This window comes from Arenibacterium halophilum (assembly GCF_005938225.1).
Lineage (GTDB): Bacteria > Pseudomonadota > Alphaproteobacteria > Rhodobacterales > Rhodobacteraceae > Arenibacterium > Arenibacterium halophilum.
In genome coordinates this window covers 1-115343 of record NZ_VCPC01000005.1, presented here as the reverse complement: position 1 = coordinate 115343, position 115343 = coordinate 1, and the positions used below count along the sequence as shown (strand labels likewise).

102 protein-coding genes and 1 pseudogene (1 of these 103 running past the window's edge) are annotated in these 115343 nt (G+C 63.5%); 58 read left to right on the top strand and 45 right to left on the bottom strand.

Annotated features, from left to right (window positions below; translation table 11 throughout):
* The 8 genes from FGK64_RS19795 to FGK64_RS19760 all read left to right on the top strand — a co-directional run.
* Positions 1-459: the 3' portion of an IclR family transcriptional regulator gene (locus FGK64_RS19795; RefSeq protein WP_171054156.1), read on the top strand. Its footprint begins 303 nt before the window's first position; the window shows 459 of its 762 coding nt (coding positions 304-762); its start codon lies beyond the left edge, outside the window; the stop codon is at positions 457-459.
* Entirely contained in the window at positions 456-2528 is a 2073-nt protein-coding gene (locus tag FGK64_RS19790) for a hydantoinase/oxoprolinase family protein (protein ID WP_171054155.1), read from the top strand. The genes FGK64_RS19795 and FGK64_RS19790 overlap by 4 nt, the downstream gene beginning before the upstream one ends.
* Positions 2528-4075 (top strand): hydantoinase B/oxoprolinase family protein, encoded by a 1548-nt coding sequence (locus FGK64_RS19785; RefSeq protein WP_138865599.1) that lies wholly within the window; start codon positions 2528-2530, stop codon positions 4073-4075. The genes FGK64_RS19790 and FGK64_RS19785 overlap by 1 nt, the downstream gene beginning before the upstream one ends.
* Before the next feature lie 536 nt (positions 4076-4611).
* Positions 4612-5478, top strand: a complete 867-nt coding sequence (locus tag FGK64_RS19780; RefSeq protein ID WP_138865598.1) for a branched-chain amino acid ABC transporter permease — start codon at positions 4612-4614, stop codon at positions 5476-5478.
* Positions 5475-6395: a branched-chain amino acid ABC transporter permease gene (locus FGK64_RS19775; protein ID WP_138865597.1), complete on the top strand. Its 921-nt coding sequence runs from the start codon at positions 5475-5477 to the stop codon at positions 6393-6395. The genes FGK64_RS19780 and FGK64_RS19775 overlap by 4 nt, the downstream gene beginning before the upstream one ends.
* On the top strand, positions 6392-7165 hold the full coding sequence (locus FGK64_RS19770) for an ABC transporter ATP-binding protein (protein WP_138865651.1): 774 nt from the start codon (positions 6392-6394) through the stop codon (positions 7163-7165). The genes FGK64_RS19775 and FGK64_RS19770 overlap by 4 nt, the downstream gene beginning before the upstream one ends.
* Positions 7155-7859 carry an ABC transporter ATP-binding protein gene (locus FGK64_RS19765; RefSeq protein ID WP_138865596.1) on the top strand — a complete coding sequence of 235 codons (705 nt, stop codon included), beginning with the start codon at positions 7155-7157 and terminating at the stop codon, positions 7857-7859. Before FGK64_RS19770 ends, FGK64_RS19765 begins: the two co-directional genes overlap by 11 nt.
* A gap of 50 nt (positions 7860-7909) precedes the next feature.
* Complete coding sequence (locus FGK64_RS19760) at positions 7910-9118, top strand: ABC transporter substrate-binding protein (RefSeq protein WP_138865595.1); 1209 nt, start codon at positions 7910-7912, stop codon at positions 9116-9118.
* Between the two features lie 155 nt (positions 9119-9273).
* Here FGK64_RS19760 and FGK64_RS19755 read toward each other — a convergent pair whose 3' ends face one another.
* The 5 genes from FGK64_RS19755 to FGK64_RS19735 form a co-directional block, all read right to left on the bottom strand.
* Positions 9274-9837: a DinB family protein gene (locus tag FGK64_RS19755; RefSeq protein WP_138865594.1), complete on the bottom strand. Its 564-nt coding sequence runs from the start codon at positions 9835-9837 to the stop codon at positions 9274-9276.
* Positions 9834-10940, bottom strand: a complete 1107-nt coding sequence (locus tag FGK64_RS19750) for a cupin domain-containing protein (protein ID WP_138865593.1) — start codon at positions 10938-10940, stop codon at positions 9834-9836. The genes FGK64_RS19755 and FGK64_RS19750 overlap by 4 nt, the downstream gene beginning before the upstream one ends.
* Before the next feature lie 361 nt (positions 10941-11301).
* The gene (locus FGK64_RS19745) at positions 11302-13203 is read right to left on the bottom strand and encodes a TRAP transporter permease (protein WP_171054154.1); all 1902 of its coding nucleotides are present in this window, start codon (positions 13201-13203) and stop codon (positions 11302-11304) included.
* A gap of 81 nt (positions 13204-13284) precedes the next feature.
* Complete coding sequence (locus FGK64_RS19740) at positions 13285-14271, bottom strand: TAXI family TRAP transporter solute-binding subunit (RefSeq protein WP_138865591.1); 987 nt, start codon at positions 14269-14271, stop codon at positions 13285-13287.
* 155 nt (positions 14272-14426) lie between these two features.
* Positions 14427-16046, bottom strand: a complete 1620-nt coding sequence (locus tag FGK64_RS19735; RefSeq protein ID WP_138865590.1) for a GMC family oxidoreductase — start codon at positions 16044-16046, stop codon at positions 14427-14429.
* 198 nt (positions 16047-16244) lie between these two features.
* Between FGK64_RS19735 and FGK64_RS19730 the strand changes: the two genes are divergently transcribed.
* The gene (locus tag FGK64_RS19730) at positions 16245-17486 is read left to right on the top strand and encodes an NAD(P)/FAD-dependent oxidoreductase (protein WP_171054153.1); all 1242 of its coding nucleotides are present in this window, start codon (positions 16245-16247) and stop codon (positions 17484-17486) included.
* Here the strand turns inward: FGK64_RS19730 and FGK64_RS19725 are convergent.
* The 7 genes from FGK64_RS19725 to pdxR form a co-directional block, all read right to left on the bottom strand.
* A complete protein-coding gene (locus FGK64_RS19725; protein ID WP_138865588.1) occupies positions 17483-17842 on the bottom strand; it encodes a cupin domain-containing protein in 360 nt (119 codons plus the stop codon). The genes FGK64_RS19730 and FGK64_RS19725 overlap by 4 nt on opposite strands.
* Positions 17843-17852: 10 nt before the next feature.
* Positions 17853-18677, bottom strand: a complete 825-nt coding sequence (locus FGK64_RS19720) for an ABC transporter permease (protein WP_138865587.1) — start codon at positions 18675-18677, stop codon at positions 17853-17855.
* On the bottom strand, positions 18677-19561 hold the full coding sequence (locus FGK64_RS19715; protein ID WP_138865586.1) for an ABC transporter permease: 885 nt from the start codon (positions 19559-19561) through the stop codon (positions 18677-18679). The genes FGK64_RS19720 and FGK64_RS19715 overlap by 1 nt, the downstream gene beginning before the upstream one ends.
* Positions 19561-20640 carry an ABC transporter ATP-binding protein gene (locus FGK64_RS19710; RefSeq protein WP_246057835.1) on the bottom strand — a complete coding sequence of 360 codons (1080 nt, stop codon included), beginning with the start codon at positions 20638-20640 and terminating at the stop codon, positions 19561-19563. Before FGK64_RS19710 ends, FGK64_RS19715 begins: the two co-directional genes overlap by 1 nt.
* A 72-nt stretch (positions 20641-20712) precedes the next feature.
* The gene (locus FGK64_RS19705; RefSeq protein ID WP_138865584.1) at positions 20713-21753 is read right to left on the bottom strand and encodes a polyamine ABC transporter substrate-binding protein; all 1041 of its coding nucleotides are present in this window, start codon (positions 21751-21753) and stop codon (positions 20713-20715) included.
* Positions 21754-21825: 72 nt separating this feature from the next.
* A complete protein-coding gene (locus FGK64_RS19700; RefSeq protein ID WP_138865583.1) occupies positions 21826-23139 on the bottom strand; it encodes an NAD(P)/FAD-dependent oxidoreductase in 1314 nt (437 codons plus the stop codon).
* 104 nt (positions 23140-23243) lie between these two features.
* On the bottom strand, positions 23244-24716 hold the full coding sequence (pdxR, locus tag FGK64_RS19695) for a MocR-like pyridoxine biosynthesis transcription factor PdxR (protein ID WP_138865582.1): 1473 nt from the start codon (positions 24714-24716) through the stop codon (positions 23244-23246).
* Positions 24717-24840: 124 nt separating this feature from the next.
* Here pdxR and FGK64_RS19690 point away from each other — a divergent pair, with 124 nt between their 5' ends.
* The 3 genes from FGK64_RS19690 (at position 24841) to FGK64_RS19680 (ending at position 27587) form a co-directional block, all read left to right on the top strand.
* On the top strand, positions 24841-25941 hold the full coding sequence (locus tag FGK64_RS19690) for a mandelate racemase/muconate lactonizing enzyme family protein (protein WP_138865581.1): 1101 nt from the start codon (positions 24841-24843) through the stop codon (positions 25939-25941).
* 243 nt (positions 25942-26184) lie between these two features.
* A complete protein-coding gene (locus FGK64_RS19685; RefSeq protein WP_138865580.1) occupies positions 26185-26904 on the top strand; it encodes a 3-oxoacid CoA-transferase subunit A in 720 nt (239 codons plus the stop codon).
* The gene (locus FGK64_RS19680; RefSeq protein WP_138865579.1) at positions 26904-27587 is read left to right on the top strand and encodes a 3-oxoacid CoA-transferase subunit B; all 684 of its coding nucleotides are present in this window, start codon (positions 26904-26906) and stop codon (positions 27585-27587) included. The genes FGK64_RS19685 and FGK64_RS19680 overlap by 1 nt, the downstream gene beginning before the upstream one ends.
* Positions 27588-27650: 63 nt before the next feature.
* On the opposite strand, the gene FGK64_RS19675 is transcribed toward FGK64_RS19680, so the two are convergent.
* The 4 genes from FGK64_RS19675 to FGK64_RS19660 form a co-directional block, all read right to left on the bottom strand.
* Positions 27651-28046, bottom strand: a complete 396-nt coding sequence (locus FGK64_RS19675; protein WP_138865578.1) for a (R)-mandelonitrile lyase — start codon at positions 28044-28046, stop codon at positions 27651-27653.
* A 50-nt stretch (positions 28047-28096) separates the two neighbouring features.
* Positions 28097-28858: a carboxymuconolactone decarboxylase family protein gene (locus FGK64_RS19670; protein WP_138865577.1), complete on the bottom strand. Its 762-nt coding sequence runs from the start codon at positions 28856-28858 to the stop codon at positions 28097-28099.
* A gap of 63 nt (positions 28859-28921) precedes the next feature.
* A complete protein-coding gene (locus FGK64_RS19665; RefSeq protein WP_138865576.1) occupies positions 28922-29377 on the bottom strand; it encodes a (R)-mandelonitrile lyase in 456 nt (151 codons plus the stop codon).
* 65 nt (positions 29378-29442) lie between these two features.
* Entirely contained in the window at positions 29443-30519 is a 1077-nt protein-coding gene (locus FGK64_RS19660; protein WP_138865575.1) for an alpha/beta hydrolase, read from the bottom strand.
* A gap of 178 nt (positions 30520-30697) precedes the next feature.
* Here FGK64_RS19660 and FGK64_RS19655 point away from each other — a divergent pair, with 178 nt between their 5' ends.
* Positions 30698-31594, top strand: coding sequence for a LysR family transcriptional regulator (locus FGK64_RS19655; RefSeq protein ID WP_138865574.1), 897 nt, complete (start codon positions 30698-30700; stop codon positions 31592-31594).
* A gap of 149 nt (positions 31595-31743) precedes the next feature.
* Here FGK64_RS19655 and FGK64_RS19650 read toward each other — a convergent pair whose 3' ends face one another.
* Positions 31744-32526, bottom strand: coding sequence for an IclR family transcriptional regulator (locus FGK64_RS19650; protein WP_138865573.1), 783 nt, complete (start codon positions 32524-32526; stop codon positions 31744-31746).
* 457 nt (positions 32527-32983) lie between these two features.
* Between FGK64_RS19650 and FGK64_RS19645 the strand changes: the two genes are divergently transcribed.
* Positions 32984-34258: an acyl-CoA dehydrogenase family protein gene (locus FGK64_RS19645; RefSeq protein WP_138865572.1), complete on the top strand. Its 1275-nt coding sequence runs from the start codon at positions 32984-32986 to the stop codon at positions 34256-34258.
* Between the two features lie 108 nt (positions 34259-34366).
* Positions 34367-35014: a GntR family transcriptional regulator gene (locus tag FGK64_RS19640; protein WP_138865571.1), complete on the top strand. Its 648-nt coding sequence runs from the start codon at positions 34367-34369 to the stop codon at positions 35012-35014.
* A gap of 176 nt (positions 35015-35190) precedes the next feature.
* Here FGK64_RS19640 and FGK64_RS19635 read toward each other — a convergent pair whose 3' ends face one another.
* Positions 35191-36072, bottom strand: a complete 882-nt coding sequence (locus FGK64_RS19635; RefSeq protein WP_138865570.1) for an SDR family oxidoreductase — start codon at positions 36070-36072, stop codon at positions 35191-35193.
* 235 nt (positions 36073-36307) lie between these two features.
* Between FGK64_RS19635 and FGK64_RS19630 the strand changes: the two genes are divergently transcribed.
* The 5 genes from FGK64_RS19630 (at position 36308) to FGK64_RS19610 (ending at position 42702) form a co-directional block, all read left to right on the top strand.
* Positions 36308-38413: a 3-hydroxyacyl-CoA dehydrogenase NAD-binding domain-containing protein gene (locus tag FGK64_RS19630; RefSeq protein ID WP_138865569.1), complete on the top strand. Its 2106-nt coding sequence runs from the start codon at positions 36308-36310 to the stop codon at positions 38411-38413.
* A gap of 20 nt (positions 38414-38433) precedes the next feature.
* On the top strand, positions 38434-39621 hold the full coding sequence (locus FGK64_RS19625) for an acetyl-CoA C-acyltransferase (RefSeq protein WP_138865568.1): 1188 nt from the start codon (positions 38434-38436) through the stop codon (positions 39619-39621).
* A gap of 59 nt (positions 39622-39680) precedes the next feature.
* Positions 39681-40475 (top strand): crotonase/enoyl-CoA hydratase family protein, encoded by a 795-nt coding sequence (locus FGK64_RS19620; RefSeq protein WP_138865567.1) that lies wholly within the window; start codon positions 39681-39683, stop codon positions 40473-40475.
* A 114-nt stretch (positions 40476-40589) separates the two neighbouring features.
* Positions 40590-41630 (top strand): phosphotransferase, encoded by a 1041-nt coding sequence (locus FGK64_RS19615; protein ID WP_138865566.1) that lies wholly within the window; start codon positions 40590-40592, stop codon positions 41628-41630.
* A gap of 31 nt (positions 41631-41661) precedes the next feature.
* Positions 41662-42702, top strand: coding sequence for a zinc-binding dehydrogenase (locus tag FGK64_RS19610; protein ID WP_171054152.1), 1041 nt, complete (start codon positions 41662-41664; stop codon positions 42700-42702).
* A gap of 88 nt (positions 42703-42790) precedes the next feature.
* On the opposite strand, the gene FGK64_RS19605 is transcribed toward FGK64_RS19610, so the two are convergent.
* The gene (locus FGK64_RS19605; protein WP_138865564.1) at positions 42791-43384 is read right to left on the bottom strand and encodes a TetR/AcrR family transcriptional regulator; all 594 of its coding nucleotides are present in this window, start codon (positions 43382-43384) and stop codon (positions 42791-42793) included.
* Between the two features lie 251 nt (positions 43385-43635).
* On the opposite strand from FGK64_RS19605, the gene FGK64_RS19600 reads away from it, so the two are divergent.
* The 13 genes from FGK64_RS19600 to FGK64_RS19540 all read left to right on the top strand — a co-directional run bounded on the left by FGK64_RS19600 (position 43636) and on the right by FGK64_RS19540 (position 56207).
* A complete protein-coding gene (locus tag FGK64_RS19600; RefSeq protein ID WP_138865563.1) occupies positions 43636-44121 on the top strand; it encodes a 6,7-dimethyl-8-ribityllumazine synthase in 486 nt (161 codons plus the stop codon).
* Between the two features lie 271 nt (positions 44122-44392).
* Positions 44393-45376 (top strand): TRAP transporter substrate-binding protein DctP, encoded by a 984-nt coding sequence (gene dctP, locus FGK64_RS19595; protein ID WP_171054151.1) that lies wholly within the window; start codon positions 44393-44395, stop codon positions 45374-45376.
* A gap of 116 nt (positions 45377-45492) precedes the next feature.
* On the top strand, positions 45493-46269 hold the full coding sequence (locus tag FGK64_RS19590) for an alpha/beta fold hydrolase (protein ID WP_138865561.1): 777 nt from the start codon (positions 45493-45495) through the stop codon (positions 46267-46269).
* A gap of 43 nt (positions 46270-46312) precedes the next feature.
* Complete coding sequence (locus FGK64_RS19585) at positions 46313-47479, top strand: LLM class flavin-dependent oxidoreductase (protein WP_138865560.1); 1167 nt, start codon at positions 46313-46315, stop codon at positions 47477-47479.
* 17 nt (positions 47480-47496) lie between these two features.
* Entirely contained in the window at positions 47497-48333 is an 837-nt protein-coding gene (locus FGK64_RS19580; RefSeq protein WP_210236590.1) for an alpha/beta fold hydrolase, read from the top strand.
* 137 nt (positions 48334-48470) lie between these two features.
* On the top strand, positions 48471-49169 hold the full coding sequence (ribB, locus tag FGK64_RS19575) for a 3,4-dihydroxy-2-butanone-4-phosphate synthase (protein ID WP_138865558.1): 699 nt from the start codon (positions 48471-48473) through the stop codon (positions 49167-49169).
* A 39-nt stretch (positions 49170-49208) separates the two neighbouring features.
* The gene (locus FGK64_RS19570) at positions 49209-49706 is read left to right on the top strand and encodes a TRAP transporter small permease (RefSeq protein ID WP_138865557.1); all 498 of its coding nucleotides are present in this window, start codon (positions 49209-49211) and stop codon (positions 49704-49706) included.
* Positions 49706-51004, top strand: coding sequence for a TRAP transporter large permease (locus FGK64_RS19565; protein ID WP_171054149.1), 1299 nt, complete (start codon positions 49706-49708; stop codon positions 51002-51004). The genes FGK64_RS19570 and FGK64_RS19565 overlap by 1 nt, the downstream gene beginning before the upstream one ends.
* Before the next feature lie 162 nt (positions 51005-51166).
* Positions 51167-51937 carry a flavin reductase family protein gene (locus FGK64_RS19560; protein ID WP_138865555.1) on the top strand — a complete coding sequence of 257 codons (771 nt, stop codon included), beginning with the start codon at positions 51167-51169 and terminating at the stop codon, positions 51935-51937.
* Positions 51938-52103: 166 nt separating this feature from the next.
* Positions 52104-52880, top strand: coding sequence for an SDR family NAD(P)-dependent oxidoreductase (locus FGK64_RS19555; RefSeq protein WP_138865554.1), 777 nt, complete (start codon positions 52104-52106; stop codon positions 52878-52880).
* A 58-nt stretch (positions 52881-52938) separates the two neighbouring features.
* Positions 52939-54063: a zinc-binding dehydrogenase gene (locus FGK64_RS19550; RefSeq protein ID WP_138865553.1), complete on the top strand. Its 1125-nt coding sequence runs from the start codon at positions 52939-52941 to the stop codon at positions 54061-54063.
* A 58-nt stretch (positions 54064-54121) separates the two neighbouring features.
* Positions 54122-54910: a meso-2,3-butanediol dehydrogenase gene (budC, locus tag FGK64_RS19545; protein ID WP_138865552.1), complete on the top strand. Its 789-nt coding sequence runs from the start codon at positions 54122-54124 to the stop codon at positions 54908-54910.
* A gap of 145 nt (positions 54911-55055) precedes the next feature.
* Positions 55056-56207 (top strand): zinc-dependent alcohol dehydrogenase family protein, encoded by a 1152-nt coding sequence (locus FGK64_RS19540; protein ID WP_138865551.1) that lies wholly within the window; start codon positions 55056-55058, stop codon positions 56205-56207.
* Between the two features lie 37 nt (positions 56208-56244).
* Here the strand turns inward: FGK64_RS19540 and FGK64_RS19535 are convergent, their stop codons facing one another.
* Entirely contained in the window at positions 56245-56748 is a 504-nt protein-coding gene (locus FGK64_RS19535) for a FadR/GntR family transcriptional regulator (protein ID WP_138865550.1), read from the bottom strand.
* Between the two features lie 9 nt (positions 56749-56757).
* Positions 56758-57429 (bottom strand): FadR/GntR family transcriptional regulator, encoded by a 672-nt coding sequence (locus FGK64_RS19530; protein ID WP_138865549.1) that lies wholly within the window; start codon positions 57427-57429, stop codon positions 56758-56760.
* 181 nt (positions 57430-57610) lie between these two features.
* Here FGK64_RS19530 and FGK64_RS19525 point away from each other — a divergent pair, with 181 nt between their 5' ends.
* The 12 genes from FGK64_RS19525 to FGK64_RS19470 all read left to right on the top strand — a co-directional run bounded on the left by FGK64_RS19525 (position 57611) and on the right by FGK64_RS19470 (position 72050).
* A complete protein-coding gene (locus FGK64_RS19525; RefSeq protein WP_138865548.1) occupies positions 57611-58486 on the top strand; it encodes a fumarylacetoacetate hydrolase family protein in 876 nt (291 codons plus the stop codon).
* Positions 58483-59256: an alpha/beta fold hydrolase gene (locus tag FGK64_RS19520; RefSeq protein ID WP_138865547.1), complete on the top strand. Its 774-nt coding sequence runs from the start codon at positions 58483-58485 to the stop codon at positions 59254-59256. Before FGK64_RS19525 ends, FGK64_RS19520 begins: the two co-directional genes overlap by 4 nt.
* A gap of 61 nt (positions 59257-59317) precedes the next feature.
* Positions 59318-60640, top strand: a complete 1323-nt coding sequence (locus FGK64_RS19515) for a metal-dependent hydrolase family protein (protein WP_138865546.1) — start codon at positions 59318-59320, stop codon at positions 60638-60640.
* A gap of 6 nt (positions 60641-60646) precedes the next feature.
* Entirely contained in the window at positions 60647-61699 is a 1053-nt protein-coding gene (locus tag FGK64_RS19510) for a branched-chain amino acid ABC transporter permease (protein WP_138865545.1), read from the top strand.
* Positions 61696-62736, top strand: a complete 1041-nt coding sequence (locus FGK64_RS19505; RefSeq protein WP_138865544.1) for a branched-chain amino acid ABC transporter permease — start codon at positions 61696-61698, stop codon at positions 62734-62736. The genes FGK64_RS19510 and FGK64_RS19505 overlap by 4 nt, the downstream gene beginning before the upstream one ends.
* Before the next feature lie 22 nt (positions 62737-62758).
* Positions 62759-64006, top strand: a complete 1248-nt coding sequence (locus FGK64_RS19500) for an ABC transporter substrate-binding protein (RefSeq protein WP_138865543.1) — start codon at positions 62759-62761, stop codon at positions 64004-64006.
* A gap of 28 nt (positions 64007-64034) precedes the next feature.
* The gene (locus tag FGK64_RS19495; protein ID WP_138865542.1) at positions 64035-64820 is read left to right on the top strand and encodes an ABC transporter ATP-binding protein; all 786 of its coding nucleotides are present in this window, start codon (positions 64035-64037) and stop codon (positions 64818-64820) included.
* A complete protein-coding gene (locus FGK64_RS19490; RefSeq protein WP_138865541.1) occupies positions 64813-67038 on the top strand; it encodes an ABC transporter permease in 2226 nt (741 codons plus the stop codon). Before FGK64_RS19495 ends, FGK64_RS19490 begins: the two co-directional genes overlap by 8 nt.
* Positions 67038-67877, top strand: coding sequence for a phosphoenolpyruvate hydrolase family protein (locus FGK64_RS19485; protein ID WP_138865540.1), 840 nt, complete (start codon positions 67038-67040; stop codon positions 67875-67877). Before FGK64_RS19490 ends, FGK64_RS19485 begins: the two co-directional genes overlap by 1 nt.
* A 31-nt stretch (positions 67878-67908) precedes the next feature.
* Positions 67909-70101 (top strand): flotillin family protein, encoded by a 2193-nt coding sequence (locus tag FGK64_RS19480; RefSeq protein WP_138865539.1) that lies wholly within the window; start codon positions 67909-67911, stop codon positions 70099-70101.
* A 15-nt stretch (positions 70102-70116) separates the two neighbouring features.
* A complete protein-coding gene (locus tag FGK64_RS19475; protein ID WP_138865538.1) occupies positions 70117-70557 on the top strand; it encodes an SRPBCC family protein in 441 nt (146 codons plus the stop codon).
* Between the two features lie 2 nt (positions 70558-70559).
* The gene (locus FGK64_RS19470) at positions 70560-72050 is read left to right on the top strand and encodes an SRPBCC family protein (RefSeq protein ID WP_138865537.1); all 1491 of its coding nucleotides are present in this window, start codon (positions 70560-70562) and stop codon (positions 72048-72050) included.
* Here the strand turns inward: FGK64_RS19470 and FGK64_RS19465 are convergent.
* A complete protein-coding gene (locus FGK64_RS19465; RefSeq protein WP_138865536.1) occupies positions 72047-72973 on the bottom strand; it encodes a hydrogen peroxide-inducible genes activator in 927 nt (308 codons plus the stop codon). The genes FGK64_RS19470 and FGK64_RS19465 overlap by 4 nt on opposite strands.
* Positions 72974-73164: 191 nt before the next feature.
* On the opposite strand from FGK64_RS19465, the gene katG reads away from it, so the two are divergent.
* On the top strand, positions 73165-75360 hold the full coding sequence (gene katG, locus FGK64_RS19460; RefSeq protein WP_138865535.1) for a catalase/peroxidase HPI: 2196 nt from the start codon (positions 73165-73167) through the stop codon (positions 75358-75360).
* A 44-nt stretch (positions 75361-75404) separates the two neighbouring features.
* Here the strand turns inward: katG and FGK64_RS19455 are convergent, their stop codons facing one another.
* Entirely contained in the window at positions 75405-76370 is a 966-nt protein-coding gene (locus tag FGK64_RS19455) for a hydroxymethylglutaryl-CoA lyase (protein WP_138865534.1), read from the bottom strand.
* Between the two features lie 142 nt (positions 76371-76512).
* Between FGK64_RS19455 and FGK64_RS19450 the strand changes: the two genes are divergently transcribed.
* From FGK64_RS19450 to FGK64_RS19420, 7 genes are all read left to right on the top strand, one after another.
* Positions 76513-77514, top strand: a complete 1002-nt coding sequence (locus tag FGK64_RS19450) for a TAXI family TRAP transporter solute-binding subunit (protein ID WP_171054148.1) — start codon at positions 76513-76515, stop codon at positions 77512-77514.
* Positions 77515-77536: 22 nt separating this feature from the next.
* Entirely contained in the window at positions 77537-79450 is a 1914-nt protein-coding gene (locus tag FGK64_RS19445) for a TRAP transporter permease (RefSeq protein ID WP_138865532.1), read from the top strand.
* Positions 79447-80682, top strand: a complete 1236-nt coding sequence (locus tag FGK64_RS19440) for a CaiB/BaiF CoA transferase family protein (protein WP_138865531.1) — start codon at positions 79447-79449, stop codon at positions 80680-80682. Before FGK64_RS19445 ends, FGK64_RS19440 begins: the two co-directional genes overlap by 4 nt.
* On the top strand, positions 80682-81596 hold the full coding sequence (locus FGK64_RS19435) for an SMP-30/gluconolactonase/LRE family protein (protein ID WP_210236589.1): 915 nt from the start codon (positions 80682-80684) through the stop codon (positions 81594-81596). Before FGK64_RS19440 ends, FGK64_RS19435 begins: the two co-directional genes overlap by 1 nt.
* Before the next feature lie 42 nt (positions 81597-81638).
* The gene (locus FGK64_RS19430; protein WP_138865529.1) at positions 81639-82364 is read left to right on the top strand and encodes an IclR family transcriptional regulator; all 726 of its coding nucleotides are present in this window, start codon (positions 81639-81641) and stop codon (positions 82362-82364) included.
* Positions 82365-82487: 123 nt separating this feature from the next.
* Complete coding sequence (locus FGK64_RS19425; RefSeq protein WP_138865528.1) at positions 82488-82835, top strand: MbcA/ParS/Xre antitoxin family protein; 348 nt, start codon at positions 82488-82490, stop codon at positions 82833-82835.
* Entirely contained in the window at positions 82835-83347 is a 513-nt protein-coding gene (locus tag FGK64_RS19420; protein WP_138865527.1) for an RES family NAD+ phosphorylase, read from the top strand. The genes FGK64_RS19425 and FGK64_RS19420 overlap by 1 nt, the downstream gene beginning before the upstream one ends.
* A 322-nt stretch (positions 83348-83669) precedes the next feature.
* On the opposite strand, the gene FGK64_RS19415 is transcribed toward FGK64_RS19420, so the two are convergent.
* From FGK64_RS19415 to FGK64_RS19405, 3 genes are read right to left on the bottom strand one after another with little or no spacing between them, the layout of a single operon-like run.
* A complete protein-coding gene (locus FGK64_RS19415; protein WP_138865526.1) occupies positions 83670-85022 on the bottom strand; it encodes a class-II fumarase/aspartase family protein in 1353 nt (450 codons plus the stop codon).
* Positions 85023-85042: 20 nt separating this feature from the next.
* Positions 85043-86023, bottom strand: coding sequence for a TAXI family TRAP transporter solute-binding subunit (locus FGK64_RS19410; RefSeq protein ID WP_138865525.1), 981 nt, complete (start codon positions 86021-86023; stop codon positions 85043-85045).
* A 19-nt stretch (positions 86024-86042) separates the two neighbouring features.
* The gene (locus tag FGK64_RS19405) at positions 86043-88196 is read right to left on the bottom strand and encodes a TRAP transporter permease (RefSeq protein ID WP_246057834.1); all 2154 of its coding nucleotides are present in this window, start codon (positions 88194-88196) and stop codon (positions 86043-86045) included.
* Between the two features lie 175 nt (positions 88197-88371).
* Here FGK64_RS19405 and FGK64_RS19400 point away from each other — a divergent pair, with 175 nt between their 5' ends.
* Positions 88372-89106, top strand: a complete 735-nt coding sequence (locus tag FGK64_RS19400; protein WP_138865524.1) for a GntR family transcriptional regulator — start codon at positions 88372-88374, stop codon at positions 89104-89106.
* Between the two features lie 27 nt (positions 89107-89133).
* Here the strand turns inward: FGK64_RS19400 and FGK64_RS19395 are convergent, their stop codons facing one another.
* The 13 genes from FGK64_RS19395 to FGK64_RS19335 form a co-directional block, all read right to left on the bottom strand.
* Positions 89134-89955, bottom strand: coding sequence for an HTD2 family dehydratase (locus FGK64_RS19395; protein ID WP_138865523.1), 822 nt, complete (start codon positions 89953-89955; stop codon positions 89134-89136).
* A 21-nt stretch (positions 89956-89976) separates the two neighbouring features.
* The gene (locus FGK64_RS19390; protein WP_138865522.1) at positions 89977-91143 is read right to left on the bottom strand and encodes an acyl-CoA dehydrogenase family protein; all 1167 of its coding nucleotides are present in this window, start codon (positions 91141-91143) and stop codon (positions 89977-89979) included.
* A gap of 100 nt (positions 91144-91243) precedes the next feature.
* On the bottom strand, positions 91244-92371 hold the full coding sequence (locus tag FGK64_RS19385; protein WP_138865521.1) for a CaiB/BaiF CoA transferase family protein: 1128 nt from the start codon (positions 92369-92371) through the stop codon (positions 91244-91246).
* A gap of 117 nt (positions 92372-92488) precedes the next feature.
* Entirely contained in the window at positions 92489-93523 is a 1035-nt protein-coding gene (locus tag FGK64_RS19380) for a tyrosine-type recombinase/integrase (RefSeq protein ID WP_138865520.1), read from the bottom strand.
* Positions 93524-93692: 169 nt separating this feature from the next.
* Complete coding sequence (locus FGK64_RS19375) at positions 93693-94895, bottom strand: MFS transporter (protein ID WP_138865519.1); 1203 nt, start codon at positions 94893-94895, stop codon at positions 93693-93695.
* Positions 94896-94925: 30 nt separating this feature from the next.
* Complete coding sequence (locus FGK64_RS19370) at positions 94926-96503, bottom strand: fatty acyl-CoA synthetase (RefSeq protein ID WP_246057833.1); 1578 nt, start codon at positions 96501-96503, stop codon at positions 94926-94928.
* Between the two features lie 53 nt (positions 96504-96556).
* Positions 96557-97864, bottom strand: coding sequence for a TRAP transporter large permease (locus FGK64_RS19365; protein ID WP_138865517.1), 1308 nt, complete (start codon positions 97862-97864; stop codon positions 96557-96559).
* A complete protein-coding gene (locus tag FGK64_RS19360; RefSeq protein WP_138865516.1) occupies positions 97857-98390 on the bottom strand; it encodes a TRAP transporter small permease in 534 nt (177 codons plus the stop codon). Before FGK64_RS19360 ends, FGK64_RS19365 begins: the two co-directional genes overlap by 8 nt.
* 72 nt (positions 98391-98462) lie before the next feature.
* Positions 98463-99599: a C4-dicarboxylate TRAP transporter substrate-binding protein gene (locus FGK64_RS19355; protein ID WP_138865515.1), complete on the bottom strand. Its 1137-nt coding sequence runs from the start codon at positions 99597-99599 to the stop codon at positions 98463-98465.
* Positions 99600-99672: 73 nt separating this feature from the next.
* A complete protein-coding gene (locus FGK64_RS19350) occupies positions 99673-100452 on the bottom strand; it encodes an enoyl-CoA hydratase-related protein (protein ID WP_138865514.1) in 780 nt (259 codons plus the stop codon).
* Positions 100449-101339: a crotonase/enoyl-CoA hydratase family protein gene (locus tag FGK64_RS19345; protein ID WP_138865513.1), complete on the bottom strand. Its 891-nt coding sequence runs from the start codon at positions 101337-101339 to the stop codon at positions 100449-100451. Before FGK64_RS19345 ends, FGK64_RS19350 begins: the two co-directional genes overlap by 4 nt.
* A gap of 31 nt (positions 101340-101370) precedes the next feature.
* Positions 101371-102114 (bottom strand): FadR/GntR family transcriptional regulator, encoded by a 744-nt coding sequence (locus FGK64_RS19340; protein ID WP_138865512.1) that lies wholly within the window; start codon positions 102112-102114, stop codon positions 101371-101373.
* Between the two features lie 482 nt (positions 102115-102596).
* Positions 102597-103106, bottom strand: coding sequence for a MarR family winged helix-turn-helix transcriptional regulator (locus tag FGK64_RS19335; protein ID WP_138865511.1), 510 nt, complete (start codon positions 103104-103106; stop codon positions 102597-102599).
* 186 nt (positions 103107-103292) lie between these two features.
* Between FGK64_RS19335 and FGK64_RS19330 the strand changes: the two genes are divergently transcribed.
* Genes FGK64_RS19330 through FGK64_RS19320 form a run of 3 tightly spaced genes read left to right on the top strand, consistent with a single transcriptional unit; the run spans position 103293 to position 107604 of the window.
* Positions 103293-105638, top strand: coding sequence for a xanthine dehydrogenase family protein molybdopterin-binding subunit (locus tag FGK64_RS19330; RefSeq protein WP_138865510.1), 2346 nt, complete (start codon positions 103293-103295; stop codon positions 105636-105638).
* Complete coding sequence (locus tag FGK64_RS19325; protein WP_138865509.1) at positions 105635-106456, top strand: FAD binding domain-containing protein; 822 nt, start codon at positions 105635-105637, stop codon at positions 106454-106456. Before FGK64_RS19330 ends, FGK64_RS19325 begins: the two co-directional genes overlap by 4 nt.
* The gene (locus FGK64_RS19320; RefSeq protein ID WP_138865508.1) at positions 106453-107604 is read left to right on the top strand and encodes a 2Fe-2S iron-sulfur cluster-binding protein; all 1152 of its coding nucleotides are present in this window, start codon (positions 106453-106455) and stop codon (positions 107602-107604) included. The genes FGK64_RS19325 and FGK64_RS19320 overlap by 4 nt, the downstream gene beginning before the upstream one ends.
* A 101-nt stretch (positions 107605-107705) precedes the next feature.
* Here the strand turns inward: FGK64_RS19320 and FGK64_RS19315 are convergent, their stop codons facing one another.
* The 6 genes from FGK64_RS19315 to FGK64_RS19290 form a co-directional block, all read right to left on the bottom strand.
* A complete protein-coding gene (locus FGK64_RS19315; protein ID WP_138865649.1) occupies positions 107706-108215 on the bottom strand; it encodes an aromatic-ring-hydroxylating dioxygenase subunit beta in 510 nt (169 codons plus the stop codon).
* Positions 108216-108220: 5 nt separating this feature from the next.
* Positions 108221-111043 (bottom strand): FAD-dependent oxidoreductase, encoded by a 2823-nt coding sequence (locus FGK64_RS19310; RefSeq protein ID WP_138865507.1) that lies wholly within the window; start codon positions 111041-111043, stop codon positions 108221-108223.
* A gap of 4 nt (positions 111044-111047) precedes the next feature.
* A complete protein-coding gene (locus tag FGK64_RS19305) occupies positions 111048-112022 on the bottom strand; it encodes an amidohydrolase family protein (protein WP_138865506.1) in 975 nt (324 codons plus the stop codon).
* A 95-nt stretch (positions 112023-112117) separates the two neighbouring features.
* Positions 112118-113401, bottom strand: coding sequence for a TRAP transporter large permease (locus tag FGK64_RS19300; protein ID WP_138865505.1), 1284 nt, complete (start codon positions 113399-113401; stop codon positions 112118-112120).
* On the bottom strand, positions 113398-113901 hold the full coding sequence (locus FGK64_RS19295) for a TRAP transporter small permease (RefSeq protein WP_138865504.1): 504 nt from the start codon (positions 113899-113901) through the stop codon (positions 113398-113400). The genes FGK64_RS19300 and FGK64_RS19295 overlap by 4 nt, the downstream gene beginning before the upstream one ends.
* 24 nt (positions 113902-113925) lie before the next feature.
* Positions 113926-114933, bottom strand: coding sequence for a TRAP transporter substrate-binding protein (locus FGK64_RS19290; protein ID WP_138865503.1), 1008 nt, complete (start codon positions 114931-114933; stop codon positions 113926-113928).
* A gap of 276 nt (positions 114934-115209) precedes the next feature.
* On the opposite strand from FGK64_RS19290, the pseudogene FGK64_RS22630 reads away from it, so the two are divergent.
* A pseudogene (locus tag FGK64_RS22630) lies at positions 115210-115343 on the top strand (Asp/Glu racemase); the annotation flags it as partial.

The window sequence follows — 115343 nt, the reverse complement described above, 5'->3', positions numbered from 1 at the left end:
GCCGTGGGGCAGACGGTGACGATTTCCATTCCCGAATCCACCGGGATGCGCGTGCTGGATATCGTGCGCGTCGAAACCCCGGTGCAGATCGTGACGCGCCCCGGCGCCATCCTGTCGGTGCATCGTTCGGCGCAGGGCAAGATCGCGCTGGCATTCGGCCCGATGGACACCTCGGGCCTGCCCGACACCGACCAGCCGCGCGACCGCGTCCGGTTCGACGCCGAAGTGGCGCGCGCCCGCGAAACCGGCTGGGCCGTCGCCCCGGAAGAGGCCTTGCCGGGGGTGAACGCCCTGTCGGCCCCGATCTTCGATATCGACAACCGGCTGGTGGCCACGATCACCGTTGTTGGCCCTGTGACCGATCTTGAACCCGAACCCGCCCCGCATTTCATCGCTGCCCTGTCGCGGGCTGCGCGTGAAATCTCGGCCGAAATTGGATGTATGGAGTACCCCCTATGACGCGTTATTCGCTTGCCATCGACATTGGCGGCACCTTTACCGATGCCGTTCTGCTGGCCTCGGACGGCCGCACCTTTGTCGACAAGACGCTGACAACCCACAACAACCTGCTCGAAGGCTTCTTTCGCGGCGTCGATCTTGTAACCGGTCGCGCCGGGATCGCGGCGGCCGATGTGGACGACGTGGTCGTACATGCCACAACCGTCGTCACCAACGCGCTGATCGAACGCAAGGGCCCGCCCGTCGCGATCATCCTGACCGAAGGGTTCCGCGATATCCTCTATATCCGTGAGGAACACCGCTATGACATGTACGACCCGCAGATCGAGTTCGCCGAACCGCTGATCCCGGCGGACCGGACGTTCACGCTGAAGGAACGCATCTTTGCCGATGGCACCGTCGGCACCCCGGTGGATCGGGACGCGGTTCTGGGCATTATCGCCGAGTGCCGTGCAAAGGGCATCGTGTCGGTCGCCATCTGTCTGCTGAATTCCTATCGCAACGGCGCGAACGAAGAAGCCGTGCGCGCGATCTTCGAGGAAGAAGCGCCTGAAATCTATGTCTCTCTGTCATCGGTCATCGCGCCGCAGATGCGGGAATACCTGCGCGCCTCCACCGTGGCGATCAACGCCTATACCGTGCCGATCACCCGCCCCTACCTGACCGCGCTGATCGCCGAGTTGAAGGAACGCGGCTTCCGCCAGCAACCGCTGATCATGCTGTCGAACGGCGGCGTGATCGGGGCCGAACGCGCCAGCACCATGCCGGTGCGGATGATCGAAAGCGGCCCGGCGGCGGGCGCACTGGTGGCCTGTTACTTCAGCCGTATCTTCGGGATTCCCGACCTGATTTCCTTTGACATGGGCGGCACCACCGCCAAGGCCTGCATGGTGCAGGGGCATGAACCCCTTGTGACCGGCACGTTCGAGGTCGACCGCCGCTATCGCTTCAAGCCGGGGTCGGGAATGCCGATCACCGTGCCCTCGATCGACATGATCGAGATCGGGGCAGGGGGCGGCTCCATCGCCTCGGTCAACGACCTTGGGTTGCTGAAGATCGGGCCGGAAAGCGCCGGATCGATGCCCGGGCCGGTGTGCTACGGGCGCGGCGGCACCGACCCGTGTGTGACCGACGCCGACCTTGTGCTGGGCATCCTGAACGCCGACCGCTTCCTGGGCGGCGACATGCAGCTGAACCTGTCGGGCGCCGAAGCCGCCTATGACGCGCTGGGGGAAACGCTGGGCCTGTCGCGCGAGAAAGCCGCCTGGGGCGTGTTCGAGGTTGTCTGCGAGCAGATGGCCGCCGCCACCCGGACCCACGCCACCGAACGCGGCATCGACTATCGCGGCCAGCCGATGCTGGCCTTTGGCGGCGCCGGGCCGGTGCACGCCTGCATGGTGGCGGAATTGACCGAAAGCCCCAAGGTGATCTATCCGCCGCTTGCCTCGGTCCTGTCGGCCTTCGGCACGCTGGTGACTCCCGCGCAGATCGACCTTGTGCGCAGCCATGTTGCCACGCTCGACACGCTGGATTGGTGCGGCGTTGACACGGTCCTGAACGCGATGATCGCCGAGGGCGCCACCGCCCTGGGAGAGGCCGGCATTCGCGAAGAGGATTTCACCTACGCCTTCTCGGCCGAGATGCGGTACGTCGGGCAGCAATCCGAAGTGCGCGTGCATTTGGAGAATGACCCCCGCAAGACCCGCGACGCCCGGGCCATCAAGGACCTGTTCGAGGCGGAATACCACCGCCAATACGGGCTGAAGCTCGACGGGATGAACATCGAAATCGTGAACTGGCTGGTCACTGCCTCGGGGCGTCAGCCGGAACGCGACACCGGCACGGTGCCGACGGAAGGCACCCGCGGCACGGAATCGCGGCCCGTCCACATCCGGGGCGAGGCCCGCGAGGTGCCCGTCTGGCAGCGCCACGCCATCACCGAGGGCGACCGCATTACCGGCCCCGTCATCATCGAAGAACGCGAAACCACCATCTTCGTGCTCGAAAACTGGGTGGTCACACGACACGACAGCGGCAGCCTTGTCGCCGAGAAAACGGGAGAGAACTGATGGACGGCGTCGAACTGCAAATCCTGTGGAGCAACCTGATCGGGATCGTCAGCGAACAGGCCCGCGCCCTGCAACGCATCGCCTTTTCGCCCATCGTGCGCGAGGCGGGCGACCTGGCCAACGGGCTGTTCGATGAACAGGCCCGGATGGTCGCGCAGGCGGTGACGGGCACGCCCGGGCACATCAACTCGCTGGCCGCCGCCGCGCGCAACCTGCTGGACAGCTATGATGTCGACACGCTGAAACCGGGCGACGTGCTGATCACCAACGACCCGTGGATGTCGGCCGGGCACTTCTTTGACATCACGGTCCTGTCGCCGATCTTTCGTGGCAAGCGGATCATCGGCTATGCGGGCTCTACCATCCACCACGCCGATATCGGTGGCTATGGCATCGGCTCGGGCGCGCGCGACATCCACGAGGAAGGCCTGTGGATCCCGACGATGAAGCTCTACGATGCGGGCAAGCCGAACGAGACGCTGTTCCAGATCATCCGCCGCAACGTGCGCACCCCAGACGCGCTGATGGGCGATCTGGGCGCGCAGGTGTCATCCGGCATCATCGCGTCCGACCGGCTGAACGCGCTCTGCGACCGTTACGGGCTCGACGATATCGCCGCGCTGTCGGATGAAATCATCGCCCGCTCCGAAACCGCCACCCGCGAGGCGATCCGCAAGCTGCCGGGCGGCACCTATCACGGGGAATCGCAGTTCGACGTGCCCGGCGGGCAGGTCATCACCCTGAAAACCGCCGTTACCATCGACGCCGACAAGGGCGAGATCGAGGTCGATTTCGAAGGATCTTCGGGCCCGTCCAACATGGGCATAAACGTGGTGCCCGCCTATACCCACGCCTATGCCACTTTCGCAGTGCGCTCGTCGCTCAACCCCGACCTGCCCAACAACGCGGGCAGCCTTGCGCCGATCCGGCTGAAACTGCCCGATCAATGCGTGGTGAACGCGAAATACCCCTCGCCGGTGAATGCGCGGCACGTGGTGGGGATGTACGTGCCCTTCCCGATTCTCAAGGCGCTGGCGCAGGTGATCCCCGATCGCGTGGTCGCCGAAGGCTCGGGCGCGGTCTGGACGATCCAGATCCAGGGCAAGGACCGCGATGGCAAACCGTTTACCTCTTCGATGTTCAACTACTCGGGCGGCATGGGCGCGCGGGCGGCAAAACCGGGCATCTCGGCAGTGTGCTACCCCACCGGGGTTTCGGCCGTGCCGGTCGAAGTGCTGGAGGCCGCCTATCCCATCGCCTTCACCTGCAAGGAGCTGGAGCACGGCACCGGCGGCACCGGCAAGCAACCCGGCGGCGATGGCCAGCGGATCGGCTATCGCATGCGCACGGGCCAGCCCTGGCTGCTGAACACGATCCCCTCGCGTCTGAAAGCGGGCCCCGAGGGCCTGCTCGGCGGCGGCGACGGCGCGGCGGGCGTCTTCCGCATCAATGGAGAAGATGTCACCGACACCCGCAAACGCGAGATGCAGCCCGACGACGAGGTGTTCATGATCACCCCGGGCGGCGGTGGATACGGCGCGGCCTGATAGCGTCGCAACCATTCCCGAAACGGAGCGCCGCGGGTAACCCCGCGTCGCATGCGAATCTTGGCCGCCCCATCCGGGGCGGCGTCGGGGCGTTGGACATCCGCGCTGACGATGCAGTCTCGAACAGGCGTGCGCTGTCCAATTTAGGCTGGCTGGATGACGCTCGGAAAACTGGCCGCGGTCTTGTTTCTTTGGGCCAGAAATATCCCGGGGGAGTCCCGTAGGGACGGGGGCAGAGCCCCCCACGCTTTCAACTGACATTTCTCTTTCGCACAATTGTGTCACAGCCACCGCATGGCAGGGCTGCTCAAATATGGGGCATGCTGTATAAAAATACATATATCTTTCGTGCATTTATGAGCAAACCACCGGATCGGGCGAAAATTCCGCTTTGCGCAGCAAAAAACAGGGAGCATACTCCGTAAAAATTCTGACGGAGGTACGATGACTTACCCACAGACCTTGGTCTGGAGGCAGGGGGCCCGGGCGGACCGGCGCGATCCATCTCTTGACGCCGCGCAACAGGAGCGCGGGAGATGACGCTATTCGCTCAATTCGTTCTGACGGGCATTGTGACGGGCTGTTTCCTGATCCTTGCCACGATCGGCTTTTCCTTCACTCGCCGGGTCGAGGGGTTTCTGAATATCGCCCATGCCGAGCTGCTGGGTGTGTCGGCCTTTACCACCTGGGCGCTGAACAAGCTGCTGGGGTGGAACATCTTCCCCTCGGCCTTTGTGGCCATCGTCTTTACCGCCTTTGTCGGACTGGCCATCGGGCGCATCGTCTATGACCCGATCCGTCGTTTCGGGCCTTCGGTGATGCTGATCACCTCGGTCGGGGTGGCCTATGCCATCGGCGGCACCATGGATGCGCTGATTGGCACCGGTATCCGCACGCTCGACATTCCGCTGGCGTCAAGCATCCGGTTCTGGGGTCTGCGGATCACCAATTACCAGCTGCTGGTCGTGGTTCTGGCCGTGGTCGCCTGTGCTTCTCTGGCGCTGTTCCTGAACAAATCGAAGACCGGTCTGGCCATTCGCGCCATGTCGGCCAACCCCGAGCTTGCCGCCTCGCGCGGGATCGACGTGCAAAAGACCAGCCGCGCGACATGGTTGATTTCGTCGGGCATGGCCGGGTTGGCGGGCGTCATGCTGGGCGTCATCGCGACGCTGTCGACCGATATCGCCTTTCACCAGATCCTTCAGATTCTCGCCGTGGCGATCCTGGCCGGGCTGGGCTCGCTTTACGCGGTGATCCTGTCGGGGCTGATCGTGGGCGTGGCGATGGATGTGTCGGTGTTCTGGATCCCGGCGGGCTATCGGCCGCTGATCGCCTTTGCCGTCGTCATCCTTGTTCTGTTGATCCGGCCCCAGGGCCTGGCAGGGAGCGCGCAAAGCAAATGATCTATTCCCTTATCCTGACCACGCTGATGTTCGGGGCGATGTTTTCCGTCCTGACCGTGTCGCTGAACCTTCAGTATGCGCGCGGCGGCATGATCAACTTTGGCACCGTGGCCTATTTCGCGGCCGGCGCCTATGCCTATGCCATCGTCACGCAGGAGCCGCCTTCGGGGCTGGACCAATATGCGCTTGGCCTGAACGCGCCCTGGTGGATCGGCTTCATCGCCGCTGGCATCGCCGCCATGGTCTTTGCGGTCATCACCGGCTGGCCCACCCTTCGGCTGCGCGGCGAATATCTGGCTCTGACCACCTTTGCGTTTGCCGAGGTGTTCCATTCGATCCTGCTGAACGAACGACGGATCGGCAATGGCAGCGTGGGCATGGCCAACGTGGAACGGCCCGATCCGGCGGTGCTGGGGCTGGATGACACGCTGGCCTATACCGCCGCCGCCTGTGTGCTGATGCTGCTGACAGCCTGGGTGTTTCACCGCCTGCTGGCCTCGCCCTATGGGCGGCTGGTGGATGCGACCCACAACGATGAAATCGCGGCGGAATCGGTGGGCAAGAACACCGCCCGGGTGCGGCTGCAGATCTTCGTGATCTCGGCCATTCCGATCGGCTTTGCCGGGGCGCTTTACGCGATGATTACCACGCTGGTCGCCCCAGCGTTGTTCACGGCCGAGGTTACGTTCTTCGTGTGGATCGCGCTGGCACTTGGGGGCGAACGCACGATCCTTGGCGCGATCCTGGGCACGATGGCCTTGGTCTTCTTTCAGGAAGCGGTGCGGATGATCCCGTTTGAAACCGTGCGCAGTGCGCAGATCGCCGCCTCGGTCGAGGAGGTCATCACCGGCATCCTGTTCATCATCGTGCTGCGCTGGCAGCCCTGGGACCGACTGGCACGGAAGGCCACAACATGAGCGACACCATTCTGCAACTGAAGGGCGTCATCAAGGAATTCCGCAAGTTCCGCGCCGTGGGCGGGGCCGAGGGGCTGACGTTCGATGTGCGCCGCGGCGGGTTCCTTGGGCTGATCGGGCCGAATGGCGCGGGCAAATCCACCACCTTCAACCTGATCTCGGGGGTGCTGGAGCCGACGATGGGCACCGTCACCTTTGACGGGACCGACCTGTCGTCGCTCAGCATCGCCGAAATCGCGGGCCTTGGTCTGGGGCGTACGTTCCAGACGCCGCGCGCCTTCGACAGCCTGAGCGTTCTCGACAACGTGATGGTGGGCCTCGCCCACGATGAAGAGGGGCCGCTGGCCGCGCTTCTGGGGCGCTGGAAAGGCACTGAACGCGCGTTGACCGGCAAGGCCGAAGCGGCGCTGGAGCGGGTCGGGCTGATCGCGCGGCGCCATGACAGCGTCTCGAACCTGTCGGGCGGCGAGCTGCGGATGCTGGAAGTCGCCCGCCAGCTGGTGCGCGAACCGCGCATCCTGCTGCTGGACGAACCCACCGCCGGGGTGGACCCGACCCTGCAAGGCAAGCTGTCGCAGATCCTGTCGGACCTTCACGCGCAGGGCACCACGCTGATTGTCGTGGAACACAACCTGGGCTTCCTGATGTCGCTGGCCGACAGCGTGGTTGTCCTGCAAAACGGCGGGCTGCTGGCGCAAGGCGCCCCCGATGATATCCGCCGCGATCCGGCCGTGATCGCGGCCTACCTGGGGGCCGATCATGAAGCTTGAGGTCAAGGGGCTGCACAGCGGCTATGGCAAGGTCACGATCCTGCATGGCGTGAACCTTGTCGCCGAACCGGGCGAAATCACCTGTGTTCTGGGGCCCAACGGGGCGGGCAAATCCACCCTGATGAAAACCATCGCGGGGCATTTGCCTGCAAGCGACGGACAGATCGTGATCGACGGTTCACCCGTCAGCGGGTTGAACGCGCTGTCCGCCACCAAGGCGGGCATCGGATATGTCGCACAAGAACGCAACACCTTCGCCGAGATGACGGTGCGCGACAACCTGCTGGCCTCGGCGCTGTCGTTTCCGGGCAGCGCAGGGCTGATCGAAGAAACCTATCGCCGCTTCCCGATCCTTCAGGAACGCGCGGGCCAGTTGGCGGCAACGCTGTCGGGCGGCGAGCGCCAGACGCTGGCGATTGCCAATGCGCTGCTGGCCTCGCCCAAGCTGCTGATCCTCGATGAACCGACTGCCGGCCTTGCGCCGATCTTTGTCGACCGCATCGTGGACTGGATCACCGAACTGGCCGCCGCCGGCATGAGCGTGATCTGGGTCGTCGAGCAGAACCCCGAGAAGATCCTGAAAATCTCGCGGACCACCTGGATGCTTGATGCCGGGCGCAACCGCGAAACCCTGCCCAGTTCCGACCTGCTGGAACCCGGGCGGCTCGAAGAGATGCTGTTGCAGGCCCACTAGCCTGCAATCGCACTGCAATAAGATCCAAACCCAACAAGGAGTAACCAAGAATGACATTCCGCAAGACGATGACAGCCGCCGTGGCGCTGTCGACCGCCCTTGCCACCACCCAGCCCGCATGGGCCGCCGATGGCGTGACCTTTGGCGTGCTGGTCCCGCTGACCGGCGAGTTGGGCGAATTCGGCAAGATCGTTGCCGACGCCGTGCAGCTGGGCGTGGACGAGATCAATGCCGCCGGTGGCACCAAATGCGGCCCCGTGTCGATTGCCGTGGCCGATACCGGCGGCAGCGCCGAACAGGCAATCCGCGAAGCCAACAAGATGATCGACAGCGAAGGCGTCGTTGCCATCCTCGGGCCGGCATCGGGTGAAATGGTCGCCCTGGTCGATCTGGCGAAACGCAAGAAAACCCCGATGATGTCTCCCTATGCGGGCACCATCACCCTGAACGAAATCGGCGGCGATTATGTCTATCGCACCGTGTCCTCCGACCTTGGCGATGGCGCAGCCTCGGGCCTGTGGCTGACGGAAAAGGGCTATAAATCGGTGGCCTTCCTTGTCCAGAACGAGGAATCGACGATTTCCCCGGCGCAGGTTGCCAAGGAAGCAGTCGAGGCGGCAGGCATCGAGCTGACCGACTTCATCGTCTACAACCCGGGCCAGCCGTCCTATCAGGCCGAGCTGATTTCGGTGCTGTCGCACAACCCTGACGCCATCTATCTGGCGGGCGGGCAGGAATCCGGCGTGACCGTGCTGAAAGAAGCTGCCGCAGGCGGGTTCGAAGGCGAATGGCTGCTGACCGCCGACCTGGCCGTGCCGGAAGTGTTCGAAACGCTGGACCCGCGCATCCTGAACGACCGCGCCTACGTGGAAATCGCCGAAGCCGACAGCTCGCTGCCGGAATTCAAGGCATTTTCGCAGCTGACCATGGACAAGACCGGCAAGGCCCCGGGGCCGTTTGCCGCGAACTCCTATGACATGGCGATGCTCTCGGCCATCGCACTGGAAGCCGCCGATGCCTGCACCGGCGAGGCGCTGAACGCCAAGCTGCGCGGCGTGACCGAAGGTGGCGAGAAGGTTTCGACCTTCGCCGCCGCGAAAGAGGCGATCGCCGCAGGCACGGACGTGGACTACGAAGGTGCGTCGGGCCCGCTGACGCTTGATGAAAGCGGCACGCCTGCGGGTGCTTACATGGTCAAGAAAGCCACCGATGGCGCATGGGTCGACGAAACCTTCTATCCGGCTTCTGCCTTCGAATAAGGCCGCGTTCGGACTGATTGCCAAACGGAGCGCCGCGGGTATCCCCGCGGCGCATTCGATTCATGGCCGCCCCATCCGGGGCGGCGGACTGGCGCGGTCGGACAGGTTTCATGAGACGGTGCAACCTCCTTCTGCGCAGGCCGATCACCTGAGGATCAGCCGTCCATGAGTTGCCTGGGAATGTCCGAAACCCGCGCTCCGCTGCCAAGAGCGACCGCCCCGTGCCAGATGCTTTTGGCGCGCATCAACGGCAGGTCACGCGGGGTGACCCGCTCTCCATTTGGGAGGGTGAGCGGCATATCCCACTGTGATTCCGTCAGATCACGCCAGCAGATATTCAGATGCACCTCTGAATGCTGGAACAGGTTGCGCAGCGCCCGTGCAGGCAGCGAGATCGCAAGGTCAAGCGAGGGTAAATCCTCGGGCAGCTCCAAGGCATTTCCCTGTGTCAGGGACTCGAGCGCGAGCGCATGATGGCGGGCCTCGTAACTTATGCGGGCGACGATATGGGCGCGGGTCTGTCCAACGATGGCCGATGGTTCGTAGAGTGCCTTGTCGGACAGCCCCATCAGCTGTCGCGCGAAATAGGCGGTGCCGCGCCGCGCCATCAAGAGGTCGTCCACCGGTGCAGTGTCCGCATCATAGCGGGCCCCGGCGCCCTGACGCGCGCGCAGCGCAGCGCGCGCGCCAGCAAGGTTATCCTGGTCCGGGGTGCTCACCCTGTGTGGCCCGGGACGCTGGTGCGCATGAAATGCAGGCGTTCCATGATCGGCGCGTCCGAGAAACGGAACAGGTCGAACTGGGTATCCGCCTGAAGCGACCACGGCACCCACGACGGCACGACAAAGAGATCGCCCTTTTCAAGCTTGTGGGTCTCTCCGCCAAGAACAACGGACCCTTTCCCGTCAAAGACCTGGAACACAGACGAGCCGACCTCGTGCCGCGGTGCGGTTTCGACACCGGCGCGCAGGCGGTGGAACTGACACCGGATCGTTGGCATCACATCGCCGCCGGTTGTCGGGTTGACATAGCGGATCGCGGCGTGGCCCTGTTCAACGGTGGCGGGCTGGCCTTCGTCTTCGAGGAGCAGTTGTTCGGTCAGGGCACGGTCGGTGAATTCCCAACGGTAGGCGCCGATGGGGGAAGACACGGTATCCTGCAGTTGCGACAGTGGCCGCAAGCCGGGGTGGCACCAGAGACGTTCGCCGCGCGAATAATTCGGCGTTGCATAGTCGGTTACGCGATCCGATCCGAATTCGAAAAAACCCACGTCCATCTGTTGCGAGAACGGAATGTCGAGTCCGTCGATCCAGGCCATCGGCGCGTCGCGGTCGTTGTGATGGCCGTGAAAGTTCCAGCCCGGCGTCAGCAGCAGATCGCCGCGTGACATGCGCACAGGATCACCGTTTACGACGGTCCAGACGCCTTCGCCCTCGACCACGAAGCGGAAGGCGTTCTGCGAATGCCGGTGCTCGGGCGCTGTTTCCTTGGGGCCAAGGTACTGGATTGCGGCCCAGAGCGTCGGCGAGATGTAAGCGTTCGGTGCGAGGCCGGGATTGGCCAGCCCCAAGGCCCGGCGTTCGCCGCCCCGGCCCACGGGCACCAGATCGCCGGATCGTTCGGCCAAGGGCAGCAGCGCCGACCATTTCCAGACATGAGGAACCGCCCGGGATTTCGGATGAATTGGCATCAGGTCCCCGACCTGCGTCCAAAGCGGAAGCACGTTGTTGTCCTCGAACCCTTTGTACAGGGCGCGCAGTTCCGGGCTATCCTCGGGCTGCATCGCGTGGGTCACGGTGTCGTGCGAAAGCGGTTCGTTCATGACAATCCTCCGGTTTGTCGATGGCCCGAAAGCGGCGCCAGGCGGCGCGGTGATCGCTGGGGCATGTCTTGTCCTGAGCTTGCCTGAGAGTGGCAATCAGGACCGTCGTGTATTTAGTAACTATACATACTATATGTATAGCTCTCAATCAAGATCGAAGGCCGGCTGGTTCGGCTACAGGCGCCAGTCCGGGTGGTTTGACCAAAGCCCGCAGGGGGTATGGCAGTGCCCAGAATTGTACAGGTAGCGTGAGGCGGTATCGTGCCCGATGGGCAGGTTGTTTCCGTAAAACAAAAAAACAGGCGGCCGGCCCGTCTTCCCCGGGCCGGCCGCTTTTCATGTGCATTGGACAGCTGGTCTGTCAGGTGCCGGGCAACTGACGGGATACCATCATCCGGTTCCAGCCCCAGCCAACAGCCGCCACCAGAACGGCGACCAGCGCGAACAGCCATCCGCCAAACAGCAGCAGACCCCCTGCGCCCATCATCAACAGGCGCGGACCCCAGCGATAAACGGTGCGGTAATACCCCTCGACCGCCAGCGCGATCAGCGCCAGACCGGCGATCGACGTAACAACTGCGACGACGATCTCTACGACCGAGCCATTCAGCAGAAGTCCCGGCTGATAGATGAACGCGAAGGGGATCAGGAAGGCGCCGATGGCGATCTTGACCGCCTGCGCGGCAATCACCAGCGGGTTTTCATCGGCTATGGCACTGGCGGCATAGGCGGCCACCGCCACCGGTGGCGTCAGCGCTGACATGACCGCGAAGTAGAGGATGAACAGATGGCCTGCCATCTGGTCGATGCCAAGGCTTTGCATCACCGGCGAAATCAGAACCGCCGCAAGGATGTAGGCGCTTGGCGTGGGCATCCCCATACCCAGAAGCGTCGTCAGGATGGCCGCCACGATCAGCGACATCAGCACGTTCTGCCCCGAGATCATGAAGACCAGAGTCGAGAACTTTGAGGCAAGCCCCGTCATCGTGATTCCGCCGATCACCAGCCCGGCGGCGGCACAGGCCCCGGCCACGGCCACCATGCGGAAACTGGTTTCCGCCAGCACATCGTAGATTGCGGATGGCGACATGCGCGTACTGCGCCGCACCATCGACACGGCCACCACGCCGGCAAGCCCGTAAAGCGCGCTGTAGGTTGGCGTATAGCCCGCAATCAGGGACCAACTGATAATGACCAGCGGCACGATGAACAAGCCGCCGTCTTTCATGATCTTCCGCAGCGGCGGAATTTCCGACAGGTCGACACCTTTCAGCCCGTCGCGCGTGGCGCGCAGGTGCACCTGAATGTAGATCGGGACATAGTAGAGCAGGGCCGGGATCAGCGCCGCCAGAGCGATCTCGGCATAGGCGATGCCGGTGTATTCCGCCATGATGAAGGCCGCCGCGCCCATGACCGGAGGCAATAATGACCCGCCCGTCGAGGCCGCGACCTCTGTCGCCGCAGCAAAGGAGGAGCGGTAGCCCATGGTTTTCATCATCGGGATGGTGACGCTGCCGGTGGTCACGACGTCAGACGTCGGGCTGCCCGAAATCGTGCCGTACAGCCCCGAAGACACAACCGCGATCTTGGCCGGTCCGCCCACGGCGCCGCCGGTCAGATAAGCGGCAAGGTTATAGAAGAACTGCGCGCCCCCGGCCTTGGACAGCGCCGTGCCGAACAGCACGAAGAGGAAGGCATAGGTTGCGGCAACGCGCAGCGGCACCCCGAACAGCCCGTCCGTCGTGAATACGGTGATGTCGATGAAATGGTCATAGGTGATTTCACCATGTCCCAGCGTTCCACCCAGCCTGTCGCCCCAAAGGTTGTAGGCAAGGAAGATCAGCACGATCAGCGTCAGCCCCATGCCAACGGTGCGGCGCATCGCTTCGATCGTCAGGAAAAGGATCAGCGAGGCAAAGGTGATATCCCAGACCGAAAGCGGATCCAGCAGGGTGATCCGGCGGGCAATATCATCGGCCTGCGACACGAAGTAGACGCCGGCCGCCAGAGAGGCGAGTGCTAAAACCCAGTCGGTTGGCAGGATCGTGTCGCGCTGCGAATTCGGGCTTGGCCCGATCAGCAGAAACGTCAGCGCCAGCATCAGCGCCAGAAAGGTCATGGTCAGCGTCAGGCTGTCGGCGCGGGAAAACCCGGCGGCGTACACCACCCAAACGGCGGTCAGGGCCGAGAAGGCCTTGATGAGGTGGGCGGGCATTCCGCCCGGACGGCGGCGAACGCCGGTGCTGAAAAAGAAGTTGAACACGCGTCAGGGCCTTGAGCTGCTTGCGGTTGAAAGCTGGCGATAGATCAAGCGGGCGCTTGTCGCGCCCGCTCTAAATCATCGTTACGAGCCGGAGTCGTCGAAGATTTTTTGCGCCTCGGCGTGATAGGGCACCGTGGTCGCGCCGCCCATCAACTTGACATCCAGAGGCGCCATCGCCTTGTGAACGCCCTGCAATTTGGCAACGTTATCCACCAGCGCGCGCGTCACGTCGCCCACCATCTTGGGATCGGCATCTTCGCGAACGAAAAGCTGAGCCGAGACTGTCAGCGTCAGCACGTCTTCGTCGGTCCAGTCATAGGCCGCGTTGGGCACTGTGAAACGCTGGATGTCCCATTCGTCGATGACCTTCTGCGCGGTCTCGTCGGTGATCGGCAGCAGCTTCACGTCGATCGAGGAGGCCAGTTCGCGGATCGACGAATGGTTCACAAACAGCGAGTTCAGCAGCATGTCGACCCGGCGGTCGCGCATCAGGTCGCCCTGTTCGCCCGAGGCCGCGTATTCCACACTGCCGCCCCATTCCTCGATCTGCTCGGGGCTGGCGCCGATAGCGTTCAGCATGGCTTCGCCGATCCCGCTCACGATATTGCCGCGCCGGTTCAGCACGATGGTGATCGGCAGCTGCTTCTCGGCGATATCCTCCAGCTTGGTCAGACCGTGTTCTTCAGCGTAATCGGCGTTGACGATGGCCTGCATCGGCGCCCAGGAATACAGCTGTGCGACGGTGCGCATGGATTCGATCTTGGATTTGAACGGGGCCAGCCCGCCAAGTGCGGCCTTGGCTTCGGCGTCGTGGATGATTGCAAGGTCACACTTGCCCTGATCCAGAAGGCCGACGTTGGCCAATCCGCCACCCGAGGTTTGATAGGTCACGGTCGAACCGGGGAACGATTCCTTCACGGCGGCATCAACGCCTGCGCCCAGCAGGCTCCACAATCCGCCCGGGCTCGCGCCGCACAGCGTCAGATTATAGGTCTGCGCGGATACAGCCGGCGCAGCAAGAAGGCCGAACGCCAGCAGCGCGGCGGTGGCTTTGGACTTGATGGTCATTTCTTTTGGTCTCCTCCCAAAGAAGTCTTCGCGCCTTCCAGGCACTTAGCTATCTAATATTATGCATCATAGATACGCTTTCAGGCTTGTCAACGCCACTTTGTACCGGACGCGCAAACACGTCCGGCGTTCATAGGCGATTCAGGAGGGGTGGATCAGGCTTGATGATCTTCCAGGATCAGCGCGGCCGCCTTTTCGCCAACCATGATCGCGGGGGCGTTGGTGTTGCCCGAGGTCAGCGTGGGAAAGATCGAGGCATCGGCCACGCGCAGGCCGCGCAGCCCGTGCACACGCAAGCGATTGTCGACCACGTCAATGCCCGCGTCTGGCCCCATGCGGCAGGAACTGACCGGGTGAAAGATCGTGACGGCGCGGGCGCGGATATCCTCCAGCAGTTCCTCATCGGTCTGAATCTGCGGGCCGGGCGTCACTTCGCGCTCGATCACGCGGGCCAGGGCGGGGGCCTCGCTGATCCGGCGCAGCACGCGCGAGGATTCGATCATTTCCTGCTGGTCGATCTCGGTATCCAGATAGTTGGGGTGAATTTCCGGCGGCGCCAGCGGATCGGACGACCGGATCGCCAGATGCCCCCGGCTGGTGGGCCGGGTTGGCTGGGCCGACATCAGGAAGGCCGGGAAGGCATCGGGGTTCATCAGCGCGCGCGTGCCCGGCGGCGTCTTGGTATAGCTGACCGGCGAAAAGAACAGCTGGATGTTGGGCCGCTCCAGCCCCGGGCGGCCATGCACGAAACCGCCCGCCTGGTTCACGCCCAGCGACAGCGGCCCGCGCCGCGTCAGCACATAGCGCAGCCCGTGCCACGCCTTGCCCCACCACGGATAGAGCTGCTGGTTCAGCGTCGGCACGCGCGAGGTATACATGTGGTCGATGCACATGTGATCCTGAAGGTTGCGCCCCACGCCGGGCAGATCGTGCAGCACATCCACCCCCTTGTCGCGCAGCAGCGCTCCGGGGCCGATGCCAGACAGTTGCAGCAGCTGCGGCGAATTCACCGCACCGCCGGACAGGATCACCTCGGCCCGCGCCCTGGCTGTCACGGTGCGCCCCTTGTGCAGGTACTCGACGCCGATGGCGCGACCGTCTTCCACCAGAACCCGCGTGGCATGGGCGCGCGTCACCACACGCAGGTTGGCGCGTTTGCCCGCCGCGCGAATGTATCCGCGCGCCGTCGACATGCGCATCCCGTCCTTGGCGGTGTTCTGGTACGTCCCTACACCATCCTGCCGCGCGCCGTTGAAATCGGGGTTCAGCGGCCATTGCAGTTCCTGCCCGGCGGCCAGGAAATCCTGGCACATCGGGTGCAGGTCACGGTCCATCGTGGACACATGGATCGGCCCGGAATCGCCGCGCCAGTCATCGCCGCCCCGGTCGTTGGTTTCGGCCTTGCGGAAATAGGGCAGCACGTCATCCCAGCCCCAGCCGGGATTGCCCATCGCCTTCCAATCCTCGAAATCCTGATGCTGGCCGCGAATATAGACCATCGCGTTGATCGAGCTTGACCCGCCCATCACCTTGCCGCGCGGCCAGTACGACGGCCGGTTCTGCATCGAGGGCACCGGTTCCGTCATGTACATCCAGTTCACCGACTTGCGGTAGAATGTCTTGCCATAGCCGATCGGCATCCAGATCCACGGGCTGAGGTCGCTGCCGCCGGCCTCGAGCAGCAGCACGCTGTGTTTGCCGCTTTCGCTCAGCCGCGCGGCCACGGCGCAGCCAGCCGAGCCTGCGCCGACGACGATGAAATCATAGGTGTCCATGGTCTGAAAAACGTCCCTGCCTTCGGTCTTGCCGGTCTGTCGCCCAAACTTGCCGATAGTGGCCTTGCGGGGCAGATCCAATCTGGAATCTTTAGCATTCCATTGGCGGTGCAGATGTCCGCTTTGCGGCATCGAAATGGATATGACCGGCGCGTCGGGCCTGTGTTACCAAGAGGAAAGGCACAGGCGGGGGCGTGGATGAAGGTTATTGTGGTAGGGGCCGGGATCACCGGCGTGTCGTCGGCGGAATGGCTGCGGCGCGACGGGTACGATGTGATACTGGTCGATCCGCTGATGCCGGGGGATGCGGGGCAGACTTCGTTCGGGAACGCGGGGCTGATCGCGCGCACATCGGTGATGCCGGTGGCGACGCCCGCGCTTGTGCGCAAGGCGGCCAGCATGGTGTTCGATCCGGGCGCGCCGCTGTTCCTGCGCTGGTCCTACCTGCCGCGCCTGCTGCCTTGGCTACTGCCGTTTATGGGCAACGCCCGCCTGCCTCGTTTGCGCGAGATTGCCGAGTCGCTGTCGGCGCTGACGTTCGATTCCATGGAACAGCACATGGCGCTGGCCCGTGGGACGGAGGCGGAAAGCTTCATCCAGATCGGCGACTATGTGACCCTGTACAGGGAGCCGGGCGACTATCACGGCGATGCGCTGTGGCGCGAGATGCGCGCGCGTCACAACTTGGCGCCCGAGGAGTTGAGCCGCGCCGCGCTGGTAGATCGTGATCCGCACCTGGGGCCGGATTACACATTCGGCACGCTGTTCCGCGATTTCGGCTGGATCGTGGATCCGGGCCGCTATGTGGCGGCGCTGTTCGATCACTACCGCCAGCAGGGCGGCGGGTTTCAGCAGGGCCGGGTTGTCGATATTGCGCCCGGAGAGGCGCCTTCGGTCACTCTCGAAGGTGGCGCGGTGCTGAGTGCGGATCGCATCGTGCTCTGCGCCGGGGTCTGGTCGGGCGCGATGGCGCGGCGGCTGGGCACGGGAATGCGGCTGGAGGCCGAGCGCGGCTATCACCTGTCGATGTTCACGCCCTCGATCACGCCGCCGGGGCCCTACATGGTGACGGATGCGAAATTCGTGATCACGCCGATGAAGGGATTCCTGCGCGCCGCCGGGGTGGTGGAATTCGCGGGGATCGACGCCGCGCCATCATCCGCGCCGCCCGCGCTAATCGAAAAACGCCTGCGCAGGGTCTATCCCGGGCTGGAATTCGGCCGCTGCGACACCTGGATGGGCCGCCGCCCCACGACGCCCGACAGCCTGCCGGCGCTTGGTTCGGATGCGCGCGCGCCCAATGTCATTCACGCCTATGGCGGGCAGCATGTGGGGCTGACCATCGGGCCGAAACTGGGGCGCACGGTGGCGGCGCTGGTCCGCGGGCGGGGCGTTAACCTTGACCTGACCCCTTACGCGCCGGGGCGGTTCGGGCGTTAATCGCCGCGCGCGATCACGAACAGCTTGCGCATAGGCTCGTGCAGCACCCATTCGCCGGTCCAGCCCTGCGGCAGCACCAGCAGATCGCCGGGCCCGATGTCGCGCGACCCGCTGCCATCGGCATTCGTCACCGTCGCGGTGCCCGAGATGATATGGCAATATTCGCCCGCAGCCGTGCGGTCGGCCGTGAAATGGCCGGGCGTGCATTCCCATACTCCGATCTTGATGCGCTCATCGGCCGAGGTGTGCAGCATCACGCTGGCCTCTTGCTGGCCCGGCGTCAGCGTCGTGGGTTTGTCGGCAAAATCGCCAACGGGGGTGTCGGCAAGGGCGGCGAAGGCATCAAGCGGGGTCATGCGCGGACTTTCATTTCGGGGGTTTCTGCTGGCCAAAGACCTGCGCCAGCACCATCGCCAGCGTGGTGATCAGGATCATCACGGTTGAAATCGACGCGATCGTCGGGTCGATCTGGTCGCGCAGGGCGTTGAACATGTTGCGCGTCAGGGTCGGATTGTCGCCGCCCGAGATGAACATGGCAATCACCACCTCGTCGAAGGACGTGAGAAACGCGAGCAGCGCGCTGGTGATCACGGCGAACCGGATCTGCGGCAAGGTCACTGTCAGAAAGGCCTGCCAGCGCGGGGCGCCAAGGCTGCGCGCGGCGTCTTCCTGCGTCATGTCATAGCCTTTCAGCGCCGACCCGGTGACAATCACCACCAAGGGCAGCGCCAGCATGGTATGTGCCAGAACCAGCCCGGTGATGGTATAAAGCAGGTTCAGCTGCACATAGGCATAGAAGGCCCCGATCGCGACCAGCACCAGCGGGACCATCATCGGCGTGAGGATCAGCACGAAGGCCGCACGGACGTAAGGCACGCGCGAGGCGTGGAGGCCATAGGCCGCCAGCACCCCGACCGGCGTTGCCACCATCATCGTCAGCACCGCGACCTTGAGCGAGGTCGCCGTGGCCTGCATCCATTCCTCGGATCCGAAGTAATGATTGTACCAGCGGGTCGACCAGGTTTGCGGCGGGAATTCCAGATACTGGCTGTCGGAAAACGACATCGGGATCACGATCAGCGTGGGTGCCACCAGCAGCACCATGATGATGACCGCCAGCACGTAAAGCCACATCCGCTGGCCGTGGGTGACCTGAGTCTCGGTCGCGGGTTTGCTGAACCATCCGCCCATCAGTGTCCGCCCCCTGCGATCTGGTCGAGGTTAAGGAACCGTGACGCCACCCACAGGATCGCGACGGTTGCCACCAGAAGCACGACGCCAAGCGCGCTGGCCGCGCCCCAGTTCACAAAAAGCTCGATGTTAGAGACGATTTTCATCGACACCATGATGACCTTGCCGCCGCCCAGCACCGCCGGGGTGACAAAGAAGCCAAGGCACAGGATGAACACCATCAGCGCGCCCGCAAACAGCCCCGGCGTGGTCAGCGGAAAGAACACTGTCCAGAACGCCTTGCGCGGGCTGGCGCCTAGATTGGCGGCGGCTTTCATGAAATCGGCGTCCACCGCCTTCATCGCGCCGTAAACCGGCAGGATCAGGAAGGGCAGCATAATGTGCACCATGCCGATCAGCGTGCCGGTCATGTTGTGCACCATCTTGATCGGCTCGTCCCACAGGCCCAGCGACATGCCCCAGGAATTCACCAGCCCCTGCTTCTGCAACAGCACCAGCCAGGCATAGGTGCGCACCAGAAGCGAGGTCCAGAAGGGCAGAAGCACGGTGATCAGGCACAGGTTCGCCAGCTTCGCGGGCAACTGCGAGATGAAATAGGCCAGCGGATAGCCGATCAGGATGCACAGCCCCGTGGTCAGGAAACTGACCTGGAAGGTGGTGAAGAAAATCCGCCGGTAAGAGCTGCGGTTGATCATCCGTTCGTAGTTTTCCAGCGAGAATTGCCCGTTGGCTCCGATGAAGGAGACATAGAACAGCCAGCCCACCGGGATCACCAGCACGACGAGGATCAGCAGCAGCGCGGGCGAGCTGAGGCCGAACAGCCGCAGCCGTTCCAGGCGTTCATCGCGGCGCAACCCGTCCGCGTTCATACCCAGGGCGGCCATCAGCCTTCTCCCCCGTCAATCAGGATGGTGTCCTCGGGGGCCAGTGTCAGGGTCACATTTGCGCCCTGTTCCGGCAGGTCGCCCGCGCCGCGCATGGCTCCGCGCAGGGCGATCTGGCTGCCGTCTTTCAGGCGCGCGTACATCAGGTAACTGTCGCCCTGATAGACGACCTCACTCACATGGGCGTCAAAGCGGTTCGCACCTTCGGTTCCGCCGCCCAGCACGATGCGCTCGGGGCGGATCATCAGCGCCAACTCGGCGCTGTCGGGGGCGGGGGCGGTATGCACCAGCGGTTGCCCGGCGAAACTGATCGTATCGCCCTGCCGCGTGACCGGCAGAAAGGTGGAATCGCCGATGAAATCCGCAACAAAGCGGTTTGCAGGGCGTTCGTACAGGTCGCGCGGGGTGGCCAGCTGCATGATGCGGCCCTTGTTCACCACGGCGATGCGGTCCGACATCGTGAGCGCCTCGCGTTGGTCGTGCGTCACATACACCGTCGTCATGCCCAGCTTTTCGTGCAGCTGACGCAGCTCAATCTGCATCTGGTCGCGCAGCTTCTTGTCGAGTGCCGAGAGAGGTTCGTCCATCAGCAGGATGCGCGGCTCGAACACGATGGCGCGGGCCACGGCGACGCGCTGGCGCTGACCGCCGGAAAGTTGGTTGATGCGCCGTTCGCCAAAGCCGCCCAACTGTACCGTTTCCAGCGCCCGTTCGACCCGGCGGGCGATTTCGTCCTTGGCGACCTTGCGCAGCCGCAGCGGGTAGCCGACGTTCCCGGCCACCGTCATATGGGGAAACAGCGCATAGCTTTGAAAGGTCATGCCCACGTCGCGCAGGTGCGGCGGCGTGCGGATCACCTCGGTCTCGCCGAATTTCAGGCTGCCGCTGTCGGGGCGCGTGAACCCGGCCAGAACCATCAACAGCGTTGTCTTGCCCGAGCCGGACGGGCCCAGCAGCGTCAGGAATTCACCGCTTTTCACGTCAAGCGAGACATCGTCAAGCGCGTGCACCCGGCCATAGGTCTTGGTGACGTGGCGCACGGTGATCGGCAGGGCGTCAGAGGGGGTATCGCTGGGCAAGGCGCTGTCCTTCGGGGAAATGGGGGGCAGAAGTCGGCCCCGCGCAGACATGCCGCGCGGGGCCGGGGCCGATCACTCGGTCAGCATTTCCTGATACATCTCGGCGGCCACCTGTTCCCACTCGGCGTACCATTCCAGATTGATCGGCAGCTGCATCGCCGCGTTTTCGGGCGAGGACGGCAGGCCCGAGGCCACTTCGGCGCTGATTTCGCCAGTGTCATAGGCGGCCTTGTTGGTCGGGCCGTAGGTGATGTATTTCGGCAGATCGTCCTGGTATTCGGGCTTTGAAATCTCGGCCAGGAAGGCCATTGCCGCATCCTTGTTCGGCGCGCCCTTCGGGATCGCGAAACAGTCGTAATCCAGCAGCGCCTGATTGAAAGAATAATCAACCTTGGCGCCGTCCTTGGCGGCATTGTCGAAGCGGCCGTTCCAGCCGGTGGTCATGTCGACCTCGCCGTCCTTCATCAGCTGCGCCTGCTGCGCGCCCGAGCTCCAGAACACGTCGATATGGGGCTTCAGCTCGCGGATCTTGTTCAGCGCGCGTTCGATGCCTTCTTCCGATGACAGCACTTCGTACACATCCTCGGGGGCCACGCCATCGGCCATCAGCGCCGGTTCCAGCGCGCCCGCCACCTTGTCGCGATAGGCGCGTTTGCCGGGGAACTTTTCAACGTCCCAGAAATCGGCCCAGCTTTGCGGGCCGTTTTCGCCGTAGGTGTCGGTGTTCCACGCGTAGACGGTGGAAAACACGTCGCCGCCCACGCAGTAATCGCTGTAGAGGTTGGGGTAGAAGCTGGACACGTCGATGACGGAATAATCCAGCTTCTCCAGCAGCCCTTCGGCCCCGGCGCGCGCCGCCGAGCCCGAGCCGCTGGCCACGATGTCAAGCGACACCTGCCCGGTCGAGACCTGAAGGCGCACGTCGGACATGCCGCCATAGGTTTCCTGTTTCACGGTAAAGCCGGCCTTTTCGGCGGGTTCGAACAGCGCCTTGCTTTGCGCCTCCTGAAAGGATCCGCCCCAGGACGCGACGGTGACTTCGCGGTTTTCCGCATGGGCCGCGCCCGCCGCAAGAGCGGCGGCGATGGCGATGGTGGCAGTGCAATGTTTCATCTCAATCTCCTGTTGGTGTCTTCGCCTTGGTGGCGATTTTGGATGAGGTCCGGGGCCTGCGCCCCGGGGTCGTCAGGCCGCCAGCGCGCGTTTCCATTGGCGCGCGTCGAGCCAGCGGTAATAACTGACGGCGGCGGGCAGGAACCACGGCTTGCCCCGGTAGAAGGGGCGCGTGGGGTTGGGCAGGCCGTCCAGCGCGGTCTGGCCTTCGGGTTTGCCCAGGATTTTCTGGCCGATCCGCATGCCCAGGTAACCCGCCATCGACACGCCCGAGCCGCAGTAGTTCATCGCGTAATGGATGCCGTCACGCTGGCCGGTGTGGGCAAGTTCGTCAAAGCTGTAGGCCACGGTGCCCGTCCAGGAATGCGACAGCCCATAGCTGCGCAGCTGCGGGAAGATACGGCACATATCGTGGTACAGCCGCGGCCCGCTGACCGCCGCATCGGTTTCCGAGGCCGAGACGCGCCCGCCGAACAGGATGCGTTTGCGGTCGGGTGAGGCGCGGTAATAGTAGATGACCTTGCAGGTATCGCTGGCGATGCGGTCTTTCGGAAACAGCTCGTCCACCAGCGCGGTGGGCAGCTCTTCGGTCGCGATGATATAGCTGCCAATGGGGATGACGCGGCGCTGTAGCCAAGGCACAAGGTTGCCGGTGTAGCCATTGGTCGCCAGCACCAGATCGCGGCAGGTGATCTGGCCACGCTGCGTGGTCAGGCGGAACCCGGTTGCGGTTTTTTCGATCCCGGTCGCGGCGCATTGGCCAACCAGCGTGGCCCCCGCGTTTTGCGCCGTCTGAACATAGCCGCGATGCAGCTTGCCGGGGTGCACGGAACAGTGGCGGGTGAACACGACACCGCCGAAATAGGCATCGGTTGCCATTTCGCTGTGCTGCTCGGCGCGGGGCACCACAAAGCTGTCGATGCCCTCATCCCGGCGCATCGTTTCGGCGTCGCGGACAAGGGTCTCGTAATGCTCGGGTGTGTGGGCGGCGTGAAACCGGCCGACGCGGCGGAAATCACAGTCGAACCCTTCGCCTTCGATGAAATCGCCGATCCATTGCAGGGCCTTTTCGCCCTCGCCCCGGATCGCGCGGGCGCGCTCGGCCCCGAACCGCGCGGTCAGCTTGGCAAGGGACGGCTTGATGCTGGTGCTGATCTGTCCGCCGTTGCGCGTGCTGCAGCCGTGGCCGATCACACCCGCGTCGATCACCACCACCTCGCGCCCGCCGCGCGCGGCCTCGATTGCCGCGCTTAGACCCGTATAGCCAGAGCCGACGACCAGCACGTCACAGCGCGTAGGCAGCGATTGTTCCGTCGCAGGCGGAGGGCCCAACTGATCCAGCCAGTAGGCGTGTGTGTGCAGGGTCGGGGCAGGCGATTGGCCCATGAGTGTCTCCGCTTGCCGGGCGCATGATGCCCGGGTTGCAGGAAACGCTAGGCGAGGATTGGCCCGCTGCGCATATCCATTTTGATAATTGGGTCAGACCAATTTTAGCGCAGCGCCGGAAGGTCGCGCAGGGTGGCCATCGCGCGGGCGATATCCTCGGGCGTGGCGCTGCCAAAGCCGAAGACCAGCCCGCGTTGGTCGATGGGGGCAAGGCAATAGCGATCCAGCGGGGCCAGCGTTATGCCCTTGGCGCGGGCCTGCTCGACAATCAGCGCAGGGTCGCGGCCTGCATCCAGGTAGGCGGGCGTATGAAAGCCGCTGGCCGTCTGTTGCAGCCGGATCGACGGCGGCAGCGCCTTGCCCGCCTCGATCAGCGCCTCGTATCGCGCTTTGTAGAGCCTGCGCATCAGGCGGATGTGGGTGGCGAAATGGCCCTCGTCCATGAAATCGGCAACGATGGCCTGCGTCGCGGTGGGCGGGCCGCTGACCCAATGGCGGAACGCACTGTCAAAAGCCTCGACCATGCGCTGTGGCACCACGACATAGCCCAGCCGCAGGGCCGGAAACAGCGTTTTAGAGAAGGTTCCAACATACAGAACCCGCCCGCTGGAATCGGTGCCGTACAGCGCGGGATGCGGCGCGTTGCCGAAATAGAATTCGCCGTCATAATCGTCTTCGATGATCATGGCGCGGGATTCCTCGGCCGCTTTCAGTAGCTCGAACCGCCGGGCCAAAGACATCACATGCCCCAAAGGCTGCTGGTGCGAAGGCGTCACGAACGCCAGCCTGAAATGCGGCGCGCGGGCCAGTCCTTCGGACACCATCAGCCCGTCGTCATCGACCGGCACGGGCACCAGATCGGCCCCTTCCGACAAGAGCGCATTGCGGGCCCCCGAGGCGCCCGGATTCTCGATCCAGACCCTGTCGCCGGGGTTCAGCAGCAGCCGCCCGATCAGCGCAAAGGCCTGCTGCGCACCTGCGGTGATGAACACCTGATCGGGGTGGCACTGGATGCCTTTCAGCGCCGAAAGATGCGCGGCAATGGCGCGGCGCAGGGGCGCGAATCCCTTCGGTTCGCCGTAGCCCATCACATCGCCGCGCGGCCCGCGCAGATGGCGCGCCGACAGCCGCGCCCAATGCGCCATGGGAAAGGCATCGAGCGCGGGCAGCGCGGTGACAAAGGCGCGCGCCTCATGCGGCAGCCACGCCCGCCGGGCATAGGATTTCTCAGCCAGTCCAATTGCATAGCTCAGGTTCGGTTGGGCACCCGCCTGCGGCAGGGCGGGTCCGGGCGCGGGGCGCTGCGCCTCCAGCGCGGCGGTGACATATGTGCCCGCGCCAACGCGCGATTCCAGCATCCCTTCGGACACCAGCCTGTCGACCGCATCAATCACCGTGGTCCGCGATACGCCGGTTTCCCGCGCCAGAACCCGCGTCGCCGGAAGCCTGTCGCCCGCGCGCAGCCCGCCCGACAGGATGATGTCGCGCAGGGCAAGATACAGCTGCACGCTCACGCTCTTGCGCGACTCGCGATCCAGCTTGATCGACGACAAAAGTGCCCCGGCCGCCTGTTTCATGTCTTGCCTTCCGTGACGGATTGTAACAATTGGTCTGGCAAAACTAACGAAATGGATATGTCGGGCAAGCCAAATCTTGGTCAGGGTCCGCATGTGTCCCAGACGGTCAGGAAAATCGGCGCTCATGAAACTTGTCAGGCTTGAATCCTTCACCGACGAATTCGTCTGTTTCACCCGCGCCACGGCAGAGGATGGCACGCAGGGGTGGGGGCAGGTCGCGCCCTATTACGCCGACATCACCGCGCAGGTGCTGCACCGGCAGGTGGCGCCCTATGCGCTGGGGATGGATATCACCGACATCGACGCCATGATGGACGAGGTGCGCGACCGCGAGCACAAGTTCCCCGGCGCCTACCTGCGCCGTGCCATGGGCGGCGTCGATACCGCGCTGTGGGATCTGCGCGGCAGGCAAGCGGGCAAGCCGGTGTGCGAATTGATCGGCGGCACGGCGGGCACGCTGCGCGCCTATGCCAGTTCGATGAAGCGCGACATCACCGCCAGCGACGAGGCCGAGCGGTTCAAGCGCCTGCGCGACGAACAGGGGTTCGACGCCTTCAAGTTCCGCATCGGGGCCGAGGTGGGCCGGGGCCGCGATGAATGGGAGGGCCGCACGGAAGAGATTGTGCCCGCCATCGCCCGCGCCCTGCCGGGCTGTGATCTGCTGGTCGATGCCAATTCCTGCTACAGCCCCGAACAGGCCATCGAAGTGGGCAAGATGCTGCAAGACAACGGGATTTCCCATTACGAAGAACCCTGCCCCTATTGGGAGTTCGAGCAGACCAAGCAGGTGACCGACGCGCTGGACATTGACGTGACCGGGGGCGAACAGGATTGCCAGCTGGTCAACTGGCGCAACATGATCCAGGGACGCATCGTCGACGTGTTGCAGCCGGATGTCTGTTACATCGGCGGGATCAGCCGCACCCTGCGCGTGTGCCGGATGGCCGAGGCGGCGGGGATGCCGATCACCCCGCACAGCGCGAACCTGTCGCTGGTGACGCTGTTCACCATGCACCTGCTGCGCGCCATTCCGAACGCGGGCAAGTACCTGGAATTTTCCATCGAGCAAGAAGATTACTATCCGTGGCAGACCGGGCTGTTCGCCAATGATCCCTATCAGGTGACGGGCGGTCAGGTGACGGTCAGCGACGCGCCCGGCTGGGGCGTCGAGATCAGCCGCGACTGGCTGGAACGCTCGGCCTACTGTGTAAGCGAGCTTAGCTGAACGGGTTCTCCAGTGCGACGTCGGCCGGTTGGAGTATCGGCCACGTCCTTGTTGCTCCAAAGGGCCCGAGATCAAGGGCCGCTCCAACCAATACGTCGGCACAACGCAATCCCTGTATCGCTGGATAGCGGGCCGAATAGATTTTCCTGCCGGTCATCTTAACCCATCCCGATGTCCAGTTTTCGCTGTCGCCCCCTTGGCGTGGCCGTTACATAGATATCGAAGAACCAGAAGAGGGTGGAGATGGACAAGACCGTTTCAACAGTGGAAGAGGCCGTCGCGGATATTGCCGATGGGGCAACCGTGATGATCGGTGGATTTGGCGGCTCGGGCGCGCCGGTCGAGCTGATCCACGCGCTGATCGACCGCTTTCGCGCCACCGGCAGCCCGGGCCAGCTGACCGTTATCAACAACAACGCGGGTAACGGCGGCATCGGCATCGCGGCAATGATCAAGGCCGGGATGGTTGCCAAGATGGTCTGTTCCTTCCCGCGCTCGTCCAACGCCGAGGCGTTCAACACGGCCTACCTTGCGGGCAACATCGCGCTGGAACTGGTGCCACAGGGCACGCTGGCCGAACGCATTCGCGCGGCGGGTGCGGGCATTCCGGCCTTCTACACGCCGACCGCCTATGGCACCGAACTGGCCGAGGGCAAGCAGGTCGAGGAATTCGATGGCCATATGTACGTGCGCGAGCGCTGGCTGAAGGCCGATGTCGCGCTGATCAAGGGCAAGCTGGGCGACCGGATGGGCAACCTGACCTATCGGCTGGCGGGGCGAAACTTCAATCCGCTGATGGCGATGGCGGCAGAGACCACAATCGCGCAGGTCAGCGAGTTGGTCGAACCCGGCGGAATCGAGCCGGAGCAGGTGGTCACTCCGGGCATCTTCGTGGATCGGCTGGTCGAGGTCGCCGTGCCACAACAGGAAGAAGTGCTTGTCCGCGAGGGGGTAGAATACTGATGGCACAGACAAAACTGACCAACGCCCAGATCGCTTGGCGCGCAGCGCAGGACATTCCCGATGGCGCCTATGTGAACCTTGGCATCGGCTTCCCCGAGATGATCGCGACGTTTCAACCCGAGGGGCGCGACGTGGTCTATCACACGGAAAACGGCGTGCTGGGCTTCGGCGCCGCCCCGGAAGAGGGGCAAGAGGACTGGGATCTGATCAACGCCGGGAAAAAGGCGATCACGCTGAACCCGGGTGCCGCGTTCTTTCACCACGCCGACAGTTTCGCGATGGTTCGCGGGGGGCACCTCGATCTGGCGGTGCTGGGCGCCTATCAGGTCGCGCAGAACGGCGATCTTGCCAATTGGCGCGTCGGGTCCAAAGGTGTGCCCGCTGTGGGTGGCGCGATGGATCTGGTGCATGGTGCCAAGAATGTCGCGGTGATTACCGATCACGTCACGAAAGACGGCAAGCCGAAGCTGGTCGAAACCTGCACCTTTCCGCTGACAGGCTTGGGCTGCGTGACGCGGGTCTATACGTCGCTCGCGGTGGTCGATATTCGTGATGGCCACTTTGTGCTGCGTGAAAAGCTGGCGGATATGCCGCTCGAGGCGTTGCAGGAGGTGACCGGCGCAAAGCTTCATGTGGACGGCACAATTGCCGATCTGGTCGTGCCCGATCTAAGCGGCAACTGATCGCGCATTCACCGGGCTGCCCTGTCAGCAGGGGCAGCCCGGATCGACACGGTCAGAGTGTGCTTACTCGGAATATTGCGCGTCGGTCACCTTCTCCATCCAGGTCACGGGCGTGCCGTCGATGCTCTCCTGAATGGCGATGTGTGACATTGCGGTGTCAGGCGCGGCACCGTGCCAGTGCTTTTCATCCGCTGGAAAGAACACAACGTCGCCCGCGGTGACCTCTTCGATCGGGCCACCGTCGCGCTGGACCCGGCCGCGGCCGAACGTGATGATGATGGTCTGTCCGGCAGGGTGGGTATGCCATGCGGTACGGGCGCCGGGTTCAAAGGTGACATGCGCGCCGCTGGTCCGGCCCGGCGCATCGGCCTGAAACATCGGGTCAATTCGCACGGTTCCGGTGAAATAGTCTTCGGGTCCGGGGGCGGATGGCGTGCTGCCGGCGCGGGTGATCTTCATTGGATGTCTCCTTTGGTGAGGCGGCGCAGCCGGAGCTGCGCCGCGATGGATTATTCGGCGCGGTTCTCGAATACCTCGCGCGCGACAGGCATTGCAGAAAAGACTCTGGGCCAGCCTGCGTAGAAGGCAAGATGCGACAGCATCGCGCCGGCTTCGTCCTGTGTCAGCCCGTTGTCCATCGCCCGGTTGAGGTGAAAGGTCATCTGCTCGGGCTGGCCTGCTGCGATCAGCGCGGCGACAGTCACTAGGCTGCGGTCGCGCGGTTCGAGCGCCGGGCGCAGCCAGAGATCAAGGAACAGGATGTCGCGGGTGGTGTCGACGACACCGGGGCTGACGTTGGCATAGTTGCTTTGAACGGTCTCTTCCCGCGCCGCCTCGGCCTCTTCGTTCAGAGGCAGCAGGTCGGGGTCGAGCGCTGGCAGATCTTCCGCTGTTACGCCCCGCGCTTCATAAACCGGCGCCATGGCTTCGGCTGCGGCGGTGGCATTGCCCCAGCCTGTGTAGAAGGCAAGGTGGGTAATGGTTTCCGACAGTTCTGCGGGCGTTACGCCTGCATCCAGCGCAAGTTCGGTGTGCGTGGCAAGGTTGCCTGCTTCGTGGCGCGTCACCAGCGCCGCGAATGTCACCAGCGCACGGTCGCGGACGGACAGCGTTTCATCTGCCCAGACCGACGCGAAAAGATCGTCGGTGGCATAGGCAGACAGTGCCGGGGCCACAGCGCCAACCGAGTCGGGCAAGGTGGCGGACAGGTCCTGCGCCGAAGCGGCGCTGCCGGCAAGGGCGAAGGCGGTTGCAAGAATGCGGGTTTTCATCTGGGTCTCCTTAAGGGGATGCGTCGCGAGGCCGATCACGCCGGCCCCGCGTGGCGAGCGGGCTCAGTTTCCGTAATCTTCGTCGGACACCTGTTCGCCCCAGGTCACGGCAGAGCCGTCTTCAACGGCTTGAATGGCGTAATGCGTGACCGAGGTGGTGGCGGTTGCGCCGTGCCAGTGGTTCACGCCAGCAGGCGCAAAGACCACATCACCGGTGCGCATCACCTGTTTGGGCTGGCCTTCTTCCTGGTACCAGCCTGTCCCCGCGGTCACGACAAGGTACTGGCCGACCGGGTGGGTGTGCCACGCCGAGCGCGCGCCGGGCATGAACGTCACTTCTCCGGCGCTGACCGCGTTCATTTCCGGTCCGAAGACCGGCGCAACAAATACCGTTCCGGTGAATGTTTCAGCACTGCCGATCTGGCCGCCCCGGTCAAGTTGCGTTGTGTGTTCCATCTGCTGGGCGAAGGCGGCGGGCGTGGTAAGCGCCAGCGCAAGCGCTGCGAATGCAAGTTTCATCGTATCGTCTCCGTCTGTTGATGGTTTTGGACTGCCCCGACCATGAGGCGGGGCAGGTCCGGGCCTTACGCCAGGTGACCTTCGAAGAAGGTCTGCAGGCGGTCGAAGGGAATGATGTCCTTCTGATCGTAAAGATCGCAGTGATCGGCACCGTCGATGATCACCAGTTCCTTGGGATCAGCCGCCGCCGCATAGGCATCTTCGCTGAAGTAGCGCGAATGCGCTTCGGAACCTGCGATGATCAGCGCCGGACGGGGCGAGATTTCGTGGATATAGGTCAGCTGCGGCATGTTCATGAACGACATGGCCGAGGTCACGTTCCAGCCCCCGTTCGAGTTCACCGAGCGCGGGTGATAGCCGCGATCCGTCTTGTAGTAGGCGTGGTACATGGCGATCACGGGGTTATCGATGCCGTCGAGCGTGTCGGGCAGGCCGCCCGCCAGTTTCGGCGCATCGTCCGAGGCCGCATCTTCCCAACGCTGTTGGCTGATCGAGGTCAACAACTCGTTACGCTGCGCGTCGGTCATCGAATCGTTGTAGCCTTTTGCGATCACCCGGCTCATGTCGTACATCGACGTCACGGCTACCGCTTTCACCCGCTTGTCGGGGGCGGCTGCGTTCAGCGCCATGCCGCCAAAGCCGCAGATGCCGATCATGCCGATGCGGTCACGATCGACGGCGTCGTTCAAGCCAAGGAAATCGATCGCGGCCATGAAATCTTCGGTGTTGATGTCGGGCGAGGCGACAAAGCGCGGGGTGCCGCCGCTTTCACCGATGAATGACGGGTCAAAGGCCAGCGCCGCAAAACCGCGTTCTGCCATTTCCTGGGCGTAAAGCCCGGCTGCCTGCTCTTTCACCGCGCCGAAGGGGCCGGCGACAGCAAGGGCGGGCAACGCGGCGCCGTCACGATCTTTCGGAAGGTAAAGATCGCCTACCAGCGAGATACCGTAACGGTTGGTAAAGCTGACCTTTTCGTGGTCGACGCGGTCGCTTTTCGGAAAAGTCTTGTCCCACTCTGACGTGGTCTGGGCAAGAACGGCCTCGGCGGTCAGCGTTGCGACGCCAAGCGCGGCGGCGCCCAGTCCGGCACTCAGCAGAAGGTCGCGGCGGCCGCGGTTTTCAGGATCGGTTGTGGTGGTCATCTGGGTCACTCCAGTGTTGGTTTTGTCTCTGCCGTTGTATCTGGAGCGCGCGAGGGGGTGCGATAAGGCCGCCTCGGCTTATTGCGGTCATGAACTGAATTCATGGTTGGGCCGTGATTTCCCTTTGCATCGCCGGTCAGCAGGCGCCATGCATGCGCAGGTAAAGGAGACAGAAATCATGGATCGTGACATGCTTGGCGATCTTTCGACCCTTCTGGCGGTCACCGAAGAGGGCAATTTCACCCGCGCCGGGCATCGTCTGGGCATTTCGCAATCCGCTGTGAGCCATACCATCCGGCGCCTGGAAGACAAGATCGGTGTGCGCCTGCTGAACCGCAGTGCGCGGAAGGTCACGGCGACGGACGCTGGCGAACAGCTACTTGCGGCGCTGCGGCCCAGTTTTCAGCAGCTGGGCAACCGCATCGAAGAGATCCGCACCCTGGGCGAACGGCCTTCGGGGTTGGTGCGGGTGACTTCAAGCGCGCCGGCCACGCGCGATATCCTGTGGCCCGTGGTGTCTCAGCTGGTGCGCGACTACCCGGACGTGCGGATTGAGATCAGCAGCGAGGGTCGGTTGTCGGACCTTGCCGAGGACCGGTTCGATTGCGCAATTCGGCTGGGAGAACACCTGAGCCCCGACATGATCGCGGTACCTGTCGGGCCGCAGCTCGAAATGGCGGCGGTGGCCAGCCCCGAGTATTTGGCCCGCCGCGGAACCCCTGACCACCCCGACGCGCTTGAAGAGCACGATTGCATCCTGATGCGCCACCGTTCGGACGGGCCGGTCTATGACTGGGAATTCGAGATCGACGGCGAAGACGTGGTCAAGAAACTGTCCGGCCCCTTCATACTGAACGACCCCGGCCATGTGCTGACCGCGGCGCGTGCGGGTCACGGGTTCGGTTATCTGCCGCTGCCCGAAGTGCGCGCGGATCTTGATAGTGGCCGCTTGCGGCGCGTTTTGGCAGAGTTTTGCCCTCGGTTCGACGGCTACCACCTCTGCTACATGGGGCGCCGGAATCTCAGCTCTGCCCTGCGCCTCCTGATTGAACGGTTGAAAGCGTCGCAATCATGAGACTTGTTCATGAAGGTGTCGGGCCCACAGCCAACGGACCTGACGCAATTGCCCTGAGGTGAAGCGATTAGATTTGAAACCCGCAAGACGCCTGCAAACCTGCTGAAGCCGCCAAACGCCTTCGTCTGCCATTCCGCGCTGGCCAGACCTTAGCCTGCGGCGCGAACCACGGATTTCTCGGCGCAATAGGCTGTCAGCAATCGGACCTGAGGGCACTCGGGTGCCATCATCTCGGGGTCGGTCCCGACGAGCGTGATCGCGGCTTGCGCCTCGCCCTGCCAATCAAGGATCGGCGCGCTGACAGCGATCAGGCCGGGAATGAACCGCCCCTCGACGGTGGCGAACCCCTGCTGCCGAATGCGCTCGGCCAAGGCTGCAACGCTGGCCTTTGTTGGTTCGACATCCTGCAAAACGTCGGGTTGACGGCTCAGGCGCCTGATCTGGCTGTCGCGTGCGGGCGCGATGGCGCGTGGTGGCCCCCAGGCCAGAAACACGCGCCCCGTCGCCGAGTTGAGCAGCGGCAGGGTTGTTCCCAGACCCATGGATGTATCGGTCGGCGAGGCACCACGTTCCCAGCGCACGACGGTTGCGCCATTGTTGGCCCAGACAGCAAGAAGAACGGTCACCCCGGTTTCGGCGGACAGGTCGGGCAGGCCCTCGGACGCGGAATTCACAAAGTCGTTCCGCGCAAGCGCTGCAAGCCCCATCTGCGATGCGGCCGGGCCCAGGTCATAGCGCCCGGACCGGCCTTGTTGTTGAACCAGCCCGGCGGAAACGAAGGACGCCAGATAGCGGTGGACCTTGCTGGCTGGCATGTCATGTGCCCGGGCAATTTCCGAAAGGGTGGTCGGTCCGTTGAGAGAAGCCAGATGATTGAGAACGCTAAGGGCCGCGTCGAGAGACTTGAGGCCGTGATTGTTCTCGGCTGACATCGTATTCTCCCATCGCTGTCCGGGATTCAGTCATATGGTGGCGACCCATTTTTGATCGCACCGGCGGTCTGGCGCGCAGTGGGCCCCGGCTGTCACAGGCATGCCAGATTAACATTTGCACGCCCGTTACCTGACCCGCCAAGGCAAAAGCATAGGCGGGAACCGCCCTTTGATCCAGTGAAACATATTGGAATAGCACCGTTTTTGAAATGCTTGTCGATGTTGCCAAAGCCGCTGACGGATGAACCCACGCCTCAAAGCTGTTCCTTTCCGTGCAAGCGGTTGCTCATGGCGGAAAAGCCATGAAGCCGGTCAAGCCCTGGTGTTCTGGTCGCACCCTCAGGTGTCAGTCATCTAGTGCCCAGAAAAACGACATGCCCGATTTTTCGTCAGACGATATTGTTATTCAGCCGTCTGCGCGGTATGTCTTTCGCCATACAACAGCAGGAAGCCATCGATGATCCCCGAAAAATCCGAAAAGACACTTCGCCTCGAAGCCGAGCTGACCGAGTTCATGGAGACCCATATCTACCCGAACGAAGCGCGGTTTTATCGCGAGTCCGAAGAGATCGGGCCATGGGGCGTGCAACCGGTTGTTGAAGAGCTGAAGGTGAAAGCGCGGGAACAGGGCCTTTGGAACCTTTTCTTGCCGGACTCGCACCGCGGGGCCGGGCTGAAGAACATCGAATATTCTCCGCTGTGCGAAATCATGGGTCGCAGCCATCTTGCCCCCGAAGTGTTCAATTGCTCGGCACCTGACACCGGCAACATGGAGACGATCGAACGCTATGGCACCGAAGAACAGAAGGCGGCATGGCTCGAGCCTTTGTTGCGGGGTGAAATCCGATCATCCTTCGCGATGACAGAGCCTGCGGTCGCGTCGTCCGATGCACGCAATATCGAAAGCTCCATTGTCCGCGACGGGTCTGACTACGTGATCAACGGCCGGAAATGGTACACGACCGGGGCGACCGATCCGCGCTGCAAGATCATCATTTTCATGGGTAAGACCGACCCCGAAGCCGAGACCTATCGCCAGCAGTCGATGATACTGGTGCCGAAGGACACCCCGGGCGTGACCGTAAAGCGGTCCATCCCCGTGTTCGGGTTCTATGGCGTGCCCGATCGCGCCGCCGAGGTGACATTCGAGAATGTGCGGGTGCCCGTCGAGAACATGCTTCTGGGCGAAGGGCGCGGTTTCGAGATTGCCCAGGGCCGGCTTGGGCCCGGACGGATCCACCACTGCATGAGGCTGATCGGCCTTGCAGAACGAACGCTCGAGAAAATGGTGGTCCGGGCCGCAGATCGCGTCGCCTTCGGCAAGCCGCTCTCCGAGCAATCGGTCACACGCGAACGGATCGCGGAATCCCGCATCCTGATCGAGCAATCGCGGCTTCTGACGCTGCGCGCGGCGCATATGATGGATACGGTGGGCAACAAAGAAGCGCGCAGTGAAATCGCGATGATCAAGGTTGCCGTGCCAAACATGGCCTGCAAGGTGATCGATTGGGCCATCCAGCTGTTCGGAGGGGGCGGAACCAGCAACGATTTCGGGCTCGCCGCCGCCTATGCGACGGCGCGGCTGCTGCGTCTTGCAGACGGACCCGACGAAGTGCATCGCGACCAGATCGCCCGCCTTGAATACAAGCGGCAAGCGTCAAGGAACAGCAATGCCCCAGGCGTGGACTGGGCCCCAGCGCTGAGTGCCGTGGCGCTTGGCCCGAAGTCCTAGAACCAAATGCGCCGCTCCTGCATGTGGCCGGGCGAATGGCCCGACATATGGACAGCGTGCAGGCGTTGACCTAGTCTCGGCGCGGCGCATTCATTGGTACTTTGGAACATGACACAGGTGGCACACGAAGACGAAAAAGCAACCTCTGGCGCCGCAGATACGATCGTGCGCGACATAATGAGGGGCCTGTACGAAGGGCGCTACGTGTCTGGTCAGCGGTTGGCCGAGCCCGACCTGATCGCCCGCTACGAAGTCAGCCGTTCGACGGTGCGCGAAGCCATCAAGCGCCTTGCGGCTCAAGGCGTTGTGGAAACACGCCACTATCACGGCGCGCGCATCATGACCGTAAGCGAGGAAGAGGCGCGGAACATCCTGCTGATTGCCGAGCTGCTTGTCGGGCTTGCGGCGCGTCAGGCTGCAGGCAAGATCGGCGAGGGAACGGCCCGAAACGATCTTCGCGACGCGCTTGAGGCGGTAACGCGCGCCTCCTCTGGGATTGATCGGTTCGAGGTTATCCTTGCGCGAAACCGGTTTCACCGCACACTGGCGCGGATTGCAGGGAGTCGCGTGCTCGAGACGACGCTGGGCAATCTCCACGTGCATCTGGTGCGCAACAAGCTGGTCATGACTCCCGAGCAACGCGCCGCGTCTTACGCAAGGATTGCCGAAGCCATCTTTGACGGCGATGCGGATGCCGCGGAAACCCATGCCAAAGCCCATGTCCGCGCGATGATCGAGCGGCTGGGGCCGTCCTGATCCGCGCTGCCGATCCGGCGGAAACTGTCGGTTGTTCGGCGCTATCGGATGTGGCGCAGGGCCAGAGCCTGTCTGGACCATATCGACACTCCCAAGCGGATGGCGGCAAGTATACGCGGACCGGATTTCATACTCAGGGCAGCGCCAGCCACCTTGGCGCAAAGCGGAACTTTAAGTCAGTCGAGCGTGTCTTGCAGCTTGGCGATGCTGTTGGCCGCCGTCGCATCTGGCACAAACATATCGCGGGCGAGCGGCGCGCTATCATCGTGGGCGTATCGGCCAAAGTCGGCCACACCTTCATCGCGCAGCACTTCTTCATCGATAAAGAAATTGCCCGAGCAGTCGCGGGCCGGACGAGTGAGAACAGCCCATGCGGCATCTGCCATGATCTCGGGTTTGCGGCTTCGCGCACCCAGTTCGTCGCCACCCAGCAGGTTCCGCACGACAGCCGTATCGATTGTTGTCATAGGCCAGAGGGCGTTTACCCCGATACCCTCGCCAGCGAATTCGGCGCTCATACCCAGAACGGTCATCGACATTCCGAATTTCGACATGGTGTAGGCCGCATGATCGCGGAACCATCTGGCCTGCATGTCCAGCGGTGGCGCCAATGTCAGAATATGCGGGTTTGCGGCCTTCTTCAGGTGCGGGATGCAGATCTTCGACACAAGGAACGTGCCGCGCGTGTTGATCTGATGCATCAGATCGAACCGCTTCATATCCAGCGCAAGCGTGCCAGACAGGTTGAGCGCGCTGGCGTTGTTGATGCAGATGTCGATCCCGCCGAACGTGTCGGCGGTGCGGGCCACCGCGTCGGCCACCGAGGCGTCGTCGCGTACATCGCACAGGCACGCAAGCGCCCGGCCGCCCGCTTTCTCGATCTCATTCGCGGCGGTGTAGATCGTTCCGGGCAGCGTGGGGTGTGGCTCTGCCGTCTTGGCGGCGATTGCGACATTGGCGCCGTCCTGCGCCGCGCGCAGCGCAATCGCCAGCCCGATCCCGCGCGACCCGCCCGTGATAAATAGGGTTTTCCCCTTCAATGTCCGTCCGTCGGTCATGTTGTTCCTTCCCGTCCGTGGTCGCCATCCGACAGGCAGGCGAAACGCACGCCAAAGCCAGCAAATGTTCTGAAGGGGTATGGAACATCTCTAATTTAAGTGCAATATCGTCAGACGAGATCGGCCAATGAAAACATGGTGGCAGATCAAGTGATGGCGCGAAGCGCTGCCGGTGAACGCAAAAGCCTGTCGGTGGGAACGCGATAGTCGGGCCTAAGAAACGAAGGAGACGTTAATGAGCGAGCCTGTGACACTTCGGACAGTCGGGGATATTGCGATTCTGACGATCGACAATCCGCCTGTGAATGCGCTGTCACGGCAGGTGGTCGAGGGGCTTGTGGCACAGCTCGAGCGTTTCATGTCAGATGAGTCGGCAATCGGCCTTGTCGTTTGTGCCGCGGGGCGCACCTTTGTCGCGGGCGGCGATATCGCTGATTTCGAGCGGCCGGATTTCTCGGCACGGCCCCTGAACGACTGTCTTCTGCGCCTCGAAGCGAGCGAACGCCCCGTCGTGGCGGCGGTACATGGCACGACGCTTGGCGGTGGGTTGGAACTGGCGATGGCGTGCCACCACCGCATCGCCGACGCCGAAACACGCTTCGGATTGCCCGAGATCAAGCTTGGGCTGATCCCTGGATCGCACGGCACACAAAGGCTGCCGCGCCTTGTAGGCCTTGAAGCTGCGGCGGATATGATCGCCAGCGGGCGGATGGTCGGAAGCCAAGAGGCGATGTCGCTTGGATTGATCGACTCGGTGGCGCCGCGCGACGGATTGATCGACGCCGCAATGGACGCAGTACGCGCCCTTGCCGGGAAAACGCCGCGCCGCGCGGCATTACTACCTGTGGCGTCAGCGGCACCGGATGCCCTTGCACAGCTGGAGTCCAAAGCGGCCCGGGCCGCCGATCCAGCACCCGCCGCCGCGCTGGCGGCTCTGGTTGCCGCGCGTGATCTGCCGTTTGCCGACGGCATCGACGTGGAAGCAAGCCAGTTCCACAATCTGGTCGTATCGCCAGAATCGCGGGCGCAACGATATATGTTCTTTGCCGAGCGCGACGCCGCGCGCATTCCAGGTCTCGGCGCCGAGGTTGTTCCGCGCCCCATTTCAAGCGTCGGTGTGCTTGGGGTCGGCACGATGGGCGCCGGCATCGCACTTGCGGCCGCGCTCGCCGGCTTTCCCGTCACCCTTGTCGAAGTCGATCAGCCTGCGCTGGATCGCGGGCTGCAGAACGTGCGCAATGCGATTGCGGCGATGGTCAAGCGGGGCCGGCTGGACCAAGCGGCCGCGGCAGAGTGCGAAGGTCGGATGACAGGGCAGGTCGGGCTCGAATCGCTGGGCGAGGTCGATCTTGTCATCGAGGCCGTGTTCGAAGACATGAATCTGAAGTGCGAAATTGCCCAACAACTTGGCCGTATCTGCAAGCCGGGCGCGATCATCGCAACCAATACCTCGACGCTTGATGTCAATGTGATCGCGGGCAGGACAGGGCGCGCGCAGGATGTGATCGGCACGCATTTCTTTTCGCCCGCGCACGTCATGAAACTGCTCGAAATCGTACGTGGAGACGACACCGCGCCCGAGGTGCTGCGCGGCGTGATGGATTTTGCCCGGCGCATAGGCAAGACCGTGGTTGTCAGCGGCGTCTGCTATGGCTTCATCGGCAACCGCATGGCCGAAGTCTACATGCGCGAGAGCGAAGCGATGCAGTTGGAAGGCGCCGCCCCGGGCGAGATCGACGGGGTGGCCGAAGCGCCGGATCGCTGGGGTATGGCGATGGGCCCCAGCCGGATGCTGGACATGGCAGGCGTCGACGTGGGTGCGCGCACCGTGATTGAATGGATCAAGTCGGGCGACGGCCCTCAGGATCCGGCCTATCGCATCCTGTGTCGTGAAATGTTCGAGGCGGGATTGCACGGGCAGAAGACGGGGCAGGGGTACTACCGCTACGAGGGGCGCAAGGCGTTGCCCAACCCCGCGATCCAATCGCTTGCGGCGCGTCTGGCGCAAACCCACGGCATCGCCCGCGACAAGGCACCGGACGCCGACGAAATGTTCGAGCGGCTGCTGTTTCCGATGGTCAACGAGGCCGCGCGGATCCTTGAAGAGGGGATTGCCTATCGCGGCTCTGACATCGACGTGGTCTGGGCCAATGGCTACGGCTTTCCGCGCTGGCGTGGCGGGCCCCTTTTCATGGCCGACGAGATCGGTCTGAACACCGTGGTCGACCGGATGGATCACTATGCAGAGCGCACTGGCAACGCCCAAGGATATTGGGATGTCGCTCCGCTTCTGCGTCGGCTGGCTGCCGAGGGTGGCCGCCTGAGCGACTGGAAGAATTGAGCGTATAGCGGAGACCCCTGATGAGAGAAGCTGTCATTGTAAGCACTGCCCGGACCGGGATCGGCAAGGCATTTCGCGGTGGGCTGAACGCAACCAAGTCCCCGTCACTGACCGGTTTCGTTTTGGCAGAGGCCGTCCGGCGGGCACAGATTGATCCGGACGAAATCGAGGATTGCGTAATCGGCACGGTACTGGCTGCCGGAACTGCCGGGATGAACGTCGCCCGTAACGCTGTTTTTGCAGCGGGGCTGCCCGTGCGCGTCGCGGCGCAGACAATGGACCGCCAGTGTGCCTCGGGTTTGATGGCGGTTGCGACCGCAGCCAAGCAGGTCGTCCACGACGGAATGGATGTGGTTTTGGCAGGCGGGCAAGAGAATATTTCGGCGGTTCAGGCCCCGTATTTCGACTGGGTCCAGAAAGAGGCCGACCCGAACGTGATCGCGCAGGTTCCCGCCGCCTACATGCCCATGCTCCAGACCGCCGAAACCGTTGCGGCACGCTATGGCATCAGCCGCGAGGCACAGGATCGCTATGCGTTTGAATCGCAGCGCCGCACGGCGCGGGCGCAAGAGCAGGGCCTGTTGAATGCCGAGATTGTCCCGTTCACCACGACCATGACGGTTAAGGACCGCGAGACCGGCGAAGTGTCCAATGTCGAGGTTACCGTATCGAAGGACGAAGGCAACCGGCCCAATACAACTCTTGAAAGCCTCGCGTCACTGGCTCCGGTTCTGGACGGTGGAACGGTCACGGCGGGCAACGCCTCGCAACTTTCCGACGGGGCGTCGGCCTGCGTGATCATGGATGTTGCACTGGCCGCCCGGCGCGGTCTGGCACCGCTTGGCCTGTACCGGGGCATGGCCGTTGCCGGATGCGGGCCCGATGAAATGGGCATCGGGCCGGTGTTCGCGATTCCGAAGCTGCTGAAGCAACACGGACTCTCGGTGGATGATATCGGGGTGTGGGAGCTGAACGAAGCCTTCGCCTGTCAGGCGATTTACTGCCGCGATCACCTTGGGATCGATCCTGATCGCTACAACCCCAACGGAGGGGGCATCTCGATCGGGCACCCCTATGGCATGACCGGCGCACGGCTTGTCGGCCATGCCCTGCTTGAGGGGCAGCGACGCAAGGAAAAATACGTGGTTGTCACCATGTGTGTCGGGGGTGGAATGGGCGCGGCCGCGCTGTTCGAAACGGCGCTGTGATGGTCGGGCAGGTCAAAAGGCCTGCCGTCGCTTCGGCACCATTGAATGGAGAATAAGAGATGACATCTTCTGAACCCAGCCCTGCTCTCGTTGTGTCCTCCGCCTCGGAACGGGATCCACGGATTTGTGTGATTACACTCAACCGGCCAGAGCGGCGCAATGCCTTCGACAATGAGATGGCCGATGCATTTGCCGATGCGGTGGACGCATTCGAAAACGACAGCCAGTTCAGGGTTGCAATCCTGCGCGGGAACGGCCCCATTTTTTGTTCCGGTATGGACCTTGGCGCCTTCGCCAAAGGGGAACGCCCCGGTCTTGATAGCGCCAATGGCTTTGCGCATTTCGTCAGGCGGCCGCGCCGAAAGCCGATGATTGCGGCGGTGCAGGGTGGCGCTCATGCCGGGGGCTTCGAAATCGTTTTGGCTTGCGATCTTGCCGTTGCCGAGGCGAGCGCGAAATTCTCACTGCCCGAAGTCAAGCGCGGCATCATCGCGGCAGGTGGCGGCGCCGTGCGTTTGCCTCAGCGAATTCCGGCGGTGATTGCACGGGAAATGCTGTTTACCGGAAACGCCATCGAAGCAGAGCGCGCCTATGAGCTTGGACTGCTGAACGCGGTCGCCGATGCCGGCAAACTGGAGGACGCCGCGTACAATCTTGCCGCGCAGATCGTCGGCAATGCTCCACTTGCCGTTCTTGCATCGAAACAAGTGGCGGACGATGCGCTGACAGCAGGGGAAGCCGTGGCGTGGCACACCAATCGGCGGGGATGGGACACGGTTCTTGCATCTAACGATGCATTGGAAGGTGCCCTCGCGTTCAAAGAGCGTCGGCTCCCCGACTGGACAGGCAGTTGACGGAAGCGAGGCGATGACACGTGCAATGCGGCCAGCGCCCGGCTTTCTGATCTGTGACGGGTTGGGGCCAATGACCTCGGCCAGCGGCGTAACCAATCACTGGAGATTGCGATCATGACTCAGGATAAACCCAATTCCGGTCAATGGCCTGACGAGGCCAGGCTGGCGCGCTGGATGGAAGACAATATCAAAGGGTTTCAAGGCCCCGTGACATTGTCAAAGTTCGAGGGCGGGCAATCGAACCCGACATTTCGCGTCGATGCGCCGTCTGGCCAATACGTGCTGCGGCGCAAGCCATCGGGGCCGGTTCTGCCAAGCGCCCACGCCGTTGATCGCGAGTTCCGGGTTCTTGAAGCCATGCGTCGCGGTGGCGTGCCCGTTGCAGGCGTTCACGCGCTTTGCCAGGACAACGAAGTCATTGGCAGCGATTTCTACATCATGGATTTCGTCGAGGGCCGGGTCTTTTGGGATCCGCGTTTGCCGGATATGTCGAACGAAACACGTGCCGCGATCTTCTCGTCGATGAACAGCACCATCGCCCAAATTCACAGCCTCGATCCCGAAGCAATCGGACTGGCCGATTTTGGCCGGAAGGAAGACTATCTCAAACGGCAGATCGCCCGTTGGACGCGGCAGTACCAGGCCGCGCGTACAGAGCCCAATCCGGCAATGGAAGGGCTGATGAAATGGCTTCCCGAGCATGTTCCCGAAGAACATCCCGTTCGCGTCGTGCACGGGGATTATCGGCTGGACAACGTCTTGATCCATCCCACCGAATCCCGGATCGTGGCGGTTCTGGATTGGGAACTGTCGACGCTTGGAAACCCGATCGCCGATTTCGCCTATCACATGCTGAGCTGGTATTTCTCGGCAAGCCTGTTTCGTGGAATGGCAGGCGAAGATCTGGCGGCCCTGGGGATCCCGGAACAGCGGGAATATCTGGACCAATATCTTGCCAAAACGGGCCTTGATGCACCCGAGGATTGGGAATTTTACGTGATCCTCAGCATGTTCCGCATTGCCTCGATCTTGCAGGGGATCGCCAAGCGTTCGTTGGACGGGAGTGCCGCGAATGCAGATGCTGCCGAAATCGGCGCCAAGGCCGTTCCGATCTCGGAGCTGGCGTGGAAACTGGTGTGCGCGCGAAAAGATTAGCCAATGCAAGACGGATTTGAGGGGTAGTCACATGAAAGCGGTGGTGTTCGAAGGCCCCGGATTGCCGTTGAAACTGCGTGAACTGGCGGCGCCGTCGCTTGGGACGAACGAGGTGATCGTGAAGGTCGAAGCCTGCGGGATATGCGGATCGGACCTGCATGCGACCGAGCCCGGCCCCTTTCTTCAGGCGCCCGGGGCGGTTCTGGGCCACGAATTCGCTGGCACAATCGTTGCGTCGTCGGATCCGGCTGTGCCCGAGGGCCTAAGGGCCACCGCTGTCCCGGTGAACGTGGGGGGCTGTGACGCCTGCCGCGAGTCGGGCAGCTGCCAGAAGGGGCTTGGAATCCTGTGCCCAAGCCGAAGGATCACCGGCCTGAACCGCGATCTTCCCGGGGCCTATGCGGAATATGTGAAGGTCGATTCCCGCCAGATCGTACCGCTGCCGGACAGGGTGAGCTTTGAAAGCGGCGCCCTCGCCGAACCTTTGGCAGTAGGTCTGCACGCGGTGGATTTGGCAGGTGTCCAGCCCGGCGCACGGGTGCTGGTGATCGGGGCAGGATTCATCGGTCTTTCCGTGGTCTTGTTCGCCAAGCTGCGGGGCGCGGCGTCGGTCGTGGTGTCGGAACGCGCGTCTGCGCGGCGTGAGGCGGCCCGGGCAGCCGGGGCCGACGATATTATAGATCCGCTAGCCGAGGCCGATCTGAAAGCCGCCTTTGTGGCACGGGCGGGCGAAGCGCCCGACGTGATCTTCGAATGCGTTGGCGCACCCGGTGTCATTCAAACCTGCATTGACGCCGCCGCTCCCCGCGCCACGCTGGTCGTCGTGGGCGTTTGCCTGAAGGAAGACGCCATCTGGCCTGCACGCGCCGTGCACAAGGAGTTGAAACTGCAATTCGCCATGGGCTACGCGGCCGCCGACTTCGCTCGGGTGCTGGACTTTCTGGACCGGGGTGAGATTGTGCCCGACAATTTGGTGACGGACAGGGTTTCCTTGTCTGAATTGCCCAACGCCTTTGAAGCTTTGCGCCGGCCCGAAGGCCAGATCAAGGTCATCATCACCCCGTCAAACTAGCGTTGCATCCCACACCGCGACCGGCCGGGCCTTGTAAAATCTTCCCGGCCGTTCCGCTGCAGCAGGTGCAAGTTTCGCCTGGGTTTGGTCAGGTCGTTGTGCTGGCGGATTGCTTCAGCGCGCGGCCCAGCACTCCGGCAAGAATGCGCTCCACGTCGTCGTCCATGCCGCGAAGGTCAGTTTCGCAGCCTGCGGCCGTGACCGCGAACTCGCGAAACAACTGCCAGCCGTAAAGGAAGGCGCTCATGATCGCGGCAAGCTTGCGGGTATCTTCTTCGTCAATTCCCGGTCCTTGAAGGGCCCGCGCAAACGAAGCGACACCGCCCGGCCTTGGTGCAATTTGGAGGGCTTCGCGGCGTTCCAGCATCAGGAAGGCAAGCAATCTGACGAATGAGGGGCGATTCTCCTGAAGTTCGCGCATCAGGTCCGGAACGATGTCGTTCGAGTCCGATACGTTCGACATCAGTTTCGTGAATGCCCGCACATGCCGTTCCAACACCTGATCAAGCAGCGTTTCCTTCGAGCCGAAGTGGCGATGCACCAGACCGTGGTTCACGTTCGCGCGCTGCGAGATCTCGCGAACAGTCACCGAATTAGGGCCTTTTTCAGCGAATAGTTCGTCTGCGGCGTCCAACAACGCTTCAATCGTGGCCGTTTTACCCGTTGGTTTTTCGTCGCTCATCCCCGAGGCCTCCCATCAAAATATGTCTGCCGCACCGATGTCGACGGTCTGGCGTCAATAGCAGTTTACAAACTGTAGTCAATTGACTATAGCTACCGTGTAGCCAATGGACTACACCAAAGTTGCGCGATAGGCGGCAAGGCTGAAACACAGCCGGAGTGATGCCGGAAAGTGGGGTCGGAACGCCTGACCACTTCGGGTTCAAGCCGCAACGCGTAACCTGGGTGTAGGACGGACCAGGGAGGGTCGACATGGTTAAAACTTTAAGAGTTGGTTTTGTCAGGGCGCTCTGGCATCGCGAGATCGTCGATCAGGCGTGCCTTGGCTACGAGGCGGATATGAATGCCGCCGGGATCCCGCACGAGACCACGTTTTTCGAGGTTCCCGGCGCTTTTGAAATGCCGTTGCTGGCGAAGCAACTTGGCCAGACCGGCGCGTATGATGCGATTGTCGCGGCCGCTTTTGTTGTGGATGGCGGAATCTATCGCCATGACTTCGTGGCGCAGGCTGTCGTGACCGGGTTGATGCAGGCGCAGATGGAGACAGGCGTTCCGACTTTCTCGGTCAGCCTGACTCCACACCATTTCCATGACTGCGAGGAACACAGGGCGTTTTTCCACAGTCATTTCCTGAAAAAGGGCGCAGAGGCCGCAGCGGCCGTGCGTCGCGTTCTGGCTCTTGGCGTTTATGAAAGCGCGGCGACAGAGGCGCCGCGTCTGATGGAAGCCGTGCGTTAGCCGCGCCCTGAATTCGCGGTGGCAAGACCACCGCGTTGCAACTTTGGAAACTGGGTATCCGACAGCTTATGTCCGGTGGCGTAGGTCTGCGCTGCCTTCATCTAAACATCTGATAAACAACAATAAAAAAATAATCGTCAGACGTTTTTGCTTGACAATAATCGCTTCGATGCTTGATCTTCTGCCACACGAGACTGCGGCAATCGGCATCAGGTGGAGCCTGAAAACGAGATGTCGGCGGCTCTGTAGAATTTTGGGAGGAGACACGAAAATGAATAAACTACTTCGGCAAAGCGTATGTGCGTTGGCATTGGCTGTTGCGTCGGGCGTTGGTGCGCAGGCGGAAAGCCTGCGTCTTCTGACAAGCTGGGACATGACCATGCCGGCCAACATTCACATCGTTCAGGATTACGTTAAGCGCGTTCAGGAACAAAGCGAGGGCGAGATCGAGATCACCGTCGACGGGCCAGAGGTTGTCGCCGCCTTCGAACAGATCGAGCCCGTTCAGGCAGGTGTATTCCAGCTGCTGTTTACGCATCCCGCGTATCATACCAGCGTCAGCTGGGCTGGCTTCGCGCTTGATTCCAGCGTCGATCCGGGCCCGGAAAAGCGCCGTGAAATCGGCCTCTGGGATGCGCTGGACGAAGCGTATAACAAGATCGGGCTCAAGCTGATTGCGCTGCCCGGCAGCGGCAACCAGGGCTATCAGTTCGTGTTGTCCACGCAGCCCTCGGATGGCGAGAACCCGTTCTCGGGTCTGAAAGTACGCGGATCGCCGTCGTACAAGCCGATCATCGAAGCTTTGGGCGGTGCGCTCGTCGTTCTGCCGGGTGGTGAAACCTATGCCGCGATGGATCGCGGTGTGGTGGACGGAGCCGGATGGCCGCTGATCGGTTTTGAATCGACCAAGCTTTCCGAAGTCGCGAAATACTATGTCCGCCCCACCTTCGGCTCCAGCACCTACGTGCTGCTGATGAATCTGGATGCGTGGAACGGACTTGATGCCGATACGCAGAAGACTCTTCTGGACATCGGCGCTGACGTCGAGCGTGACGGCTTTGCCGCATTCGAAAAGCTGAAGACCGAAGAGGTCGAGCGGATGCAGGAAGCCGGGATGGAAGAATACGCGGTCAGCGACGAAGCCGCCCAGCGGATGCAGGAAGCCTTTGTCAAGGAACAGCGCAGCACCGCGTTGGGTGCCGGCGGCGATGAAACCCGCAAGGTCATCGACATCTTCGAGGCAAACGACCTCTAGGGCCGTCCACTCGATCACCAAAATTTCGTTCAGCCAAGTTGGTGGCGGGCAACCTTTGCCCGTTGCCCGGTGCTGGACGTCACCCACCCAGGTACTCAGATTGAGGAGAGAAAAGAATGCGGCACCGCAAGACGCTGAAAACAGGTGTAGAGCTTGATGTTTTCGACAAGGGAAAAGGAGAGGCAGTTCTGTACCTGCACGGCTTCGTCGGCTTCTCCGAGCAGGACGCGTTTGTCGAGCCGGTTACCTCGGGACATCGGCTGATTGCACCAACCCATCCGGGTTACGGTGATGCGCCCGTACCGAAATGGCTCGACTCGACGGCGGATGCTGCGTTCATCTACTGGTCGCTTCTTGATGAACTCGAGATTGACAGCTTCCATCTGGTCGGCAGCGCCCTGGGCGGCTGGATCGCCACCGAGATGGCCACCATGTCACCGGACCGCGTGAAAAGCCTGACCTTGGTGTCACCTGTCGGCGTCAAGCTTGGCGCGCGGGATGCCCTGGATATTCCCGATCTCTACAAACTCTCGAACGAAGATCTCTATCAGGCATTCTTCTCCGACAAGACCGATGCAACATTTGACCCGGATTCCATGTCGGACGAAGAAGTCGTCGCCTTCATTCGCAGCCGCGAAGCCGTCGCCCTCTATGCGTGGGAGCCGTGGATGCACAATCCCAAGCTTCGCCACCGGATCCCCCGGATCGCCGTGGATACGGTTCTGGCCAGGGGCGCGGAAGACAAGATTGTCGCCAAATGGTACGCCGACGGCTTTGCCGAATTGTTCCCGAATGCGACCCGGACGGAAATTGCAGGCGCGGGCCACGATCTTCTGCATGACGCGCCTGACGAGCTTGCCAAGCTCGTGATGCAGCGCCTCGGCAGCCGATAAGCGCACCGGCCCAAATCAGACAAACGACAGGAGAATTTCCGATATGCGTGTATGGCATTTCAGTGAGACTGCGTACCCCTACCTTCCGCCTGCGGAAGATTATGACTCGATCCGCATAACCTTGCCCAACCGTTACTTCGATCCGGTCAAAGGCGCCGAATTGTATAATCGGTATCTGGATGAATGGTTGATTGCCGAGGACGAAGGGCTCGACATCATCGTCAACGAACATCACCAGACGGCAACCTGCATCGACCCGGCCGCGCCGCTCATCCTTTCCGCCCTGGCGCGCCAAAGTACGAAGGCCCGCCTGCTTATACTGGGCAACCCGCTGGCAAACCGAAAGAACCCGGTTCGCGTGGCCGAAGAAATGGCCATGGTGGACGTGCTTTCAGAAGGGCGGCTTGATGTCGGTTTCGTGCGGGGGGTGCCTTACGAAGTGCTTCCGGCCAACAGCAATCCCGCGCGGATGAACGAGCGTATGTGGGAAGCGATCGACCTGATCAACGAGGCGTTCACCCGTCACGACGGCCCGTTCAGCTTTGAAGGCGATTTCTTCCATTTCCGCAACGTGAACATCTGGCCGCGTCCCTATCAACAACCGACCCCGCCGATCTGGGTCAGTTCGACCAGCCCGGGCGGCGCTCGCCAGATCGGCGCACGCGGGTACAGGCTGGCCACCTTCCTGACCGGGTTTGACGGCACACGGAAGGTCTATGATTCCTATCGCGAAGGCTGGCGGGCGGCCGGGTTGGGTGACGATGTTCCGACCGACCGACTGTCCTATTCCGGCATGGTCTATTGCGCCGACACGGAAGAAGAGGCGTACAAGGGTGCAGAAAAGCTCTTGTGGTATGTCACGTCGAACAAGGTCCCCGGCCATCTTGCCAACCCGCCGGGATACGTGCCGACCGCGGCAAACCTGCAGATCATGCGCGGCGCCGAACACCCGTTGAAGGCGTTCCAGCAGAAACCCAGCGTCGAAAATGCCATCGAGAAAGGCATCATGTTCGCCGGGACGCCAGACCAGGTTTATGGCCAGTTCAAGCGGATGTACGACTATGTCGGCGGCTTCGGCAACTTCCTGATGATGGGCCAGGCCGGGTTCCTTGAACACGACGAAACCGTTGCCGGCGTCAAGAAATTCGCGCGCGAGGTCTATCCGCGTCTGCAGGCGGATTTCCCGGGTACCCGCGTGTCCGGGTATTGATGGAGAAGGCGAAAACTATGAAAACCATCATGAAAAAAGCGACCAGCAAGTATGTCATGGTCGACGGTGTGAAGACCCATTACCTGGAAGGAGGAGACGGTCCGCCGCTCGTCCTTCTGCACAGCGGTGAATTCGGAGCCTCGGCCGAGCTGACGTGGGAATACAACATCGACGCGCTGACGGAACATTTCCGGGTTATCGCCCCCGACTGGCTGGGATACGGCAAGACAGACAAGATCTTCGATTTCGGGAATATGCTCTATGCGCGTATTCACCACATCACCCGGTTTCTGGAAACACTGTGCATCGGCAAGGCCCACTTCATGGGCAACTCGATGGGCGCGACCGTCCTTTTGGGCCACGCGGCGGAAGAACATCCCGAATGGAATATGGATCGCATCGTGTCGGTCAGCGGCGGTGGCCATATCCCGGAAAACGATTTCCGACAGATGCTGAACAATTATGACGGCAGCCGCGAGCACATGGCCCTGATCATTCGCAGCGTCTACATGCGGACCGATGTGCACGACGATGACGATTTCATCGACCGCCGGCATCAGTCCTCGCTTGAACCTGGCGCGTGGGAGTGTACGGCCGCGGCGCGCTTCCGGTCGCCCTTTACCCCGCCGCGCGGCTACGGCCGGTCGAAGGGCTATCAGCTCATCAAGCCGAAGACGCTTCTGATTGCCGGTGAAAAGGACAACCTTCGCGAGCCCGGCTATGCCGAGCCGATCCACGCGGAAATCCCGAATTCGGAACTGGTTGTGCTGAAGGGCGCCGGTCATGCCGCGCATGTCGACCAGCCGGACGTGGTGAGCAAGCTGGCGATTGATTTCCTGACCGCACCCGACTGAGTGGCGCCGCCACGAGTGAGCAGCTTGGCTGCAACTGCAGCCCGTGGGCCAGACATGGCCCCGGGCAGACCCGAACGGTTCGGTCACGCCCTACAGAAATCGTGAGCCGACCCAGAGACAAAAAGGTGAGTATCGCCATGACCAATGTAGAGACCTTCCCCGCCAGCGACGTGATCGTCGGCCCCGAGGAAATTCTGGACTGTGCAGCGGCCGGGCAGATGTTCGTGTTGGTCGATGACGAAGATCGGGAAAACGAAGGCGATCTGGTCATTCCAGCTGATGCCGTCGATGCGGCGGCAATCGCCTTCATGGCGCGGCACGGGTGCGGGTTGATATGTCTGGCCGTCGATCCCGATATCGCAGCGCGGCTTGATCTGCGCCCCATGGTTGACGACAACCAATGTGAAAACCAGACGGCGTTCACCGTCTCAATTGATGCGAAACGCGGTACGACGACAGGCATATCGGCTGCCGAGCGGGCGAACACCATCGTCCTTGCCATCGACGACCGGACAGGGCCGCAGGACTTCGTGTCGCCCGGACATATGTTTCCCCTTGTTGCCCGCCCCGGCGGGTTGCTGGATCGCACGGGCCACACCGAAGCAGCCGTTGATGTTGCGCGGCTGGCCGGGCGCAGCCCCGCCGGCGTGATTTGCGAAATCATGAACCCAGATGGCACAATGGCGCGCCTTGACGATCTGATCGCCTTCGCCAGACAGCACCGATTGAAAATCGGTCGGATCTGCGATCTCGTCGCATTTCGGAAAACGTCCGGAAGACAACCCCAGTCCAGCCTTTCAACCGCCCCGCGCATGTACCGCAGCGGACTGGGCTGAAACCGGGTTTCGGCGGTCAAAGGCAAGGAGGAGCGAAGAATGCAACCAGGTGTCTCAGACAGATTTGCGCGTGCCAGTTTCAATTTGGGAGTCGCGGCGGTCACCGCGATCATCCTGTTTTCGATGCTTGATCTGATCAGCCGAACCCTTGGAAAACCCGTGTCATGGGTGCCCGAGGTATCTGTGTATTTCTTCTGCTTCGCGATCTGCTCTTCGATGCCGCATGTGACACGCCAAGGTTCCCAGATCGCGGTGTCCCTGCTTCTCGAGGCGCTCTCGCCCGAAGCGCGGCGGCGCTATGTGCCGTTTGTCGAAGGGCTGTCGTTTCTGGTCTGCATGGTCATCGCCTACCTGTGCGCCGAAATCTGCTGGAAGCAGTTCAAGGCCGGCACAATCACGGTGGCGGATCTCTCGATCCCCAAATGGGTCCTGTCCGCCATGCTGACTTATGCCTTTCTGATGAGCGGCGTGATGCACTTTGTGAACGCCTTCTCGCTGCGCAAGCACTCCACGATGTTCGGGAAAGACTTTACCTGATGGACGCCTCCTTTCTCCCAATTCTCGTGATGTCGGTCGGACTGTTGTTGATGTTCGCCCTGTCGGTGCCAATCTACATCAGCTTCCTGTTCTGCAATCTGATTGCGGTCATGCTGATGATGGGTCCGGCCGGATCGGTACTTTTCGTCAACTCGATCTCTTCAACATCCACGTCCCTTACGCTGGTGCCCTTGCCGGCGTTCATCCTGATGGGAGAGATCCTGTATCGAGGGAACGCCGTGGGACAATTGCTGACCGCGACCGACAAGCTGATCGGAGGGTTTCGCGGGCGGCACTTCGTGCTTGGCATCTCGATTTCAACGATTCTGGCCACGATGTCGGGCTCGGCCATGGGGTCTGCGGCGATGCTGTCACGGTCGGTCTACCCCGAAATGCGTTCGCGCGGGTATGACAAGAAGATGTCGGTCGGGGTTCTGATCGGCGGCGCCTGTCTGGCCCCGATCATTCCGCCGAGTGTGCTGGCCATCCTGATTTCCATTCTGGCGCAGATGTCGGTCAAGGATATGTTCGTCGCGGGGATCATCCCCGGCCTGATGATCTTTGGCATGATCATTGCCTATATCCTGATCCGGGTGGCCCTGCGCCCCGAGATTGCCCCGATCGACACGGACTACCAGCGCCCGACAGGGGGCGAAATCCTTGGGGCCATCGGTAAGCTGCTGCCGTTCACGCTGGTTATCGGCTTCGTCGTCGGATCGATCATTCTGGGCATTGCCACACCCATTGAATCCGCCGTTGCCGGTGTGTTCGGCGCCATGATCGTCGCGCTCATCTTCGGGCGGCTATCCCTGCGGATGATGGTGGAGGCGCTGCAATCGACCACGCTGACGACAACCATGGTGATCGCCATCATGTTCTCGTCCCAGCTGTTCACCCAACTGCTGGGGTTCAGCGGAACAAGCCGCCTGATCAGTTCGGTGGTTGCCGATCTGGATCTGCCGGATCCGATCATGTTGTTGATCATGATGGCCATCCCTTTCGTCCTTTGCATGTTGCTCGACGAAATCGCGGCGATGCTCATCCTGATACCGATCTACCTGACCATCCTGCCGCATATGGAGATCGAGCCGATTGCATTCTGGGTTCTGTTCCTCATCAACATGACGGTTGGCGCGATGACCCCGCCGGTTGGCTACGTGCTGTTCGTGATACGTGGCGTCATCGGCGACATATCCATGCAGACGATCTTCTCGGCTGTCTTGCCGTATGTCCTGATCTTCATTCTGGCCATGACGATCCTGGCGACCTTCCCGCAGCTTCTGACCATGCTGCTTTAACCCCCGCGCCGGAATGCCCCCCGGGGGGCTTCCCGGCCGACCCGCCCATCGCCCCGAACGGGCGATAGAAAAGAAGACCGCGCTTCGCCCTGCGAAACGCAATCATCGCGGCCCGATCTGAACGAAGCCGTCGCCGCGATCGGATCATGAAGGAGCAAGGCCATGCAGCTTGGTATCACCGATCTGGGTGTGTTCGAATTGTCAAACCCGTGGGAGTTCAACCGCCTCGAACTGGTCGTGGATCCTATGGAACCGGAACGTTTCCGGGATCTCGCCGCGCGGTTGGGGGACCTTGAAGGCGACGATCATATCTGGCTGGCGGCCGGCGTTCTCAAATTTCTCAGCCACGAGGCCAGCAACCCCGACTGGAATACCGGCTTCGACGGCATGATCTCGGCGGCTGCGGAGTACGGATGGGTGAAAGGCGGAAAGGTGCGGGCCCATATCGTTCGCGGCGCGCCTCCGGCGCGGGTGTCCAGCGACCAGTTTCGGGATGCCATGCGCCGTCTTGCTGCCAGCGTTTGCGCGGTCACCACCGGAACGATGGACGACCCGGCCGGAATGGTTGCCTCCAGCGTGGTCTCAATCTGCGCAGAACCGCCGGCGCTTGGCGTTTTTGTGCACAAGACCAGTTCGTCGTTGCCACGGCTGGTCCGAGAGGGCCGCTTTGCCGTGAATATCCTGACAAGGCAACACGCCGACCTGCTGCCACAGTTCACCGAGGCACCGCAGGGGATCGCGCGGTTCGAAGGCGCCGGCTGGGAGGCGGGCCCGATGGGCCTTCCGGTGTTGCCCTCAGCGCTTGCAAGCATCGAATGCAAGATCGCGACCACGATCACATTGGGCACGCATCTTCTTTTGGTCGGACGGATCGAAACGTCCCACACACAGGACGATGAACCGATGGTCTACTTCGATGCGAATGTGCTTTGACATGGCGGCGCGACGCCTTTGCGCGGGGCAGGTGGCAGGCCACCGAACCCGGAACATAGCGCGCAGCACGCAATCAGGAATCACCGAATAAGAGTGCGGGCTTGGCAATTGCAAACCGAACCCGACGCGGCCCAAACCAAGCCGCCCCAACGATGGAGAAGCCGAAATGTCGTCCCTTTTTTCTCTGGCCGGACGGGTGGCCGTTATTACCGGGTCGTCGCGGGGGATCGGTTTTGCCATCGCGATGGAGATGGCGCGCGCAGGCGCACAGGTGGTTGTGTCCTCGCGCAATCAGGATGCTTGCGACACAGCCGCCGACAAGATCAACATCGCCACGGGACGCAAGGCTGCCAGCCCCTTCGCGGCAAGTATCTCTGACAAGCAGGCGCTGAACGCGCTGGTCGCGCATGCCGACGAAACATTCGGAAAAGTGGATATCCTTGTCTGCAACGCGGCAAGCAACCCCTACTACGGCCCGCTTGCAGAGATACCGGACGACAGGTTCAGGAAGATCCTCGACAACAACATCATCGCCAACAACTGGCTGATCGGTATGGTGTTGCCGCAAATGCGCGGCCGGAAGGATGGGGCGATCATCATCGTGTCGTCCATCGGTGGATTTGTCGGCTCACCCGTTATCGGCGCTTACAACATCTCGAAGGCCGCCGACATGCAGCTTGCCCGCAACCTTGCCGTTGAATGCGGTGGCGACAATATCCGCGTGAACTGCATCGCGCCGGGTCTGATCAAGACAGAGTTTTCAAAAGCCCTCTGGGACGATCGCGACACCTATGAAACCTACATGCGCAGCACGCCGCTGAAACGGGCTGGCACCCCGGAAGAGATCGCCGGCGCCGCCGTTTTTCTGGCTGGGCCTTCCGGGTCTTTCGTAACCGGGCAAACGCTTGTGGTTGACGGTGGCACGACCATTCAAGGCATCTGACAACATCATGCCGCGGACCGCTCGGTACGCGCGTCTCTGAAATCAAAGAGGAAATAACATGACCGATAGCGCGCCGCGCACAACGCGCCGACTTCTCAGCCGGATTTCTGCCGAAGGCGAACTTCATGCGTGGATAGAACAATGCGATGTTCCGCCACCCGGCCCGGGTGAGATCATCGTGCAGATGCAGGCCAGCCCGATTCATTCGTCGGACATGAACGTGATGTTCGGCCCCGCCGATTTCAGCAAGGCGGTGCAGTCAGGCACCGACGCCGCGCCTGAAATTCGGGCGCCACTCCGGCCCGGAGCGCTGGAAAGTCAGAAGCTTCGGATCGGGCATTTGATCGAGCCCGGAATGGAAGGTGCCGGAACGGTGCTGGACGCGGGCAAGGGCGCGGAGCACCTTATCGGCAAACGCGTGGCCGTCTGGGGCAAAAGCACATATCGCGACATCCAGGTGTTCGATGCATCCGGGTGCATGGAACTGTCGGATGACGTGAGCCTTGAAGATGGCGCTGCCGCCTTCGTGAACCCGCTGACCGCGCTGGGTCTTCTGACCACTGCGAAGGCCGAGGGATACACGGCATTCGTGAATACGGCCGCCGCATCCAACATCGGTCGGATGATGATTCATCTGTGCCGCGAAGACGGGCTTGCGCTGGTCAGCGTCGTGCGGCGGCCCGAACTGGCCGACCAACTGCGCGCCCTGGGCGCCGAACATGTGATCGATACCTCTGCCAGCGACGCCAAAGATCAGCTGGTCAAGGCAATTGATGAAACCGGCGCAAGGGCCTGCTTCGACGCGGTCGGCGGCAAGCTGACGGGGCAGGTGCTTGAAGGCATGGAAACCAGTTGCCGCCGGTCGCTGACGGAATTCAGCAACTATGGAAGCCGGGAACAGCGGCAGTGCTATATCTACGGCGCGCTGGATATGTCGCCGATTGAAATTCCCCGGTCGGCAGGGCTGTTCTGGTCCTGTCGCGGCTGGCTTCTGTTCCCCTATCTTGAAACGCTTGGCGCCGACGAGACCGACAAGCTTCTCGCGCGCGTTCGTGCAGGGCTTGGCACAACCTTCAAGGGCCAGTTCTCGAACAGGATCGGCCTGTCCGATGTGCTGCGTCTGGATACGATCAACACGTTCCTGGCCCGCGGAACCGAGTCAAAGACGCTTATAACAGCATGAAGAGGCTGGAAATGTCGCGAACGTCGAACCCCGAAGATGCACCCGAGAGGATAGAATAGTGCCCCAGAGATTTACCGGGAAAGTTGTCGCCCTGACAGCAGCGGCATCAGGGATCGGGCTGTCGGCCGTACGGAAACTGGCGTCCGAAGGTGCCGTTATTTCCGCCTCCGACCTGTCCATCGACGCGTTGAAAGAGGCGCTCGGTCCGCTCGACCTGTCTGAAGATCGGCTGATGATGCGTCAATGCGATGTCACCGACATGCAGCAGGTTCGCGCCTTCATTGACGATACCGTCGAACGCTTCGGGCAACTGGATATTTTGGTCAACAACGCCGGGCTTGGTGCATTGGCCGATGTGACAGAGCTGGAAGAAGACGCCTGGCACAAGGTGATCGCGGTGACCCTCGACTCGGTGTTCTATGCCTGTCGGGCCGCCATGCCGCATCTTGTCCGCACGCAGGGCGCCGTGGTGAACACCGCTTCGATTTCGGGCCTGTTCGGCGACAACGGGCTGTTCGCCTACAACGCCGCAAAAGGCGGGGTGGTCAACCTGACACGGGCGCTGGCGGTGGATTACGCGCGGGACAATGTGCGCGTGAACGCGGTGTGCCCCGGTTTAACCGCAACGCCCCGGACCGCATGGATGATGGAAGACGCCAAGATCAAGGCCGAGTACGACAGCAGGCTCCCGATGGGGCGGCCGGGCACGCCGGATGAAATGGCCGATGCGATTGCATTTCTGGCCTCGTCAGAGGCGTCCTATATCACAGGCGTCAATCTTCCGGTTGACGGCGGACTGACAGCCGCAACCAATCAGCCGCAATTCCTGCGGATGAGATCGGACTGATCGCAGCCGCGACGCGGTCAACGCCCGCTGACATCGTCCAGGCGCACACACGCAAAACCGGAGCCTTATCAACCACCCTTTGTGCTGTATAACCGTCTTTGAGCGTGCGCCGCGCGCGTTTCGACAACGGCAGGGAGGGACCACAATGCCGAACACTGAGCAATCCCCACGACAGGGCCGTTCGGCCGTGCTCCGCCACAGCCCGGTGGCCCGGCCCTATGCCGAAACCAGGCCGCTGACGATCGAGACGCTGACACTCGACGCGCCCGGACGGGACGAAGTCGTGGTAAAGATCGCCGCGGCGGGGTTGTGCCATTCCGACCTGTCGGTCATCAACGGCGATCGTCCGCGTCCGACACCGATGGCGCTGGGGCATGAGGCGGCAGGCGTGGTTGTCGAATGCGGGCCGGGTGTTACGGGTCTCGAGGTTGGCGATCACGTGATCATGGTGTTTGTGCCTTCCTGCGGGCATTGCGCGCCTTGCGCCGAAGGGCGCGCGGCGCTGTGCGAACCGGGGGCCGTCGCCAATAACGAGGGTGTGCTGCTGGGTGGCGGTATCCGGATGCACGCGGGCGAAGAGCAGGTGTATCATCATGTCGGCGTGTCTGCGTTCGGCGAGTACGCAGTGGTTTCGGCCCGCTCGCTTGTGAAAGTCGACAAGGATCTTCCACTCGACAAAGCCGCCCTTTTCGGCTGCGCGGTGCTGACGGGCATGGGCGCTGTCGTCAACACGGCGCAGGTGCGCCCCGGCCAATCCGTTGCCGTGGTCGGGCTTGGCGGTGTTGGGCTGGCCGCCGTCCTTGGGGCGCTGGCAGCCGGTGCGGCAGATGTGATTGCAGCCGATATCGACCCGTCCAAACTGGAGTTCGCGCAGAAGCTGGGTGCAACAGCCGTGGTGAATTCGGGCGCAAAGGATGCCGTCGATCAGGTGAAGGCGCTGACCAAAGGCGGTGTGCATTCGGCCATCGAGACTGCCGGCGTCGCTCCGGCGTTTGACTTTGCCTACAATGTCACGCGGCGCGGCGGCCAGACCGTGACGGCCAGCCTTGCCAACCCGTCGGTCAATGTTGCGATCCAACAGGTGCGGCTGGTGGGCGAAGAGCGCACCGTGCGCGGCAGCTATCTGGGCGGTGGCGTGCCGTCACGCGATATTCCCCGCTATATCGCGCTGTACCAGCAGGGGCGGCTGCCGGTGGATCGGCTGATGACATCCAGTGGCCCGCTGGACGACATCAACGCCGCCTTCGACATGCTTGCCGAAGGCAAGACAATCCGCCACGTCATCCAGATGGGGTAGACGCCTCTTCGCTTTTCATCGGGTGTAAAACCGGGCGCTATTTCGGGAACAGGTCGTCGATGATGACCGAGATGTGCATGTGCATCGCGTCCGAGGCCTGATCGGCGTTGCGCCGCGCGATGGCATCGACGATCGCTGCGTGATGGGCGCAATATTCGCGGCGCTTGTCGTCGGTAATGACCCGCTGTTTCAGCCGGATCCACGGCGTGCGAGTGCGGATGTCGGCCAGCAGGTTGTTCAGGCTGATCAGCAGCTCGTTCCGTGTGGCCGAGTAGATGCGGCTGTGCAGCTCGCCGTCCCAATGTTCAAAGCTCGCCAGATCGGGGGCGGCCATCGCGGCGTCATGCGCTTCGCGGATGAATTTCAAATCGGCTCCGCTAGCGCTGGACACCACGGCCGCCGCCGCCTGTGGTTCGATGATCAGCCGCACCGCCAGAACATCGGCCGGGCCCGCGCCAGACATGCGTTTCAGGATGCGGATGAATTCGCGTGTGGTTCCGGCGGTCGAGACGATCTTGCGCGGTTTCACGATGGTGGTCATGCCCGCCTCCTATTGGCCGAAGTAGTTGTAACGCCGCGACAGCAGGTGCGTGCGCATTGCCTGTGACGCGGCCTTGCCATCCCAGTTGCAAAGCGCGGTGACGATGTCGGCATGTTCGGTGCCATAGGCCAGCCGCCTGTCTTCGCTGAAAGAGCGGCGGCGGATCTCCATCATCGGGGCCTGAAAGCGGATGATCGACATCAGGTCGAACAGATCAGTCAGGAAGGGGTTGTGCGTGGCAAGGTGGATGCGGCGGTGGAATTCGCTGTCCCAGTATTCGTAACGGTCCAGGTCGGTCGATTCGCTGCACTTGGCATCGGCCTCGATGATCGCCTCCAATTCCGCCTCCGAGGCGTGGCGGGCGGCAACCTCGGCGCTGTGGGGCTCGATAAAGATACGCAGGTTCAGGATGTCGATGGGACTGGCGTCAAGGAAATGGTCCAGGATGTCGGCGAACTGGTTGTCGGGCCGGTCCAGAACCATCGTGCCCTGACCGACGCGGCGTTCGATCAGCCCATCTTCAACCATGCGGGTCAGGATCTTGCGGATCGTGTTGCGCGCCACGCCATATTCGGTGGCCAGCGCACGTTCGGTCGGCATCAGGTCACCCGGCTGCCATTCCCCCGCATCCAGACGGCGGCGCAGATCTTCTGTCAGACTCGTGGTTTTTGCGAGTGCCATATGTTTCCGTCAATATGAACCAATGCAAAATTGGATCACATCAAGGGAACCAATTCACACGATTTTCTTCGCATTGGATCACATTTGCAAGGTGAAATTTACTTGATTGGCGCGAAATGCCCTCATAAGCTGATTGCGAGGATAAACCAATGCTGCATTGGTTCATAGGGAGGGTGAGGCGATGAAACTGGCCTCGGTCAGACATGCCGGCGAACGGCGTGTCGGAATCGTATCTGCGGACGGACGTTCGATTTCGCCGGTGGCGCTAACGGCGGAAGAAGCCGCAAAGGGCGTGACCGCACTGATCGGCAAGGATCTGGACGCGCTTGACCTTCTGTCTCCGATCGCTCTTTCCGAGGTTGAGATCGAGGCGCCGGTGCCGCGACCCGACCGCAACATCTTTTGCGTCGGCAAAAACTATCACGCGCACGCGCTGGAGTTTTCGCGCAGCGGGTTCGATTCCTCTGCCGCGCAGGGCGAGCTGCCGGAATTCCCGATCATCTTTTCCAAGGTGCCGGAAACCGTTGTCGCCTCGGGCGCGCCGGTGCTGATCGACCCGGCTGTTTCACCGGCGATCGACTACGAGGCCGAGCTGGCCGTGATCATCGGCAAGGGCGGGCGCGGCATCCGCCCCGAGGACGCGATGACCCACGTCTGGGGCTATACCATTGTCAACGACGTGACCGCGCGTGACCTGCAAGGCCGCTACAGCCAGTGGCTGATCGGCAAGTCGCAGGACACCTTCTGCCCGATGGGCCCGTTTGCCGTAACCGCGGACGAGCTGGACGTGGCCGACACCACCGTCACCACCTGGGTCAACGGCGAGATGCGGCAGAACGCGAACACGCGCGATCTGATCTTTGATGTCCCCACGATCATCTCGACCATTTCCGCCGGGTTGACGCTTATGCCGGGCGACATCATCGCCACCGGAACACCCGAGGGCGTGGGCATCGGGTTCAAGCCGCCGAAATACCTGCGCGCGGGCGATGTGGTGAAGGTGCAAATCTCCGGAATCGGGACGCTGGAAAACCGCTTTGCCGAGGCGCGGGCATGACCACGACGCAAACCGCAGGCATGTGCATCGAACAGCAGGGCGACGGCCCCGCCGTGATCCTGCTGCACGGTCTGGGGGCCACGTCGAATTCGTTCCAGCCGCTGATGACCGCGCTTGGCGGGCGGCGGGTGATCCGGCCCGATCTGCCGGGGGCAGGGCGATCGCCCACGCCGCGCGCGGGGCTGGACCTGCGCGGGCTGGTCGATGCGGTGCTGCGCATGGCGGATGAGTTGGGCGTAGGTGATGCCGATCTGGTGGGCCATTCCTTTGGCTCGCTGATTGCGCAGCATGTGGCGCAGGCACGCCCTGCGCTGGCGCGAACGCTGACGCTGTTCGGGCCGCTGATCGAACCCGCGGACGCGGCGCGCGACAGGCTGCGCGCCCGGGCCGATCTCGCGCGCGATCAAGGGATGGACGTGGTGGGCGAACAGATGGCCGCCGGGGGGCTGGCCTCTGGTGCGGCTGACGCGAACGCCGCCGCCGTCGCCTTCGTGCGCGAAAGCCACATGCGGCAGGACGCCGAAGGCTTTGCCCAGAATTGCGAGGCGCTGGCAGGTGCCCACCGCGCCGATCCAGGCGCGCTGAAGATGCCGGTGCTGATCGTGACCGGAGAGGAAGACGGCGTTGGCCCGCCCTCTGTCGCGCACCAGCTGGCCGATGAGGTTGCGCAGGGCAGGGCGGTGATCCTGCCGGCCTGCGGCCATTGGACACCGATTGAAAAGCCCGCCGACTGCCGGCGGCTGCTGACAGAAAACCTCGGGAGGGGATGACCGCCGGGGCATGAGGATTTGCCAACCGTCGAGGAGGGCGGGCGGCACAAGGGAGGATGACATGGCAGGCTATTCCAACGGCTGGACCGCCGAGGGCGGATCGGTTCTGTTCACCAACGTGCGCATTCTGGATGCGACCGGGGAACAGCCCTATTCAGGCGAGGTGCTGGTCCAGGGCAACCGGATCAAGCAGATCACCCGCGGCTCGGCGCGGTTCTCGCAATCGCATACCTCGGGCGGGGCGACGGTGATCGACGGCATGGGTGCCACGCTGATGCCCGGCATGATCGACGCGCACCTGCATCTTTCGTGGAACAACGCCCCCGGCATCGACCCGATCCAGATGATGGAAGTCGAGGAACACATGCTGGTCACGATGGAGATGGCCAAGCTGGTGATCGACGCCGGGTTCACCGCCGGGCGCGGCGCGGCCTCGGCCAAGCCCCGTCTGGACGTGGTGGCCAAACGCTTCATCAACGAAGGCCGCTATCCCGGGCCGCGCTACCTGGCGGCCGGGCCGGAAATCACCACCGTGGGCGGGCTGGGCGATGCCGCGCCCTCGCATATTCCGCACGAGGGTCTGAACCTTGGCATCGTGGTGTCCGGCCCCGAAGAGGTGCGGCGCGTGGTGCGCACGCTGATCAAATACGGCGTCGACGCGATCAAGCTGAACCTCTCGGGCGAAGAAATCACCGGCATGGGGGCCGAGGAAACTCCGATGTCGGAAGAAGAGGTCGCCATGGCGGCCTCCGAAGCCCGCTGCCGCAACAAGGTGCTGGCGGCGCATGCACGGTCGTCCGGGTCGGTGATGCAGTGCATCCGCCACGGCATCCAGAACATCTATCACGCCTCCTTTGCCGACGAACAGGCGCTCGACGCGCTGGAAGCCGCGCGCGACCATCACATCGTGGCACCGGGGATCGCCTGGCTGATCAATACCGCCCGCCACGCCGAGGAATGGGGGATCAAACCCGGGTCGGAAATTTCGATGCTCTATGAACGCGAGCTCGAGATGTGCATCGACACGATGAAGAAAATGCACCGGCGCGGCATCCGCATCTGCATCGGCGGCGATTACGGGTTCGCGTGGACGCCGCAGGGCACCAACGCCAAGGACATCGAGACCTTTGTGACCACGCTGGGCTTTTCCCCGATGGAGGCGATCCAGGCCGCCACGAAATACGGCGGCCACATCATGAACATGGAAAAGGAACTCGGCATGATCAAGGAAGGCTACCTGGCCGACCTGCTGCTGGTCGACGGCGACCCGCTGGCCGATGTGCGCATCCTGCAAAAGCAGGACAGGCTGCTGGCAATCATGAAAGACGGCAAATTTCACAAGGCACCGCGCAGCAATGACGCGCGCCGCCGCCTGACCGCCTGATCCGCCATGTCGGACGCGTCGCGCAGCCGAACCGATCCACTGGGGCAGGGGCAGGGGATCACCCGCCGTCAGGTCGGCGCGGTCGCGCTGCTGATCGTGGGGGCGGTGTTCCTGTGGATGGTCTTTGCGCAATGGCCCGATTGGCTGGACGCGATCCTGATCTCGAAAAAGGCGTTCCTGTCGGCGATCCTAAACGGGCTGACCCTTGCGGGGCTGTATTTCCTTGTCGCCAGCGGCTTCACGCTGGTGTTCGGGCTGATGCGCAACGTGAACCTTGCGCATGGATCGCTGTACCTGCTGGGCGCCTATGTCGGCTATGAAATCGCCGACCGCACCGGGTACTGGCTGCTGGGTGTCGTCGGCGGGTTCCTTGTTCTGGCGGTGGTCGGGCTGGTGATGCAGATCCTGGTGTTCCGCCGGCTGGAGGGCGACGACCTGCGCCAGACGCTGGTGACCATCGGCATCTCGGTGGTGGCGGCCGACCTGATGCTCGCCGTCTGGGGCGGCACCACCTATCAGTATCTCACCCCCGACTGGCTGAGCGGCGCGGTGCGACTGCCCATTGTCACCGCCGTGCGGTCGAACGGCAGCGAAGTGTTCCTGGCCTATCCCTTCTATCGCCTTGTCGTGCTGGGCGCGGCCATCGTGATCGGCGTGGCGCTGTGGCTGCTGATCAACCGCACGCGCATCGGGTCGATGATCCGCGCGGGGGTGGATGACCGGGCGATGCTCTCGGCCTCGGGCGTGAACGTGCACATGATCTTTGCCGTGGTGTTTGCGCTGGGGGCCGGGCTGGCCGGGCTGGCGGGCGTCATCGGCGGCTCGGTCTTGTCGGTCTCGCCCGGAGAGGACGTGCGATACCTGCTCGCCTCGCTTGTCGTGGTGATCGTGGGCGGCATGGGATCGATCGTGGGGGCCGCCATCGGAGCGCTGATCATCGGCCTGGCGGAACAGATCGGGCTGGTCTACTTCCCGACCTATGGCGTGGTGCTGACATTCGTCATCATGGTCGTGACGCTGGCGATCCGGCCCCAGGGCATCATGGGGAGATCGCTATGAGCGAGTTGAGCGTTCCCCGCGCCGCCAGGGCCCCCGGCTGGTTCGACCGGATCGGCATCGGGCACCTGCTGCTGGGCGCCTTGCTGCTGGTCTATCCGGCGATGGCGAACGATTTCTTCCTGACGCAGATCGGGGGCTATTCGCTGGTGCTGGGCATGATCGCCCTGTCGCTTATGCTGCTGGCGGGCTATGGCGGCATGGTCTCGCTTGCGCAGATCACCGTGGCAGGCGCGGCGGGCTATGTCGTTGCGATCTTTGGCGAAAACAATTCGGGCATATACGGTTTCGGCTGGCCGTGGTGGGTTTATGGGCCGCTGGCGATCCTGATTGCCTCGCTCATGTCGGCGCTGATCGGCTGGGTCGCGGTGCGGACCGAGGGCATCTATACCATCATGATCACGTTGGCCGTTGCGACGGCGTGTTTCTACTTTGCCCAGCAGAACTATGCCCTGTTCAACGGCTTCCCCGGCTATAACGGGCTGCGCGCGCCCGAGGTGTTTGGCGTCTACTGGCGCGACCCGGTGCCGTTCTACTACCTCTGCCTGTTCTGCGCGGTGCTGGCCTATGCGGCCGTGCTGTATGGTGCGCGGTCGACATTCGGCATGACGCTGCAAGCAATCCGCGACAACCCGCGCCGGATGCGGTCGATCGGGTTCGACGTGACCGCGCACAAGGTCTTTGCCTGGTGGCTGGCCGGGCTGATCGCGGGCGCGGCGGGCATCCTGCTGGTGTGGTTCAACGGGCGCATCTCGCCCGGGACCATCGCGGTGGGCCCATCCATCAACATTCTGGTGATCGCGATCATCGGTGGCATGCGCCACCCCATCGGCCCCTTTCTGGGCGCGGTGATCGTGACCCTGATGCAGACCTTCGCAATCGACATCATCGGAGCGGAGCGATTCAACACCCTGATCGGAATGGTGTTCCTGATCATCGTGTTCATTTCGCCCGACGGCATTCTTGGCTTGTGGGAGAGAGTCAAGCCAAAGGCCGGCGGGGAAGACTGGCGGGCGTCTTTCCGGACATCCGTGAAGTAAGGTGAAACCCAGGGAGGAAGACATGACTATTGCAAGAAGGACTTTACTGGCGCTGACCATGGCAACCGGGCTGACCGCGCCCTCGCTTGTTCTGGCGCAATCGGATTCGATCAAGATCGGCCTGCTGGCCACCTTCGAAGGCGCGTTCACCGTGCTGGGCGAAGATGCCGAACGCGGCGCGATGACCGCGCTGGAGGAATTCGGCGGCACCGTCGCGGGCAAGCAGATCGAAATCGTCAAGGGTTCGTCCGATGCTTCGCCCGACAGCGCGGTGCGCGCGGCGCGCAAGCTGGTCGAACAGGACGGTGTGAAAATCCTTGTCGGGCCGCTTTCGGGTGACGAAGGCATCGCCGTGAAGGATTACGCCAAAACGCACCCTGACGTGACCTTCCTGAACGGCAGCTCGGCCGCGCAGGACACCACGCTGCGCGAACCGGCCGACAACTTCTTCCGCTTCTCGACAGATGGTGCCCAATGGATGGCCGGGCTTGGAGATTACGTCTATAACGAAAAAGGCTATCGCACCGTCGCCACCGTGGCCGAGGATTATTCCTTCCCCTACACGCAGGTCTTTGGCTTCATGGCCGAATTCTGCAAGGCGGGCGGCACGGTTCCGTCGAAATCCTGGGTGCCGATCGGCAACAAGGATTATTCGTCGGTCATCGCCGCGATTCCGGACGATGTCGATGCGATCTATGTCGCGCTCGGCGGCGCGGACGCGGTGAACTTCCTGTCGCAATACAGCGATGCGGGCGGGCAGGCGCCCCTGATCGGCGGCTCGATCACCGTGGACCAGACCGTGCTGACGGCCAAGGGCCGGATGCGTGACGTTCTGATCGGCACCCCGGCCGCAGGCCCGACCGCCGACACCAACGATGCCGAGGCGTGGAAGACCTTTACCGCCGAGTACAAGAAGCAGGATGGCGCGTTCCCGTCGCCCTCGCTGTTTGCGCACGCCTATTACATCAACATGAAGGCGGCGATCCTCGCGCTGGAAGAAGTGGGCGGCGATCTGTCGGACGATGGCGCGAAATTCCGCGCGGCGCTGGCCGGTCTGGAATTCGACACGCCCACGGGCAAGGTGTCGCTTGACGACAACCGCAACGCGGTGGCCGACATGTACCTGACCGAGGTGACCGAAGCCGACGACGGCACGCTGGTGAACAAGATGATCCAGGTGACGCCGCAGGTAAACCAGACGCTGGGCATCAAGGCCGACGAGTTCATGGCCTTGGGTGCGGTCAGCCGCGAAAACCCAAGCTGCCCGTAACCGCGCAACCTCTGGACAGGGACCGATCATGGCAACGACTGTCGCGGCATCGCGTTTACAGGGCACCGGCGCAAATGCGCTGGAACTGGACGGTGTGGGCCGCACGTTCGGGGCCCTGACGGCCCTGTCCGGCATAACCATGAGGATCGCGCCCGGCGAACGGCGCGCGGTCCTTGGATCGAACGGCGCGGGCAAGACCACGCTGTTCAACACGATCACCGGGGATTTCAACCCGACCAGCGGCCAAATCCGGTTTTTCGGAGAGGACATCACGACCCTGGCCGCACATGAACGGATCCGGCGCGGGCTGCGCCGGACCTACCAGATTTCGCAGCTGTTCAAGAACCTCACGGTGCGCGATTCCGTGTTCCTTGCCTGTCGTGGTGTGTCGCGTCGGCGGTTTTCGCTGCTGCGCCCGCGTGACACTGACAGCGCGATGGCGCAGGCAGATTCCATCATCCACGCGGTGCATCTGGACGGCGACCGTGACGTGGTGGTGGGTACGCTGTCACACGGGCAGCAGCGCCAGTTGGAAATCGCGCTGTCTCTGGCGGGCGCGCCGCGGTTCATCCTGTTCGACGAACCTGCCGCCGGGCTGTCGCCGACCGAGCGGCGCGACCTGATTGCCATCCTGAACGCGCTGCCCAGGCACATCGGCTACATCATCATCGAACACGATCTGGATGTGGCGCTGCGCGTGTCCGAATACGTTTCGATGATGCACAACGGCACGCTGTTCACCGAAGGCACCCCGGAAGAGATCGAACAGGATCCGCGCGTGCAGGAAATCTATCTTGGGGGCGGTCATGGCTAAGGCAGATCATTCCGCGCCCCGCGCCGCGCTGACCATCGAGAACCTGCACATCTATTACGGCGAGGCGCATGTGGTGCAGGGCGTGTCGCTGACCCTGCCCAAGGGCGTGATGAGCGTGGTAGGTCGCAACGGCATGGGCAAGACGACGCTGTGCAACGCGATCACGGGGTTGAAAGAGGTCCGTTCGGGCTCGATCCGCCTGTTCGGGCGCGAGTTATCGCGGCTGGAGCCGCACCAGATCCATAACGTGGGTGTCGCCTATGTCCCGCAGGGGCGGCGGGTCTGGCCCAGCCTCAGCGTCGACGAACACCTGCGCCTTGCGGCCACCGGAGGCACCGATGCCGCCTGGACGCTGGACCGCGTCTATCAGACCTTCCCGCGCCTGCATGAGCGCCGCAGCAACGGCGGCTCGCAGCTGTCGGGCGGCGAACAGCAGATGCTGGCCATTTCGCGCGCCCTGCTGGCCAACCCACGCCTTCTGGTGATGGACGAACCGACCGAAGGGCTGGCCCCCGTGATCGTCGATCAGGTGGCCGAAATGCTGCTGCAACTGGGCCGCGACGGCGACATGGCGATCCTTGTGATCGAGCAGAACATCGGCGTGGCGACATCCGTCTCCGATACCGTTGCGATCATGGTGAACGGACAGATCAACCGCACGCTCGATGCCTCGGTTCTGGCCGCCGATCGCGATCTGCAACAGCGCCTGCTGGGTGTGGGCCGCCACGCCGAGGATGACGCCGCCCCCGACATGCCCACCCCCGATCAGGCGCAGCAGGCCGCGCGCGACCTGTCGAAGGTGTTTGTGGTGTCGCGCGGGGCAGGAGAGGCATCCGGCCCCTCTGGCAGTATCCAGACCGTGTCGCAGCTGCCCAACCGCTGGAACCTTCCGGCCAGCGCGCTGCACCGGGACATGACGGCACAGGCCAAACCAGAGCCCGAGGCACCGGGGCGCGACATGTTCCGCATCCCCTTTGCCGAACGGGTCGGGCGCACCGTGTATGTGGCGGGCACCTTCGACACCAAATCGGCCGAGTTGCGGTATCTGGCCGACTGCATCCGCAAGCTGGGGCTGCCGCTGCGCACGGTCGATCTGTCAACCTCGCAGAAACCTTCGCGCGCGGATGTGACGGCAACACAGGTCGCAGGCTATCACCCGCAGGGCGGATCGGCGGTGTTCTCGGGCGACCGGGGGCGGTCGGTTCAGGCGATAGGGCAGGCGTTTGCCCGCTTCATGGCCGAACAGCGCGGCATCGGCGGGGTGATCTCGGCGGGCGGATCCGGGGGCACCTCGATCGCAACAGCGGGGATGCGGGCGCTGCCCATCGGCATTCCGAAGGTGATGATCTCCACCGTCGCCTCGGGCGATACGCGGGCCTATGTCGGCGCGTCCGACATCAACATGTTCCACTCGGTCACCGATGTGCAGGGGCTGAACGTGATTTCCGAACGGGTGCTGGCCAACGGTGCCCACGCGATTGCGGGCATGGTCGCCGCGATGCCCACAGGGGCCGAAATGGCCGCCAGCCGCGCCCGCGCGCGTCCCGCGCTTGGGCTGACGATGTTCGGCGTCACCACCCCCTGCGTCCAGGCGGTGCAGAAGGTGATGGAGACGGATTACGACTGCCTCGTGTTCCACGCCACGGGCACCGGCGGGATGGCGATGGAAACGCTGGGGCACTCGGGCCTGCTGGCCGGTTTTCTTGACATCACCACCACAGAAGTGGCCGACATGATCGTCGGCGGGGTCTTCCCCTGCGACCGCGACCGCTTTGGCGCGGCCATCGACACGGGGCTGCCCTGGGTCGGATCCTGCGGCGCGCTTGACATGGTGAACTTTGGCGCGCGCGACAGCGTACCCGACCGGTTCGAGGGGCGTAATTTCGTCTTCCACAACCCCTCGGTCACGCTGATGCGCACGACGGCGAGTGAGTGCCGCGAGATCGGCGAATGGATCGGCCAGCGCATCAACCGGATGGAGGGGCCGGTACGCTTCCTGATCCCGGAAGGCGGCGTCTCGATGCTTGACCGGCCCGGCGCGCAATTCCACGACCCCGCCGCCAATGCCGCGCTTTTTGAGGCGATCGAGGGCACGGTGACCCGGACCGCGCGGCGCCAGATCGTGCGGGTCAACGCAAACATCAACGACCCGGCCTTTTCGGAGGCGCTGGTCAGCGCCTTCACCGCCATCGCCGGACGCGCAAGGAGGACAGCCTGATGCCAGCATTCGAACGGGCGAAACTGGTCGAAAAATTCCAGCAGATGAAACGCGACCGCATCCCCATCGTAGGCGGCGGTGCGGGCACCGGCCTGTCGGCGAAATGTGAAGAAGACGGCGGCATCGACCTGATCGTGATCTACAATTCGGGCCGCTATCGCATGGCCGGGCGCGGCTCGCTGTCCGGGCTGCTGGCCTATGGCAACGCGAATGAGATCGTCGTCGAAATGGCGCGCGAAATTCTGCCCGTGGTCAAACACACGCCGGTTCTGGCAGGCGTCAACGGCACCGATCCGTTCTGCCTGTTCGACCCATTCCTGCGCCAGCTGAAGGACATGGGCTTTGCCGGCATCCAGAATTTTCCGACCGTCGGCCTGATCGACGGCACCTTCCGCGCCAACCTGGAAGAAACCGGCATGTCCTACGGACAGGAAATCGACCTTGTGCGCAAAGCGCGGGACATTGATCTGTTGACCACGCCTTACGTGTTCAACGCCGATGAGGCGGCCGAGATGACGAAGGCGGGCGCCGATATCGTGGTGTGCCACCTTGGGCTAACCACCGGCGGATCCATCGGCGCGGAAACCGCGCTGAAGCTCGAAGATTGTCCCGCACTTGTCGATGCGTGGTCCGAGGCGGCGCTGAAGGTCAACAAGGACGCCATCGTTCTGGTGCACGGCGGCCCGGTCGCCTCGCCCGAGGATGCGGCCTTTGTTCTGAACAACACCGAAAATTGTCACGGATTCTATGGCGCCTCCTCGATGGAGCGGCTGCCGACGGAAATCGCGCTGACGGAACAGACACGGAAATTCAAGGCGGTGACGTTCCAGGGCCGCTAGGCCCGGCGCACTGCACGAGGGGAGGACACAGATGTCAGGCGAAACCTTTGGCCAGCTGTTGATTTGGCTGGTTGTCATCATCATCGCAATCGTGGTGGCCGTTTACATTCTGCGCTGGCTCTACCGGCGCTCGACCAAGGAAATCGCCTTTGTGCGGACCGGGTTCGCGGGCGAAAAGGTGGTGGTGAACGGCGGTGCCTTCGTCATCCCGGTGCTGCATGAAATCACCCCGGTGAACATGAATGTGATCCGGATCGAGGTGCCGCGCCGCGACGGTCAGGCGCTGATCACCCGCAACCGGATGCGCGTGGACATCACCGCCGAATTCTTCGTGCAGGTCGGATCCTCGCGCGAGGCGGTGGCGGCGGCGGCGCAGACACTGGGCAGCCGCACCATGCAGGACGACGGTCTGGTGTCGCTTCTGGAAGGCAAATTCGCCTCGGCCATGCGCACGGTTGCCGCGCGCATGACGCTGGAGGAAATGCACGAGGAACGCGGGCAATATGCCGATGCGGTCAAGGATCTGGCCGCGCAGGCACTGTCGCGCAACGGGCTGGAACTGGACGCGGTGGCGATTTCCGACCTTGACCAGACCGCGCTGGAATTCTTTGACCCCTCGAACGCCTTCGATGCCGAGGGCCTGACCCAGATCACCGATTCCATCGAGGCACGCCGCAAGGTCCGCAACGAGATCGAGCAACGCACGCTGGTGGAGATCCGCACCCAGAACCTCGCTGCGCAGAAACAGGTCTATGACATCGAGCGCGATCAGGAATACGCGCGCCTTGAACAGGAACGCGAGCTGGAAGTGCGCCGCGCAGCGCAGCGTGCCGATCTGGTGCGTGAACGGGCCGCGCGCGAACAGGAAAGCGAACAGGCGCAGCTGTCCTCGCGCGAGGCCATCGAAAAGGCCCGGCTGGCGCAGGAACGCGCCATCACCGACGAGCGCATCAAATCCGAGGAAGAAACCCAGCGCCGCGAAATCGCCCGCCGCCGTGCCATCGACGAGGCCGAGATAAAAAGCCGCGAGCAGACCGAGCGCGAACAGATCAACCTAGAGCTGGAGCTTGAAAAGGTTCGCATTGCGCGCGATCTGGAACGCCGCGAGCGCGAGATCGCCAGCGAGAAGGCGGTGGAAATTCACACGCTGGAACGCCAGATTGCCATCGCCGCCAAAGCCGTCGAAGTGGCCCGCGCCGAGGCCGAGAAACAGCGCAACGAGATCGTGCAGAACCAGCAGACCGAGGCCGAGCGCATCGCGCAGGACCGCGCGATGGACGAGGTGCGCATCGAACGCGAACGCCGGCTGGACGCGTTGCAGATCGCCAAGCGGCAGGCCTTTGAAGAGGCCGAGATCGCGATGTCCGAGGAGATCGAGCGCGCCCGTCTGGCGACCGACCGTGCCGTGGCCGAGGCTCGCATCCTGCTGGAACGCGACGTGGCCACCGCCAAGGTCTCGCGCGACCGGACCGTGGAAATTGCCGAGATCGAGAAGGCCGTGGAACTGGCGCAGAAATCGCAGGAACGCTCGTCGGCTCTGGCCGCCGCAGCTGCCGTGCGTGCCAAGGCCGTGCAGGCCGAGGAACAGGCCCTGACCGCGCGCGAGAAGGAAGTGGCCGAGCGGCGCAGCCTGACCGAGCGCATCGCGACCGAGCGCGAAGTCTCACGCGAGGCGCTGCGCGTCACTGCCCGCGCCGAGGCCGAGATGACCGCGGCGAAAAGCCTGGCAGAGGCGCAGAAGATCACCGCGCTGGCCCGCGCCGAGGCGGAAAAGGTCGCGGCCCTTGCCGCCGCCGACCGCTACAAGGTCGATGCCGAAGGCAGCCGCGCGCTGAACGAAAGCGAAAATGCGCTGTCCGAACACGCGCGTCAGGCCCGGATCCGCGAAAAGCTGCTGGAGCGGCTGGAAGGCATCGTGCGCGAAAGCGTCCGCCCGATGGAAAAGATCGAAGGCATCAAGATTTTGCATGTCGACGGCATGGGCGGCGGCGACGGCGGCCCGCGCAAGAACGTGACCGACGAGGTGATCGATTCCGCGCTGCGCTATCGCGTGCAGGCCCCGATGATCGACAACCTGATGAAGGAAATCGGGATCGAGGGCGGCTCGATGGGGCGCATGACGGACGTGCTGCGCGATGCCAAGGACATGGCGAACCTTGTCGACAAGGCCGAAGGGAAAAAGCCGAACGACACGTCGCGCGATGATGACGACCGTGACCGCTAGGGCAGAGGAACAGCCATGACCCGCGTATATGTGTCCAGCGTCATCCCTGCGCCTGCCGCCAATGTCTGGCGGCGGGTGCGGGACTTCAACGGCTTGCCGGACTGGACGCCCTTCGTCGCCGAAAGCCGGATCGAGCAGAACCAGCCCTCGGACAAGGTGGGCTGCATCCGCAACTTTACCCTGAAAGACGGCGGGCGCATCCGCGAACAGCTGCTGGCGCTGTCGGACTACGACATGAGCTGCACCTATGCGATCCTCGAAAGCCCGATGGGGGTGGAGAATTACGTGGCAAAGCTGACTCTGACTCCCGTCACCGATGGCAACGTGACCTTTGCCCAGTGGCAGGCCGATTTCGATTGCGCGCCGGATCGCGAGGCGGCGCTGGTCGAGCAGATCGGCAAGGGCGTGTTCCAGGCCGCGTTCAGCGCGCTTGGCGCGAGTTTCGGCGGCCGCTGAGCATGGCCCGCGTGCGCGAAAGCGCCATCATCGCCGCGCCGGTCGAAGAGGTCTGGCACTGGCTGCGCGACTTCAACAGCCATGCCGCCTGGCACCCGGCGATTGCCAGCAGCGAGATCGAAGGCGGTGTGCCTGCCGACACGGTGGGCGCGGTGCGGGCCTTTACGCTGACGGATGGCGGGTTCCTGCGCGAACAGCTGCTAGCCCTGGACGACGACGCGCGGGAACTGAGCTATTGCCTGATCGAGGCGCCGCTCCCGCTGCATGGCTATGTCGCCACCATCCGCCTGCTGCCGGTGACCGACGGCGGCCAAACATTCTGGGAGTGGAGCAGCGAATTTTCCCCGCCGCCCGACCGCGCGGCGGAACTGACCGCGCTGGTGGCAAATGACATCTACCGCGCCGGGATGCGCGCGTTGGAACGCCACCTGCGCCGCGACGATCCCGCGCGCATCCGGGTTCAGCGGGCCCCCATGCCTGCGCCAACGCCGATGCCGGTGGCCGTGGCATCCGGGCAAAGCGCCCGCGCGGTAGTCATGACGGCCCATGGCGGGCCCGAGGTTCTTGAAATCCGCGAGATTACTGCCCCCGATCCCGGCCCCGGAGAAGTGCGGATCGCGCAGAGCCATATTGGCGTGAACTTCATCGATATCTATTGCCGCACCGGGTATTTCGATCTGCTCACACCGCCCGGCGTGCCGGGGATGGAGGCGGCGGGCGTGGTCGACAGCATCGGCGCGGGGGTGGCGCATCTGTCGCCGGGGGATCGCGTGGCCTATGCCTGCGCGCCCACGGGGGCCTATGCTTCGTCCCGGACGATGGCGGCCGATCTGGTGGTGCGCATCCCGGATTGGCTGGACAGTGCCCATGCCGCCGCCGGGCTGCTGAAAGGGATCACCGCCGGGTTCCTGCTGCACGATGTTCACCGGCTGCAACGCGGTGAAAACGTGGTCGTCCATGCGGCTGCCGGAGGGGTGGGCACGCTGCTGACGCAATGGGCCGGCGCGCTGGGAGCCGAGGTGATCGCCACAGTCTCTGACGAGGCCAAGGCGCAGGTCGCAAGCGCCAACGGCGCGCGCGCGGTTGCCATCGGGCGCGGGGCAGAGTTTCTTGATACGGTGCAGCGCCTGACCGACGGGCGCGGCGCCGACGTGGTATTCGACGCCATCGGGCGCGACAGCTTTGCCAATTCGATCGCCGCGCTGGCAACGCGCGGGCATCTGGTGTCCTTCGGGCAGGCCTCGGGTGATATCGGCGCGCGCGAGATCGGGCCGCTGTCTTCGAAATCGCTGACGCTGTCGCGCCCGAACTACGGCCACTACATCGCCGACCGCGCGATGATGACGATGCAGGCCGACCGGCTGTTTGCCGCCATCGAGGCGGGCCGTGTCACCATCCCCGATCCGGTTCTGACCCCGTTGGAGCAGGTGGCGCAGGTGCATGACGATCTGGAGCACGGGCGCACCACGGGCGCCATTGTGCTGACGGCCTAGGCCGGGTGGCGCCCCGCGTCGGCAATCTGGAAGCGCGCGGCGACAAAGCCTTTCAGCTCTTCTGCAAGCACGGCCAGCTCTTTCGCCAGGGGGCTGCTGCGCCGCCAGACCATGCCGATGCTGCGTTTCGGTCGTGGCTCGGCCATGCGGGCCAGCGACACCCGCGCGTTCAGCGATTCAAGCGGCACCGCCATTTCCGGGATCAGCGTCACGCCGATCCCCGCGCCCACCATTTGCACCAGCGTCGAGAGTGAACTGCCCTCCATCAGGTCGCGCGGCGGGGCACTTGGCAGCTTGCAAAAGGAAATCGCCTGATCGCGAAAACAATGGCCCTCCTCCAGCAGCAGCAGGCGCATCTCGCGCAGCGCCTCGGGGCGGGGGACGGGTTTGTCGGCATCGTCCTGCGGGCGCACCAGCACGAATTCCTCGTCGAACAGCGCGGTTTCCACCAGCGCCGGTTCCGAAATCGGCAGCGCCAGAATCGCCACGTCCAGCCGCCCGTCGATCAGATCGCGGATCAGGGTCTGTGTCACGGTTTCGCGCGGGCGCACATCCAGATCGGGGAAGGTCTGGGCCATATGGGTGATGAGGCCCGGCAACAGGTAAGGAGCCACCGTGGGAATCAGCCCCAGCCGCAGCGGCCCGGCGAGCGCGCCCTTGGTGCTGCGGGTCAGATCCTCCAACTCGTCCACCGCGCGCAGGATGTCGCGCGCGCGCACCAACAGCGCCTCGCCCAGCCCACTCAGGCGAATATCGCGCGCGTTGCGTTCGATCAGCGAAGCGCCGAACATCGCCTCAAGTTCCTTGATCTGAACGGAAAGAGCGGGCTGCGAGATGGCGCAGGCCTCGGCCGCGCGGCCAAAATGACGGTGCCGGGCCAGCGCCTCGAAATATCGGAGCTGCTTGAAGGTGACGTTTATCATAACCGCAGGTTATCGTGGCGATTAGAAAATGCAAATTCAAATAATTCTAAAGAGGTGTTACGCCTTGGTCATCAACCGGGTGCAACCCTGTCACCGCGACCGTAGGGGAGGACGTGTCGCAGACCACCATGGCCCCCCTGCCGTGCCCGCCCGGAATCCGTATTTCGCGTTTCAGCCAAAGGAGAAGATCAATGGATGGCAATTCTGTTGAGAGCAAACTGAATGACAGCAGCCGCGGCAAATGCCCTGTTCTGCATGGCAGCATGACAGCCACCGGCGCCACGGTGATGGACTGGTGGCCAAGCGCGCTGAACCTTGACATTCTTCACCAGCATGACACCAAGACGAACCCGCTGGGCGCCGATTACAACTATCGCGAGGCAATCAAATCGCTTGATGTCGAGGCGCTGAAAGCCGACCTGCGCACCTGCCTGACCGAAAGCGTCGAATGGTGGCCGGGCGACTGGGGCAGCTACCTTGGGATGATGGCGCGGGTGGCATGGCACGCAGCCGGGTCGTACCGCCTGGCCGACGGGCGCGGTGGTGCGGGCACCGGCAACATCCGCTTCGCCCCGCTGAACAGCTGGCCCGACAACGTGAATACCGACAAGGGCCGCCGCATCCTGTGGCCGGTAAAGAAGAAATACGGCAGCCAAGTCTCCTGGGCCGACCTGATGGTGCTGGCCGGCACCGTGGCCTACGAACTGGCCGGGCTGAAAACCTATGGCTTTGCCTTCGGCCGCGAAGACATCTGGCATCCCGAAAAAGACACCTACTGGGGCGCGGAAAAGGAATGGCTGGCCCCATCCGATACGCGGTACGAGGATGTCTCGAAACCGTCGACCATGGAAAACCCGCTGGCCGCCGTGCAGATGGGTCTGATCTATGTGAACCCCGAGGGCGTGAACGGCACGCCGGATCCGGCCAAGACGGCCGAGCAGATGCGCGAAACGTTCGCCCGCATGGCGATGAACGACGAGGAAACCGTCGCCCTGACGGCGGGCGGCCACACCATCGGCAAATGCCACGGCGCGGCCACGCCCGATACCATCGGCGCGGAACCCGAAGGCGCGGGCGTCGAAGATCAGGGCCTGGGCTGGATGCCGAAACAGGGCCGCGGCATTGGCCGCAACGTGCTGGCCGGTGGCCCCGAAGGCGCCTGGACGACGAACCCGACCAAATGGGACATGGGGTTCTTCGACATGCTGTTCGGCCACGAATGGGAGCTGACGAAATCCCCCGCTGGCGCGCAGCAGTGGAAGCCCGTGTCGATCAAGGAAGAGGACATGCCCGTCGACGTGGAAGACGCCTCGATCCGGGTGATGCCGCTGATGACCGACGCCGACATGGCGCTGAAGGTTGATCCGGCCTATCGCGCGATCTGCGAGAAATTCATCGCCGATCCCGACTATTTCTCGGAGACCTTCGCCAAGGCGTGGTTCAAGCTGACCCACCGCGACATGGGCCCCAAAGCCCGCTGGATCGGCCCCTATGTGCCTAGCGAAGATCTGATCTGGCAGGATCCGATCCCGGCTGGTTCCACGTCTTACGATGTGGAAGCCGTGAAGGCGAAGATCGCCGACTCGGGCCTGTCGCTGGCCGATATGGTATCGACCGCGTGGAACAGCGCCCGCACCTATCGCGGGTCCGACATGCGGGGCGGGGCCAATGGCGCGCGCATTCGTCTGGCGCCGCAGAAAGACTGGGCCGCGAACGAACCCGAGGTTCTGGCGCGCGTCCTGTCGGTGCTGGAGCCGATTGCCGCAGAAACCGGCGCCTCGGTTGCCGATGTGATCGTGCTGGCGGGCAACGTCGGCGTGGAGCAGGCGATCAAGGCGGCCGGCTTCAGCACCCCGGTGCCTTTCACCGCCGGACGCGGCGATGCCACGGCCGAGATGACGGATGCCGACAGCTTTGATCCGATGGAACCGGCGGCCGATGGCTTCCGCAACTTCCAGAAGCAGGACTATGTTGTCAGCCCCGAGGAAATGATGCTGGATCGGGCCCAGCTTCTGGGTCTGACGGCGGCGGAAATGACCGTGCTGATCGGCGGGATGCGGGCCATGGGCGCCAATCACGGCGGATCGGATCACGGTGTGTTCACCGACCGCAAAGGCGCGCTGACCCCGGACTTCTTCGACGTGCTGACCGACATGACCTATTCCTGGGTCCCGGTCGACGGCGGCAGCTATGAAATCCGCGACCGCAAGTCGGGCGCGGTGAAATACACCGCCTCGCGTGTCGATCTGGTATTCGGGTCGAACTCTATCCTGCGCGCCTATGCCGAGGTCTATGCCCAGAACGACAACGCCGAGAAATTCGTGAAGGATTTCGTGGCGGCCTGGACCAAGGTGATGAACGCCGACCGCTTCGACGTGGCCGCGTAAATCGAACAGCCTCCTCGCGGTTCGCCCGCGAGGAGGCATTTCTATCAGGCAGCCGGGCGGGCCTGATTGGCATATTCAAAGCCCAGCGGCAGCCCCGCATCCGCCACATGCCCATAAAGCGTTTCGCCCGGCAGACCGGCCAGCAACACCTCGCGCGCCCCGATCAGACGCTCGATATCGACGCCCGTATCCAGCCCCATCGATTCCAGCATCCAGACCAGATCTTCGGTCACCAGATTGCCCGTAGCACCCGGCGCATAGGGGCACCCACCCAGCCCGGCCTGCGAGGCGTCAAAGGTTGTCACGCCTTGCTCCAGCGCGGCGATGACATTGGCCAGCCCCTGACCGCGCGTGTTGTGGAAATGCGCGCCGCCCACCCGGTCCAGCCCGATCTCGGCGATCAGGCGACGGAACAGGCGGCCCACCTGCGCCGGGTTGCCATAGCCGGTGGTGTCTGACAGGCCGACCGCCTCGGCCCCCATCTCTATCGCCAGCGCCGCCATGCGGATCACGCGATCCTCGGGCACCGGGCCTTCGATGGTGCAGCCAAAGGCGGTGGACAGGCCAATTTCGATGCCCGCTTTCGCGCCCGGCGTATCGTCGGGCAGCCCATCACGCAGCGCTTTGATGTCGGCAATCGCCGCAATCGCCTGTTCGGTGGTGCGGTTGATATTCGCCTTGCTGTGGCTCTCTGACACCGACACGGGCAGCGAAACCTTGTGCACGCCCGCGTCAAACGCGGCGGCCGCGCCTTTCAGGTTGGGGGCCAGCGCCAGAACCGTCAGCCCCGGAATCTCGCGCGCTGCCGCAACAACTTGTGCGCAATCGGCCATCTGCGGCAGCAGCTTGGGGCTGACAAAAGAGCCGACTTCGATCTCGGTCAGACCGGCAGCCGCCAGTGCCTTGATCCAGTTGATCTTTGCCTCGGTCGGCATGGTGCGTTTCAACGCCTGCAACCCGTCGCGCGGGCCGACTTCGCTGATCAGAACGGTTCCTGTGTGTGCTGCCATCTGGCTGTTCCTCCTGCCTTGCGCGCCGCCGGGCTGGCAGCGCCGAGTCATCCTGTGCTTGACACTTTGCCTGCATTCCGCTCAAATGTCTATTGTGGAGAACATAAGTCTGCTAGACAGACTTTTTAATCGGGAGGAGCTTATGCTCACATTCAAAAACGCGGCTGCCGCCGTATTCCTTGCCGCGTCCGCGATTGCCGCGCCCGCGGTGGCCCAGACCCAGCTGAACATGGCAACGGTGTCGCAAACTTCGGACGACTATCAATTCGCCATCGCGCTTTCGAACATCCTGGCGAAAGACGGCCAGTACCAGCTGACACCCGATGGCGGGTCGGGCACCGTGAAGGGCCTGCGCTCGGTCGCGATGGGGCGGATGCAGCTGACGCCGATCGGCTCGCCGCACTATGCCGATGCCGTCGCGGGGCAGGGCAGCTTCAAGGAAGATCCGGAACGGCTGATCAACGCCTACAAGGACCTGCGCGCGCTGTTCGCGATCCCGACCGGCATGGCGCAATACGTCACGCTCGCGAATTCGGGGATCGAGACCCTGGGCGATCTGGAAGGCAAGCGCGTTGGCATCGGGCGTCCGGGCGGTAATGGCGGGCGCGTGTCGCAGGTGCTGTTTTCGACCTATGGCCTGGATGCCGACAGCGACTATTCGCCGGAATACATCGATTACACCGCCGCGCTGGAAGAACTGGGCGACAACAAGCTGGACGCCACGCTGGTCTGGGGCGGCGTGCCGCAGGCAGGCGTGTTCAACCTGTCGCGTCAGGCGCAGGTGCGGTTCATCTCGCCCGAGCCCGAGAAGCTGGCCGATTTCCGCGGCGCCATTTCCAACGGCGATTACTATGTCTTCCGCGAAGTGCCCGCCGAGTTGCTGAAAAAAGCCTATGGCGACGATGTGGTGGCCGATGGCCCGGCCTATTGCTGGACCTTCCCGATGATGATCGTGGTGTCCAAGGACATGGACGAACAGACCGCCTATGACATCACCAAGGCCGTCTGGGACAACGTGGAAGAGATGCGCGCCAGTTCCGACCAGCTGAGCCTGCTGGATCCGAACACCGCAATCGACGCGCTGTCGGCTGAACTGCATCCCGGCTCCGCGAAGTATTTCCGCGAAATCGGACTGCTGAAGTAAGTCCCGGCACCGGAGACACCCGATGACACCCACCGCCGCACGCCCGGGCCCCGAGCGCCTTGGCAAGATCGTCGAGGCGCTCTGCGCCTCGGCCATCACCGCCCTTCTGGTCTATACTACCGCTTTCGGGCGGTTCTCGTCAGACCTGATGAACGCGATGTTCCTGACGCTGACGCTGATCGCCGTGCTGGCCGGGCGCGGCTGGCCCGACCGGGCGCGGGGCGCGCTGATCTTCTGGGGCGATGTGGTGGTGCGGCTGGTGATGATCGGCTTCGCCATCGGGTCGGGTGTCTATTACATGCTGAACTACGGAGAGATCGCCGCCATGCGCGCCGGTCTTCCCAATACCGCCGATCTGATCTGCTATGCCGTGGGCATTATCGCGGTGATCGATGCTGCCCGCCGGGCCGAAGGGCTGCTGTTTCTGGGCGTGATCCTGATCTTCACCGCCTACCTGTTCTTTGGCCACCTGATCCCGGGCCTGCTCAATCACCGCCCGCTCTGGACCGAGGAAATCCTTGAACTCGTCTATTCGCCGCAGGGCATTTATGGCGTGGCCTTTACCTCTGTCATCAACGTGGTGTGGATCTTCATCCTGCTGGGGGTCGCGCTACGGATCACGGGGGCGGGCGAATTCTTCAACTTCATCGCGCTGCACCTGACGCGCGGCTTGCGCTCGGGGCCGGCGCAATGCGCGGTCATCGCCTCGGCGCTGTTCGGTTCGATCAACGGATCAGCTCCGGCCAACGTCGCCTCGACTGGGGTGCTGACCATCCCGATGATGCGGCGCGCAGGCTTTTCCGCGCCCTTCGCAGCGGCGGTCGAAGCGACGGCCAGCTGCGTTGGGCAGTTGCTGCCGCCGGTGATGGGCGTGGGCGCCTTCATCATGGCCGAAGTCACGGGCATTCCCTATACCACCATCATGCTGGTCGCCATTGCGCCCGCGCTGATGTTCATCGGCTCACTCAGCGTGGCCGTGGCGCTGCAGGCCCGCAAGCTGGACCTGACCCTTGGGACCGGCGCCGGGGCCGAGGCCACCGGCTGGACTCCCGAGCGCATGGCCCAGGGCGTCACCCTGTTCGCCACTTTCGCAATGCTGCTGGCGCTGCTGTTTTCCGGCTTTTCCGCGACCTACGCCGGGTTCTTCGCCACGCTGACCACCATGGGGGTTGCCACGCTGTTCCCGCAGTTGCGCCCCGGATTCACGGCGTGGAAGGATCTGGTCGTTTCCGGCGGCAGGGAAGGGCTGGCGCTGGCCGCAATCTGCGCCGCCATCGGAATCGTTCTGGCGGGCGTCACTGCCACCGGCATGGGCGTGAAACTGAACCAGTCGATCATCTCGCTGGGCGGCGACACCTTGTTCTTCGCGCTGCTTCTGGCAGCGGCCTGCGCCATCGTGATCGGCATGGGCCTGCCCACGGCGGCGGCCTATCTGACGGTGGTTTTCATCGCTGGCCCCGCGCTGACCGAGCTGGGGATCGACAAGCTTCAGGCGCATATGTTCATCTTCTACTATGCCGTCCTGTCGGCGATCACACCGCCTGTCGCGCTGGCGCTGTTCGCCGCTGCCGCCATCGCCCAATGTTCGCCACTGGTCGCCGCTGCACAGATGATGCGGCTGGCCTTTGTCGGCTTCATCCTGCCCATCGCGTGGATCTACCACCCCGAGCTGATGTTCGAAGGCGGGGTGCAACCGGCCATCGGCGCCATCGCGGTGTTCTGCGTCGCCATCATCGCCACCACCGCCGCGCTGGCGGGCCACGGGCTGACCCGGCTGACCCTGCCCGAACGCGCCCTGCTGCTGGCAGGCAGCGTCGGCATCGTCTGGCCCGACATGGCCGCCACCGTCACGGGCTGCATCGTCATCCTTCTTGCGCTGGGGTGGCAATTGCTGACCCGGCACCGTCAGAAACAGAATTCGGAGGCCCTTTCATGAAGGACGCACACCCCACCTCGGCCCGGGCTGTCGCGACAGAAGACTTGCCGCTTGCCGGCATTCGGGTTGTCGAATTCTCGCATATGGTGATGGGTCCGGCCTGCGGGCTGGTGCTGGCCGACCTTGGCGCCGAGGTCATCAAGATCGAACCGGCGGGCAAGGGCGACAACACCCGCCGCCTTGGCGGATCGGGCACCGGTTATTTCGCGATGTTCTCGCGCAACAAGAAAAGCATCGCCATCGACATCAAAAGCGATGAGGGCCGCAAGGTTGTCCGCGATCTGGTGAAAACGGCCGATATCTTTACCGAGAACTTCCGCCCCGGTGCGCTTGACAAGATGGGGTTCGGGTATGAGGCACTCAGCCAGATCAATCCGGGGCTGATCTATGTTTCGCTCAAGGGCTTTCTGGCAGGCCCCTACGAAGAACGCACCGCGCTGGACGAGGTCGTGCAGATGATGGCGGGGCTGGCCTATATGACCGGGCTGCCCGGCAAGCCGATGCGCGCGGGGGCCTCGGTGAACGATGTGATGGGCGGCATGTTCGGCGCCATCGGCGCGCTGGCGGCGCTGAACCGTCGCAATGCCACCGGCAAGGGCGAATACGTCACCTCGGGCCTGTTCGAAAACTGCGTGTTCCTTGTCGGTCAGCACATGGCGCAATCGGCGATCACCGAACAACCCCTGCAACCGATGAGCCTGCGCACCCCCGCCTGGGGTGTCTACGACATTTTCGAAACCTCGGACGGCGCACAGTTGTTCCTGTCGGCGGTGACCGACAAGCAATGGCAGGGCCTTTGCAACGCCTTCGGGTGGAACGATCTGGGCCATGATGCGCGGCTCGCCACCAACACCGACCGCGTCGCCGCGCGCGCCACCCTGGTGCCCGAACTTGCACAGCGGCTGAAGGCACATCCCCGCGCCCGTATCGTGGACACCGCCAATGCCGCCGGGCTGCCCTGGGCCGATGTGAACACGCCGGATGCCATGAAGACGGACCCGCATCTGGTCGACTCGGGGGGGTTGGTCGATGTGACGCTGGACGATGGCAAGGAAATGGCGCTTCCGGCCCTGCCCATCGGCTTTGGCAGCGCGCGGTTCGGCTTGCGCGGTGATCTGCCGGCGATCGGGGCCGATGGGGCCGACATTCTGGCCGACATCGGCTATTCCCCCGAACAGGTCGCCGCGATGACGGCCTCTGGCGTGCTGTCGCAATCGGAAAGGAAACGCTGATGTGGATGCTGCCCCCGCCCGAAATCGCGACCGAGGTGTTCACCGAAATGCCCACCGAGCTGCGCCGCACCGGGCGCGACACCGCCTGGGCCGCAGCCAACAAGGGCGCGCCGCTGGACAGCTTCCTGGAAGGCCCGGCCTTTGATGCCGAGGGCAACCTGTGGTGCACCGACATTCCGCATGGCCGCGTGTTTCGGATTGACCCGTCGGGCACCTGGACCCAGGTCGCGGAATATGATGGCGAACCCAACGGGCTGAAATTCGCGCCGGACGGGCACATCTGGCTGGCCGATTATCGCAACGGGATCATGCGGCTGGACCGCGACAGCGGGCAGGTCACGCCGGTTCTGGAACGTCGCCGGGCCGAACGGTTCCGGGGGCCGAACGATCTGATCTTCGCGCGCAACGGCGATCTGTACTTTACCGATCAGGGCCAGACCGGGATGCACGACCCAACCGGCCGGGTCTATCGCCTTGGCGCCGACGGGCAGCTTGACTGCCTGATCAGCAACGGCCCCTCGCCGAACGGGCTGATCCTCGATGCGGAAGAGAAATTTCTTTACGTCGCCATGACCCGCTCGAACGAGGTCTGGCGGATGCCACTGCTGCCGGAAGGCGGCACCACCAAGGTGCAGGTGTTTGCCCGCTTTTTCGGCGGCAATTCCGGCCCCGATGGCATGGCGCTTGACCGCGACGGCAATGTCGCTGTGGCCCATGCCGGTCTTGGCTGCATCTTTCAGGTCGACAAGCTGGGCCAGCCGCGCCGCATCGTGCGATCCTGCCGGGGCCTGACCACCACCAACCTGGCCTATGGCGGCCCGGATATGGACCGGATGTTCATCACCGACAGTTCGACCGGCACGATCCTGTGCGCGCAGATGGATGTCGCGGCCGATCCGCTGCCATTTCGCTAGCGCGTTCTGGTAAATACCGCATCCGCATGGCAAGAGATCGTCATGGGAAAAGACACAGGAAGCGGGATGCAGAAGGTCGAAGCCGTCGAGCGGGCTCTGGATATTCTGGAGGCCTTTGCCGACGGCACTGAAAAGCTGACCCTGAAGGAGCTGACCGAGCGGACGGGCTTTTATCGCTCGACCCTGCTGCGGCTGGCGGCCTCGCTTGAACGCTATGCCTATCTGCACCGCGATGAAGAGGGATATTTCCGGCTGGGCCCGTCGCTGTGGCGGCTTGGTGTGATCTTTCACAACTCCTACCGCCTTGAAACCTATGTCCGCCCGGTTCTCGCCCATCTGACCGAACAGCTTGACGAAACCTCTACCTTTTATGTGCGGCAGGGCAATCACCGCGTCTGCCTGTATCGGCACCACGCCCGGCGGATGCTGCGCCACCATCTGGAAGAAGGCGCCATGCTGCCGCTGGATTCGGGCGCAGGGGGCCATGTGCTCTGTGCTTTCACGGGCGAGCCGGGTGACTTGTACGACCAGGTCCGCGCGCAGGGCTATTACATCTCGCGCGGGGAACGCGACAGGACATCCTCGGCCATCGCCGCGCCAGTTCTTGGCCCGAAGGGAGAGCTGATCGGCGCGCTCTCGGTCGTTGGCCTGCTGGAACGATTTGACGGCGACGCAGGCCAGGAAGCGCTGCGCGAAATCCGGTTGCAGGCACAGAAACTGTCAGAGCAGCTGGGCTATCGCGCACATCCCGGTCAGGCGGTCGGCTGAACCCGGTCAGCCCGTGGCCCGATAGCCTCGCGCAGCGGCTTTCCTGAATGTCGCCAGCCTGACTTGAAATTCAGCGATAATGACGCTATATTGCGTGAATATCAGTGATAAGGCAACCTCAGCATGATCGCACAGTTTTCGGAATCGGGTCAGTTCGAACCGCGCAAGATCGCGGCCGTGCTCCGCACCTCTGCTGATGAAATCGCCATGACCATCGGGCTGAGCAAGGACGCGTTGCAGCGGCGCACCCGAATTCAGGCCGACAAGACCCAGCGCCGCCTGCGCGAGCTTGTCGAGGTGCTGAACAAGGTCGAGCCGCGATTTGGCTCGGGCCTGATGGCCTATGCCTGGTATCGCTCAGAGCCATTGGCCGGGTTTGACGGGCGCACGGCCATGCAACTGGTTCAGGATGGCAAGGCCCAGCAGGTGCTGGAATACATCGATGCCGTGGACGCGGGCGTGTTTGCCTGATGCCTCTGACGGACGGACGGTATGACGGCGCGCTCTTTCGCGCGCTGAACCCGGTCTATGCGCGCGACCCGTTGTCGGGACGCGGCGCGGAACTCTATGGCGGGCGGTTCAACCGAAAGGGCGTACCGGCGCTTTACACCGCGCTTGATCCGGCAGCGGCCCTGCGCGAGGCGAACCAGGTTGGCAGCCTGCAGCCAACGTTGCTGGTGTCCTACCGGGCCGATCTTGGGCCAATCTTCGACACCCGCGATGCCACTCAGCTTGCCGATTATGCGACAGATGCCGAAACGCTGGCCGATCCGGGTTGGCGCGCGGCGATGCTTGGCGGGCAGCCCGTGCCAACTCAGGATTTATCGCAAAAGCTGATCGCCGAGGGGTTTGCTGGCCTTCTGGTGCGCAGCTTTGCCAAAGGCGCGACGGCAGGCCACCTGAACCTCGTCCTGTGGCGCTGGAGCGGCACGGGGTTGACGTTGGAGGTGACCGACGACGAAAACCGCCTGGGCCGTTTTTAGAACCCTTACGCCGACACGCCGAAGAACCCCGATTGCAGGCAAGTTTCGGTAATGGCGCCCCCCCCGGCGCACGCACCGTATTGCAGACCATCCGGCAGACCCTTCAGAAGATCGGGCAGACGGGGCGCATTCGGCCCTGCGTAGCACGCTTTCGGCTCGCAACAGGCGCGGTTTACTGGGATAATGGCCTGGCGCGGGGACAGTGGCCGGGGCTGGCCGATCTGGCGGGCGAATGTCACGGCACCGCGCGGCTGGTGCACGGGCACGGCGACAAGATGCTCTGCGTTGTTTCCGTGACCTCGCTGAAAGAGCCGCTCAGCAGCTATCCGCTCGGGGGGCCGATAATGCTGGGCCCAGGTGCGATTGCGCGCGCCAAAACGCGGTCGATCATGTCGTCACGCGCGGCTTGTGACATCCCCGCATCAAAGACCTCGGCGGGTAGATCATAGCCACGTTCGCCAAGCAACGCGGGCAAAGGGCGGCCCGTGGTCATGGCCTCGCGACACAGCTGGTGCAACAGATGATGCGCCGCGATCCGTCCATGCCCTTCGGAGAGGGCGAACATCGCGGCTTCTGCGTGGATCAACCCATTGCTGACATCTAGGTTCTGGCGCATCCGGGCGCTGTCCACTTCCAGACCGTCAAGGATTTCGCCCATCAGCTCTGCGGCCCCGAACAGCAGCCGCATCCCCTCGGCGATGGCCCGCGATTCAATATAGCTTTGCCCGATGCCGCGATCTTGCCCCTGCACCATCGCATCCAGCATCTGCCCCGGCAGGACGCGCGCCTGCCGCGCCGCCTCGATCACCGCCTCGCTCATCACCGGGTTGCGTTTCTGCGGCATGGTCGAGGAACTGCCCCGCCCGTCGGCAAAGGGTTCGCGCAACTCGGCCACCTCGGTCGCCATTTGAAAGATGATGTCGTCGGCAATCTTCGCGAGCGCCCCCAGCACAGAGGCGATCTGAAACACCAGGTTTGACAGCCGGTCCCGCGTCACATGCCAGGTGATCTCCGGTTCGCCCAGCCCAAGCTGGCGGGCCAGCCCGGCGCGCGTTCTGATCCCGTCATCGCCCAAGGACGACAGCGTTCCCACCGACCCGCCGAACTGCACAACAGCGACCTCGTCCAGCGCCGCGACAAAACGGTCACCACAGCGCGCAACCTGATCCAGCCAGACCGCCGCCCGATACCCGAAAGAGACCGGCGCGGCATGTTGCAGTTTTGACCGCCCTGCCATGCCGCTGTTGCGATGTTCATCTGCCAGATCGCCCAACCGGGCCCGCACCCGGTTCAGCGCATCTACCAACGGACCGCGCAGCGCTTGGATTTGCAGAACCAGCGCGGTGTCCATCACATCCTGACTGGTGGTGCCAAAATGCAGCCATTGCCCATCGGGCCCCGCCTTGTCGGCCAGCTGGGACACAAGCGGCACGATCGCGTAGCCGACACGCGCCACACCCAGACGCAGCGCGGCGCGGTCGACGGCTTCAAGCTGGCAAAGCGCCACAAGCTTGTCCGCCGACCCCTTCGGGATAATCCCAAGCGCGCCCTGAACCTCGGCCAGGGCACGCTCGAATTTCAGATAGGCCTCGAGCGTGGCCGTTTCGGAAAACGCTTCTGTGGCACGACGATAGCCTGTCGTTCCCGCAATGATCCCGGCGCCGATCGAGTCCATCTTGTTTCAGGTCCTCTCTGTCACTTCCCGACAAGCGCGTCGGGAATTTCGACCCCGATTTCGCGATAGTATTTCGCCGCCCCGGGATGGATCGGGATGAAGGTGTTCTGAGAGATATTCTCTGCCATCGTGTCCTTGGCGGCGGCGTGGGTGGCCTTTAGCGCCTCGTTGTTCTCTAGCACCGCCTTGGTGATCTGATAGGCCAGGTCGTCGGACATCCCCGCGTCGGCCACGACGAAATTCCACATCGCGGCGGTCTGCAGATCTGCATCCACCGACGAATAGGTGCTTGCCGGAATCGTGAAGGGCACCGCGTAGGGGTTGGCCGCCAGGATCTGTTTCTGGATCTCGGCCGACATCCCGAAGATCGTGACATCCTGAGTCGTCTCCAGCTCGGTGATCGAGGGATGCGGAATACCACCCGCCAGCAGGAAGGCATCCAACCGGCCATCGGCAAGCTGTCCCGCCTGATCGCTGCTGCCACCGAATTGCGCGGTGGTGTCGATCCCCATCGATTTTGTCCAGCGCGGCCAATAGGTGCCGCCGGTTCCCGCGCGGGGCCCAAAACCGACCCGCTTGTCGTTCAGGTCGTCCAGCGAGGCAATACCGCTCGACGTCAGCGCGACCATCTGGAAGGGCGTCGGGTACATCGCGAACAGGGCGCGCACCCCGGCATAGGGCTTGCCCGGTGCCAGCTCCAGCTTGCCCTCCATCGCCTCATAAGCCGGACCGGTCGTGACCATGGCCAGATCGGTCTGTCCTGCCTGCAGCAGAACAAGGTTCTGCGCCGGTCCCTGCGTCTGGCGGGTCGACGTGGGCACGTCGATCGTGTCGCTGAGGATCTTGGCGATACCTTCGCCGTAGATCGCGTAAACGCCACCCGGCGATGCCGTCGAGATCGTCATCGAGGCCGGTTTGTCCTGCGCCATCAGCGGCTGCCCCAGGCACAGCATCCCCAGTGCCAATATGGCAATCCCCTTGCGCCGTCCGATATTACTCATGGTTTCCTCCATCATGAATTCAGGTTTGATTTGTTGTTGAATGTGATCCCTGGCCACCGGCTGCGACGGGCCGAGCGCGCCGATTGCGGCGCCAGACGATCAAAGCCGCCCCAAGCCCCAGCCCCACCAGGTCGGTGAGCGACCCGGACCACAGCAGAAGCGCTCCGGCCAACATCGCCAGCCCGCGTTCAGGAAGCGTCAGTACCCCGTACAGGTATCCCTCACCGGCGCAGGCCAGCAGGTAAACCGCCACAAGCGCTGTAAGGAAGACAACGGCCGCGCCACCAAGGCTGCCCAGCAGCAGGATCTGCGGGCTGGTGTAAAACATGTAAGGCAACAGAAACGCGGCGAGGCCAAAGCGCATGGCGCGCACCGAGGTACTCCACGGCTGCCCGCCGGACAGGGCCGAGGCCGCGAAAGAGGCGATTGCCACGGGCGGCGTGATGGCCGAAATCACCGCGCAATAGAAAACGAACATATGCGCGGCCAGCGGCGCGACCCCCATTTTCTGAAGCGCCGGCGCAACCACCGACGCCGCGATGGCATAGGCCGCCGTTGTCGGCATACCCATGCCAAGGATGATGGAAATCGCCATGGCAAGCAGGAAGGCAAGGAACAGGCTGTCACCCGCCACCTGCAACAACACCGCCGAGAACCGCCCGCTGAGGCCGGTCAACCCAAGTACGCCCACGACGATCCCCGCGCAGGCCATGACGGAAATCAGTTGAAGCGATTTGCGCGTGGTATCCGACAGGCCTGTGGCACTTGTCGCAAACAGCGCGCGCACCATGCCCGGAATCGCCGCTGCATTGCCCTTTGCGATTGCAAGGCCAAGGAACGCCACCGCACTGACAAGTGTTGCGATGGCCGCGCTGTCATTGACCGGCAGCCCGACCAGCGGCACCAGGGCAAAGCCCGCAACCGGCACGCCCAGAACAAGGCTCGACAGCCCAAGGTCGCGCACCATCATGACCAGCAGGGTCGACACCAGCCCCCAGGTTCCCGCCGCGATGATCGAATAGCCGCTCAGCAACAGCAGCAGCAAAACGAACAGCGGCAGCAGCAGAAACGCGTCGCCTGCAAGGCTGCGCAGCGAGGGCAAGTCCGATCTTGGTACGCCGATCAGCCCGTTGCGCTGCGCGTGTTTGTCGACGTTCAGAAACACCGCCGCATAGAACAGCAGGCAGGGCAGCGCCGCCGCGAGGATGATCTCGGAATAGGGGATGCCGGTGATCTCGGCCATGATGAAAGCGCCGGCGCCCATCACCGGCGGCACCAGCTGCCCGCCCGAAGACGACGTCGCCTCGATCGCACCCGCATCGTCCCGGCTGTACCCAAGGCGCCGCATCAGCGGAATCGTAAAGGTCCCCGACGCCACCACATTCGCCACCGCAGAGCCCGAGATCGTGCCAAAGAACAGCCCCGAAAACACTGAAACCTTGCCCGGCCCGCCCTTGGCCGCGCCAAACAGGGTCATCGCAAGTTTCATGAAGTAATCCCCGACGCCCGAGGCCTGCAGGAACACCGCGAAAGCGACGAAGATGATGATGTAGCGTGACGAGGCCGCCGTGGTCATGCCAAAGATCGCCTCTTGGCTGTAGAGATACGAAAAGGCGTTCTCGATCTGAAAACCCGCATGGTGCAGCACGCCCGGCAGCCAGGGGCCGGCAAAGATGTAGGACACGAAGATCAGCGAAATCAGCGGCAGCACCAGACCGGAAGTGCGCCGCGCGAATTCCATTACCAGCAGCGTACCCAGCACGCCGCAGATGAAATCGCCGGTCGTCGTGATGACTCCGGTCCGCATCAGCAACTGGTCAAGGTTGATCTGGATATAGACGGTGCAGCCCACCGCCGCCGCAATCAGCAGCCAGTCGCGCAGCGGGACGCCGTCCATCCGCTCGCCCTTGACGCCGCGCAGGGCGACAAAGGCGATCAACGCCCCCATGTTGACATGCACGACCCGGAACATCCATTCATCGATGGCCCAGAAATTCAGGACGGCCAGATGAAACATCGCATACAGCACCGAGGCGACCATGATCAGGCTCATGGCCGGCGGGCTCAATCTGCGGTCATACCCTTCGGCATCGTAGTCCGACGCCTTGTCGATCTCGCCCGCGCGGATCGGCGCGTTGGCAGGATCACCGGCCTGGGTGCTTACCTCCGACATTTTTCCTCCCCTACGCGCATCCTCAAAGCACCCGGCAGACCGTGCTATGGGAAATTTGCATCAACTTGTACGAACAAGTTTGCTTGTGCAGACAAGCTGATCTATTCTGGCATCGAAGTCAATCGCTCGTTTACGATTCCGCGAAGGCGGAGCCCCTGAAAGAAAGCAGCTAAGCATGTCCGCAGTCAGACGTTCGGATACCGTCGCGCAGGAAATCATCGAGGATCTGCATCGCGGAACCTATGCCCGCGGCGATAGCCTGCCCGCCGAAACCGAGCTGTGCCGCCGCTTCGACGTCAGCCGCTCGACGGTGCGCTCGGCCCTGTCACGGCTGCAGGATCTGGGGCTGATCGAACGTCATCAGGGGGCAGCGACCCGTGTAATCGCGACGCAGGTCGCGCCGGTCTATGTCCACTCGATGACCGCCTCGGGGGATCTGCTGAATTTCGCAGGCCCCACGACGCGCCACATCCAAAGCATGACACCGATCGTCGCCGATGAAGATCTGGCCGGGCAGCTTGGTGATCGCCCCGGTCGGCACTGGCTGCATATCGGTCAAACGCGCCATATCGGCGAAGAGCCAATCCCGGCAGTCTGGACGGATGTCTATCTGGCGCGGGAATATTCCGACATCGCGGAAGAGCTGCCGAATTACCCCGGGCTGATCTATACACTGCTGGAAAAGCGGCACGGCATTATCATCAACGAAATCCGGCAATCCATCGTCGCGGCCCCGCTTGCGGCCAAGCACGCGCAGGCCTTGCAGGCCGACGAAGGTGAAGGCGCTCTGAAACTGACGCGCCGCTATGTCGATGTGAACGGAGCCTGCTGGATCATCACGGTCAGCACGCAACGCGCGTCGACCTTCAAATACGATATCACGCTGACCCGGCGCGGGGCCGGGAAGTAACTATCCTGTCAGGCGCGGCGCATCAAATCAGGCCACGGCCGTCGCCGCCATCGTCACTACGTCGCGGGTCAGATCACGCACCCGAAGATCCAGCCCGGTATCCGTCTTGCGGCATTCCACCCGCACGGGGGTGCCGCAGATCAGCGGCGACAGACCGCGATAGCGGAAGGTTGACGGCACATCCCCCAGCACCTCGCAGGCAAGGTGCTGCATCCAAGTCGATTGGATCGGGCCATGCACCACCAGCCCGCCATAGCCTTCGACCTCGGTGGCATAGGCGTGATCATAGTGGATGCGGTGGCCGTTGAAGGTGATTGCCGAATAGCGAAACAACAGCGTCGCATCGGGGGTTGTCTCGCGACCACGCGCATCGGGCCAGGGCTCGGCCTGAGGCGGCTGGGGCGCAGGTTGTGACGGGTCGGGGTCGGGGCGATAAACGATGTCATGCACCTCTGCAACGCGCAGGGATCCCTCCACCAGATAGCGGTGATCCAAAGTCACAAAGCCCAGCCGGCCGCTGCGGCCTTCTTTGAACGCAACGTCTTGCACCGTGGTCTCGCGCGTCACCACATCGCCAACGGATATACCCCCATGCCATGTAATGAACCCTCCGGCCCACATGCGGCGCGGCAGGCCAAGGTCGGGCAGGACAAGACCCAGGCGCGGGTGGGAATCGCGGCCCAGATCACCAGCGGGCAGGACTTCGGGCGCCAATACCCATTGCAGACCGGGCTGCGCGGGGCCGGGGCACAGCATGTGGCCAAGGGTCGCGGCGAATTCAGCCGCCAGACGCGGGGTGAGCGTATCCGTCACGCTGCGGGTCTGGCCGATCCAATCCACTGCCGTCATCCCGGTCTCCTTTTCGCAGGCTCAGAACGAGCGGGGCATGCCAAGCACATGCTCGGCGACATAGCTCAGGATCAGGTTGGTCGAAATCGGCGCAACCTGATAGAGCCGGGTTTCGCGGAACTTGCGTTCAACATCGTATTCCTCGGCAAACCCGAATCCGCCGTGGCTTTGCAGGCAGGCATTCGCGGCTTCCCAGGACGCATCGGCGGCCAGCATCTTGGCCATGTTCGCCTGTGCGCCGCAGTCTTCATGTGCGTCGAAACGGCGGCAGGCCTCGAACCGCATCAGGTTGGCGGCTTCGATGTTCACATAGGACTTGGCGATGGGAAACTGCACGCCCTGATTCTGGCCGATCGCGCGACCAAAGACCACGCGTTCACCCGCATAGGCCGCGGCCTTTTCCACGAACCAATAGCCATCGCCGATACATTCCGCCGCGATCAGCGTGCGTTCGGCGTTCAGGCCGTCAAGAATGTAGCGGAACCCCATGCCTTCTTCGCCAATCAGGCTTTCAGCGGGGATTTCGAGGTTGTCGAAAAACACCTCGTGCGTGGCGTGGCCAACCATGTTGCGGATCGGGCGGATATCCATGCCCTTGCCGATGGCCTGTTTCAGATCGACCAGAAAGATCGACATGCCCAGCGACTTGCGTTTGACCTGATCCAGCGGCGTGGTGCGGGCCAGCAGGATCATCAGGTCGGAATGCTCCAGCCGGCTGATCCAGACTTTCTGGCCGTTCACCAGATAGCGGTCGCCCTGTTTGACGGCAGAGGTCTTGATCTTGGTGGTGTCGGTGCCGGTTGTGGGCTCGGTCACGGCCATGGATTGCAGGCGCAATTCGCCGCTGGCGATGCCGGGCAGATACTGGGCTTTCTGCGCGTCCGATCCGTGCCGCAGAAGCGTGCCCATATTGTACATCTGGCCATGGCAGTGCCCGGCATTTCCGCCGCCGCGGTTGATTTCCTCCATCACGATGGAGGCTTCGGTCAGCCCCAGACCGGCGCCGCCGAATTCCTCGGGGATCATCGCGGCCAGCCAGCCATCGCGCGTCAGCGCGTCGATGAATTCGACCGGGTAGGTTTCGTTGCGGGCATGGATGCGGTGGTAATCAGCCGGGAATTCCGCACACAGCGCGCGCAGGGCTTCGCGAAGGTCGTCATGGGCGGCAGAGGCGCTGGTCGGGATCATGAATGCGTCCTTGTTGAGAGTTTGTGGGGGAGGGGGCTCTGCCCCCGTCCCTGCGGGACTCCCCCGGGATATTTGTCGCCCAAAGAAGGGCGGGGGTTTTTCAAGGGGGCGTGAATTCGGCACGGATGGCTTGGGTGTGTTCGCCAAGAGCGGGCACGGGGCCAAAGGCGGGCAAGGCGCCGTCGACCGTGGCGCCGGGAGACAGAAGCCGGACCGGACCCGAGGGCGTGTCGACCGTGACGTGGCGGGCCTGCGGGTGCGTGGCGAGGTCTGCCATCGTGCTGACGCGCCCATTGGCGATCCCTGCGGCGTGCATTCGCTGGGATAGCGTATCGCGCGGGTAGTGGGCGAAAGCATCGGCAATGATCGTGTCGAGCGCGTCGCGGTGGGCGGCCCGGTTTGCGTTGCTGTCGAAACGGGGATCGGTGGCAAGATCGGCCCGGTCCAGCACCTGTGCGCAGAAGCTGGACCATTCGCGTTCGTTCTGGATCGCCAGCAGCACCAGTTTGCCGTCGGATCCGGCGAAGGCGCCGTAGGGGGCGATGGTGGGGTGGCTCAGCCCGTTGCGCGCCGGTTCCTTGCCGCCATAGACATATTGCAGGTAAGGCACGTTCATCCAGTCGGCCAGCGCGTGAAACAGGCTGACCGCGATATGGCGGCCTTGCCCGGTGATGCCGCGCCCGATCAGCGCCTCGAGTACCGCCTGATGCGCCGTCATCCCGCAGGCAATATCGCAGACCGACACACCCACCCGGGCCGACCCGGCGGCATTTCCGGTGATCGACGACAGCCCGCTTTCGGCCTGCACCAGCAGGTCATAGGCTTTCAGATCAGCATAAGGCCCGTCTTCGCCATAGCCCGAGATCGACACCGTGATGAGGCGTGGATACCTGGTGCGCAACAAGTCAGGCGCATAGCCAAGCCGCTCGATCGCGCCGGGCGCGAGGTTCTGCACGAAGACATCGGCACGGGCGAGGATCGCGTCCAGCACGGCGGTATCTTCGGGCGCGCGCAGATCAAGGCAAAGCGATTCCTTGCCGCGGTTCAGCCACACGAAATAGGCGCTTTCACCATGCACGAGATGGTCGTAGCCGCGCGCAAAATCGCCCTCGGCGCGTTCGATCTTGATCACGCGCGCACCGGCTTCTGCCAATCGGCCGGTCAGATAGGGGGCCGCCACCGCCTGTTCGACAGAGACGACCAGCAGCCCGTCAAGGTCTTTCGGCATCGTGATCTCCTGCATGTTGGTTCGGCTATCAGACCACGACGCGGGCGGCTGGGCAAACGCCGGATTGCGATGGCAGCTTTTGGTGTACCGAATGACACGAATTGGGAAAGGTGCTGCCTACAGCCCGGCGGCCCGTGTCAGGTTGACGCGAAACCGGTCGCGGTGGCGCTGGTAGCGGCGCGTCATTTCAGCCGAGGCGTGACCAAGATGGGTCTGGACATGGCGTTCTTCGGCCTCGGCGGCGCTGGCCAGACCGGCGCGCAGGGAATGCCCCGAAAACAATGCGAGCCTTTCGGCTTCGGGCAGGTCAGGGCGGAGGCCTGCATCCAGCACCGTGCGTTTGATCAGCCGCGCAATGTGGCGATCGTTCAGCCGCCTGTCCAGTGCCCGGGTGCCGTCGCGCGATGAGGCGACGAACAGTGGGCCAAACTCGATCCGGGCGAAATGCAGCCATTGTTCGAGCGCGTGCACGGGGCAGCTGGCCTCGGACCTGCCACGGCCCACGGCAACCTCGCGCCAGCCGGTCTTGGCGTTCAGCGTCAAGAGCGCGCCGGGTTCGGATATCTCAACCCAGCCTCTGCTGTCGGGGGTGTCATCCTTGCCCGCATCCAGCCCGACGATTTCAGATCGGCGCAGGCCCCCGGCGAACCCCAGCAGCAGGATCGCACGATCCCGCAGCCCGCGCAGATCGCGCGGCAGGGTGGCCACCATCGCAAGGATATCTTCGGCAGTAACGGCGGCCTTCTGCACCGGAGGTCGCCCGTGGCGGCGCCGGATTCCGGCCAGCACAGTCGCGATGTGACGGTCGCGGCGATCCAGCGGCTGGCCGCGTTGGGTGAAATTCCAGCCAAGACCCGACAGGCGACGTTCGATGCTGCCAACCGAAAGGGGCCGGGTGCTGCCTTTCGGAGCGGCCAGATCGGCAAGGTACAGGCCGATCAATTCGGGCGATGGGGGCAGGGGCGCCGCGCCTTTCAACCGGCACCAGCGCGTGAAATGGGCCCAGTCGGCGGCATAGGCACGGCGCGTGTTATCGGCAGCGGACGCCTGCGCATAGCACCGTGCGGTATCGGCCAGCCGATCCAGGCCACCAGATCCGGCACGTGCAACGGGCGCGGACAGCGGGTCATCCTGATCTTCTGCACCGGACATATCATGCTCCTTATGCGTCGTGTGGCCTGCGAGGCGCCAAGCGCGCGCAACAGGATCCCGGGCAGTTTGGCGATGGCGCCGACGACTGACGGCGCCTTCGGCATATCCCGCCACAGCCAGCTCTTGATCACTTGAGCCACAACCTATCCGAAGGAGTCACATCGCGCAATTATCGGACACGTCGGCGCACCTGCGCAGAGCCTGAGCTGGCCAATCGGCGCATCGCCTCGACCCCCAGCAGCGGGCCCAGCCCGAACAGCGCCAGCGTCACCGGCCAGCCAAAAGCGGCTGCAACAAAGGGGGCGCCCTGAATGGTGAAGGCCGTCAAAAGAAAGCCAAGCGCGGTTTGAAAGGTCATCAAGCTGCCGGCGCTTTCAGGCGGGGCGGCATCGGCCACCAGCGCGGAAAACTGGGCGCTGTCGGGAATGACGGCGATGCCCCACAGAACCGCCAGCGTCACCGTCAGCCATGCCGGTCCGCCAAAGGACAGTGCCGTGGCAAAGGCAAATCCCGCGCTAAGCCCCATCGCCCCACCGGCCACGCGGGCCTTGCCGATCCGGTCGGCCAGCCCCCCGGCGGGGATGCAGACAAGCCCGCCCAGCCCGATGGCGGCAAACGTCGCGAACCGGGCGGCGCGGGCCGGATCTTCGCTGCCTGCCAGCGTCAGCGAGGCCGTCAGCGCCGCGCCGATCCACGCCCAGAAGGCGTAAAGCTCCCACATGTGGCAAAGATAACCCGCATAGGCCAGCCGGATCGGGCGGTGGCGCCAAGCGAGCCCAAGCGTTTCGGGCGAAAACCGTGGTGCGGCGGCGTGGTGCGGGCCAAGCCGCGTGAACAGAACCAGCACAACCGACCCCGCCGCCAAAAGGCTGGCAAGTATCACGGTCAGGCGCCAATCCGGCCCGCCGATCAGCGCCAGCCCATGCGGCGCGGCAGAGCCGATCGTCAGCGCGCCCACCAGCATCCCCACGATCAGCCCACGCCGCTTTACAGTCCAGCCAACGGCAAGCTTCATGCCCACGGGGTAGACCCCGGCCAACCCGATCCCGGTCAGGGTGCGGAGCGCGATCTGCGCGTTGCCGCCCGGCGGGGTCACAATGAGCAACGCATTGGATCCGGCCGCCAGCAAAGCGCAGAGCGCAAAGACGCGGCGCGGATCGAACCGGTCCGAGGTGCCATGCAGCGCCATCAGCAGGGCGCCGATGACGAACCCAAGCTGGACCGAACTTGACAGAAGCCCGGCCCGCCAGGGGCCAAGCCCGGTGTCGCGGATCAGGTCGGGCAGGATCGCCGCCGAGACAAACCAAAGCGACATCGCCCCGATCTCGGCCACCAGCAAAAGCGTCAGGCTGCGCGCGCCGCCACCGGTCATCAGGAGGTCCTTAGGTTGGCGCGCCCCCGGTCAGCCGTCAAAGACTCCCCGATAGGTTTCGCGCAGATCGCGTTTCAGAATCTTGCCGCTGGCATTCTTCGGCAGCTCAGTCACGATCTCGATATGCTTGGGCGCCTTGAAATGTGCAAGCGCCTCGCGGCAATAGGCGTTCAGACCCTCGACCGTGGGGCTGGTGCCGGCCTTGGCGACCACGACGGCGGTTACCGCCTCGATCCAGGTGGGATGAGGCACGCCGAACACCGCCACTTCGGCCACGTCGGGGTGGTGAAAAATCGCCTCTTCCACCTCGCGGCTGGCCACGTTTTCGCCGCCGGTCTTGATCATGTCCTTCTTGCGGTCGACGACATACAGATACCCCTCTTCGTCGAACCGCCCCAGGTCGCCGCTGTGGAACCAGCCGTTGCGGAAGGCCTCGGCCGTCTTGTCGGGCGCGCCGTAATATTCGGATATCAGATGCGGGCTGCGGTGCACGATCTCGCCGACTTCGCCCACGGGCAGGGGCGTGTCATTGTCGTCCACCACGCGGGTTTCCACGTTGACCGCCGGGCGACCGGCCGACCCCAGCTTGCGCATCTGGTCTTCGGGTTTCAGCACCGTTGCCATCGGGGCCATTTCCGTCTGACCATAGAAGTTGAACAGCCGCATGTTCGGCAGGCGTTTGGCAAGTTCCTCGATCACCGCGGTCGGCATGATCGACGCGCCGTAATAGCCCGCGTTCAGGCTGCCCAGATCGCGGGTGTCGAAATCGGGGTGGCGCAGCAAGGCAATCCAGACGGTCGGCGGGCAGAACAGTTTCGTCACGCCATGCGCCTCGATCGCTTCCAGCATCGCGGCCGGATCGGCCTTGTCATGCAGGATCGAGGGCACGCCAAGGTAAAGATCGGGGCTGAGGAAGCAATCCAGCTGGGCACAGTGGAACAGCGGCAGGCAATGCAGCGAGACCGCGTTTTCGTGCATCTCTCCATCCGCGATGCAGCTGGTGTATTGCGCGAACAGCGCGCCCGAGGTCAGCAACGCGCCCTTGGGGCGGCTTTCCGTCCCGCTGGTGAACATCATCTGGATCGGATCGTCGGCATGCACGTCGCACCAGACCTCGCTGTCGTCGGCATGGTCCAGCAGGTCCGACACCGGGCGCCAGCCCTCGGGGGTTTCGGTGCCCACATGCGGGATCGCGAATTTCGGCAGCGGTTTTCCAGTTTCGGCCATCGCGGCATCGGCGGTGGCGCACAGCGCGTCCTCGACCAGCGCCATGCTGACGCCCGAATGGTCGAAGATGAAGGCCACGTCGCTGGCGTTCAGCATGAAGTTGATCGGGGTGGTCACCGCCCCTAGCCGCGCCAGTGCAAAGCGCAGCACCACGAAGCTGCGGTTGTTGTGCGACAACAACGCAACGCGGTCGCCCTTCTTCACGCCCTCGGCGGCCAGAGCATTGGCGGCGCGGTTCACCGCGCGGTCGAGGCTTGCGAAACTGTCGGTTTCGTCACGAAACACCAGCGCGGTGCGGTCGGGCACCCGCGCTGCGGACCGGCGCAGGATATCGGCCAGTTGCTGGCTGCGGGCGCGGCGGATCAGTTGGTCGGTTTCCATCATGTTCACCTATCGTAAATCAGAGCCGGCCCCGGGCGTGGGGCCGGGCACTATCAGTCCAGAAGATTGGGCAGCCAAAGCACCAGATCGGGGAAGGCACACAGGATCGCGACCAGCACCAGATCCATGATGACAAACCAAACCACGCCCCGGAAAATCGACGAGATTTTCACAAGGTCGCCCACCACGCTCTTGATGACAAAGACGTTCATGCCGATGGGCGGGGTGATCATCCCGATTTCCAGCAGCTTGCACAGCACCACGCCGAACCACAAAAGGCTCCAGCCCGAGGCATCGACCACCGGCAGGATGATCGGCAGCGTCAACAGCATGGCCCCGATGGGTTCAAGGAACATGCCCATCAGCAGGTAGATCACCACGATCCCCACCATGAGCAGAACCGGGTTGGTGGCAATCGACAGGATTCCGTTCGACAGCAGGTCGCCTGCACCCGACAGCGCAAGGAAGCGGGTCAGCAGGCTTGCGCCGATGGCGATCAGCAGCAGCGCCGCCGTGGTCATCAGCGTCTCGCGCGCGGCGGTCAGGAAGCGGGTCAGCGTCATCTGCCCGGTCACGATGGCAACAAGGCAGGCCAGCGAGGCACCCACGGCCCCGGCCTCGGTCGGGGTAAAGACTCCGCCGAACAGACCGCCGAAGATGCCCAGCATGATCAGCAGGATCGGCCAGGTCTCGCGCAGCGCCAGGATCTTCTCGCGCAGCGTAACGCTTTCATCCTTTTCCGGCGCCAGATCGGGGTTCAGCCAGACCCGCACCGAGACCACGATGATATAGCCTGCCGCCGTCATCAGACCGGCGACAACCCCGCCCAGAAACAGCTGCGAGATCGAAATCTGCGCGATCACGCCATACAGGATCAGGATGATCGAAGGCGGGATCATCGCACCGATGGTGCCGGCCACCGCCACCGTGCTGGTGGCCAGTTCGGGGTGATAGCGGTGCTTCATCATCTCGGGGATGGCGATGCGACCCATGGCCGCCGAACAGGCGATGGACGAGCCGGACACCGCGGCAAACCCGGCAGAGCCAAAGATCGACGCAATCGCCAAACCGCCCGGAAACTGCGCCAGCCATATTCGGGCGGCGTTGAACATGCCCCGGGTCAGTTGCGTGTGGTAACTGATGAAGCCCAGGAACAGGAACATCGGGATCGAGCTGAGGATCCAGCTTGAGGTGAATTCATACGGCACGATGCTCATCGCGCCCCAGGCCACGCGCGGGCCCATCAGGACGTACAGCCCCGTAAAGGACACACCGATCAGCGCGATGCCGATGGGCACGCGGACGGCAATCAGGGCAATCAGGGTGGCAAGGCCGGTCAGGCCAATTCCGGCGTCAGTCATTGATGAACGCGGCCTCCGGTGCCTCGGCCAGCCCGCTGCGCGCGCCGGTGATCATGATCAGGATTTGATAGACGGCGACGGCAATCATCAGCGCGGCCCCCAGCGGCACGAACCAATAGCTTTGCCAGACCTCGAACAATTGCGAGCCCTGTTCCTTGGTCGCGACCATCGCGGTTTTCTTGGTGGCTTCGGTGTAGCCGCTGATCATCAGGACGGTCACGACGGCCACAGTCAGAACCGAGGCAAAGATCGACAATATGTTGCGCGGGCGTTCGGGCATCAGATCGGTCAGCACGTCAACCGAGATATGCGCTCGCTGTTCCTCTGCCGCGCCAATCGCAAGGAAGACGACGATGATCATGTAGTAATTCGCCACTACCACGATCGTGCCGGGCAACGGCGCGTTGAACAGGTAGCGGCCTATTACGTCGGCCGTGACATGCAGCATCATCAGCACGACGCAGATCGCCCCCGCGAATGACGCCGCCTTGATCAGGTAGGACAACCCCCTGCCGATCCCAAACATTGCAATCCTCCCTTTATCGCAGGGGCCGGGCGACATGATCTCGCCCGGCCCGCACGTTTTTCCGTTTTGATGTTATTTGCCGTAGGTCGCCACGTCGACCTTGGAGAGAACCTCGTTCCAGTAGACATCGGCCAGCGCTTCGGCGCTGTCGAGATCCTTGGTCAGATCGGTCCATTTCACCATCAGATCCGTCAGTGCCGTCGCGGCAGCCGCACCGGTTTCGATCTGGAACCGTTCCTTGTAGATCTCGCCGATGGCGTCCTTGTCCTTGGCGATGAACTCGCGGTTCATGGCCACCAGCTCTTCCGAGGCCGCACCGTATTCAATGCCTTCGCCCGGCGCGCGTTCCTTACCGGCTGCGGCTTCTTCGGTGTAGACCCAGGCAATGTCGGCGGCCAGTTTGGCGGTTGCTTTCAGCATCGCACTCTTGTTTTCGTCCGACAGGCTGTTCCAGCTGTCGCGGTTCATCGTGTAGGGCACGTTGAACTGCGCACCCGGCAGGCCGACGTAGAGGTATTTCACCACGTCGATGAAGCCGAAGTTCACGAAGTCGGCGGTGTTCGACGCGGTGCAATCCACCACGCCCTGGTTCAGGCCTTCCAGCGTTTCGTTGATCGACATCGAGACCGGAACCGCGCCGACCTGCTCGGCCCAGCGGGCCCAATAGGCACCGGCGGCGCGGATACGCTTGCCTTTCAGATCGTCCACGGTGGCCAGCGGCACGACGCATTGCAGCACATAGGACGTGGTGGACGACGCGCCCAGGTATACTTGGTTCTGCGCCGCGATCTGGTCCATGCAGTCGGGGCAGCTGTTGATCACATATTCCATGATCGCCCCGGAGAAGGCAAAGCTGCTGCGATCGCTCGCGAACTGCTCAAGCTCGACCACTTCCGAGAATTCGGCCAGCATGTTGAAGTGCGAGAACTCGGCCGGGAAATAGGCCATCAGGTTCGCCGTCATATCGGCAATACCGTCACGCACGCCCGCGCTTGCCTCGGCAAACGACAGCAGCGACAGCGGATAAACCTTCACCGTCACGTCGCCGCCGCTGTACTCTTCGACCGCTGCGGCGAAGTCTTCCAGCTTGCCCGTCGGGGCCGAGTTCGGCGGCCAGCCACCTGCAAAGCTGAGCTGGTCGGCATTGGCGGTACCGGCCGCCAGCATCATGGTTGCCCCTGCAAGCAGAGGTTTCAGCTTAAATGTCATGGTCATTCTCCTCCCATTAACCACGTTCTTCCAAACATCCGGCGCGGGTTTGGTCCGCCGCCGGGTGCGGTTCCTAATCCGGGAACACAGCGGCGCGCTTTTCCTTGAACGCGGCCAGCCCCTCGGCAAAATCCGGTGTCTCGCCCGCCTGTTTCTGCAACTGGCGTTCTGTTTTCAGTGCGTCTTCAAAACTGCTGTCCGCTGCGCTCCACGCCGCTTTCCGGATCAGCGCATAGCTGCGGCGCGGCCCCCGGGCGAGCGTCTGGGCCATCTCAAGCGCCAGCGCCTCGACCGCGTCATCCTCGGCCACCCGGGTTATCAGCCCCCAGTCCAGAGCCGTTTCGGCCGGAAGCTTTTCGGCCAGCAGCATCATCTCCATCGCGCGAACACGGCCCACGGCGCGATTCAGCAACCATGTCGCGCCACCATCGGGGATCAGGCCGATCCGGGCGAAAGCCTCAAGAAAATACGCGCTGCGCCCGGCCACGATGATGTCGCAAGCGAGCGCGATCGAGGCGCCAACACCGGCCACCGCACCGCGCACCGCCGAGATCACCGGCACCGGCAGGTCGCGGATCGTCAGCATCAGCGGGTTGTAATCTTCTTCCAGAGTGGCGCCGACATCCACGGCCGCCCCATCGGCAGGCATTGTGGCCTTCAGATTCGCGCCCGTGGAAAACGCCCGCTCGCCCCCAGCCAGCACAATGGCGCGCGCGCCGCTCTCGGCTTCGCTGCGCAGCATGGCACGCAAGTCTTGCGCCATCTGCACGGTCAGCGCGTTCAAAGTGGACGGATCGTTCAGGCGGATGACAGACACCGCGCCGTGACGTTCGATCAGAATACTGTCGCTCATTTGGGTTCCTTTTCGTGCCAGCCCGGTTCGCTCCACCACGGGTAGAATCCCGGCATGTCTGCCGAGACCTTGTCGGGGAAAGCGGGCGGGCGTTTTTCCATGAAACTGGCAACGCCTTCATTGGCGTCGGCCGAAGAACTGCGCGCGGCGATGGCGCGACTGTCGATGCGATGCGCCTGCATCGGGTGATCGGCCCCCGCCATGCGCCACATCATCTGCCGCGTCAGCGCCACCGAGACGGGGGCCGCGTTATCGGCAATCTCGCGTGCGATGGCCCGGGCGGCGGGCAGCAGATCGTCAGGCGCGTGGACCGAACGAACCAGCCCGCCGGCCAGCGCCTCGTCTGCGCCGAACACCTGGCCGGTATAGCTCCACTCCAGCGCCTGCGACATGCCGACAAGACGCGGCAGGAACCAGGACGAGGCCGCCTCGGGAACGATGCCGCGCCGGGCAAAGACGAAACCAAATCGCGCGGCCGTCGACGCCAGCCGGATGTCCATCGGCAGCTGCATCGTCGCGCCGATGCCCACGGCGGGGCCGTTCACCGCCGCGATGATCGGCTTGAGGCAGTTGAACAGCCGCATGGCAAGAATGCCGCCCCAGTCACGGTTCGACTCGGCATCCCAGACGGCCGGGTCCGTGGCCTTCGGGTCGACCTTGGCCTCGGTAAAGGCGTCGTCCATGTCCAGATCGACCCCGGCACAGAACCCGCGCCCGGCACCCGTCACGATCACGGCGCGCACGTCGTCATCGGTATCGGCCATGTCGATTGCGGCAATCAGATCCAACATCATCTGCCGGGTAAAGGCATTCAGCCGGTCGGGCCGGTTCAGCGTGATGGTCAGGATACCGTCCGAAGTATCGGTGGTCAGCGTCTCGAAACTCATGCGCGGGCGCTCCGGCTTTGGGTCTGTGCCATCACTCGTCCTCGCTGGGCAATTCGGCAGGGACACTGTCCTGCAGGTTGGCGTTCTGGATCGCCTTCCAGAAATCGTTGATGTGGCGGCGCATCCATGTGCGCGCCAGATCGGCATCATGGGCGCAGATCGCCTCGACGATATGGGTATGCGCCTCGGCCTGACGGGGCAGGGCGATCTTGGCCAGCGGTGCGACCTGGGCAAAACCGCGGTAAAGCAGCATCGACACCGGCTCTCGCGCCATGGTCAGAACCCGGTTTTTCGTCGCCTCGGCGATGAAGGAATGAAACTGCGTGTCGATCTTGCTGACCAGCAGCATGTCATCGGTGATGGCTGAAAGCCGGGCGTGAATGGCGCGCAGCTCTACCTTTTCGGGATCGGTGATGTTTTGCGCCGCCAGCTCTGCGGCCAACGGTTCGGTCACCATCGAGACCTGCCAGAGATCGCGGAAGGTGACCCCCATCATCATCATGGTGCGCGAGGCCCGGCTGGTTAGCGCATCGGTTCCCGGCAGGCACACTTCCAGACGGCGCGGCGAGGGACGATGCACCAGCCCGTCGTTTTCAAGCTGCCGCAGCCCTTCGCGCACGGTCGAGCGGGTAACGCCGAACATCTCGGCCAGTTCATGCTCGCCAGGCAGCCGTTCGCCCGGCTTGATCGAACCGTCGAAGATTTGTTTCTGAATCTCATCCGCCACCTGCTGATAGGCGAACTTGACCCGTACCGGCCGACCGCGCAGGCTCATACCCAACGCTCGCAGCTAGTTTCGCAGTGGCCACACGGCACAAAAACTGCAAAAGTCACGCCTGATGTGCGGTGTCTCGCGATCACTTGCCACACCCCTCCCTTGCGGCTCACTGCAGCTCCTCCAACTGCAGTTATGTCGGACTGTCAGACACTAAACGACTCGTGTCAACGGGTTTGTGTAATTATGTTGCGCGGCCAAATTCGGGAGTCGCGCGACACTGGACGCGGGTTGTAATCAACGGGATCCGTCCGGGATGGATCCAGTATTCGGGCAAGTTTTTCTGAGGCCGCTGACAGATCTGGACCGGCGCCCGCGGCTAAGGCAGAACATTTGGACACAATGAACCGTGGCCAAGATTAAATTACATAATCTTGCTTATGCGATCAGATTCGAGTCAGCGCGGCCGAACAGCGGCCTGGCGCGCAACGAATGTTGTCTCACCGATACAGCCGCCGTTTCAATCGAAAGTGACAGCTGTGTTATTTCATCGGCGCGCGCGAGGCGTTGTTGTTGGCCTCGATCAACTTGCGCAGCAGTTGCATGAAGGTATCGCGTTCGTCTGGCGATAGCGGCGCGACGAAGTTGTCCTGTGCCGCTTCCATCATCGGGCGAACCTGGCGCACAAAGGCGCGACCGCTTTCGGTGATGCACACCACGCGTGCGCGGCGGTCGGCAACCGAAGGCTCGCGCGTGGCAAGGCCCCGGCGCACGAGGCGTTTGATGACATCGGCGCCGCTGGTGCGGTCGATTCCCACCGCCTTGGACAGCGACAGCTGGTCGAATTCCTCGCCCCCATACAGAACCGAAAGCATCGCATACTGCACCGCCGTCAGATCCAGCCCGTCGCAGGCCTCGGCAAACAGCCCGATGTGTATCTGGTGCAGCCGCCGCACCAGATAGCCGGGCCGCCCCCAGAGATCGTCGTATTTCTGCTGCCCGAAGGGGCTGGTATCTTCTGACCCCTCGGCCTTGATATGTTCGGTCGTCACGCACGTCCCTTCCGGCTTGCCCAAAATACAGGCGCGGCCTCATCTTAACACGTTGAACCGCCTCCGGCGCAAACCGGGACTTGCCCGGCACCGAATACGACGTATACTCCCCATAACGTCGGGGTGCATTTGGACTTTGGTATTTGCAGCCCCAAGAAAACAAGTCAACAACAAGGAGCGGCCCCGATGCAGTCTGGAATAGGCGCGCGCATTCCCCGCAAGGAAGACGCAAGGCATCTGAAGGGAAAGGCGCAGTTCGTCGGCGACATCAAGATCGCCGGAACATGGGAGGCCGCATTTGTGCGCAGCCCGCTGGCGCACGCCCGGATCACCGCGATCCACAAGCCCCAAGGTGCCGAAGCCCGCGTGTTTACCGCCGAGGATATGGTCGACCTTGCCCCGATCCGCTGCGAATCGACTCTGCCCAGCTACAAGGTGTCGGACTACCCGGCGCTGGCGCAGGGCAAGGTGCGCTATGTCGGCGAATGCATCGCCATCTGCATCGCCCCCACCCGCGCCGAGGCCGAGGATCTGGCCGAAGCGGTGCGTGTCGATCTGGAGCCGCTCGCCCCCGTTGTGTCGGTGGAACAGGCGCTGGCCCCGGAGGCCGCGCTGCTGCACGACGACTGGGGCGACAACCTGTTCCTGACGACAAACCACGCGGGCGATCTGACCGAGGCGAAGGCGAAGGCCACTGTTGTCATCGAGCGCGAGTATGAAACCGCGCGGCAGGCCATGAACCCGATGGAGGGCAAGGGCGTTCTGGCGCATTGGGATCACAAGGCCGAGCAGCTGGTCGCCTATACCTCGACGCAGGTGCCGCATCTGATCCGCACCGGCCTGTCGGAATGCCTTGGCCTTGATCAGGCCGAGGTGCGGGTGATCGCGCCTGACGTGGGTGGCGGGTTCGGGTACAAATGCGTGCTGCAACCCGAGGAGCTTTCGCTTGCCTGGGTCGCGCGCCGCGTCGACCGTCCGATCCGCTGGACCGAGGACCGGCGCGAGCATCTGACCGCAGGCGCCAACACGCGCCAGCACAAGTACAAGATCACCGCCTATGCCGATGACACGGGCCGTCTGCTGGGGCTGGATGCCGATATCTGGGTTGATGTCGGAGCCTATTCGGTCTGGCCCTTTACCGCCTGTCTCGAGGCCGCGCAGGCGGGTGGCAACCTGCCCGGTCCCTATGACCTGGGCGCCTATGCCTGCCGGACCTATTCGGTTGCGACCAACAAGCCGGGCTTTACTCCCTATCGCGGCGTGGCACGGCCCGGCGTGTGTTTCGCGATGGAGCTGACGATGGATGCCATCGCCCGCGCCGTGGGGCGCGACCCGCTCGAGGTGCGCTGCCTGAACCTCGTCCAGGGGGCGGCGATGCCCTACACCAACATCACCGGCAAGTTCTATGACAGCGGCGATTACCCCGCCGCCGCCCGCGCCGCCGCCGAAATGATCGATTCCGCCAATTTCCGCGCGCGCCAGAAGGCCGCCGCCGCCGAAGGCCGCCATATCGGGATCGGCTTTTCCACCTTCACCGAACAATCCGCCCACGGGACCAAGGTGTTTGCCGCCTGGGGCCTGCCGCTGGTGCCGGGCTATGAACAGGCGATGGTGAAACTTACCCCTTCGGGCACGGTCGAGGTGCGGTCGGGCAACCACTCATTCGGTCAGGGGTTGGAGACCACCATTGCCCAGGTCGCCTGCGAGTGGCTGAAAACCGATCTGGCACAGGTCAAGGTGACGATGGGCGACACCGGGCTGACACCCTATTCCACGGGGGCCTATGCCTCGCGCGGGATGGTGATGGCGGGCGGTGCCGTATCGAAAGCGGCCGAGGAACTGGCACGACGGCTGAAGATCCACGGCGCGCATCTGCTGCAATGCAAGCCCGACGAGGTCGAGATCAACGATTGCGCGGTGACCAACGGCATCGCCTCGGCCAGCTTTGCCGAGATCGCCTCGGCCTGGTATCTGCACCCTGACCGCCTGCCCGATGACGTGAACACCGCCGGGCTGGAAGTGACCGAGGGCTATAAACCCGACATCGACACCGGCGTGTTCACCTATGCCACCCATGCCGCGATCGTCGAAGTTGACCCGGCCACCGGGCGCACCACGATCCTGGACTATGTGATCTTTGAAGACTGCGGCCGCCGCGTGAACCCGCTGATCCTTGACGGGCAATCCTACGGCGGCGCGGCGCAGGGCATCGGCACCGCGCTGTTCGAGGAAGTGATCTATGACGCTGCCGGGCAACCGCTGACCTCGACTCTGGCCGATTACATCCTGCCCGGGCCTGCGGAATTGCCGCATTTCCGGCTGGGCCATGCGGAAACGCTCTCGCCCTATTCGCGCCACGGCATCAAGGGCGTGGGCGAAGGCGCGGCGATTGCGCCCGCCGGGGCCATCGTCAACGCGATCAACGATGCGCTTTCGGGCTATGGGGTCGAGCTGACGCAAATCCCGGCCACGCCGCACCGGGTTCTGTCCGCCCTGCTGGATGCGCAGGACAAGCAAAAGGTGCCCGCATGAAGCCCGCCCCCTTTACCCACGACCGCCCCGATACCGCCGCTGCCGTTGCCAGCGCGCTGGCGGGCGATGGCGCCAAGATCATCGCCGGGGGCCAGTCGCTGGGGCCAATGATGAACCTGCGACTGGCGCGGCCTGCGCATCTGGTGGGGCTGACCGCCCTGCCCGGCATGACCGAGATCACCGAAACCGGCGGCGCGATCCACGTGGGCGCGGGCGTCACCCATGCCCGGATCGAGGATGGCGACAGCCCCGTTACCCTGCCCCCGATGCTGCGCCATGTGGCACGCGGCATCGCCTATCGCGCGGTGCGCAACAAGGGCACCATCGGCGGCTCGCTCGCCCATGCCGATCCGGCGGCCGATTGGGTCACAACGCTGACCGCGCTGGATGCCACGCTGCATCTGCGCGGGCGCGAAAGCGCGCGGCAGGTGCCGATGCGCGATTTCATGCTGGGCGCCTATCGCACCGCGCTGGCCCCGCAAGAGTTCATCGAGACCGTCACCCTTCGCACCTCCATGCGCGAGGCGCTGTGGGGCTATGACAAGATCTGCCGCAAGGTGGGTGAATTCGCCGATGCCATGGCCGCGCTCGTACTGGTGCCGGGCGAGGGGTACGCCCGGCTGGTGGTCGGCGCGACCGGGGGCCGCCCTTTGCTGCTGCCAGATCTCGCAGCCCAGATTGCCCGCACCGCCCAACATCCGGGCCCCGACGTCCTGCGCGCCGCGCTGGCCGAACACCTGCCCGAGGCCGACCGGGTGAAACTGCACCTGCTGACAACCGCGCTTGACCGCGCCATTGCAAAAGTGATCCCCGCATGACGACGCAAACCGCCCCCCGCCCCATCGCCCTGCGGCTGACGGTGAATGGCGAAGCCTCTGACGTGCTGGTGCCGCCGCGCACGCAGCTGGCCGAAATCCTGCGCGACCGGCTGAACCTGACCGCGACGCATCTGGCCTGCGAACAGGGCGTTTGCGGTGCCTGCACGGTGATGGTGAACGGCAAACCCGTGCGGTCCTGCCTGACCTTTGCCGCCGATTGCGATGGCGCAACGGTGGACACGCTGGAGGGCTGGCAAGGCGATGAACTGATGGACCGGCTGCGCGCCGCCTTCACCCGCAATCACGCGCTGCAATGCGGGTTCTGCACGCCGGGGATGCTGGCCACCGCCCGCGATCTGGCCGAACGCCTGCCCGACGCGGACGAGGCGCGGATTCGCAACGAACTCTCAGGCAACCTCTGCCGTTGCACCGGCTATGTCGGCATCGTCGCGGCGATTTCCGAAGTGATCGCCGAACGCGATGCCGCCGGAATTCCGGCGCGAATGGTCCCCCCGGTAGACACCGCAAAACCCGCCGGTTTCACCCCGTTTGAACCCAAACCCGAAGCGGCCCCCGCCACGCCCGCCGCCGCCACCGGATCGGCCAGCGTGGAAGACGGCTGGACGGTGGTGCGCCGCCAAGTCACGCTGAACCACCCGCCCGCCGCCGTCTGGGACCATTTCAGCGATCTGCGCGCCGTGGCCCGCTGCCTGCCCGGCGCCGAGATTGCCGAGACCGATGGCCACCATTTCTCCGGCGCCGTCGCCGTGCGCTTTGGCCCCATCGCCGCGCGGTTCGAGGGCGAAGGAGACTTCACCGCCGACGATGCCAACCGCGAAGGCCGTGTCACGGGGCGCGGCAAGGATCGTGGCGGGCAATCCAACGTCGAAGGCGCGCTGAGTTTTGCCGTAACCGAGGCCACCCCCGACACCTCTGCAGTCGATGTGTCCTTCCGTTTCCGGATCGAGGGCATGCTGGGCCAGTTCAACCGCCCCGAGCTGGTCAACGGGCTGGTCGATTACATCCTTGGCGAATTCGTCGCCAACTGCGACGCGGTGCTCTCGGGCGGAGAGGTACGCGAGAGCAAAGGCGTCAGCGCATGGGCGGTGATGCTGGCCGTGGTCAAAGGCTGGTTCCGCAAGGACTAAGCCGGCCCGACCGTATGAACCACAATCGCCGCGCAGGTCATGTTGGACCTGCGCGGCGATCTTTCCTTGATGGCCGGGTGTTATCCCGACCCAATCAGACCCTAAACCGGCAAGACCAGCGCGTTCGGCACCAGCAGCGTGTCGTAAACCGCGATCCGCGAGCTCAGCAGCAGGCTGCCGTCCTCCTGACGCTGGAAACGGTCGATCATCCGGCCCGCCTGATGCAGCCGCCCCTCGGGCAGCTCGGCCAGCGTTTCGATCAGGATATAGTTCACCGTGGCGCAGATGGTGCCATCCGGCTCGATCCCGGTGACCTGCGTGTTGGTCATGTAGTGGCGCAGGTAGCGCGGCCCGAACATCGACGTTTTAGCAATCGCCAGCGCCCGGTCCTTCAGCATCGCCTTGTTTTCGCAATAGACCAACCCGACCGGGCGCCCATGGTCGAAATTCTCGCGGCTGGTGATGTTGTAAAACGCGTCTTCGGTAAAGAACTCGGGCCAATCCTCCAGCGCGCCATCGTCCAGCACGGTGCAATAGGCCGCGTTGAACTCCTCGATATCCAGCCGCGCGGCGCGGCGCGCGGCGGCATCGTCAACAACGGGTGCAGCCATCGTGTTCACAGCCCCATCTCCTGCCGCCAGTGTTTGTACATCGCGCGAATGGCCGCTTCCGAGATCAGCGTGGTCGAGGTGCCGGTCGGCACCTTGGGATCAAGCACCACCAGATGTTCGCCCCCGGTGGAATTCAGCATCCCGTCCTGCACGAACTTGATCGCCTCGTTATCCTCGAGCCCCAGGAACCCCGCGGGCCCCATCAGGTTGCCCTGCCGCAGCCGGTGGCGCGTCATTTCCTCGGTGTCATCCTCATAGCCGAACATCGTCCAGATCATGGTGAATTCATTCGGCCCGTTCGGCACGATCTGCCGCACGCCCAGCGTGTTCATCTCGCGCTGCACGATCAGCCCGGGCCAGACCACCTGCATCGTCACCGACCACGGGCTGTCGAATTCGGGGATGAAATCCATCATGCGCGGGTCCGACAGGGTCAGCCCGTCACGATAGGCGCGCATCTCGGCCTTGTTCTCGTCCGACACCGCGGCGCCATCGCTCTTGGCCGAGGCCATGGTGGAATGCCGCCCGGACGGATCCACGATCATCGCCGATTTGTTGCCCGCCACCAGCAAGCCAAAGGTCACAAGGAAGGTGTGCAGCAGCGTGGCGTGATACGGATCTTTCAGGTTTTCCGGGTACAGCTTCCAGTTGCCCATCAGCGTGTGGCGGTAGTGGCCCAGAACTGTCAGCTTCTTGCCGTTGAACACGGCATCGAAGTCGGTCAGCATCTCTTCGCCAAGGTACTCTTCCAGCGGCTCGACCGCATCGCTGAACGACGCAAACACCGCCCCGTTGCGCTGGGTCACGAACAGCTTTTTTACCCCGTGGTTCTCGGGCCGGAAATCCGGGCCCATGCCGCCTTCGCCATTCACGCCGCGCCGGAAGGGCACCCCGGCCAGGTTGCCTTTCAGGTCATAGCTCCACTGGTGATAGGGGCAGACGAATTCCTCGGTATTGCCGCGCAGCTCGCGGCAGAATTCGGCGGCGCGGTGCGAACAACGGTTTTCGAACACGTTGATGCCGCCGTCATGGTCGCGCACCATCACCACCGGGGTCGGCCCAACATAAGAGCGCACGAAATCCCCGGCCTCGGGCACCTCGGCTTCCAGCCCGACGTAATTCCATGTCTTGCCGTGGAAAATCCGCTCGACCTCCCGGTCATAGATTTCCTTGTTGGTGTAGGCCCAGTCGGGCACCCGGTCGAGCCCGGCGGCAGGCCAGGCGAACCGCTTTTCAATCGGAAGCATCTTCATGTCGTCGTCCTCGATCTGAAACAGGTTGGTGTCCGGGTCGGCCAGCGCGGCCCGGTCGACGGGCTGGCCCGCCTCGATCATCTGCCGCGCGGCGCGCAGCGCCTCGGCATCGCCAAAGTCGATACAGGCGGCGACGCGGTTGTCGGCATCCAGGCAGAAGAACACCGGCGCCTCGCCGTCGCGGCGCACGCAGGTCTGATCCGCCGCCGGGGCGCCGACAATCTGCAACGTGCCGCCGAACAGATCCGACCAGAACCAAGGCACATCGGTGCCGATCTGCGGCTTGCCCGCAATCGCCCCGCCCGCGCGCGCGGCGGACAGGTTGGCGTTCTGCCAGCTTTCCATGCGCGCCTCGGCGCCCGTCACGCTGTCGCGCAGCACCGCCACATCGCCCACCGCATAGATCGCCGGATCGCTGGAGCGGTTCAGCCCGTTCACCACGATCCCGCCGGTCGCCGCCGTCTCGAGCCCCGCCGCGCGGGCCAGATCGTCGCGCGGACGCGCGCCGATGCCCACCACGATGCAATCGGCGGCCACGGTGGTTCCGTCCGTCAGGGTCACGCCCTCGGGGCCAACCCGCGCCACACCCGCCCCCAGCCGCAGCGCCACATCGTTCTGCTCGGCCACCCAGGCCAGAAATTCCGCCGGTTCCGGTGGCAGCAGGCGCTGCAACAGCCGGTCCTGCGCTTCGATCACCGTGGCGGATTTCCCAAGCGCCCGCGCGGCCGAGGCCAGTTCAAGCCCGATAAACCCGCCGCCAATCACGACCACGCTCTCGGCCGCGCGCAGCGCCTTGCCCAACGCCTCGGAATCCTTGGCGTCGCGCAGATAGTGCAGCGTAACAGTCTCGGCGCCCGGCAGGTCGATCCGCCGCGCCTCGGCGCCCGTCGCCAACACCAGCATGTCATAGGCCAGCGTCTCGCCATCGCCCAGCACCACCGCCTGCTTGTCCCGGTCGATGGACGCAACCGGCGTCGACAGCCGCAGCTCCAGCTTCAGCGCCTCGGCCTCGCCTGCATCGAACACATGGGCATCGGCCAGCGTGGTCTTGCCCAGCAGCAGGTCTTTCGACAGCGGCGGGCGTTCATAAGGCGGATGCGGTTCATCCCCCAACATCGTGATCGTGCCTGCAAAGCCTTCGGCCCGCGCGCGCCGGGCGGCTTCTGCCCCCGCTTGCCCAGCCCCGACGATGACCAGCCGGCGGAAGTCTGCGGGCGCGGCAAGGGCTGCGGCCCGACCGCCGGCTTCCCCTGCCCCGGCGCGCGGTTGGGTATCGACCCAGACGATCCCCTCGTCGATCTTCACGGCATAGGTCGCGATGTCCTTCGTCACCGGCGTGCCTTGCGCCTTGCCGGTGCGGATGTCGAACAGCCCCTGATGCAGCGGGCATTCGACACAGCCGTTTTCGACATGCCCGTCGGTCAGCAGGGCAAAGGCGTGGGTGCAGATGTTGCCGGTCGCGAAAATCTCGCCGTCCAGCGAAAACAGCGCAAGCCGCAGCCCGTCGACCTCGACGGCCATGGCCCCGGCCCCATGCACCTGCGCGGCGGGCACGTTGGTGAGTTGGAAACTCATTGCCTCAGCCCGCCTGATCCAGCAGCGGCAACCCCAGCAGGGCGGCGGCGGCATCGTGGCACACCAGCCGCCGGGTCGCCTCATCCAGCGGCGCGCTCTCGATGAATTCCACCGCGGCGGCGGTATCCTCGTAGGGATAATCGACCGAGAACATGACCCCCTCGGCCCCCATCTCGCCAATCGCGCCCATCAGCGAGGGGTGCGAACACACGCCCGAGGTGGTGATGACGATATTGCGGGTGAAATACTGCGACGGCGGCAGCGCCAGCTCGACCCCCATCGGATAGGCGCCAAAGCGCGAGTCGTACCGCCAGCGCAGGAAGGGCAGCGCCTCGCCCATGTGGCCCAGCACGATCTTCACGCCGGGGAAGCGGTCGAACACACCGGCAAACAGCAGGCGCAGCGCATGGCTCCCGGTTTCGACACCCCAGCCCCATGTCGCGCCGTGCAGCACCGGCATCCACTCCAGCACATAGGGCGTGGCATAGGCATTCGTCGGGTGCAGGTAGAACGGCACGCCCATCCGCTCCAGCTCGGCCCAGAACACATCGTATTCGGGCGCGTCGTAATAGGTGCCGTGGGTATGCCCGTTCACAAGGCAACCCAGAAAGCCAAGGTCGTTCACCGTTCGTTGCAACTCGGCCACCGCGGCCTCGGGGTCGTGCATCGGCAGCGTCGCAAAACCCGACAGCCGGTCGGGCCGTGCGCCGACCTTCTCGGCCAGAAAATCATTCGCGCGCTGCGCCGCCTCGACCGCCGTGTCCGCCGGCTCGCCCTGTGCCCCCGGCCCGGTCAGCGACAGCACCGTGCGCACGATCCCGCCCTTGTCCATCAACTCCAGCCGCTCGCCGTCGAAATCGTTCAGCCGCTGCATCAGCCGCTCGGCCTGCGCCTTCGGGATCAGCTTCAGGAACGCCTCGGAGTGCTTTTCAAAGCCGGGCGCCATGAAGTGTTCTTCGAATGTGATCTTGGGGGTCATCGGGGCCTTCCTCTGGGTCGCGTCGGTGGGCGTCATAGATATACAGTATACTTCTCTTTTTTGCGCAGCAAGCCTTTTCAGCCCACGCCCCGCCGCTAAAGCAGCAGGTCGGGCACCAGTGTCGCTATTCCGGGCACATAGGTAATCAGCAGCAGAACCAGCAGGTTGACGATGATGAAGGGCCAGATGCCCGCGATGATTTCCGCCACCGGCTTCTGCAGGGTCGAGGACGCCACGAACAGGTCCAGCCCAAACGGCGGCGTCACCATGCCCAGCGTCACGTTCACCGCGACGATCATGCCAAAATGCACCGGGTCGATGCCAAGGCTTGTCGCCACCGGGTAAAGCGCGGGCACAAGGATCAGCTGGATCGAGTTCGGATCGACGAACATCCCCGCGATGATGAAGGCCACGTTGGCGATCATCAGGAACATCACCGGCCCGGCCTGCACCTGCTCGACCAGATCAATCAGCATGTTCGGGATCTGTGCCAGCGTGATGAAATACGACAGCAGCGTGCCAAGCGCCAGCAGCAGGAAGATCACCGCATTCTGGATCGCGGTCTTTTCCGCCGCCTCGATCAGCGTCCTGACATTCAGGCTCCGGTAGATCAGGCTCTCGATCAGGATGGCATAGACCACGCTCACCACCGCCGCTTCGGTCGGGGTGAACAGCCCGCCATAAATCCCGCCCAGAATCAGCACCGGCATCCCCAGCGCCCAGCCCGCGCGTTTGAACGCCGCCCAGATCTGCGCGACGGTCGCGCGCGGGTCGCCCTGCACCCCGGTGCGCCGCGCCTCGATCGCGGTCAGCGCGGCAAAGGCCAACCCCATCACCAAACCCACCGACAGCCCGGCGGCAAACAGCGCCGTGATCGAGGTGCCGGTGATCCAGCCATAGACGATCAGCGTGATCGACGGCGGAATCAGCAGCGCGGTTTCCGCCGAGGATACGATCAGTCCCAGCGCGAACTTGTCGCGAAACTTGGCCCGCCGCAGCTCTGGGTACAGGATGTGACCCATCGCCGCCACGGTCGCCGGCGCCGAGCCCGAGACCGAACCGAACCCCATCGCGCCGCCGATCGTGGTATACCCGATGCCGCCCCGCGCATGGCCCACCAGCGCGCGCACCAGCCCGGTCAGCCGCCCGGCAATCTGCCCGCGCCCCATCAACTCGGCCGCGAACAGGAAGAACGGTATCGCCAGCAGCAGCGACTGGTTGATGCCGCCGGTCACCTTCTGGGCGACGATCAGATCGGGCAGCCGTTCAAAGAACCCCGCCTTGATCGCCAGCGTCGGGATCCCCAGCACCATCAGCATTTCGAATCCTGCGACCAGCAGGACAACGGCCAGCAGGCCGATCAGAATGGCAAGGATCATTCCGGCACCTCGCCCGTCTTGGCAAACCGGTCGATGGCGCCGAACAGGCTCGCGGCATAGCGCAGCCCCAGCAGCACAAAGCCCACGCAGGGCGCGACGTAAATCCAGCCAATCGGCATGCCCAGCGTCGCGCTTTGCTGCCCGGTGGCAAAGACGAAACTGGCCGTCTTGCCGCAGACCCAGGCCATGTACAGCGAAAACACCACGCCCACCGTGTCGATGATGGGCCGCAGCGGGACGCCGGTGCGCGCGGCGATCCGGTCACGCCAGCTGTCGACTGCGACCTGCTTGCCCCGCTCCAGCGCAATTCCGGCCGCAAGGAACACCATGAAGATGTTCATCGTTCGCACCACCTCGTCGATCCAGTGGAACGAGGTCGCAAAGCTCCCCCCCACCAGCCGGATCGCGACGTTGAAGGCGAACAATCCGGTCATCCCAAGCAGAAGCGCGACAAGGCACATCCTTTCGGTCAGGCGGACCGCGGTCAGAATTGGCTGCATTATGGCTGTCCCGTCGACGTGAGTTTATTTCATCACGTCGTCATACGCTGCCTGATAGGCCTCGAACAAGGCGGCACCCTCGTCGCCCGCGCGCTCCAGAAACGCATCGCGCGCCGCCGGGAACATCTTTTCACGCAGCGCGGCCAGTTGTTCGGGCGTGGGTTCGATCACCGTCACATTCGCGGCCCGGATCGCCTCCAGCGATTTTTCCCCGGCAGCGGCCTTATGGGCGATCATCTCGGGGATGATCTCGCTCAGCGAGGTTGAAATCGCCTCGCGGTGCGCCGGGTCCAGCCCGTCCCAGACGGCGGGGTTGAACAGCACCACGTTTTCAATCGCGCCATGGTTCGACAGCGCCAGATAGTCCTGCACCTCGAAGAACTTCATGTTGAAAATGGTATCCAGCGGGTTTTCCTCGCCGTCCACCACGCCGGTCTGCAACGAGGTATAGAGCTCGCCAAACGGCAGCGGCACGCCCTTGACCCCGATGGCGGCCATCGAATCGACCAGCACGGCGGATTCCATCACGCGGAAACTCTGGCCTTCAAAGGCTTCGGGTGTGTCGATGGGTTTGTTCGAGGTAAACTGCTTCACCCCGTTCGGGTAGTGCGACACGCAGGTCACGCCCCGGCTGTTGAAACTTTCGCAAAAGGCCGCCGAAAACCCGCCCTCGCGGATCGCCTGCGCCTTTTCCGGGTCCGCCGGGTACAGGAACGGAATGTCCATGATCGACCCGACCGGGTTGAAACCGCCCATGAAAGCCACCGGCCCGGCGGTCGCGTCCAGCGCGCCGAACTGTACGGCCTCGGTCATCTCGCGCTGACTGCCCAGCTGGCTTTGCGGATAGACCTGAATTTCCACGGCCCCGTCGGTTTTCTCGGCGACCATCTCGGCCACCTTCTCCAGCATCACATGCGTGGTCGAGGCCGGCGCCTCGACATGACCCAGACGCAGGCTCACATCCTGCGCCATGGCCGGGGCCCCAAGGGCGATAACTGCCGAGATGACAAGCGGGCGAACGATAGCTGGCATTGGTGCACTCCCTGTGCATGTTTTCGTTTCCACCAGATTATACAGCATACCCCCTTTTTCAAGAAATTTTGCGAGTTGCCTCCTAACCCAACGTCCCGGTTGATGCTTTTTTAATCGCCCGGCCACCCTGCCCCGCTGCATTGATTCGCCCGAAGTCACAGCGTGAAATTCTGTAAGGTCGCGCTTTCGGAATATATAAACGGAGTATACATCATATTTTTCTTGCAACCCTCCGCCCAAGCTCTCATGCTTGGCATAACAACATAAGGATCCATTATGAGCGTTTACCGAATAGGCCAGATTGTACCGAGTTCGAATGTGACGATGGAGACGGAGATACCTGCGTTGTTGCGGGCGCGTGAGGGTGTTTTTCCGGAGCGGTTCACGTTTCATTCATCGCGGATGCGTAT

Excerpts from the sequence above, each read along its gene's own strand:
- FGK64_RS19790 (WP_171054155.1), top strand. The coding sequence starts at position 456 with ATGACGCGTTATTCGCTTGCCATCGACATTGGCGGCACCTTTACCGAT.
- FGK64_RS19785 (WP_138865599.1), top strand. The coding sequence starts at position 2,528 with ATGGACGGCGTCGAACTGCAAATCCTGTGGAGCAACCTGATCGGGATC.
- FGK64_RS19780 (WP_138865598.1), top strand. The coding sequence starts at position 4,612 with ATGACGCTATTCGCTCAATTCGTTCTGACGGGCATTGTGACGGGCTGT.
- FGK64_RS19775 (WP_138865597.1), top strand. The coding sequence starts at position 5,475 with ATGATCTATTCCCTTATCCTGACCACGCTGATGTTCGGGGCGATGTTT.
- FGK64_RS19770 (WP_138865651.1), top strand. The coding sequence starts at position 6,392 with ATGAGCGACACCATTCTGCAACTGAAGGGCGTCATCAAGGAATTCCGC.
- FGK64_RS19765 (WP_138865596.1), top strand. The coding sequence starts at position 7,155 with ATGAAGCTTGAGGTCAAGGGGCTGCACAGCGGCTATGGCAAGGTCACG.
- FGK64_RS19760 (WP_138865595.1), top strand. The coding sequence starts at position 7,910 with ATGACATTCCGCAAGACGATGACAGCCGCCGTGGCGCTGTCGACCGCC.
- FGK64_RS19750 (WP_138865593.1), bottom strand. The coding sequence starts at position 10,940 with ATGAACGAACCGCTTTCGCACGACACCGTGACCCACGCGATGCAGCCC.
- FGK64_RS19740 (WP_138865591.1), bottom strand. The coding sequence starts at position 14,271 with ATGACCATCAAGTCCAAAGCCACCGCCGCGCTGCTGGCGTTCGGCCTT.
- FGK64_RS19735 (WP_138865590.1), bottom strand. The coding sequence starts at position 16,046 with ATGGACACCTATGATTTCATCGTCGTCGGCGCAGGCTCGGCTGGCTGC.
- FGK64_RS19730 (WP_171054153.1), top strand. The coding sequence starts at position 16,245 with ATGAAGGTTATTGTGGTAGGGGCCGGGATCACCGGCGTGTCGTCGGCG.
- FGK64_RS19725 (WP_138865588.1), bottom strand. The coding sequence starts at position 17,842 with ATGACCCCGCTTGATGCCTTCGCCGCCCTTGCCGACACCCCCGTTGGC.
- FGK64_RS19720 (WP_138865587.1), bottom strand. The coding sequence starts at position 18,677 with ATGGGCGGATGGTTCAGCAAACCCGCGACCGAGACTCAGGTCACCCAC.
- FGK64_RS19715 (WP_138865586.1), bottom strand. The coding sequence starts at position 19,561 with ATGGCCGCCCTGGGTATGAACGCGGACGGGTTGCGCCGCGATGAACGC.
- FGK64_RS19705 (WP_138865584.1), bottom strand. The coding sequence starts at position 21,753 with ATGAAACATTGCACTGCCACCATCGCCATCGCCGCCGCTCTTGCGGCG.
- FGK64_RS19700 (WP_138865583.1), bottom strand. The coding sequence starts at position 23,139 with ATGGGCCAATCGCCTGCCCCGACCCTGCACACACACGCCTACTGGCTG.
- pdxR (WP_138865582.1), bottom strand. The coding sequence starts at position 24,716 with ATGAAACAGGCGGCCGGGGCACTTTTGTCGTCGATCAAGCTGGATCGC.
- FGK64_RS19690 (WP_138865581.1), top strand. The coding sequence starts at position 24,841 with ATGAAACTTGTCAGGCTTGAATCCTTCACCGACGAATTCGTCTGTTTC.
- FGK64_RS19685 (WP_138865580.1), top strand. The coding sequence starts at position 26,185 with ATGGACAAGACCGTTTCAACAGTGGAAGAGGCCGTCGCGGATATTGCC.
- FGK64_RS19680 (WP_138865579.1), top strand. The coding sequence starts at position 26,904 with ATGGCACAGACAAAACTGACCAACGCCCAGATCGCTTGGCGCGCAGCG.
- FGK64_RS19675 (WP_138865578.1), bottom strand. The coding sequence starts at position 28,046 with ATGAAGATCACCCGCGCCGGCAGCACGCCATCCGCCCCCGGACCCGAA.
- FGK64_RS19670 (WP_138865577.1), bottom strand. The coding sequence starts at position 28,858 with ATGAAAACCCGCATTCTTGCAACCGCCTTCGCCCTTGCCGGCAGCGCC.
- FGK64_RS19665 (WP_138865576.1), bottom strand. The coding sequence starts at position 29,377 with ATGAAACTTGCATTCGCAGCGCTTGCGCTGGCGCTTACCACGCCCGCC.
- FGK64_RS19660 (WP_138865575.1), bottom strand. The coding sequence starts at position 30,519 with ATGACCACCACAACCGATCCTGAAAACCGCGGCCGCCGCGACCTTCTG.
- FGK64_RS19655 (WP_138865574.1), top strand. The coding sequence starts at position 30,698 with ATGGATCGTGACATGCTTGGCGATCTTTCGACCCTTCTGGCGGTCACC.
- FGK64_RS19650 (WP_138865573.1), bottom strand. The coding sequence starts at position 32,526 with ATGTCAGCCGAGAACAATCACGGCCTCAAGTCTCTCGACGCGGCCCTT.
- FGK64_RS19645 (WP_138865572.1), top strand. The coding sequence starts at position 32,984 with ATGATCCCCGAAAAATCCGAAAAGACACTTCGCCTCGAAGCCGAGCTG.
- FGK64_RS19640 (WP_138865571.1), top strand. The coding sequence starts at position 34,367 with ATGACACAGGTGGCACACGAAGACGAAAAAGCAACCTCTGGCGCCGCA.
- FGK64_RS19635 (WP_138865570.1), bottom strand. The coding sequence starts at position 36,072 with ATGACCGACGGACGGACATTGAAGGGGAAAACCCTATTTATCACGGGC.
- FGK64_RS19630 (WP_138865569.1), top strand. The coding sequence starts at position 36,308 with ATGAGCGAGCCTGTGACACTTCGGACAGTCGGGGATATTGCGATTCTG.
- FGK64_RS19625 (WP_138865568.1), top strand. The coding sequence starts at position 38,434 with ATGAGAGAAGCTGTCATTGTAAGCACTGCCCGGACCGGGATCGGCAAG.
- FGK64_RS19620 (WP_138865567.1), top strand. The coding sequence starts at position 39,681 with ATGACATCTTCTGAACCCAGCCCTGCTCTCGTTGTGTCCTCCGCCTCG.
- FGK64_RS19615 (WP_138865566.1), top strand. The coding sequence starts at position 40,590 with ATGACTCAGGATAAACCCAATTCCGGTCAATGGCCTGACGAGGCCAGG.
- FGK64_RS19610 (WP_171054152.1), top strand. The coding sequence starts at position 41,662 with ATGAAAGCGGTGGTGTTCGAAGGCCCCGGATTGCCGTTGAAACTGCGT.
- FGK64_RS19605 (WP_138865564.1), bottom strand. The coding sequence starts at position 43,384 with ATGAGCGACGAAAAACCAACGGGTAAAACGGCCACGATTGAAGCGTTG.
- FGK64_RS19600 (WP_138865563.1), top strand. The coding sequence starts at position 43,636 with ATGGTTAAAACTTTAAGAGTTGGTTTTGTCAGGGCGCTCTGGCATCGC.
- dctP (WP_171054151.1), top strand. The coding sequence starts at position 44,393 with ATGAATAAACTACTTCGGCAAAGCGTATGTGCGTTGGCATTGGCTGTT.
- FGK64_RS19590 (WP_138865561.1), top strand. The coding sequence starts at position 45,493 with ATGCGGCACCGCAAGACGCTGAAAACAGGTGTAGAGCTTGATGTTTTC.
- FGK64_RS19585 (WP_138865560.1), top strand. The coding sequence starts at position 46,313 with ATGCGTGTATGGCATTTCAGTGAGACTGCGTACCCCTACCTTCCGCCT.
- FGK64_RS19580 (WP_210236590.1), top strand. The coding sequence starts at position 47,497 with ATGAAAACCATCATGAAAAAAGCGACCAGCAAGTATGTCATGGTCGAC.
- ribB (WP_138865558.1), top strand. The coding sequence starts at position 48,471 with ATGACCAATGTAGAGACCTTCCCCGCCAGCGACGTGATCGTCGGCCCC.
- FGK64_RS19570 (WP_138865557.1), top strand. The coding sequence starts at position 49,209 with ATGCAACCAGGTGTCTCAGACAGATTTGCGCGTGCCAGTTTCAATTTG.
- FGK64_RS19565 (WP_171054149.1), top strand. The coding sequence starts at position 49,706 with ATGGACGCCTCCTTTCTCCCAATTCTCGTGATGTCGGTCGGACTGTTG.
- FGK64_RS19560 (WP_138865555.1), top strand. The coding sequence starts at position 51,167 with ATGCAGCTTGGTATCACCGATCTGGGTGTGTTCGAATTGTCAAACCCG.
- FGK64_RS19555 (WP_138865554.1), top strand. The coding sequence starts at position 52,104 with ATGTCGTCCCTTTTTTCTCTGGCCGGACGGGTGGCCGTTATTACCGGG.
- FGK64_RS19550 (WP_138865553.1), top strand. The coding sequence starts at position 52,939 with ATGACCGATAGCGCGCCGCGCACAACGCGCCGACTTCTCAGCCGGATT.
- FGK64_RS19540 (WP_138865551.1), top strand. The coding sequence starts at position 55,056 with ATGCCGAACACTGAGCAATCCCCACGACAGGGCCGTTCGGCCGTGCTC.
- FGK64_RS19535 (WP_138865550.1), bottom strand. The coding sequence starts at position 56,748 with ATGACCACCATCGTGAAACCGCGCAAGATCGTCTCGACCGCCGGAACC.
- FGK64_RS19530 (WP_138865549.1), bottom strand. The coding sequence starts at position 57,429 with ATGGCACTCGCAAAAACCACGAGTCTGACAGAAGATCTGCGCCGCCGT.
- FGK64_RS19525 (WP_138865548.1), top strand. The coding sequence starts at position 57,611 with ATGAAACTGGCCTCGGTCAGACATGCCGGCGAACGGCGTGTCGGAATC.
- FGK64_RS19520 (WP_138865547.1), top strand. The coding sequence starts at position 58,483 with ATGACCACGACGCAAACCGCAGGCATGTGCATCGAACAGCAGGGCGAC.
- FGK64_RS19515 (WP_138865546.1), top strand. The coding sequence starts at position 59,318 with ATGGCAGGCTATTCCAACGGCTGGACCGCCGAGGGCGGATCGGTTCTG.
- FGK64_RS19510 (WP_138865545.1), top strand. The coding sequence starts at position 60,647 with ATGTCGGACGCGTCGCGCAGCCGAACCGATCCACTGGGGCAGGGGCAG.
- FGK64_RS19505 (WP_138865544.1), top strand. The coding sequence starts at position 61,696 with ATGAGCGAGTTGAGCGTTCCCCGCGCCGCCAGGGCCCCCGGCTGGTTC.
- FGK64_RS19500 (WP_138865543.1), top strand. The coding sequence starts at position 62,759 with ATGACTATTGCAAGAAGGACTTTACTGGCGCTGACCATGGCAACCGGG.
- FGK64_RS19495 (WP_138865542.1), top strand. The coding sequence starts at position 64,035 with ATGGCAACGACTGTCGCGGCATCGCGTTTACAGGGCACCGGCGCAAAT.
- FGK64_RS19490 (WP_138865541.1), top strand. The coding sequence starts at position 64,813 with ATGGCTAAGGCAGATCATTCCGCGCCCCGCGCCGCGCTGACCATCGAG.
- FGK64_RS19485 (WP_138865540.1), top strand. The coding sequence starts at position 67,038 with ATGCCAGCATTCGAACGGGCGAAACTGGTCGAAAAATTCCAGCAGATG.
- FGK64_RS19480 (WP_138865539.1), top strand. The coding sequence starts at position 67,909 with ATGTCAGGCGAAACCTTTGGCCAGCTGTTGATTTGGCTGGTTGTCATC.
- FGK64_RS19475 (WP_138865538.1), top strand. The coding sequence starts at position 70,117 with ATGACCCGCGTATATGTGTCCAGCGTCATCCCTGCGCCTGCCGCCAAT.
- FGK64_RS19470 (WP_138865537.1), top strand. The coding sequence starts at position 70,560 with ATGGCCCGCGTGCGCGAAAGCGCCATCATCGCCGCGCCGGTCGAAGAG.
- FGK64_RS19465 (WP_138865536.1), bottom strand. The coding sequence starts at position 72,973 with ATGATAAACGTCACCTTCAAGCAGCTCCGATATTTCGAGGCGCTGGCC.
- katG (WP_138865535.1), top strand. The coding sequence starts at position 73,165 with ATGGATGGCAATTCTGTTGAGAGCAAACTGAATGACAGCAGCCGCGGC.
- FGK64_RS19455 (WP_138865534.1), bottom strand. The coding sequence starts at position 76,370 with ATGGCAGCACACACAGGAACCGTTCTGATCAGCGAAGTCGGCCCGCGC.
- FGK64_RS19450 (WP_171054148.1), top strand. The coding sequence starts at position 76,513 with ATGCTCACATTCAAAAACGCGGCTGCCGCCGTATTCCTTGCCGCGTCC.
- FGK64_RS19445 (WP_138865532.1), top strand. The coding sequence starts at position 77,537 with ATGACACCCACCGCCGCACGCCCGGGCCCCGAGCGCCTTGGCAAGATC.
- FGK64_RS19440 (WP_138865531.1), top strand. The coding sequence starts at position 79,447 with ATGAAGGACGCACACCCCACCTCGGCCCGGGCTGTCGCGACAGAAGAC.
- FGK64_RS19435 (WP_210236589.1), top strand. The coding sequence starts at position 80,682 with ATGTGGATGCTGCCCCCGCCCGAAATCGCGACCGAGGTGTTCACCGAA.
- FGK64_RS19430 (WP_138865529.1), top strand. The coding sequence starts at position 81,639 with ATGGGAAAAGACACAGGAAGCGGGATGCAGAAGGTCGAAGCCGTCGAG.
- FGK64_RS19425 (WP_138865528.1), top strand. The coding sequence starts at position 82,488 with ATGATCGCACAGTTTTCGGAATCGGGTCAGTTCGAACCGCGCAAGATC.
- FGK64_RS19420 (WP_138865527.1), top strand. The coding sequence starts at position 82,835 with ATGCCTCTGACGGACGGACGGTATGACGGCGCGCTCTTTCGCGCGCTG.
- FGK64_RS19415 (WP_138865526.1), bottom strand. The coding sequence starts at position 85,022 with ATGGACTCGATCGGCGCCGGGATCATTGCGGGAACGACAGGCTATCGT.
- FGK64_RS19410 (WP_138865525.1), bottom strand. The coding sequence starts at position 86,023 with ATGAGTAATATCGGACGGCGCAAGGGGATTGCCATATTGGCACTGGGG.
- FGK64_RS19405 (WP_246057834.1), bottom strand. The coding sequence starts at position 88,196 with ATGTCGGAGGTAAGCACCCAGGCCGGTGATCCTGCCAACGCGCCGATC.
- FGK64_RS19400 (WP_138865524.1), top strand. The coding sequence starts at position 88,372 with ATGTCCGCAGTCAGACGTTCGGATACCGTCGCGCAGGAAATCATCGAG.
- FGK64_RS19395 (WP_138865523.1), bottom strand. The coding sequence starts at position 89,955 with ATGACGGCAGTGGATTGGATCGGCCAGACCCGCAGCGTGACGGATACG.
- FGK64_RS19390 (WP_138865522.1), bottom strand. The coding sequence starts at position 91,143 with ATGATCCCGACCAGCGCCTCTGCCGCCCATGACGACCTTCGCGAAGCC.
- FGK64_RS19385 (WP_138865521.1), bottom strand. The coding sequence starts at position 92,371 with ATGCCGAAAGACCTTGACGGGCTGCTGGTCGTCTCTGTCGAACAGGCG.
- FGK64_RS19380 (WP_138865520.1), bottom strand. The coding sequence starts at position 93,523 with ATGTCCGGTGCAGAAGATCAGGATGACCCGCTGTCCGCGCCCGTTGCA.
- FGK64_RS19375 (WP_138865519.1), bottom strand. The coding sequence starts at position 94,895 with ATGACCGGTGGCGGCGCGCGCAGCCTGACGCTTTTGCTGGTGGCCGAG.
- FGK64_RS19370 (WP_246057833.1), bottom strand. The coding sequence starts at position 96,503 with ATGGAAACCGACCAACTGATCCGCCGCGCCCGCAGCCAGCAACTGGCC.
- FGK64_RS19365 (WP_138865517.1), bottom strand. The coding sequence starts at position 97,864 with ATGACTGACGCCGGAATTGGCCTGACCGGCCTTGCCACCCTGATTGCC.
- FGK64_RS19360 (WP_138865516.1), bottom strand. The coding sequence starts at position 98,390 with ATGTTTGGGATCGGCAGGGGGTTGTCCTACCTGATCAAGGCGGCGTCA.
- FGK64_RS19355 (WP_138865515.1), bottom strand. The coding sequence starts at position 99,599 with ATGACATTTAAGCTGAAACCTCTGCTTGCAGGGGCAACCATGATGCTG.
- FGK64_RS19350 (WP_138865514.1), bottom strand. The coding sequence starts at position 100,452 with ATGAGCGACAGTATTCTGATCGAACGTCACGGCGCGGTGTCTGTCATC.
- FGK64_RS19345 (WP_138865513.1), bottom strand. The coding sequence starts at position 101,339 with ATGAGTTTCGAGACGCTGACCACCGATACTTCGGACGGTATCCTGACC.
- FGK64_RS19340 (WP_138865512.1), bottom strand. The coding sequence starts at position 102,114 with ATGAGCCTGCGCGGTCGGCCGGTACGGGTCAAGTTCGCCTATCAGCAG.
- FGK64_RS19330 (WP_138865510.1), top strand. The coding sequence starts at position 103,293 with ATGCAGTCTGGAATAGGCGCGCGCATTCCCCGCAAGGAAGACGCAAGG.
- FGK64_RS19325 (WP_138865509.1), top strand. The coding sequence starts at position 105,635 with ATGAAGCCCGCCCCCTTTACCCACGACCGCCCCGATACCGCCGCTGCC.
- FGK64_RS19320 (WP_138865508.1), top strand. The coding sequence starts at position 106,453 with ATGACGACGCAAACCGCCCCCCGCCCCATCGCCCTGCGGCTGACGGTG.
- FGK64_RS19315 (WP_138865649.1), bottom strand. The coding sequence starts at position 108,215 with ATGGCTGCACCCGTTGTTGACGATGCCGCCGCGCGCCGCGCCGCGCGG.
- FGK64_RS19310 (WP_138865507.1), bottom strand. The coding sequence starts at position 111,043 with ATGAGTTTCCAACTCACCAACGTGCCCGCCGCGCAGGTGCATGGGGCC.
- FGK64_RS19305 (WP_138865506.1), bottom strand. The coding sequence starts at position 112,022 with ATGACCCCCAAGATCACATTCGAAGAACACTTCATGGCGCCCGGCTTT.
- FGK64_RS19300 (WP_138865505.1), bottom strand. The coding sequence starts at position 113,401 with ATGATCCTTGCCATTCTGATCGGCCTGCTGGCCGTTGTCCTGCTGGTC.
- FGK64_RS19295 (WP_138865504.1), bottom strand. The coding sequence starts at position 113,901 with ATGCAGCCAATTCTGACCGCGGTCCGCCTGACCGAAAGGATGTGCCTT.
- FGK64_RS19290 (WP_138865503.1), bottom strand. The coding sequence starts at position 114,933 with ATGCCAGCTATCGTTCGCCCGCTTGTCATCTCGGCAGTTATCGCCCTT.